This window comes from Thiomonas sp. OC7, from assembly GCF_900634595.1.
Taxonomy (GTDB): domain Bacteria; phylum Pseudomonadota; class Gammaproteobacteria; order Burkholderiales; family Burkholderiaceae_C; genus Thiomonas; species Thiomonas arsenitoxydans.
Genome location: NZ_LR131953.1, coordinates 2,181,406 through 2,291,112 on the forward strand (window position 1 = coordinate 2,181,406; position 109,707 = coordinate 2,291,112).

Below are 109,707 nucleotides of genomic sequence, written 5' to 3' on the forward strand. Positions count from 1 at the left end.
CGGCCACCACGCTCGACGCCGTACGCGAGCACTGGCGCAGCACGCTGGGCGCGGTGCAGGTGCGCACGCCCGACCCGGCGCTCGACGTGCTGGTCAACGGCTGGCTGTTGTATCAGGTGATCGCCTGCCGCTTTCTCGCGCGCAGCGGCTACTACCAGTCGGGCGGCGCCATCGGCTTCCGCGACCAGTTGCAGGACGCCATGGCGATGATCCACGCCCAGCCCGATGCGGTGCGCCAGCATCTGCTGCTATGCGCGGCGCACCAGTTCAGCCAAGGCGACGTGCAGCACTGGTGGCATCCGCCGCTGGGCCGCGGCGTGCGCACCCGCTGCTCCGACGATTACCTGTGGCTGCCGCTATGCGTGAGCCGCTATGTGCAGATCACCGGCGACCAAACCGTGCTCGACGAGACTGCGTCCTACCTCGAAGGCCGCGCCGTCAACGCCGACGAAGAAGCCTATTACGACCGTGCCACACGCTCGGAGCTGCGGGAGTCGCTGTACCAGCATTGCGTGCGCGCCATCGAGCACAGCATGCCGCGCGGCGCGCACGGCCTGCCGCTGATGGGCACGGGCGACTGGAACGACGGCATGAACCGCGTGGGCGACCACGGCCGTGGCGAAAGCGTCTGGCTCGGCTTTTTCTTGCATGAGGTACTGCAGCGCTTCGTGCCACTGGCGCAGTCGCGCGGCGACGCCGACTTCGCTGCGCGCTGCGTTGACGCCGCGGCGGCGCTGCGCGCCAGCCTCGACCAGCATGGCTGGGATGGCGCCTGGTATCGCCGCGCCTACTTCGACGATGGCACGCCGCTGGGTTCGGTTGGGAGTGCGGAATGCCAGATCGACGCCATCGCGCAGAGCTGGGCCGTGCTGTCCGGCGCCGCCGATGCAGACCGCCAGCGGCAGGCGATGGACGCGCTCGACCAGCGTCTGGTGCGCCGCGATGCCGGGCTGGTGCAATTGCTCGACCCACCGTTCGACCAGACCCTGCTCGACCCCGGCTACATCAAAGGGTATGTGCCCGGCGTGCGCGAGAACGGCGGCCAGTACACGCACGCCGCGGTCTGGGCGGCGATGGCCTTCGCCGAACTCGGCGACGCCACCCGTGCCTGGGAGTTGCTGGACATGATCAATCCAGTGCACCACGCGCGCAGCGCCGCCGACATCGAGCGCTACAAGGTCGAGCCCTATGTCATGACCGCTGACGTCTACGCCGCCCCGCAGCATGTCGGGCGCGGCGGATGGAGCTGGTACACCGGCTCGGCTGGCTGGATGTACCGCCTGATCGTGGAATCACTGCTCGGCCTGCGCCGCGAGGGCGGACACTTGCATCTCGCCCCGGTGCTACCGGCTGACTGGCCTGGGTTTGAGCTGGATTACCGCTACGGCAGCACGCTGTATTGCATCCGTGTCGGGCGGACGCTGTCGTCTACCAACCCCGCAGAGGTCACAGCCCAGATCCTGCTCGATGGCGTGGTGCAGTCTGCAGCGAGCATCGCTTTGCTGGACGATGGCCGCAGCCATCAGGTCGAGCTACGGCTGGCATAAGGTCATTGAGCATCCTGGGCCGCGCAGCATCGCGCGGGCTGTTCAATGCAACTGCAGGCCGCCAGTGCCAAAGATCCCGATGAGTCCGATGAGAATCAGGTAGACCGCCACGATGTAGTTCAGAAGGCGGGGCATGGCGAGGATCAGGACACCGGCAACCAGGGAAACCAGCGGGCCAATACTGAGATGGAGATTCATATGCGTCCTTGTGGCCGCGTCGGAGTGCGCAGGCATGACCATGAAGTTAGCCTTCCAGGCGTCTGCCGTCTGTGCGCTAGCGAACGTCAGCGCTTTGAATGGCTTCGCCCGAGCTGACCTGCCCCCCGTCAGCCGTACCACGGTGAAGTTCGTGGAGTCCATCACGATGGAGAATGATGGACATGAAGACGAGTCGATTCAGCGAAGAGCAGATCATTGGGTTTCTCCGGCAGGCCGAGGCTGGCGTTTCGGTCAAGGAGGTGTGCCGCACCGGCGGCTTCAGCGACGCGACGTTCTACAAGTGGCGCGCCAAGTTCGGCGGCATGGAGGCATCCGAAGCGACGCGGCTGCGTGCACTGGAGTCGGAGAACGCCAAGCTGAAGAAGCTGCTGGCCGAGGCGCACCTGGACATGCACGCGCTCAAGAGCGTTCTCGGGGTAAAACGCTAGCCCCACGGGTCAAACGCGAGGCCATTGGCAAGATGATCAGCGAGCATCATTTGTCCGAGCGCCGAGCGTGCTGCCTCGTGGGGCTCAGCAGAGATAGCTATCGCCATGCGCCCCAGCAGGATGCGCTCAACACGGCACTGCACGGCAAGATCGTTGAGATCGCGCATGTCCGGCGGCGGTTCGGGTATCGGCGCATCCACGACCTGCTGCGCCCCGCATTTCCGGGCATCAACCATAAGCGGGTGTATCGGCTGTACAGCCAGGCCAACCTGGCTGTGCGCAAGCGCAAGAAGGTCCAGCGCGCGGCGGCCGAGCGCGTGCCGCTGCAACTGGCCAAAACGGTCAACGAGGTGTGGAGCATGGATTTTGTCAGCGACAGTTTGGCCAACGGCCGACGGTTGAAGTGCCTGACCGTGGCCGACGACTTCAGCCATGAATGTGTGGACATTGCGGTCGACTACGGCATTTCCGGTGCCTACGTGACGCGCCTGCTCGATCAAGCCGCCCAATTTCGCGGCTACCCCGCAGCCGTCCGAACCGACAACGGACCGGAATTCACCAGTCAGGCATTCATGGCCTGGGCCACGAGTCGCGGCGTGCGCCACATCCTGATCGCACCGGGCAAGCCGACGCAGAATGGGTTCATCGAGAGCTTCAACGGCAAGTTCCGCGACGAGTGCCTCAACGAGCAATGGTTCGAGACGCTGCACCAAGCCAGAGTGACCATTGCTGAATGGCGCCGCGACTTCAACGAGGTGCGGCCCCACAGCAGTCTGGGTCGGATACCTCCGGCGCGATTCGCCGAGCAGCATCGCCAGCGCGCTGGCGATGCTGCTCACCCCGCAACCCCCAACGAGGTGAATTAACCTTGCAACCCGGACTCCTGACTTAACGTTGGTACGGCGCGAGGGGGCAGGTCAGAGCGACGCATTGACGCACTGCAGCGTGCGCTGGCGTACAGACATCCGCGCAACGCAGACCTAAAGTCTGTAGCTTCCATGCTTCCTGAAGCTGAATCATTCCGCGATGCAAGCCGCAGGAAGCCGCCTGAGCCAAGAGCCCATTGACATGACCAGACCTCGCACTGCAGCGACCCGCGCTTTTCTTCAAAAATGCGCGGTACTTTTTTCCGGAGCGCCATGGATGCTCAGCGGAGCCCAGGCGCAGATGCCAACCCCGCCGGCCCCTGTGCATGTCGGCAGTCATCTGTGCGGTGGAGTAGGCGATAGCAGTTTGACGCAATTGCAATCAAGGGCTACCGACTACAACCTGGGTTTCTGGATGGTCGGCGGGCCGAGTGGAGCCTATCTGGCGGATGTGCCAATCGAGATCCGGTCCGGCCGCCAGACGGTGGCCAGCTTCACCGCGGATGGCCCCCTGTGCTACGTCAAACTGCCCGGGGGTCGTTACACAGTGACCGGAACGCATAACGGCCAGACCCGCAGCGTCCAGGTGCAGAGCGGAAGCATGAACAACTATTTGCGCTGGTAGGTTTTGCGCCAGCCATCAACCGCAACACGCCGCGTCGCCCGCCATGCCATCAAAAATTCTTGTTCCCCTGGATGCAAGCGAGACCGCACAAGCCGCAGCAGCGCATGCCATCGGCCTGGCGCGGCAGCAATCCGCTGACTTGCGCTTTCTTGCGGTTGTGGACTTCGGCAGCTTCGTTGCCTTTGAGCCCAACGCCATGGCGCAACTGAACAACGATGTCCGGCAGATGCTTGACGGCTGGATGCAGCAGGCCATGGACGTTGGGCTGCACGCCAGCACAGTCATCGCTGAAACCAGCCCCGAGGTTGCGGATATCGCCCATGCCATCGTGGCGGAGGCGCAGTCGTGGGGATCTGATCTGATCGTGTTCGGCAGTCATGGGCACAACGGGCTTCATCATCTGCTCAAGGACAGCGTGACGGATGGTGTCGCTCACCTGAGCAGCATTCCCGTGTTGCGGGTGCAGAAGGCATAAGCCGAGCACATGTGCCGCCCTGCGCCCTGCAGGCATGCAGCAGTTCGCCGACGCTGCGCTTCCGCATTTTTTCGTTTGTGTTTGACGCTGCAGAAGCCTGTCGCCACGTTGGCCTGGCCCTGTGCTTGCTTGAGCGTAGCCAGGATTGATTGCCGCAGCTGGCATTCATGACGGATCCAACTCTCTGGACCGACCGCAATCCTCCGTACAACGCATCCCTTTCAAGGCATTCCACCATGATCCATCTGCGTCTCACATTGGAGTTGAACTACGAGGTGTTCGAGCCTGGTTGCGACTTCATTTTCAATATTCATGCGGCCCATACCGAGCAGCAGTGCGTTCTGGAGGAATATCTGAACCTGAGCCAGAACATTGCCCCCACGGTGGAACTTAACCGTGAAACCGGCAGCCGCATCATGCGGCTGCATGCTGGCGCTGGCGCCTTTCAGGTGCGCTATGGCGCAACGGTTCAATTGCGACACCATGTGGCCAACCCGGCGCAGATTGAAGAAGTTGCGGTGGCACAGTTGCCGGCGGATGTGCTTGGCTTTCTTTATCCCAGTCGCTATTGTCAGTCCGACCGGCTGTACAAATTGGCCATGCGGGAGTTTGGCCAGTTGCCCACTGGTTATCGCCGCGCCAAGGCCATTCGTGACTGGGTTGAGTTTCGCACGACCTTCGCACAAAACACCTCGAACTCCAACACCTCGGCCATCGACACCTTGGTCGCGACCGAAGGGGTGTGCCGCGACTTCGCGCATCTGATGATTGCGCTGTGCCGGGCCAGCAATATCCCGGCACGCTTCACCACAGGCATTGATTACGGCGCCGACCCCATCCTCGGCCCCACGGACTTTCATGCCTATGTGGAGGTCTATCTGGGCGGACGCTGGTACATCTTCGACCCCTCAGGCACCGCCATTCCCATGGGCTTTGTGCGCTTTGGCTCAGGGCGAGACGCCGCAGATGTAGCGTTCGCCACCATCTTCGGCCCGGTGCGCGGCTCCGCGCCCATCATCACCATTGAGGCGATTGCCAACAACGAAGGCCAGCTGATCATCCCCTACCACTGTGCCGAGGCGCTGTCGACAGACGGTTGAACCAACCGCCAGCCCGTCAGCACGTGGTACCGCCAGCGCTTACGGGCTTTTTTGGGCCTCGTTTTGCAGGCTCTGACCAGCTTTTTGGATTTGCTCGCCGGCCTTCGCCGCGCCCTGGTCTATGGCCTTGCCAGCTTTTTCTGCCGGGCCCTCTGGTTTTTGACAGCCGTAGAGCACCACCATCAGAAGGCTGATGGCGACGATTGTTGCGGGCCGTTTGAAAGATCGGTTCATGGCGTTTCCTCGTTGTGGGGGTCTGTCAAACAATATGGCTTACTTGCCGATTTCATGCCCGATCACGCCGCCCACCGCGGCGCCACCGACCGTCCCGATTCCGCTCCCGCCCGACAGCACGGCGCCGCCCACTGCGCCAACGCCCGCACCGATCGCGGTGCTTTTATCCTGCGACGACATCCCCGCACAGCCGCCCAGAGCCAGCAAGAACATGGCAGCGGCAACCGAGGGGAGAATTCTTTGTTTGATGTTCATGATGCGACCTTTTGAATGGGTTGGAAAAAACAGCGCACGTCGCCCCGGTGAGGCGACGCACGCATTGGAGGGGGATCAGGCGCCTGTGCGATGGCCTACAACGCCGCTGCCCAGGATCGATTCCCCTCGCGGCGCGACTCGCCTGTTTACTTCAGGCTCATGTTGTCCTGAACCGCCTTCACGCCGTCCACTTTGCGTGCAAGGGCGACCGCTCTCAGCTCCTCTTCGCGTGTGCCGACAAAGCCGCTGAGTTGCACCACGCCCTTGAAGGTCACCACCTTGATTTCGAACAGCTTGAGCTGCGGGTCGCCAAAAATCGCGGCCTTGACCTTGGTCGTGATGGCCGTGTCGTCAATGTACTGGCCCGTGCTGTCGTGCCGATCTGTGGCCGCACAGCCTGTAAAACTGACCAATGACGCCGCCAGCATGACGGCATAAAGCACTTTGTGGGATCGCATGATGCATTCCTTTGAAATAAACCGAGTGTCCCCGAAGGCGTGTTGCCAAGGGGTGGATGTTTGATGGCGCAATGGCGCAGGCGTATGAACGCTTACATGCGCCCTGTGAGAAAGAGGATCAGCACCACGATCACAATGAAGCCAAGAATGCCGCTGGGAAAGTACCCCCAGCTGCGGCTGTGGGGCCAGCTTGGAAATGCGCCGATCAACATCAGAATCAGGATGATCAGCAGAATGGTGCCTAACGACATGGTCATACTCCTCGTGTGCAGCGATGGGCGTGATGACTCTCGACCGACCGCTTTGCTTCAGGGCTGTGCAAGGTCAGATTGACCCCAGGCTCAGATTGCGGGACCGTCGTCTTTGCAGTGCTTCTGCCAGGCGGCGAGCTGCTGCTCCGCTTCGTCCTTGGTGATGCCATAGGACTCCTGGATCTTTCCGGCGAGTTGCTCGCGTTTGCCGTCGATCTCGGTCAGCTGATCGTCAGTGAGCTTGCCCCATTGCGCTTTGGCCTGACCCTTGATCTGCTTCCAGTTGCCTTCGATACGTTCCCAGTTCATGTTCAATCCTTCAAGTGATGGGGCCGTTGCCCCGGTTCATGTCGCTTCGGCATCGCGTTGCATTTCTGCGATGTCGTGGCATGCACTGAAGGTATCGAACTGCAAGCAAGGTGTCTGTGCGCTAACGAACATGCAAGACCGTTTTTTCACGCGAAGTCGGGTTCTGCGCGCTCCGGGGCCTTGTCTTGCATTGAAGCGTCGTAAATCCGCTGATCCAGCGCATAGCAGCTGCATGCCCTGGATTGCAGGGCGATGCGATTCACCACCCGGAGATCACCGCGGTGGTACGCAATCAAGCCGCTGCGCTGCAACTCTCCCGCCGCCACCGTCACGCCAACACGCCGAACGCCCAGCATCTGGGCGAGATCTTCGTGCGTGACATGAAACGTGTCGGCGTGGGCGCGGTCCTGGCTCATCAACAGCTGACGTGCCAGCCGAGCTTCGATCAGATGAAAGCGTTGACACGACACGGCTGCTGCGCGTTGCGCCAGCAACACATAGACATAGCGGTGCAGACCCTGACGCAGCGCCGGGCTTTGCGCCAGCGCCTCTTGCAACGCACTTTGCTCGATTCTCCACGCCGCCCCGGAACCTCGCACCAACGCGAGCAGCGGGGTGGTCGTCACGCCGAGTGCCAGCTCTGCGCCCAGCATGCCTTCGCGTCCCACCATTCCCACTTCCAGCGGCGCCTGCGCGCCTGTCTGCTGCAGCAGCGAGACATATCCGTTGACTGGGAAGTAGGCATGCGCGGTCTGCTGGCCTGGCGCGCCCAGCATGGCGGCAAAGACCAGATCAACCGGCTCGCATCGCTTCAGTAAACGACGCTGTTCGATGCGAGGCAGGCGTTGAATGAGCGCATTCTGAGCGGTGAACAAAAAGGCTTTCGTGAACAGCACATCCAACGCATGCCGTGATGCAGCCCAGACCGGGCCGTGCGTGGCGTCTGGAACCGATGCCGACACGATGCGCCCAAATCTTCGCGGTGTCCGTTTGCTGCCGCACATAGCGATCGGCAGATCGTGCGGCCCGGCTTGCATCAACCATCAGCGCGCCCAGCAGCCGTGCGCCAGTTTTTGCGCAACGAGGGCGCGATGTGGCCTGGGCGATCAGATGGCCAACGTGGCCGGAAGCAGCCGGTCGTACTCCGCCTTCACCACCGCGTAGCACTCGCAACTGCGTTGCTCCAGCCCACCCCGGTTGAGCACCTTGATACGGCCGCGTGCATAGTCAATCAACCCTGCCCGCTGAAGGCTGAGCGCTGCCTCGGTGACCCCTTCGCGGCGAACCCCGAGCATGTTGGAGATGAGTTCCTGCGTCATGACCAGATCGTTGCCGTCAAGCCGGTCCAGGCTCAGCAGCAGCCAGCGGCAGAGTTGCTGGTCCAGCGAATGATGCCGGTTGCACACGGCAGTCTGCGACATTTGCGTGATAAGCGCCTGCGTGTAGCGCAACAGCAGATGCAGCACCGGCCCGGCGCGATTGAATTCAGTCTGCATGCCCGAAGCGCGCAGCCGATACCCCTCGCCTGCACTTTGCACCACCGCACGGTTGGTGGTGGATTGGCCACCCATGAAGAGCGAGACGCCGACAAGCCCTTCCCGACCGACCACTGCAATTTCGGCGGAGGCGCCGTTTTCCAGCACGTACAACAGGGAGACGATGGCGGTCGTCGGAAAGTAAACGTGGCTTTGCAGGCCGCCCGCCTCGTAGAGCACCTGCCCCAGTTCAAGCTTCACCCGTTCAAGTTGCGGCTTCCAGCGCAACCATTCCGCATCGGGAAGCGAGGCCAGCAGTTGATTGAGCTTCGGGTCGTCTGCGATTGGGCGCATGTCATTCTCCGGGAGGTGCGTCATTGATCCGTTGGGCCAGGACATCACGCCTGGAGCGACTCGCCAGGCTGGAAGCAACCCCGTGAACTCTCACGGAGAAGGGAGGCGTTGATGCAGGCAAGTTGATTGGCCAAGCGAGATGAAGCGCCGAGTTTTATTCCCTGCAACACGACACCGCCATTGTCGCCGACCCGCCCCGCGCAGCGGTCAGGACACTCGGCACGGCACGTCGATGGCGCTGGCTGGGGCGCTGGCTATAGGGCGCTGACTTTTCCGCTGTGGGTCTACGGCGCGGTGAAAATCGGTATTCCGCCCCGCCGCAGGTGTTCGTGCTGAGCACGCTGATTTGTCGCCGGCCTGCTGCTTGCGGGCGTGAACTGGTGGGCGCTCGCCGTAGCCCGTGAACGGGCCCCGCGCTTCTTATTTGCCGCCGCGACGCATGCGGTTGCGCCGGGTCATCGCCTGGCAGGGTTCGCAGTCGTCCTTGCGGGCCTTGCGGCCGTAGCGCCCGGCGTAATGGTCGAACACGGCGCGCGGCACGACATGCAGGAATTTGCCCAGCCACCCCATCTGCCACGGAATGGTGACGTAGGCGCGACCTGCGTCGATGGCGGGCAGGGCGTGACGAGCGAACTCGGCGGGTGAAATGAGAAAGGGCATGCGAAAGCGATTGCCCGCCGTCATGGGCGTTTCGATATAGCCGGGGCTGAGGGTGACGACTTTCACGCCGCTGGGCCGCAGTTCCACGCGCAGGCTTTCGAGCGAGCGGATGAGGGCGGCCTTGCTGGCGCAATAGGCGGCGTGGCAGGGCAGGCCGCGAATCCCGGCCACGCTGGCGATACCCACCAAGGTGCCGCTGCCGCGTGCGCGCATCGGCGCGATAAAGGGCGCCAGGGTGGCGAGCGCGGCGGCCCAGTTGATGTCCATGATGTCGATGGCCACGTCGAGATCGTCGGCTTGCGACAGATCGACGCCGTGGCTGATGCCCGCATTGGCAATGACCACCTGCGGGCAGCCCCATTCGCGCAGCAGGGTGTCGGCCTCAAGGCGCAGGCGGTCGGTGTCGCGCACATCGGCGGCGATGAGCCGCACGCGGGCCGCATCAGTCGGGTCGAGATGGGCATCGCGTGCGACTTGCTCCAGCAACTCGGCGCGGCGGGCGATCAACACCAGCCGCCAGCCGCGAGCGGCATAAGCCGCAGCCAGCGCTGCGCCGATGCCGCTGGACGCGCCGGTGAGCAGCACGATGGGTGCGGGCGATGCGGCGGTCATGGCGTGGCTCCCGGCGGGGTCTGGCCCGGCACGATGACGGCTTTCACCCGCCCCTGCAGCGATGCAGTGCCCGCAATGCCGTTGAAATCCACCGCATTGCCGGAAAAAACGGTCTGCCCCTGCTGCACCACCGTGGGCCGGTTCGACTGCACGATCTGCTGGTTGGGGAAGATGTTGAGAAACTCGCTGCGCACGATCAGCGGGGCCTGATGGGGCACGCCGCTGCGCTCCACCACGGCCTGGCCGAGCAGCTGCACATTGCTGCCGTCTTTGTTGGACAGGCCGCGCAGCGCGCTGGCCGTGGTGACGATGCCCTGGGGGTTGACCGCGCGCAGCTGCGGCGACGTGATGTCGAAGGTGTCGGAGGCGGGCAGGTGCACCATCTGCGTGCCGCGCAAAACGGCGCTGAGCTGTCCCTGGGCGTTGTAGCTCGCCGCAGAAAATCCGCGCAGCAGATAGTCGGGCAGGTCGGAATGCGCCGCGCCGATTCGGGGATTTTGCTCGGCGCGCATCACCACCTGCGCCACCCACCAACTGAACGCGGCGGCAAGCGCCAGCAGCAGGACGGGCGTCCAGGCGCTGAGGCGGAGCCAGAACTGGCGCGGGTTGATTCTCATGTCGGCAGGGGCTTCAACGCGCGCTGGGCAGCACGGCGCCAGGCTCGGCTAGGGTGCCGCTGATGGCATCGTGAGGGCGGCCCGGCGGTGGTGTGTGCGGCTTGCCGTCGAGCGCATCCTGCAGCAGGGCGGCGTAGGCGCCGCGCGCCATCAGCAGCAGATCGCAGACTTCGCGCACCGCGCCGAGCCCGGCGGGGGCGCGGGTGATGTGGCTCACGCGGGCCAGCACTTCGGCGTGGCTTTGCGGCGGCGCGGCGCTGAATCCCGCCCGGGCGATCAGGGCGAGATCGGGCCAGTCGTCGCCGATGATGGCCACTTGCTTCCAGCTCAGCTCAAGCTGGTCGAGCAGGCTCTGGGCGGCGGGCAGCTTGGCGCCGCTGCCCAGCACGCTGTGTTGCAGGCCGAGTTCGGCGATGCGCGCGCGCAGCGCGGGGCTGTCGCGCCCGGAAATGACGACGGGCTCGATGCCTGCGCTCATCAACAGCTTGAGGCCGTGACCATCGAGGGTGGAAAAACGCTTGAGCTCTTCGCCCTGCGCGCCATAGAGCAGGTCGCCGGGGGTAAGCACGCCGTCCACGTCGAGCAGCAGCAGCCGCACATCGAGCGCGGCGAGTAGGAGTTCGGGCTCAAAGGCGAGACGGGGTGTGGCGTCGCGGGGTGTGGCTTCGATAGGCGGGTTCATGGCGGATTTGTTCACACCCTCTCAGATCACTTTGGCGGCGAACAGGTCGTGCATGTTCAGCGCACCGACGGGCTTGCCTTGAGCATCGACGACGAGCAATTGGTTGATGCGGTATTGCTCCATGAGTTGCACCGCTTCGACGGCGAGCGCGTCCGGGCCGATGGTGTGCGGCTGCGGGTGCATGGCCTGCTGCGCTTGCAGGGTGTTGAGGTTGGCGCCCTTTTCGATCAGGCGTCGCAGATCGCCGTCGGTGATGATGCCCGCCAGCACGCCGTGCGCATCGACCACGGCGGTCATGCCCAGGCCCTTGCGGGTGATTTCCATCAGCGCGGCGGTGAACGGCGCCTCTTCCGTCACGCTGGGCACGGCCTCGGCGCTGCGCATCACATCGCTTACATGGGTGAGCAGTTTGCGCCCCAGGCTGCCGCCGGGATGGGTGCGGGCGAAATCTTCGGGGCCGAAGCCGCGGGCGTCGAGCAGGGCGACGGCCAGGGCGTCACCCAGGGCAAGCTGGGCGGTGGTGCTGGCGGTGGGCGCGAGGTTGAGCGGGCAGGCTTCTTGTTCGACGGCGCAATCGAGCAGGATGTCGGCATGCCGCGCCAGGGTGGAGTCGGTGCGGCCGGTCATGCTGATGAGCGTGGCGCCCAGGCGCTTGACCTGCGGCACGATGCGGGTGAGTTCTTCGGTCTCGCCGGAGTTGGACAGGGCGAGGAACACATCGTCGCGCGTCACCATGCCGAGGTCGCCATGGCTGGCCTCGGCCGGGTGCACGAAATAAGCCGGCGTGCCGGTGGAGGCGAAGGTCGCCGCGATTTTTCGGCCCACATGCCCCGACTTGCCCATGCCCGACACCACCACGCGGCCGGGACTCTGCAGGATGCACTGCACCGCCTGCGCAAATGCGCTCGACAGCGGCGGCGCGGCCAGGCGCTCACGAAGGGAAAGCAGGGCGCGGGCTTCGATATCCAGGGTGTCGCGCGCGAGTTGAACCGCGCGCTCAGGCGAGTAGGGGGTGTGCATCAGCGGCAGTATAAAAACCGCGGCGCGTTCTGTCTGATAGCGCCGCCAGACCTGCCGCTGCGCGTCAGATCCCCCCGAGGGGGGCGGCGGTTCAGCTCACGATGCCCTGATGCATGGCGTAGCGCACCAGATCGGCGTCGTTGTCGAGGGCGAGTTTGTGCATCAGCCGCGTCTTGTGCGTGCTCACCGTTTTGCAGCTGATGTGCAATTCGTCGGCGACCTGATTGACCGATTTGCCTTCGACCAGCCGCATGAACACCTGCATCTCCCGGTCGGAAAGACGGGCGTGGGGTTCTTCCGCCGCCTCGCCCTCGTTCATATAGTTGGCCAACTGCTCCGCCACGCCGGGTGTGAGGTAACGTCCGCCGTGCACGACCTTTTGAATGGCCTCGACCAGCACGTCGGGGCTGCAACCCTTGGTGAGATAGCCTGCCGCGCCGCCGCGCAGCGCGCGCAGCGCAAATTGCTGCTCGGGGTGCATGCTCAGAATCAGCACCGGCAGGTCTGGGTGCATGAGCTTGATGCGTTTGAGCAGATCGAGTCCGTTGCCCTGGGGCATGGACAGATCGAGCAGCACCACGCTCCACGACTGATCGCGGACGGATTGCATGGCGCGGGCGAGATCGCCGCACCAGACCGCCTGCATGTCGTTGGAGCCGAGAAAGCGCGCCAAGCTCTCGCCCAGCAGCGCATGGTCGTCGATGATGAGCACGCGCAACTCATCCAAGGGCGTCTCCTGCGGATGGCTGGGGTTGGGCAGCGCCCGCGTCATCGCTCGACAGCGTAGGCCCCAGTGGCATGCACACCTGTACGCGCACACCTCCCCGCGGCGACTGGTCGAGTTGAAAGCTGCCGCCGAAGACTGCGGCGCGTTCGCGCATGCCCCGCAGACCCAGCGAGGGGCGGCTGGCCGGGGGCTCTTGCGGCGTGTAGCCGATACCGTCATCCTCGACTGAAATGCAGATCTGATGGGCCTCCACATCGACACAGCGTACCCAGGCCTGACGCGCCCGCGCGTGGCGCACCACGTTCGTCAAGCCCTCCTGCGCGATGCGAAACAGCTCCGTGGCGATCAGTTCGCCGACCTCGCTTTTGTAGCTCAGCTCGGTTGACACCCGAATGTCGTAGCGTTGGGCGTATTGCTCGGACATCCAGCGAAGCGCGGCCTTCAGCCCCAGGTCGAGCACGCTGGGCCGCAATTCGGACGCAACCCGCCGACCCGCCTCTGCCGCGGCGTGAATGAGCTTGTCGATGTTGCCAAACAACTCCGGCGCCTGCGCGGCGCCAAACTGCTTGCGCAGCAGCGCCACATCCATCTGCAAGGCCGTGAGCACCTGACCCAGATCGTCATGAAGGTCGCGCGCCATGCGGGCCCGCTCTGCCTCGCGCACCGACTCCAGATGCGAGGCGATCCGCCGCAGGTCGCTGGAGAGATTGAGCAACTGCGATTCGCGCAGATGACTCTGCGTGACGTTGAGCATGATGCCGGTGGATTCGGCCGCGAAGGCGTTGATGCTGCGCGTGCGCGCCCGCACATTCACCCACTTGAGCCCATGCGGCGTATGCAGACGCCCTTCCCAGTTCCAGAAGCCGGAGGCGACGCTGGCCTGCAGCGCCTCATGAAACGGCGCGAGATCCAAGGGGTCGATCTGGTTCAGAAGGTGCTGCGCGGAGTGCTGCAAATCAGTGGCCTGAACGCCACAAACCGGCAGGCAACAGGCGCTAGCAAAGTCGAACCGCAATTGCCCGCCGTCATGGCGCAGGCGGAACACAAAACCCGGGAGCTGGTCAACGAGCGCACGCAGGTCTGTGAAACCCTCCGGCGCCGGCCTTGCGCCATGCGTCAGATCGGCATCGCTTGCCAAGTCGGCCAAGTGATCGGGTGTTTCATGGATGTGGCGCTGCGGCAACATGAGCTTGGCATAAGATGCGGTGGTTCGAAAATAGTGCGAGATCACAGCATTCGGGTTGTGAAATCTGGTCTCGCCTAGAGAATTCAACGTACTTTTGGGTGGCAGTCCAAGGTTATCAGAAAATTCTGACAAAAAAACCAGCAAATTCCGATACGCAAGTCAGAGCGCGCTGATCGATTCAGCTTAGGGAAAACTCGACAATTCACACTCCCTAATGAGCATATTTTGGGGTCTGACGAGTCGCAGGCCTAGGCCTCGTCGAGGGGGGGGGGGTGATCAGGACATGAGGCGAAGGTTTTAGTGCACCCTATATGTAACAAACAGTGCCTTTGTTTTGCGTTGTATTGCGGGGGCGGTTTCGAGTGTCATGAATCGAAACAGTCTCATCTTGAGAGGGGCTTGATCGTGTGGTCGCAATGGGTGCACGGCTGGCGTCATAGTGAGGAAGTAGTCATGAATTCATTCTTTTTAAAAGCGGGAACTCTTGCTCTGGTGGCTTCGGTGAGTCTTGCGGGCTGCGGTGGCGGTGGCACGACGGATCTTGCTGCCGCCAATAATCCGAATGCAGGGACTGGCACGGCAGCGATCGCCAGTCCGCAGCCCACGATCACCGGCGGCAGTGCGAATAACGCACCGCAGGAGCCGACCCCGACCCCGACCCCGACCCCGACCCCGACCCCGACCCCGACCCCGACCCCGACCCCGACCCCGACCCCGACCCCGACGCCGACGCCGACGCCGACTCCGACTCCGACTCCGACTCCGACTCCGACTCCGGTGTCGGCGACCTGCGCCACTCCCAGTGTCACTCTGACCAGCGGTTTGGTCGACTACGGAAAGAACCTTCGTCCCTTTTCCTATTTGGCTAAGCCTGCCAAGGGAGCTCGCGTACAAGACCCCGATTTCCCGGGTACCCATATCGTCCGCGTGACGGACGCCTTGGCTGACTTCAAAGCGAATGTGGCGATGCCCGCCTACCCGACCACGCAGGGCTGGAATTGCAACGAATCGCGCTTTGTTTTGTATGTCACTGGCGCGCAGAGCGGTGGCAAGCAGGGCTGGGCAATGTTTGACGGCAAGACCTACGCCTTCATCAAATTCCTGCCGATCAATCCTCCCGATATCGAGCAGTTCTACTGGAGTCATTCCGACCCGACCAAACTGGTCTATATAGACAACCGTGAAAACGGTGGCCAGATCATCATGAAAATGATGGAAATCAACGTCGAAACCGGCGTGCAGACGGTGTTGCACGACTTCATGCCAGATGTGAAAGCGCAGGGTTGGCCGACGACCGGCCCAGTGCGAGCCGGGTATCCGTTCTATTCAGGCGGTGATCTGGAGTTGTGGGGGCTGGGCGCAGGCGGCATTCCGAACGTCAGTGGCCAGCTCGGCCTCAACGCCTTTGGCTTCAATGCCAAGACCGGCAAAGTCACACGCTATAGCGGCATTCCCGTGGCGCAGGCGCGCGGCACCACGCCTTTCCCGCTCAAAAGCGGTAAGGGCTGGGCTTGGCCCGATTGGGCGAACCACACGACCGTCGTTTTCGACCTGAACGGCAATATCGTGCGCACCGTGCAGTTCGACGCCATCGAACACCTGGACAGTTCGGTCAACGCCAAGGGCGAAGACCTGCTCGTGGGCACGCAATACGACGGCCCGTCAGGCAGCGGCAATCTGATGGTGGCGAATCTGGCGACCGGCGCCGTGTCCACGGTGATCGGCACGTCCAAGGGCGACGGCTACCCCCGCACCAGCACCCTCATCAGTTCGGGCGCCTGGAAGGTGCCGGGCTGGGTGGCGATGGGAGTGACCGGTTCACCCTACGGCAGTACCGCAGACAACGGCAGCAACAACGCCCCGGTGGCGAACCCGCAGACCTACATCGACCAGGAAATTTCCATCGCCAATGTGGACACGGGTGTCGTGTTCCGCGTGGCGCACCACCGCAGCACAGGTCATTACAGCAATGCACCGGTGAACAACTATTGGGCGCAGACCAACGTCACCCCAAGTCCGAGCGGCACCCGCATACTAGTGCAGAGCGACTGGGGCAACGCCAATCCGAAGAGCCCAGTGATCAACCCGAATGCGCCGGTGGACACCTACGTGATCGAGTTGCCCGCCTACAAGCCTAATTGAGGGAGCGAGAGTGACCCCACCCCGCTCAGTGCGGGGTGGGCATCGATGCACTGCAGTCCTATGATGCGGCACGCTTCGGGCGTGCCTTTTTTTATATGGCAGCGCCGCTCGAATCACTCAACCTCTTTTCAAATGGCCACTAATGGAAGAACGGCATCGCCTCAAGGTATTGGATGGATTAAGGGCCATAGCCATTCTATTGGTGATGGGATATCACTATTTTGTCCGGTGGACGCCGCCAGTCGCTCCGGATAATTTCTACCCATACGGGGGTTTTGGAGCGCACTTCTGGTTGTTTGAGTATGGCGATCTAGGGGTGCAGATATTTTTTGTGATATCGGGGTTTGTGATCAGCATGACCCTATTCAGGTGTCGCACAATAGGTCATTTTTTCTGGAAGCGGTTTGCGCGCCTGTTTCCAACCATGTTGATTTGTTCGGTGTTGTCTTTTTTCATTCTGCATTTACTGCCGCAAAATATTTTCATTCCTCGGGTCAGAGATTTTATTCCGAGCCTGACATTCAGTGATCCGATCATCTGGAGTAAGATTTTTGACGTGCCTTTCAAAGCGGTTGATGGGGCATATTGGTCTCTTTTTGTCGAGGTCAAGTTTTATTTTTGGATCAGTGTCATTTATTTTTTGGTAGGTTCTCGGTTGTTCTTTAGGTCTGTGGCGTCGGCGTTTGGCGGTTTGGTGATATTTTATGTGCTGGCTCGGGCGCTAGACTTCCATCATCTCTGGGCAATCGATTTTATTTTTGTTATTGGCGCCTTGCCTTGGTTTGTGGCTGGCATTGGGTTTTATGCACTTTACGCAGATGCCAGCAGCCGAATGGCCTGGGTGTTACTAGTTGAGTCGGTTGTCGCCATTGCGGTGCTCAGGTTGGGGACGCATATCGGAACCATCGCGCCTTATCTTGCTCTTGCATTTAGTTTTTTTGTTTTTTTGGCGATGATGAAACGCCCCGCCTGGGTGGCCTGGTTGGGCTATCCGCCGCTCGCGGCGATTGGGGTGGCCAGTTACAGCCTATATTTATTGCACCAATACATCGGAGTCGCCATTCTCGATATTGCACGCAATGCATTCGGTCCGGAATCTCCGCTGCTCAGCGTGCTGCTTGCACCGACTTTAGTGGGGGTTCTGATTCTGATTTCTCTAGCTATTTATCGCTACTGGGAAGCGCCAGCCAAAGATTTTCTTCTTGGCATGCGTTTGACCCGTCCTGCCATCCTGCACGGCTCTGGTGCATCTGAGCGCTCTGAAAATGCCCCCTGATCGGGGTGTTGAAGTGTGGCTGCCGCGAGGATTTTGATCCGTATTCGGTTTTTCTGGGAGATTGAAAATGTTGCCTTCCCGTCGTCGATTCATTCAGAAATCTTTACTTTCCCTTCCTGCTGTTGGCGCTTTGTCTGCTTGTGGCGGGGGTGGGGGCGGTACTCCAGCAGCCCCAGTGGCTGAAGTGCCTGGAGGGAGCTCTCCTACGGATTTGAATCCTGTGCCTGTTGTTGCCGGGATTGATTTGTCGGCCGGGCTTCAGAATTACGGCCTGAAGCGTATGCCCTACAGCAAGCTGGCCAAGCCAGCAAAGGGGCAGACTGTGCTGGATCCGGATTTCGGCACACGGATTACCCGAATCACTGATTGTGTTTCTGATTTCAAAAACCTCTGCGCCGCGCCGGCCTATCCTACGGCCATGGCCTGGAACAGCGATGAGACGCGCTTCATTCTGTATGTGCCGGGTTCGACCATGCAGTCAGGAGGTCAGCAAGGCTGGGCCATGTATAACGGCACGACCTATGCGTTTATAAAATTTATAGACATCAATCCCGGAGATGTTGAGCAGTTTTATTGGGATCACCAGGATCCAGCTACTCTCTATTACATCGATAACCATTCAGTCGGCAGCACCATGCACGCTGATCTCACCGCGATCAACGTAGAGACGGGTGTCAAGACGGTGGAGTACAGCTTTCTGGATAATCTGCCAGCGGGCTGGCCGCGCACCGGCCCGGTACGCTGCGGTTACCCGTTCGCGTTAGGCATCAACGCAAAAGGCGAGCGCATTTGGGGGCTGGGTGCGGGGGGCATCCCGAATATCAATGGACAACTTGCGTTAAATGTGTTCGGTTTCAACCAAACGACCAAGCAAATGGTGTTCTACGACACACAGTACGTGGCACAAGGGCAGGCGCGCGGCACGACGCCGTTTCCCTTGCTGTCGGGGCAGGGCTGGGTCGCGCCCGATCCGGCCTCGCAGAATAGCCAGACCGGGCGTGTGTTCATTCTCGACATCAACGGCAAATACGTTCGAACCGTCAATTTCGATGCGTATGAACATTGCGACACGGCCATGAATGCCGCAGGCCACGACATGCTGGTCGGCTCGCAGTTCAACCGCCCCACGGGGGGTAATGGCAATGTCATCGTCGCTGACCTGAATACGGGGGCCATCCAGAATTTGGTGGGTGAGTCCAGTTCTCCTGCCTTTGGCTACCCCACGACTGGCAGCCTGACCGGTTCGACGGCTTGGCAAAACCCGATGTGGATTGCGACGGGCATGACGGGCGACATTTATGGCACTGACAACAGCGGCCCGACCGCCAATCCGACCACCCTGCTGGATCAGGAGATCATGCTCACCAGCCTGACCTCCGGGCTGACGTACCGCTTTGCCCACCATCGCAGCACCGGGAATTACAGCAACGCCCCGCAAAGCAACTACTGGGCCCAGACCAATGTGACGCTCAGCACTAGCGGCACGCGCGTGTTGTTCCAGAGCGATTGGGGGAACGGCGACCCGAGCAACCCGGTGCTCAATCCGGATGCGGCGGTAGACACTTATGTGATCGAACTGCCGAGTTACAAGAGGGCGTAGAGCTGTCAGCGTCTGGCGGGGGCAAGCCTCGTCAGGCTGTTACGCGCCCTGCACACAAAACACCGCTTCCGTTGCCAGCAGCCCGGGAGCGAAGGTGATGCGGCGGCCGTTGCGGATGCCGAAGGCGTCGATCATCTTCAGCCCGCAGTGCGCCGCCAGGCGCTCGAAGTCGGCATAGGTGGCCACGCGCAGGTTCGGCGTGTTGTACCACTCGTAGGGCAGCTCGGGCGTCACCGGCAGACGGCCCGTCAGGATTTGCAGGCGGATGCTCCAGTGGGCGAAATTGGCGAAGCTGAGGATGCCCAGCCGACCCACGCGCGCGGTTTCGCGCAGCGCGTTTTCGGTGTGGCGGATATTGGGCAGGGTGTCGATCTGCAGCACCACGTCGAAGCTGCCATCGCCGAACATCGACAGGCCCTGCTCCAGGTCGAGTTGCAGCACGTCCACGCCTTTTTCGGCGGCGGCGATCAATTTTTCAGGGCTGATTTCCACGCCCAGCCCGGTGCAGCGGCGGGTGTCGCGCAGATGCGCCAGCATGCGGCCATCGCCGCAGCCCAGATCGAGCACGCGGCTGCCATGCGGCACCAGATCGGCAATCACGCTCAGGGGAGTGGTCATTTGGAAAGCTCCTGCGCGATGCGGTCGAACCAGGCGCGCACCACGCCGTGGTAGTGCGGGTGATCCATGAGGAAGGCGTCATGGCCCTGCGGGGCATCGACTTCCGCGTAGGTCACAGCGCGGCGGTTGGTCACCAGCGCTTGCACGATTTCGCGCGAGCGCTGGGGCGAGAAGCGCCAGTCGGTGGTGAAGCTCACCAGCAGAAAGCGCGCCTGCGCCGCCGCCAGCCCCTGCGCCAGATCGCCGCCGGTGGCGCGCGCCGGGTCGAAATAGTCGAGCGCGCGGGTGATGAGCAGATAGGAGTTGGCGTCGAAATAGCCGCTGAATTTGTCGCCCTGGTAGCGCAGATAGCTCTCGATCTCGAAGTCCACGCCAAAGCCGTAGCCCAGAGCGCCATTGCGCAGCGCACGGCCGAATTTGGCGGCCATGGCGTCGTCGCTGAGATAGGTGATGTGCCCGATCATGCGCGCCACCGCCAGACCTTGCTTGGGCACGACGCCGTGGGCGTAGTAGTCGCCGCCGTGAAAGTCGGGGTCGGTGATGATGGCGCGGCGCGCCACCTCGTTGAAGGCGATGTTCTGCGCCGAAAGACTGGGCGCTGTGGCGATAGCCGCGCAGTGGGCCACGCGGCCTGGATGGCGCAGCGTCCAGCTCAGCGCCTGCATGCCGCCCAGGCTGCCGCCGATGACCGCAGCCAGGCGCTCGATGCCCAGCCGGTCGAGCAACCGCGCCTGCGCATCGACCCAATCTTCGACCGTCACCACGGGGAAACGGCTGCCCCAAGGCTGGCCAGTGGCGGGGTCGAGGCTCATCGGGCCGGTGGAGCCGAAGCACGAACCGGGATTGTTGGCGCACAAGACGAAAAAGCGCTCGGTGTCGAGCGGTTTGCCGGGGCCGATCAGGTTGTCCCACCAGCCTACGCTCTTGGGGTTGCCTGCATGCGTGCCGGCGGCGTGATGGCTGGCGTTGAGCGCATGACACACCAGCACGGCGTTGCTGCGCTCGGCGTTGAGCGTGCCGTAGGTTTCATACATCAACTCGTAGGCGGGCAGTTGCGCGCCGCTTTGAAGCGGCAGCGGCTGCTCGAACGCCATGCGCTGCGGCGTGACGTCACCGAGGGCTGAGGGCGAAGCACTCATGGGTGTTCCTGAAAAAACAAACCGGCGGCGCTGGCAATGCAGCGAAAACCGCCGGTGGTCTGCGCTGTTTTAGCGGTATTTGTTACGCGCCCGCAAGCCCAGGGCAAATCGGCGCGTGGGCAAGTATAGGAGCATCCCCAAACGGATTCAGCCCATCGCCCCGTGCGTTGACCAGTGCGGCGCCAGCAGGGTGCGTTCCAGATGATCCGGGGCCAGACCGTAGAGCCGGGCGAGTTGCTCGCGGTCGATGCATTGCGCCGGGTTGCCCTGGGCGATGAAGCGGCCTGCCTGCATCAGAATGACGCGCGAGGCCACGACAAAGGCGTGATCAGGATGATGGGTGGTGAACAGCACGGCCCGCCCGTCGTCGCGCAACTGCCCGAGCAGTTCGAGTAGGCGCAACTGATTGCCGTAATCCAGGCTGCTGGCAGGTTCGTCGAGTAGCAGGTAGGGAGCGTCCTGTGCCAGCGCGCGGGCGATCAAGACTTGCTGACGCTGCCCGCCTGACAGCGCCGCGTAGCTGCGTGTGGCCAGGGCTTGCAGGCCGAGCCGGTGCAGGATGGCGTGCACGGCGGCGAAGTCGTCGGCTGCGGGCCGGGCGATCAGCCCGCGGCTGGCCAGCCGCCCCATCATCACCACGTCGATGACGCTGTAGGCGAACACCAGCCGGTGCTGCTGCGGCACATAGGCAATGCGGCGGGCACGCTCGGGAGCGGACAGGGTGAAGAGGTCTTGACCATCGACTTGCACCGACCCAGCATGCGGCGCATGAATCGCGCACAGGGCTTTGAGCAAGGTGGTTTTGCCGCAGCCGTTGGGGCCGAGCAACGCCAGCGTCTCTCCCGGGGCAAGGCGCAGCTGCACGCCCTTGACGATCTCTTCATGTCCATAGCGGATGTGCAGTTGTTGTGCGTCGATCATCTTCGGCTCCTCAATCGGCCCAGCTCACGGCGGCGCGTCGCAGCACCACGGCGAGAAGCGGCAGCCCGACCAAGGCCGTGAGAACGCCTAGCGGCAACTCCACGGTGAACGCCGTGCGCGCCACGTCGTCGAGCAGCAAAAGGTAGAGCGCCCCCAGCAAGGCAGAGGCGGGCAATACGCGGCGGTTGTCCGCGCCCCAGATCAGCCGGGCGATTTGCGGAATCAGCAAGCCGACCCAGGCGATCATCCCGGCCAGAGTCACTGACAGCGTGCCCAGCAAGGTGGCCAGGGCGATGACCCAGGCGCGCGTGGCGCGCACCGGCACGCCCAGCGTGGTCGCTTCCTCGTCGCCCATGCTCAGCACGTTGAGCGCATGGCCCAGGCCGATGAGGGCGGCGGTGGCCAGCGCCATCAGCGGGGCGGTGAGCCACACGCTGTGCGCCGACACGCTGGAGAGCGTGCCCATCAGCCAATAGGTGATGGCGGGCAGCTTGTCGTACGGGTCGGCGACGTACTTGGCGGTGGACAGCAGGGCGGTGAAAAACGCGCCGGTGATCAAGCCCGCCAACAGCAGCACCACAATGCCATGGATGCCGACCAGGCGGGCGAGCAGCAGGGTCATGCCCACGGCCATCAGCCCAAAGATAAAGCTGGAAAGCTGAACCTGCCAAAGGCTGTGACCGAGCAGGATGCCCAGTGCCGCGCCGAATGCGGCTCCGGCCAAACCGCCGAGCACTTCCGGCGAGGCCAGCGGATTGCGAAACAGCGCCTGGTAGGCCGCGCCCGAGGCGGACAGCGCGGCGCCGATGCACATGGCCGCGACGATGCGCGGCGCGCGCAGCTCCACGATCACCGTCCACAGCTCGGAAGGATGGCCTGCAAGGCCTTGCCACAGGCGCATGGCCGCCTCGAGCGGCGAGGGCTGATAGCGCCCGAGCAGCAAGGAGGTCACGGCGCAGAGCAACAAGGCCGAGCCCAGCAACCCGAAGCGGCCTTTCATGGACGGCCGGGCAATGCGGCGTCTGCCCGATGCGGCGCGGCACACGCGGCGGACAAAGACGCAGGCCAAGACGTCGGCTGGGGCGCGGCTAAGGATGACGACACAAGAGGCAAAACCTGACGCAACAGCCGCTGCATCTGCTCGAGCTGGCGCTCAGGGCGGTCGTCGAGCGGGTTGAATGCCAGGCGCGGCACCGCGCGTTGCGCCAGCAGGTCGGTGAGCTGCCGGGCGCATTCCTCGGGCGTGCCGACGATGGCGCGCGCCAGACTTTCGCTCTCGTCCATCTCGGCCATGGGGCCGCGAAAGCCGACCTTCCATTGAGATTGCTTGTTGCGCCGAAAGGCGGCCAGCCACGCCAGGGCATGGCGTCTGGCGGCGTCGCCATCCTCATCGATCCACAGCCCGCGCGACAGCAGCGCGTCGGCCGGACGTTGTGCGACGATGCCCCAGTTGATGGCCTGGGCGTCGTAGGTTTCCAGCGGCCAGAACTGCGCGCTCATCCAGCCCAGCCCGCGCGAAGCCGCCCAAGCCAGGGTGTCGGGCTCGCGGCTGGCGACGAACAGGGGCAGCGGGAGTTGCGCCGGGGGTTGCAGCACGGCTTCGCCGCGGTAATCGACCGACTGGGGGTGCAGCCGGTCGAGTAAGGCGTCCACCACCTCGCGCATCTGTACGCGCGCCGCATCGCTGCCCCAGCCGAAAGCGCGCTTTTGCGCCTCGAACGGCCCGCCTTTGGCAAAGCCGATGGCAATGCGCCCGGGCGCCAGGTTGGACAGCAGCGCGATTTCCTCGGCCAGCAGCGAGGGGTTGCGGCCTGCGGGCAACACCGCGGCGACGCCGAGCTGGATGCGCTGCGTCCGCGCCGCCCAGTGGGCCAGCAGCAGCAGCGGCGAGGCGCTCAGGCTTTGCGGGTCGAAGTGGTGTTCGGTGACCCACACCGCCTGCACGCCGATCTGCTCGATCTCCTGCACCAGGGCGGCGCGCTGCTGGAAAAAAGCGGGGATAGGCTCGTTCGCGGCGGGCTGCATGTGCAGCATCATGCCGATTTGCGGCAGGGGGGAGGCAGGCATGGCGGGTCAATACTTGGTGGGAAAGTCGGCGGGGTCGGGCGCCAGAATGGCGCGCGCTTGCGCGGCGGAAAGCGTGCGCTTGAAGTACAGCGCGAAAAACGCCTCGGTGCGGGCGTCGATCGGAGTCTTGAACACCGCGCGGTAGTCTGCCGGGAAAATCCGGCTCGCCAGCCAGGGCGCGGCCTGCAGCCGCATGAACGACGGCGGCCGGTCGATCCAGCGAAACGGCACTTGCGGCGCGAACAGCACATGGCCTTCGCGCACCGCGCGCAGCAGCCTCCAGCGTGGCTCGGTCTGGATGGCGCGCATCGCCGGGCCGTCTTGGGTGAGGATCCAGTCGGGGTCTGCGGCCAGGATTTGCTCGAAACTCACCCGCACCATGCCGAAGCGGCTGCCGTCGGTGCAGTGCAAGGCGTTGTGCGCGCCGATGGCGGTGATGACCTCGGCATGGATCGAGCCGGGGCATTCGCTGGCCAGGCCGTCTTCGCCTTCGGCGTAATAGATGCGCACGGGCGGCTGCCGCGACACGCGCTGGCGCAGCGCGGCCAGATCGTCCAGCGTGGTCTGCGCGTCGGCGGCCAGCGCTTTGCCGCGCGCGGCGATCCCCAGCGCCTGCCCTACCTCCCGGAAGGCCGCGGGGTAATCCGTCAGGCTGTCGAGCCGCACCGGGCAGATGGGCAGCCCGAGCTTGCGCATGGCTGCCGTGCTGGCCTGCGCACCCACCGTCGCCCCGGACACCAGCGCCAGCGTGGGATGCACGCGCAACACTTGCTCCAGGTTGGCCGTCTTGCCCTGGCCGAACCAGCCGCCGAGCACCGGCAGATCGAGCACCTGTCGCGGCAGAATCTGCGCCGCCTGCTTGCTCCAGGGAAAGTTCAGCCCCGCCATGCGTTCGGGCGCCAGCGCCAGCAGCAAGTAATTGTTGACCGGGCTGCTGCCATACACCGGGCCGCTCTTGGCGCTGGGGCAGGCCGCAGGCGTTTGCGCCAGCGCGAACGCGCCGTGCAGCAGGAGCGCGGCGCCGAGCAAAGGAGCGCGCAGCCGAGCGAGAAATCGCCTCATAGCTTGTACTGCAGTTGCACCCGCAGCTCGCGTCCGGGCATGGGGAAGCCCTCGCTCAATTGATAGTTGCGGTCGAAGGCGTTGTTCAGATTGGTGTAGAGCGTCAGCCGCGGGGCCAGGCGTTGCGTCCAGCGCAGGTTGACCACGGCGAACCCGGCCACCGGCTGCTTGCCGTCGGTCGTGGTCTGGCGGCTGCTGGCCGCTTGCACATGCGCCGACAGGGTGGTGGCGTCGCCGGGCAGCCACGACACGCCCAGATCGGCCCAGTGGCGCGGCGCGTTGGTGGCGACGAGTCCAGGCGCGCCCAGCGTGGCGTCGAGATAGCTATACGCCACCGAGGTGATCCAGGCGTTGCCGATCGGCGCCTGCACGCTCAAGTCCAGCCCTTTGTTGGTCGCCGTGCCGACGTTTTGCGCCTGGCTGATGCCGGGGGTGGAGGTGGCGACACTCTCGATCGCGTCTTTGATCGAATCCCAATACACCGCGGCGTCATACTTCACCCCGCCCAGCATCACCCCGGAGACGCCGACTTCACGGTTGAGTGCTTGTTCCGGCCCCAGCGCCGGATTGGGGATGGCCTGGCCCAGGCGGTAGGAATACACCTCCTTGATGCTGGGAAAACGGGTCTTCCGCCCGATGCCCGCGCGCAACTCGGTGTGCGCCGAGAGTTTGTGCCGCCAGACGATTTGCGCATTGTTCGCCCCCACGCGCGGGCTGGTGGGCATCGGCCCGATCTGGGTCTGCGCCTTGTTGGTGTATTGCTCGGCCTGATCGAAGCGGTGCTCGTCGCGGCGGTAGCCGAAGGTGAGGGTGTCCGCCGCTGTGGGCTTGTAGGCATTCTCGAAGCCCAGTGCGTAGGTGTGCGCCTCGAAATGCAGCCACGGCGTCTGGTAAGGCTGCGCCTGGGTGGCGAGGTTGGACTCGCGGTGCACGTCTTGCTTGTAGAACAGTCCGAGTTTGAGGAAGTTCTGCGTGCCCAACGGCTGGCCGAGTTCGACCGTGGCGCCGTTGGAAAAATCGCGGTACTGGCTATTGAAGGCGTAAGGTTTTTGGGTCGAGTCGTAGCGGGCGTTGTCGAACGAGATCAGTTCGTTGTCGAAGGTGTCGTGGTAGAGCCGGGTCTTGAGGTAACCCGCGCCGAGGGCGGTGTTGCCGATGTAGTAATAGCTCTGCTTGTTCCACTGCGGCCACTGCCAGTAGCGCACCGGTTGGCCGGTGACCTTGGTGTTGCCGGTGTAAGGCGGCGAATCTTTGTTGGAGTTGACGGTGTAGAGGCCCAGCGCATAGTCGTCGGTGGCGTTGGGGGTGAAGCCCACTTTCAGGTTGGCGTTGATGTCGTGGCTGGCGGCGTTGAGCCGGTCGCCCCCCGGCTGCGCCGCCACCGGCTTGAACGCTGTAGACAGCGGAAAACCGTCGCGATTGGCGCTGGCCACGCCGCCCTGCACATACCAGCGGCTGTCGATACGGCTGCCCAATTGCACCGACAGATCGTTGCCGTACAGCCGGTGCTGGTTGGCGGTGAGGCCGCCGGTGATGCTGCCTTCGAGCTTTTTGCGCGGCGCCTGGGTGATGAGGTTGATCGAGCCGCCCATATTGTTCGGCCCGTACATCAAGGAGCCCAGCCCTTTGGTCACGACGATTTCGGACAGGCCGGGCGTCAGCAGCCGACTCAAGTCCACATTGCCGTCGTAGGGCACATAAATCGGAATGCCGTCGATGTTGAGGGTGATCTGCCGCGAGTCGAAGCCGCGGATGTTCACCTGCGTCTCGCCGCGCTGGCCGAGCGTCACCGGGGTGACGCCGGGCAGATCGCCCAGCGCCTCGCCCACATTGAGCGCGCCACGGTCGAGCATTTGCTGCTGCGTCACCACATTGCTGCTCGTGCCGCCCGGCGCGGGCTTGGACACGGCGGGGGCCTGCACATCGACCTCGCCAAGCTGGAACACCGGTTGCGCGGCCTGCGGGGTTTGCGCTGCGGCGCTTGCGGCATGCAGGGCCGCGAGCAGCGGCAGCAGCGGCATCAAAGAGGGGCGGACAGGTTGCAGTGGTCGCTGACGGCGGGCGGGGCGAGAGCGGGGCATCAGGGTCTCCAATAAAAAATCATGGCGGGTTTCGAGATATTCAATAAGATATAACGAATTCCCCTTGGCCTGCCACATCCTTTGCCATGTCCGCTGCAGAATTGTTCCCTGTCAAACCTGTGCCTGCCCCTCGCTGGCAGGCAGCTTGCATCGTGGTTCTTGGCGCAGGGGATGTGGGCTCTGCCGTGGCGCATGTTTTGTTCCGCCAGGGCTACGCCGTGTTGCTGGTCGAGGCGGAACAGCCCACGTCCCCGTGGCGTGGCATGTGCTGGGTGGATGCGGTGTTCGACGGCATCGCGGTGCTCGATCATCTCAGCGCGGTGCGGGTGTTTTACCCGGCGGATGCGGCGCTCGCCTTTGCCCGCCGCATCTGGCTGCCGCTGGTGGTCGCACCCGACCTGCCGCTGTGGCTGCGCCAGCTCGGCGCGCAGGTTCTGGTCGATGCGCGGCTGCGCAAACACGCCGCGGCGCAGCCTGATCTACGCGCGCTGTGCGGCGGTGCTGCGACTGCGGTCGGCATTGGTCCAGGATATACCGTGGGCTATAACGCCGATGTGGTGATCGAGTCGGCCTGGGGCGATGAACTGGGGCGGGTGCTGCACGTCGGCTCGGCCCGGGCGCTCGCCGGAGAGCCGCGGCCCATCCTCGGCGCGGGGCGCGAGCGCCTGGTTTACGCCCCGCAGGACGGGGTGTTCGAAACCCCTTTGCGGATCGGCCAGGCGGTCGAGGCAGGCGAGGTGATCGGCCATGTGCACACGCCAGAGGGCGAGCTCGTGCCGCTGCCTGCGCCGCTGCGCGGCGTGTTGCGCGGGCTGACCCGTTCGGGCGTGCCGGTGCGGCGTAAAACCAAACTCGTCGAAGTCGATCCGCGCGGCGACCCGGCGCTGTGCTTCGGGTTGGGCGAGCGGCCGCTGCGCATCGCTCACGGCGTGCTGCAGGCCGTCGAGCAAGTCGTCGGCGCTGCTGGCGCGCCCGCCGCGCAGCCGCATGCCGCCTGAATGCCGGGCGGCGCCAGCGCGCTGCCCGCCTGGGCCGTGCCGATGAGCCAAGGCGATCCCGCCAATCCTGCAATCAGGCTGGCGGCGGTGCGTCTTTGCAGGGTTTTGCTCCTTCATCCAATTCAGCGCTTGACAGCTGTGCGAGGCTTTCAATATATTCATAAAAATACAACGTCGCAAGCGATGTTCGCGGCGGTTGCAAGTAGGCGTAGGGGTAAATGTTGGTGGTGAGTTGTTATTTTGGGCGTTGGCCACAGTCTGAAGGGGAAGATCGGTTCGGTTTTTAGCTCAAGCGTCGTAGCCATTCATATACACTGAACACATCATCCACCCCTTCATCAGGAGAGAGCCATCATGCAAACCAGCGCGCGCAATCATCTTCAAGGCAAGGTTCATGCGGTGCACGACGGTGCAGTCAACACCGAAGTCGTGCTCGACCTCGGCGAGGGCCAGCACCTCGTGGCCATCGTCACCAAAGACAGCGCCCATCGTCTGGGCCTTGCCGCGGGCAAATCGGCCTGGGCGCTGGTCAAGGCCTCGTGGCCCATCCTCGTCAAAGGCGCCGCCCCGGCCACCTCGGCGCGCAACACCCTGTGCGGCACGGTCAAGGCGATCACCACCGGCGCGGTGAACACCGAAGTGGTGCTCAGCCTCAAGGGCGGCGCCGAACTGGTGGTGATGATCACCACCGGCAGTGAAAAAACACTCGGCCTGAAGGTGGGCGACGCCGCATGCGCGCTCATCAAGGCCACCCATGTCATCCTCGGGGTGGACTAAACGTCCCATCTCGCTTGTCGGCCTCGGGGTCATCCCGGGGCCGCTTTTTTTATGCCCCTTTATGCCCCTGTAACCAAATCTGACGGAGATCCGTATGAGCCGATTTGTCCGAATCCTGCGCCGAGCTGGGCTCGCGCTCGTGTTGCCTTTCGCGCTGGCGGCAAGCGCGCAGGCCGAAACCCTCACCGTGGCGGTGGCGGCCAACTTCAAAAAGCCCGCCGAGGAAATCGGCGCGGCGTTCAAGGCCAAGACCGGCGACGAGGTGAAGTACGCCTTCGGCGCCACTGGGCAATTTGCCGCGCAGATTCGCAACGGCGCGCCATTCGACATCCTGCTGGCGGCTGACGACACCACCGCGCCCGCGCTAGCCAAAAACGGTCTGGCCTTGGCGTCGAGCAATTTCGTCTATGCGCGTGGCACGCTCGTGCTCTACAGCACCACGCTGCCGGTAAAGGAACAGGGCGAGCAAATCCTGCGCAAGGGCGATTTCGCGCATGTATCCATCGCCAACCCCAAGACCGCGCCCTACGGCACAGCGGCGATCGAGGCGATGAAAAAAATGGGCGTATATGACGCGCTCAAACCGAAGATCGTCGAAGGGTCGAACATCGGCCAGACCTTCGACTTCGTCGCCACCGGCAATGCGCAGGCGGGCTTTGTCGCGCTGTCGCAGGCTATCGGCGCAGGCAAGGGGCAGTGGTGGGTGGTGCCGCAGGCGGACTACGCGCCCATCGACCAAAGCGCCATCCTGCTCAAGCCCGGTGAAAACAAGGCCGTGGCCAAGGCCTATCTCGACTTTTTGCGTGGGCCTGAAGCGCGCACGGTGATCGAGAAATACGGTTACACCATCCCGCGCTGACGGGCGGCGCACGATGACCCTGTTCGGCCATCTGCTCGATCTCGGCCCGCTGTGGCTGACGTTGCAGGTCGCCAGCATCGCCACTGCCATCCTGCTGGTTCCCGGCATGGCGCTGGCCTGGTGGCTGGCGAACTGGCGCTCGCCGCTGCGCGCCGTGGTCGAGGCGGTGGTGGCCTTGCCGCTGGTGCTGCCGCCGGTGGTCTTGGGGTTTTATCTATTGGTCTTTCTCAATCCGCAGGGCTGGGTGACGCAAACCCTGCACAGCCTCGGCTATGAAGGCCAGCTCACCTTCAACAAAATCGGCCTGATCATCGGCTCGGTGGTGTATTCGTTGCCCTTCATGGTGCAACCGCTGCTGCGCGCGTTCGAGAGCTTGCCGCGCAACCTGCTCGACGCCGCCGCCACCCTGCGCGCCGGTTGGTGGGACCGGTTTTTCAACGTGGTGCTGCCGCTGTCGCGCGGCGGGCTGATCGTCGCGCTCACCCTGACCTTTGCGCACACCGTGGGTGAGTTCGGCGTGGTGCTCATGGTGGGAGGCAATATTCCGGGCAAGACGCGCGTGGTGTCGATCGACATCTACAACCATGTCGAGGCGATGGAGTACGCCCAGGCGCACATGCTCTCGGCGCTGATGCTGGTGTTTGCCGTCATCGTGCTGACCATCGTCTATGGCCTGTACCGCCACGGCAACAAGGAGCACGGCTGATGTCGGGGCGCGGGTCTACCGCAGCGGTCAGCGGCAATGTGCAGGCGCGGCTAGGTGCCTTCAGCCTGCAGACGGGTGATTTTTCCTGGCCGCTCGACGGCATCACCGCCTTGTTCGGCCGCTCCGGCTGTGGCAAAAGCACCCTGCTGCGCGCTATCGCCGGGCTGATCCCGCGCGCCAGCGGCACGCTGCGCGTCGGCGAGGCGCTTTGGCTGGACGGGCGGCGGCAGACCCCGGCGCCGCAGCGCGACGTGGGCTATGTATTCCAGGACGCGGCGCTGTTCCCGCATCTTTCCGTGCGCGGCAATCTGCAGTTTGCGGCAAGCCGCGCGCCGAAAGGCGAGGCGCCTGCGGCGATCGACCAGGTCGCCACCGAAGTCGGCATCGCTCATCTGCTCGACCGCCGCATCGCCGCGCTATCGGGCGGTGAGAAGCAGCGAGTGGCAATCGCCCGCGCCTTGCTGTCGCGCCCGCGGCTGCTGCTGCTCGACGAGCCCTTGGCCGCGCTCGACTGGAAAGCCAAGGACGAATTGCTCGAACTCATCGGCCAGATCGCTCGCACGCAGCGCTTGCCCATGGTGCTGGTCAGCCACGCGCCGGAAGAAATCGAGCGTCTGGCGCAACGCGTGGTGTTCATGCAGGACGGGCGCATCCTGCGCATCGAGCCGCTGACCGAGGCGCTGATGCGCGCCGACTCGCCCTTGTTCGACCGGCTCGGCCCGGTGGCGGTGCTCGAAGGTGAGGCCACGCCGCTGGCCGAAGGTCTGGCGCAACTGCGCATCGACGGCAGCCTGCTGACCTTTCCTGCCGCCGCCGAGCCGGGGCGGGTGCGGCTACGCATCTACGCTCGCGACGTGACGCTGGCGCGCAGCGTGCCCACCGACATCAGCATGCTCAACCACCTGCCCGCGCGCATTTGCGGCTTCGCCGCAAGCCGCCCTGGGCATAGTCTGGTGCGGCTGTGTCTGGCCGACGGCCAGGGGCTGTGGAGCGAAATCACCATGCGCGCCCGCGATGCGCTGCGTCTCGCCGAAGACGAGGCTGTGATCGCTCTCATCAAGGCCGCCTCGGTGGAGCGATGACATGAACGCGTCTTCGTCGGTCACCGCCCCCTGCCCCACGGCCTGCGATACGGCCTGTGCCGTCCGTGGCTTTTTCACCGCGCTGGCCATCGGGCTGCTCGGCGGCCTGGTCGGTCTGGGCGGGGCGGAGTTTCGTCTGCCGGTGCTGGTCGGGCTGTTCTGTCTGGCGACGCTGCAGGCGGTGATCGCCAACAAGGCGTTGTCGCTGCTGGTGGTGGGCGTGGCGATCGTCGCCCGGCTGCACGCCGTGCCGCTGGCGGTTTTGCTGCCGCATTGGCCCGTGGTGCTCAACCTGTTGGCGGGCAGTCTGCTCGGTGCCTGGTGGGCCGCGGGCTGGGCGATGCGCTTGCCGCACAAGACGCTCGATGGCGTGCTGCTGGTGCTGCTCATTCTGCTGGCCTGCACCATGGCGGCCGAGCAGGTGTTCGGCCTGCGCGCCTTGCCCAATCTCGCACAGATTCTGTCGCCCTGGGGGCATGCAGCGCTGGGCATCGCCGCCGGGCTAGTGATCGGCCTATTCGCCGCGGTGATGGGCGTGGCCGGGGGCGAGCTGCTGATTCCGACCATCGTGCTGCTGTGGGGGCTGGACCTCAAGCTCGCGGGCAGCCTGTCGCTGCTGGTGTCGCTGCCGACCATGATCGTGGGATTTGCCCGCTACCGCGAAAGCGCGGCGTTCGCCGTGCTGCGCACCCATCGCGCGCTGCTGTTGAGCATGGCCGCAGGCTCCTTGCTCGGTGCGTTGCTGGGCGGGCTGCTGCTGGGCGTCGTGCCCACCGACGGCCTCGGCCTGCTGCTGGCGCTGATTCTGGCGGTCTCGGCGTGGAAAGTGTTTCGCCACCGTCGTTCCACCTGAACACCACAAGGAAAGTTTGTCATGCAAACCGTTTTGCTCACCCGTCGCCGCCTCGCTCTCGGCGGTTTGATGGCGCTGCTGCCCGCGGCGCGCGCACTGGCTGCCGATCCCGCCGGGCTGCTGCTCATGGCTGGCGCCGGTTACAAGCGTCCGGTCGAGGCGCTGTGCGCCGACTTCACCCGTGAAACCGGGATCCCGGTCGAGCGCAGCTACGGCAATCTGCAGCAAATCTTCGCGCAGGCGCGCGCCAGCGGGCGGGTGGACGTGCTGATCGGCGACGCCGACTTCATCGACCACGCCAAAGACCTGAGCCTGCCGCAGCGCCAAACCCTCGGTCAGGGCAAGCTGGTGCTGGCGTGGCGGCGCAAGCTGCTGGGCCGGCGCAGCCCCGACCCGATCACCGACCCGGTGCGCGACCTGCCCGAGATGCAGTCCATCACCCTGCCCAACCCGCAGCAAGCGATTTACGGCCGAGCCGCCGAGCAATGGCTCAAGGCCAAGGGCCTGTGGGCGCCGCTGCAGGACAAGCTCAAAATCGTGCAGACCGTGCCGCAGGTCAGCGCCTACCTCACCTCGGGGCAGATCGACGCCGGTTTTCTCAACCTTACCGAGGTGCTGGCGGTCAAGGGGCAGCTCGGCGGCTACCTCGAACTCCAGCCGGGGGCGGATAGCTATGCGCCGATCGACATCGTCGCCGCATTCCCCGCGGAGACGGCGCAGCCCGAAACCGCGGCCAGCCGCGCCCGCTTTGCGCAGTTCCTGCAAGGCGTGCATGCGCAGGAGATTTTGCGCCGCGCCGGGCTGTGAGCCTTGCCGCATGCCCGTCCTCACCCCGGATGCGGTCAAAGCGCTGTGGCTGAGTGTGCAAATCGCCCTGCTGGCGCTGCCCGCTTACGCCGCGGCCGCTGTGCTGTTGGGTTACGCGCTGCAGTTCGGTCTGCGCCGACCGGCTTGGTTGGACGCGCTGATCACCATCCCGCTGGTGTTTCCGCCGGTGGTCATCGGCTTTGCCCTGCTGTGGCTGCTGGGGCGCGAGAGCCTGCTCGGGCGCGCGCTGCAGCTCGTCGGCGTGGATTTCGTGTTCACCTTTCCGGGGCTGCTGCTGGCGGCGTTCGTCGCCGGGCTGCCGCTGGCGGTCAAGACCCTGCAGACCGCGCTGCAGACGCACCCCCGCGTGTGGCACGAGGTGGCGCTCACCCTGGGGCGCGAGCCGGTCAATGTGTACCTCACCATGCACCTGCCGATTGCCTTGCCCGCCTTGCTCGGCGGGCTGCTGCTGGCGCTGGCGCGCGGCATGGGCGAGGTGGGGATATCGCTCATGCTCGGCGGCAACATCCTCGGCCGCACCGAAACCCTGTCGCTGGCGATTTTCAACACCGTGACCACGGGCGACTACGCCCAGGCGGCCTGGCTCAGCGCCTTGCTGGGCGGGTTCAGCCTGGTGCTGTTCGTTGCCGTGCGTCTGCTGCAAAACAAGGAGCTTGCCAAACATGATGTACTTCACCCAGGCTGATATCGATCAGCTCATTCTCGAAGACCTGCCGCTGCACGACGAAACCACGCGGGCGCTGGCGCTGCCCGACGTGCCCGGCAGCCTCACCTACTGCGCACGCCAGCCCGGCGTGCTCGCGGGCCTGGCGCCGCTGCTGCGCCTGGCGCAATCGCTGGGTTTGCGCCCCGAGCCGCTCGCGGCCGATGGCGACGCTACTGCGCCGGGGCAGGCGGTGCTGCGGCTGCACGGCAACGCGCACGCGCTGCACATGGCCTGGAAACAGGGCATGAACCTGCTCGAATATCTGGGCGGCATCGCCAGCGCCACGCGGCAGATGGTCGATGCCGCGCGCGCGGGCAATCCGCGCATTCAGGTGGCGGGCACGCGCAAGGCGCATCCCGGAGCGCGCAAGCTGCAGCACTACGCCGTGCTGTGCGGCGGCGGCATGGTGCACCGCGCCGGGCTGTCGGAAACCATTTTGGTGTTCGCCCAGCACCGCGCCTTTCTGCCTGATCTGGATGCGGCGCAACTGGTGGCGCGCGCCAAGGCGCACAGCCCGGAGAAATTCGTGCTCATCGAGGCCGAAAGCGCCGACGACGCGCTGGTCGCCGCCCGCGCCGGGGCGGACGGCGTGCAGCTCGACAAAATGTCGCCCGAGCAACTGACCGCGCTCGTGCCGCAACTGCGCGCGCTGCAGCCGCGGCTGACCATCAACGCCGCTGGCGGCATCCGCCCCGACAACGCCGCGGCGTTTGCCGCCAGCGGCGTGGACGTGCTCGTGACCTCCAGCCTGTACAACGCCAAGGCCGCCGACTTCGGCGCGGTGATGCAGCGGCTGTGAACTCTCTCGCGCCGCCGTCGAGAATGCGGTTTGCTGCGGCGGGGTCGGCCCCCGCCACGGATGCGCCGTCACATGCGCTGCAGGCCCATTCGCCGCCACAGCCCCTTTTCGATCTCGATGGCGGAAAACACCGCCAGGCTCAGCCCCAGGATCATTGCCCACGACGACGGCGGCAGCGCCGCGCCGCCGAGCAGTGACTGCAGCGGCGGCGCGTAGGTGAACGCCAGCTGCAGCAGCACCAGCAGAATGGCCACCGCCAGCGCCACCGGATTGCCGTGCAACAGGGTGCGATGCAGCGCCGAGGCGGTGTAGCTGCGCACCTGAAACAGATAGGCCAGTTCGGCGAAGGCCAGCATATTGACCGCTGCGGTGCGTGCAAGCTCAAGGCTGCTGCCGCGCGCCAGTTCCCATTCGAAAATACCGAAGGTTGTTGCGCCCATCAGCAGGCTGACGAACCCGATGCGCACCAGCATGGAGCGGGTGATCAGCGGCTCGGCGGGTGAGCGCGGCGGCCGCTGCATGACGTCGATTTCGGGCGGCTCGAAGGCCAGCGCCAGCGACAGCGTGACCGCGGAGACCATGTTCACCCACAGGATCTGGCTGGCGGTGACCGGCAGGGCCAGACCCGCCAGCAGGGCGAACAAAATCACGCCAGCCTCGCCGATATTCGTCGGCAGGATGAATAGCAGCGACTTCTTGATGTTGTCGAATACCGCGCGGCCTTCGCGCACGGCGCGGACGATGGTGGCGAAGTTGTCATCGGTGAGCACCAGATCGGCGGCCTCGCGCGCGGCGTCTGTGCCTCGCCGCCCCATCGCCACGCCGATGTCGGCGGCCTTGAGCGCCGGGGCGTCGTTCACGCCGTCGCCGGTCATGGCGACGAGTTCGCCGTCGGCCTGCAGCGCGCGCACCAGCCGGAGTTTGTGTTCCGGGCTGGCGCGGGCGATGACGTCGGTCTGGAGCAAGGCGCGGCGCAAGGCGGCCTCATCGAGTGGGTCGATGCGTGCGCCGTCGAGCGGCAACGTGGCATTCAGCCCGATCTGCGCACCGATGGCTGCGGCGGTTGCGGCGTGGTCGCCGGTGATCATTTTCACCCGCAGTCCGGCCCGCTGGCACTCGGCCACTGCGGCAACGGCCTCATCGCGCGGCGGATCGATCAGGCCCGCCAGGCCCAGCAGGGTGAACCGCGGCGTGATGTCGGCGACGGTGAGTTGCGCCATATCTGAGGCGGCTTCGCAGCGTGCCAGCGCCAGCACGCGCAAGCCCGATTGCGCTGCCCGCTCGATGGCCGCGAGCCAGTCGGACTGCACCACCGGCGCGCCATTCGCTTCCAGCGTGCACAAGGCCAGTACCTGTTCCGGCGCGCCCTTGAGCAGAATGAACGCCTTGCCCTGGGGGTCGCGATGCAGCGTGGCCATGTAGCGCAGTTCGGATTCGAAGGGGATGGCATCGACCCGCGGAAACTGCGCGCGCAGCGCCGCCCCGTCGAGACCGGCTTTGTAGGCCAGCGCCAGCAGCGCGCCCTCGGTGGGATCGCCGACGAGTTGCCATTGCTGCTGCGCATCTTGCTGCAATTGCGCGTCGTTGCACAGCAAGGCGCAGGTGGCAAGCGCCTGCAGCGGGTCATGCTGCGCCGGATGGATCGGCTTGCCCGCGGAAGTGAACACGCCAATCGGCGCGTAGCCCGCGCCGCTGACGGCGAGTTCGCATCCCGTCAGCATGACCCGCACCGCGGTCATTTCGTTGCGGGTGAGCGTGCCGGTTTTGTCGGTGCAGATCACGGTGACCGAGCCCAGGGTTTCGACGGCGGGAAGGCGACGCAGCACGGCGCGCTGACGCGCCATATTGCGCGTGCCGATCGCCAGCACGATGGTGACGATGGCCGGCAGGCCCTCGGGAATCGCCGCAACCGCGAGCCCGACCACGGCGAGAAACACGTCGAACATGGGCATGTGCCGCACGGCAACCCCAAAGGCGAAGGTCAGGGCGCTCAACAGCAGAATCACCCAGGTGATCTGGCGCGAGAAGCGGTCGAGGCGGCGCGTCAGCGGGGTTTCCAGCACGGCGGCCTCGCGCACCATGTCGCCGATGCGGCCGATTTCCGTCGTGCGCCCGGTTTCCACCACCACACCCCGCCCCTGGCCGTATCGCACTACGGTTCCGGCGTAGGCCATGCAGCGGCGTTCCGCCACGGGCGTTGCCTGGTCTACTGCGGCGGTGTCCTTCTCGGTGGCCACGGATTCGCCCGTCAGCGCAGATTCGCCGATGCGCAGGTTTTTGACCTGCAGCAAGCGCAAGTCGGCTGGAACCCGGGCGCCGGATTCCAGCAATACCAGGTCACCGGGCACCAGCTCGGCCGCGTCGCACTCGGCATACACCCCGTCGCGCAGCACGGTGGCCCGGCTGGCGAGCATGGCGCGCACCGCGGCCAGCGCTTGTTCAGCCTTTCCCTCCTGCACAAAGCCGATCACGGCGTTGATCAGCACCACTCCCAAGATGACCGCGGTGTCCACATAGTCGCGCAGCAGCAAAGTGACCCAACCTGCGGCGAGCAACACATAAATCAGCGGATTGTGAAATTGCAGCGCGAAGCGGAGCAAAGGGCCACGCCGGGGCGGGGCGGGCAGGCTATTGGGGCCCTGCTCGCGCAGGCGCCGCCTGGCTTCGTCCGCGCTCAGGCCGCGCTGCGCATCGCTTTGCAAGGCAGCCAGCGCGTCAGTCGCTTCGCGGGCATGCCAGAGAGCGCCCCCAGGCCACCGCTTTGCAGCGGCCGCCTCCCGAGCGGCTTGCAAGCCGCCAGGTGGGCAAGAAAACTGGGGGCTGCCCGGCGTTTTCTCATGAGGATGTTCGGGAAGGGGCACGGGCGCTCGCTGATGGCCGGAATGCGCAAAGATTAGCAGCGCATGTTCTGGGTTTGGATGACACCGCGCACACCTCTGCAAGCACCTTGTCACATCTTCTCACCGCTACCGGCTTGCAGTCGCAGCACAATCAAAAAACGCAACTGCGCAACCGCGCGAGGAGACAACGATGTTCCAACTGAAGCGTTCATCAAAATCGCTCATTCCCGCACTCTGCATGACCGCCTTGGCGCTGTCAGCAGGCTCGGCCTTTGCCGCGACCGCACCGGCGGGCAAGTTCACCGCCACGGCCAAAGTCTCATCGATCGACGAGGCCGCAGCGCAAGGCGCGCAAATTTTCGCCAACGACACCTTCGGCACCAAGCAGACCTGGGTGCCGACCAACGCCTTCAGCAGCCATCTCATGACCTGCGCCGCCTGCCACACGGACGGCGGCAAAACCGAGGGCACGACCCCGGCGGGCGCCCATCTGCCCAGTCTGATCGGCGCAGCGGCCAACTATCCGAAATTCAAGGCCAAGAAGCACGCGGTCTACACCCTGGAGCGGCAGATTGTGCATTGCGTGCGCGCTGGCATCGTCGGCAAGCCCCCGGCGTATAACAGCCCGGAAATGATCGACCTCGTGGCCTATCTCACCCAGCTCTCCAAGGGCGCCACCATGGGGCAGCAATTCAAGTGATTGGGCTGCGTCGAATCGTCATCGGCGGCGCGCTCGCCTGGGGAGCGGTTGACGTCGCGTGGGCCGCCTCCGCTTCCGATATGCAAAAACTGGCCGAGTCGCAGGGCTGTTTTTCGTGCCACGCCATCAACCACAAGAAGGTCGGTCCGGCTTACACCGCAGTGGCGCAACGTTACGCTCACAACCCGAACGCCGCGGCCATTCTGCAAGACGCGATTCTCAACGGCCATCAAGGCACATGGGGCGTGATTCCGATGCCCGCTTACGCCCCGGACGGCTACCTGAACCCGCATCAGGCGCTCGATCTGGCGAAGTGGATTCTGAGCCTCAAGCCCGCGCCCTGAAAAGAGAACGCCCAACCGGGCGTGGCGCTCATTTTTTCTTGTGACGATCCGGCACGAAGGTGACGATTTCCGGCCGCACCGCATCTGGCGAAATTGGTTTGGGCGGAGATTTGTCCGCCTTGGGTTTTTTGACTTCCTTGTTCGTCCGTTGCTGACCTTTGGGCATGATGACGCTCCTTGTTGTGTGCATTGTCCCGCATCGGGAATAAAAAAACCGCAGCCAAGGCTGCGGTTTTTTGTTTGAGCCCTTGCGGGATCAGATCATGATCACAGCGGCGTCACGTTCGAAGCCTGCAGGCCCTTGGGGCCTTGCTTGACTTCGAATTGCACGCGCTGGTTTTCAGCCAGGGTCTTGAAGCCATTGCCTTGAATTTCGCTGAAATGCACGAACAGATCGGCATCGCCGCCGTCCTGGGCGATAAAGCCAAAGCCCTTGCTTTCGTTAAACCATTTGACGGCGCCAGTTTGCATAGCCATTTTTGAGTTCCTAAAAAGTGAATGAGCTGCGCAGCAACATGCCAGCGCAGTGCAGAAACACGCCAGAAATCACTTGGGGAATTCAATCAGGCCGCAAACCGCTGCAGGGCAGACGGATTGGGTTTCGACGATCTTCTTCAAAACGACCTACTTTTGCGTTACTACGGCGCTTATTGTAATTGGTTTCTGGCTCGACGTGTGATCCACGTTGGGAACTGGTAGTGTCTCAGTTTGAAAATCAATCAACTTTCTTCTTGTAGGGGCCGCGTTTCTTGGCTTCTGGCTCCGGTGCCAAGTCGCAGATTTCTTCGATAGTCCAGACATGATCGCTGATGCCTGCCGCCATGGCTGGCGTCACGCGAAGAGACTTGTGAATACGGGCAAAGTTGTAGTGCATGAAGTGCAGCGACACTGCGTGCTCAAGGTTCTCGATCTTCTTGCTGAAGCCATTGGTCAGGCGGGTGAATCGACGCATGCTCATGCGCATGGTCAGGTTCTGGCGCTCTACGTAGCTGGTTGATACTTTTGCCTTGTCGGGATCACCAACAATGGGGCGGACCTCGGCGCTGATGAACTCTGACGGGCTGTATCGGCGCTGATCGGTCATAGAGCCAGCCCCGTAATGCTTGACCAGCATTGCATAGTCGATTGCAGCGCCAAAGGCGTCTTCAACGGCTTGTAGGTAAGGCTTGTGGCCGTCCGTGGTCAGTTGCACGCGGTTAGCCAAGCGCCCGGCCAGGTCGTTCATGAAGTCGTGGGCGTAGTCCGCATCGCGCTTGCCTACCATGAAGGATGCAATCAACTTGGTATCGGCGCACAGGGCCGTCCATGTGTAGACATCGCCATAGCCAAAAACACCCTTGTCTTCGGGGGCTACGTTCTTTTCCTTGGCGTAGCAGAAGGCCCAGATTTCATCGCACTCAACGCGCTTGCAAGGCAGCTTGTTAAGGGTACGCGATTGGAAGTCATTGCAGGCCGCACCCACGTCTTCCAAGAGCTTGGTCACGGTGTTGATCGACACATCCGCCACACGAGACACCGCACGCATCGACATGCCCTCAACCAGCAGGTTGATGATCTGGGCGCGCTTTTCGATGGGGATGCGGTTCATGCTTTACCTATGCATTTCGTTCAGTTTGAATTTTACGCATACCTTGGTTAAAGTCAAGCATTTCGTTCAGTTTGCGAAAAAGCGAAATTTCGCTATACAATGATTTCACCATGAACGAGATGTACAAGACCCCGGGCCAGTTGATTGAAGCGTTGCTATCTGAGCGCGGGTGGACGCAGCGCGTGCTGTCCACCGTGCTCGACATGAGTGAGTCCACATTGAACAAGCTAATCTCCGGCAAACAGGCCATAACCGCTGAGATTGCGATCACGTTTGAAGAAGTCTTCAGCGTTCCTGCGGAGCAATTTTTGGTGCTTCAAAAAGACTATGACCTAGCCCGCGCCCGACTTGTCAGTCGGCCCAACCCTGGGCGGGCGACACGCGCGCAATTGTTCGGCGGTCTTCCCGTCTCAGAGATGATCAAGAGAGGGTGGCTGAACGTAGAAGACGTGCGGGATATGCCCAAAGTAGAGGCTGCTCTCACAAGTTTTTTTGGTGTTGCTTCCGTCAATGAAATTGAGGTTTTGCCTCATGCCGCGAAGAAAACAGCCGTGTCAGAAGAGACCACTCCCGTTCAGCTGGCATGGCTGTACAGGGTCAGGCAAATTGCCAGTGAAATGATCGTTAGACCTTATTCGCCGTTTGGCGTTCGTAGAGCTATTGAGCAATTGAAGCTGCTGGTGCTGTCAGCGGAAGAGGCAAGGAAGGTGCCTCGCATCTTGGCTGAGGCGGGCATTAGGTTTGTGATTGTTGAGTCGCTTCCCGGAGCAAAAATTGATGGCGTCTGCTTCTGGCTGGATGACGCGGCACCAGTAATTGGCATGTCATTCAGGCATGACCGCATAGACAATTTCTGGTTTGTCCTTCGGCATGAGCTTGAGCACGTCGCCCAGGGGCATGGCAAACATCAAATCGCCATTGATGCAGCGCTAGAGGGCGAAAAAGCTGGCACTGGGGCTGATGTTCCAGAAGACGAGCGTGTAGCCAACAGCGCTGCGGCTGAGTTCTGCATACCAAAAAAGATGATGGATGCATTTATCGCGCGCAAGGCCCCTGTCTTCTCGGAGCGCGACATTCTTAGCTTGGCTGCTGCTCTGAGGGTTCATCCTGGGCTCGTTGCTGGACAACTTCAGCACCGCACTGGCCGCTATGACAGATTCAGAGATCACTTGGTGAAAATTAGATCGGTGGTTGCGCCGGGGGCCGCTGTTGATGGTTGGGGTGATGTAGCTCCGGTTGGCATGTGAAGGAATCTGAAAGTGCAGACAAAAGCTCAACAACGGCAGGCAATCATTCGCCTATATCGTCAAGAAACAGGCAAGCAATCCTGTGATATGCATGATGTCGCAGAGTTCGCGATTCAGCTTGGCATGAAACCGCCAACGCCAAAGACGCCGGTGGCGCTTTTGGCTGAATTGTTCTCAGCAGCCGCGCGTGAAGAAACAGGCAAGGATGAGGTGACGGGCAGGCCGTTTCGCGTGAATTTCGCCGTCACAACATGGAGCGGCAAGGATCAGATGACCCTGTGGCATACGCTTGATGACGCACCTAGACCGATTGCGCACAAGGGCCTTATGCAGCGCCGGGAACAGATGGTTGGAGATGCCGTCTCATTGTCAGATGACGCTCTCCGTTGGAACCGAATGCATCCAAACGATGAGCAGATTCAGATCCCACTGGACTTTGAGTTCGACGTGATGTTGAAGCGGAACGCGCCGACAGATGACGAAGAAGTGCAGGCAGCCTAAGTCTTCTTCCACCTGGCTTGGGCTGCAACAGTGGCAATCTCCACGCGCTGTTCTGCCGTCAGTGATGCGGCTCTAGCTCTCCCGCCCTTTTTCCCACCAGCCCGACCAGCCAAAGTCTTTGGCGAATCGACGGCTTTTTCGATCGCGCCAGTAGCTTCATCAACGATGCGCTTGGCAAGCTGGTTAAGGTCGAGCTTCTTTCCTGTACGTGTCTTCATGATGCTTTCAAGCCTAGCAGGCTGTGCTCCAGCGTCAAGTGCGGCCAAATTCAAACTGAGACACTACCTGGGAACTTGGGCATGACTTATGCTGCGCCGGGTAGATACAAAATTTTCGCCAGCCCTTTTTCTCCACGATGACCGGCCTCGAACTCACCCTGCTTTACCTCGTTGCCGCAGTGATCGGTGTGGCTGTGTTTCGCGCCATGTCCATGCCGCCCATGCTCGGCTATCTGGCAGTAGGCGTGGTCATCGGCCCCAACACCCTGGCGCTGGCTGGAGACACCGCCGGGTTGCAGCATCTGGCTGAATTCGGCGTGGTGTTCTTGATGTTTTCCATTGGCCTGGAATTCAGCCTGGGCCAGCTCAAGGCCATGCGGTCGCTGGTGTTCGGGCTGGGCGCGGCGCAAATGCTCTCGACCCTGGCGGTGGCGCTGTTGGCCAGTTTGGCGTTTGCCGGGTTCATGCCAAAGTTCTGGTCGCAAGCGATTGCGGCGGGCATTGCCATCGGCGGCGCGTTCGCCATGTCGTCCACGGCCATCGTGGTCAAGCTGCTGGCGGAAAAAATTGAACTCGACTCGGAGCATGGTCGCCACATCATCGGTGTGCTGCTGTTTCAGGATCTGGCGGTGGTGCCCCTGCTGATCCTGATTCCAGCGCTGGCTTCGCACAGCGCCGATCTGCCGCGGCTGCTGCTGTTTGCTGCCATCAAGGCGGTGCTGGTGCTGGCGGTCATTTTGCTGGCAGGCGGGCGCTTGCTGCAGCCTTGGCTGCGCATCGTGGTCAAGCGCAAGTCCGATGAGCTGTTCATGCTCAATCTGCTGCTGCTCACCTTGGGGCTGGCCTGGATCACCGAGCTGGCCGGGCTGTCGCTGGCGCTGGGCGCATTTCTGGCCGGCATGCTCATTGCCGAAACGCCCTACAAGGCGCAGGTGGAGGCGGATATTCGCCCCTTCCGCGACGTGCTGCTCGGGCTGTTTTTCATCACCATCGGCATGCTGCTCGACTGGCGGCTGGTGCTGGCGCAGTGGTGGCTGGTGCTGCTGCTGGCCGTGCTACCGCCGCTGGTCAAGGCGGCGCTGGTGTTCGGCATCGAGCGTCTGCGAAAAACGCCGCCGGGGCTGAGCCTGCGGGTGGCGCTGTGGCTGGCGCCGGCGGGTGAATTCGGTATCGTGCTGCTCAATATCGCGTCGGGCAACAAGCTCATTCCGCCCGAGGTGCTCAATCCGGTGTTGGCGGCCATGGTCATTTCCATGCTCTACACCCCTCTGCTGGGGCAGTACATCGACCGCATCGTGCTGAAGGTGTCATCGGCGGACTGGATGCTTGCCTCGCTGCAGCTCACCAATATCGCGCGTAGTTCCATCAAGGCGCAGAACCACGTCATCATCTGCGGCTTCGGCCGCTGCGGGCAGAATCTGGCGCGTCTGCTCGATACCGAGCACATTGCGCACCTTGCGCTCGACCTCGATCCCGACCGGGTGGCGCAGACCAAGGCCGCCGGGCAGAACGTGGTGTACGGCGACTCCACCCGGCTGGCCACGCTGCAGGCGGCCGGCTTGCAGCGGGCGAGTGCGCTGGTCATCACCTATGTCGAGACGCATTCGGCGCTGCGCATCTTGCATCTCATGCGCGAGCATGCGCCGCATGTGCCGGTGGTGGTGCGCACCATGGACGATGGCCCGCTGGAAGAGTTGCGCCAGGCTGGCGCTGCCGAGGTGGTGCCCGAAATTCTCGAAGGCTCGCTGATGCTGGCCTCTCACACTCTGGCTCTGGTGGGCGTGCCGCTGCCGCGCGTGCTCAAACGGGTGCGGCATGCGCGTGCGCAGCGCTACGGCCTGCTGCGCGACTGGTTCCACGGCAGCGACGATGCCTCGCTGGAAGACGCCGATCAGCCGCGTCTGCAATCGATCACCCTTACCGCCGAAGCCGCCGCGGTGGGGCAGATGCTGCGTGCGGTCAGCCGCGAGGGCGCGCGCGTCACGCAGGTGCGGCGCAGCAACGGTCAGGTGCTCAAACCCGCTCCCACCCTGCTGCTGCAAGAGGGCGATACCGTGGTGCTTTCCGGCCTGCCTGATGCGCTGGCCGTGGCGGAAGAAGCGCTGCTGCGCGGTTGATCTATGCTGTGCGGATTTCCAGTTCTTCGCGCCGCCTGCCGTGCCCATACAACCTGATGCCTTTGCTGCCAGCCCCGCGCGGGTGATCGATGCTGCGGCCGTGTCGCCGCAGGAGGCCGTGGCCGAGCGTGCGCTGCGCCCGCAGCAGCTCGACGACTATGTCGGCCAGGCGCGGGTGCGCGAGCAGCTCGACATTTTCATCGGCGCGGCGCGCAAGCGCGAAGAAGCCCTCGACCACGTGCTGCTGTTCGGCCCGCCGGGTCTGGGCAAGACCACGCTGGCGCACATCGTGGCGCGGGAAATGGGCGTCAACCTGCGTTCGACCTCCGGCCCGGTGCTCGAACGCGCGGGCGATCTGGCCGCGTTACTGACCAATCTGGAGCGCAACGACGTGCTGTTCATCGACGAGATTCACCGCCTCTCGCCGGTGGTCGAGGAGATTCTGTATCCGGCGCTGGAGGATTATCAGATCGACATTCTGATCGGCGAAGGGCCGGGCGCGCGCAGTGTGAAAATCGACCTGCAGCCCTTCACCCTGGTCGGCGCCACCACGCGCGCGGGCATGTTGACCAACCCCTTGCGCGACCGTTTCGGCATCGTCGCCCGGCTGGAGTTTTATACCGCCGAGGAACTGACTCGCATCGTGCTGCGCTCTGCCAAGTTGCTCGGTGCGGTCATCGACCCGGACGGCGCGGTCGAGATTGCCCGCCGCGCCCGCGGCACGCCGCGCATCGCCAACCGCCTGCTGCGCCGGGTGCGTGACTATGCTGACATGAAAGCCGCCGGGAGAATCAGCGCCGAAGTGGCCGATGCCGCACTGCGCATGCTCGACGTCGATTCGCTGGGTTTCGACGTGATGGATCGCAAGCTGCTCGAAGCGGTGGTGCACCGTTTCGACGGCGGGCCGGTGGGGCTGGACAATCTGGCCGCGGCCATTGGTGAAGAGCGCGACACCATCGAAGACGTGATCGAACCCTACCTCATCCAGCAGGGCTATTTGCAACGCACCCCGCGCGGGCGCATCGCCACTGCGGCGACCTACGCCCATCTCGGCCTGGCCGCGCCGCAGCGCCCGGGCGGCGATCTGTTCGGCGGCTGAGGTCCGGCGAGATCAATACGCCAGATAGCCGTTCGGCGCGCTGGCGTTGGTGCCTTCCAGGCCCGTGGCGATTGAACGGCCGTAGAAAAACGGCAGCCCCAGATCCACGAAACCCGGAATGGCCGCCGTTCCGCCCAACGCGGGCAGGGCGGCGTTTTGCGTCTGGAACATCTCTTGCGCATTGCCGATCACGATGTTCTGCGCCGGCCCATAGGAGCGGTCAGCCAACTGCAGACTGGCCGCCAAGCTGAACGCCTGCGAAGGGCAGTAAAAGCTTGAGGTCTGCGAGCAGGTCGGCACGCCGCTGAGCGCCAGGTAATAACCGTTGGAGCCGCTGTCGACAAAGCCCGACATCGCCGTTCCGTTCAGGGTCAGAGACAGATTGCCCGCACTGTCGAGCGGATAAAGCTGCGCGCCGCTCAGCGTGTTGTTGGCCTGCGTATTGATGCCGAAAATCAGCGTTCCGTTTGCGCTGGGCGCGCCAAGGGGCAGCGGCACGCCGGGCAGGGCGAGGATGCTGCCGTTGTTGTCCGTGGCGAATGCCGCGATGGGGTTGATGCCTTGCAGCGAAGTGTCCACTGTCGTCCCCGTGCAGGTGCTGCCGGTGCAGGCGAAATACACCCCCGGTTTGGCGCTTTGCGCGCAGGCGCTGCCGCAGTCGTACTTCAAATTGCTCACACCCAGAATGCCGTTGGCGATGCCGTAAAAATTGCTGGCGAAATCGACCCCGCCCGTGCCGCTGCAATTGCTGGGCGCGGCGGGCAGCGCGGCGTCATCCATGATCTGGATCGGGATCGCGGTCGTGGTGGCCTCACCCCCGATCTGCACGATGGCCCGCCGCATGCTGCCCCAGGCATAGCCCGAGGCGAACTGCGCGCAGGCCGCCAAGGTGGAGCTGCCGTTGGTGATTTGGGGTAGCGCACTCAGCTGAGTGCTGTTGAGTGCAGCGGAAAACAGCCGCAGCCCCTGCGAGCCGGTGTCCACCAGCACGTCCGGGATGGACTGGCAAGGACTGCCGCCTGGCGCGCAGACCGTGACGGTGACGTAAGGCGTGTTCGCCGTGAGCGTGGTGGTGTTGCTGCCGAGTTGGCGAATGCTGACGGCGACTTCGTTGTAGGCCATCGAAACATTGCTGGGGGGCGCCGTATCGGACGGCGTGCTGGGCGTCGGGCTAGGCGTCGCGCTGGATGTCGTATTTCCACCGCCTCCTCCGCAAGCCGCGAGCAACAGCGCTGTGCTCAAAGCGGCGATGACAGATGCTGCGCGGAAAAAGGCGGATCGGCTTGTTTGCGGCATGGTTGCGGCCTCGGGGCTAGGTCAAATACAAGTCGGGGGTCATCGCCGAAGCATTGAACCGCAGCTCAGATGACAGTGTCCATCGGGTTCAGAACGCCCAGTAGCCGTAGGGCGCGTTGGCGTTGCTGCTGTCCTCCAACCCGGTGGCGATGGGACGACCGTAGAAAAAGGGCAGGCCGAGATCGGCGAACTGGGCGATGGCGGCGGTGCCGCCCAGAGCGGGCAGGGCGGTGAACTGTTGGTCGAACATGGTCTGCGCATTGCCGATGACCAGGGTCTGCGCGCTGGAGGCGCCGCTGAGCTGAACGGTGAGCGCAACCGGGCTGCTGGGGCAGTACCAGCTGAATGCGGCGTTGGGTGTGCAGCGGGTGACGCTGGGGTCGAGGTCGAGAAAGTAGCCGTTGGAGCCGCTGTCGATGAAGCCGCGGCCCATCACGCCATCGATGCGACCGTCGATGTAAGCGTCCTGCCCGATGGGGAAAATTTCGGCGCCCGCGGGCAGCTCGTTGTTGGATTGCGTGCCGATGCCGAACACCAGCGTGCCGGTCGCGCTGGCAGCGCCACCGGGCGCCACGGCGGGCAGGTTCAGGATGCTGCCGTTATTGTCCACGGCAAACGCGGAAATGGGGTTGGTGCCCTGTTGCGAAAGTTCGGCGCTGGTCTGGCTGCAAGCGCCGTTCGCGCAGCGGTAATACATCGCAGGGCGGTCGGTGGCTGGTGTGGCCGCAGTGCAGCCTGCGCCGCAGTCGTGAATGAAATTGCTGATGCCCAGAATGCCGTTGGCCACCGGGGCGAAGCGGGTGGCGAAGTCGATGCCCTGTGCGGCGCAGGTCGAAGGCGCGGCGGGTAGGGTGGGGTCGTTCATGAACTGAACGGGGATGGCCGTGGTCGTGACCTCGCCGCCGATCTGCACCGTGGCCAGGTGCATGCTGCCCCAGGCATAGCCCGAGGCGAACTGGGCGCAGGCGGCCAGCGTGCCGCCGCCCGAGGCAATGCCAGGGAGATTGAGTGCGACCTTGTTGGCAAAAAGCCGCAGCCCCGCCGAGCCGGTATCCACCATCACGTCTGGAATGGTCTGGCAGTTGCCGCTGGCATCGCAGACCTTCACATCGACATAGGGCGTGTTCGCCGTGATGCTGGGGGCGCTCTGGAGCTGGCGAATGCTGACCGCCGCCACATTGCTGCCCGTTGCGGGGCTGCTCAGGGTGACAGGTTGGGGCGATGGTGGCGCGCTGCTGCCGCCGCCTCCGCAGCCGGTCAATAGCAGGCCAGCCAGCGCAGCGGGGGCGGCCAGACGCATCCAGCGGCGGCTAAGGCGCCAGAAGCGCAGTCCGGTCAACATGGCGGCGCAGCCTCAGGGCTGAAGGCTGGCGGGGTCGAAGCCGGCAGGAACCAGCGAGGGCACCCAAGCCACGCCAAGAAAGCCGCGCATGCGGCCCGCGCTGTGCACGACGATGTCGCTGCCCGCCACCTGCGAGACATTGAGCTGCTGCGTTTGCGTCTGGGCAGCGTGGACGTAGGGGGCGAAATAGCTGCCGAGCAGTTGTTGCAGATTGGGCTTGAACGACCCTTTCCAGGTGATGGCGAACACCGTGCCCGCCGCGTTGGCATATTCCGTGACCGTCACGCCCTGCGGCGTTTGCACGGTTTGCGATTGAACGGCCGACGCATTGCGGGTTGCAGTCGGGCCAGACGTCGCCTGCGCCGCGACACGTTGCACCTGACTCACCGGATTACCGTCCTGGGCCGCTTCTGACAACGGACGGCCCAGCCCGGCCTGGGCCGAAAGGCTGCTCAGTGCAAGGGTGAGCCCCAAGAGAGATGAAAACAGGTGGGTACGAGCAGCAGCCATGGCGTGGTAGAGCGAAAGGGAGCAAAAGCTGCAGTCTAACGACTCGTGACCCTTTTCATGATGGATTCAGCGCAGAAAAAACGGTGAAGCTGCCACTATTGCACGCCTTCATTCAGGCTGCGATCGAGATGCGCAGTATCGCCCCAACCCACCAGGGTGAGCTGGCCCTGGGCGTAGAGCAGGCGGTTGAGCGCGGCATTGCGCAGTTCGAAGCTGCGCGGCGCCTGCAGTTCCTGCCCGGTGGCGGCGCGGTAGAAGGCGTCGAGCACGCCGCCATGCACGGCGACGACGATGAGCTGGCCGGGATGGCGCGCGGCAATGCGCCGCAAGGCAGTCTGGGCGCGGTCGGCGAAGTCGCGCAGGGTTTCTCCGCCGGGGGCGGCGAAGGCCGGATCGCGGTGACGCCAGCGGGCGCACAGTTCGGGGTGCAGCGGCTCCAGCGCGGCAAAGCTGTAGCCCTCGAACGCGCCGAAGCAGCGCTCGCGCAGGCCGGGGTCGCGTATGACGCTCAGGCCGTGCGGCGCGGCAATCGCTTCCGCCGTCTGCCAGGCCCGTTGCAGATCGCTGGCGTACACGGCGGCCAAGGGCTCCTCGGCCAAGGCGCGGGCGGCCAGCCGGGCCTGCTCCAGCCCGCGCGCGTTCAGCGCAATATCGGTATGACCCTGGATGCGCGAAGCGGCGTTCCAGTCGGTTTCACCATGACGGATGGCGATGATGCGGGTGGGTTCGGGCGGGTTGTCGAGCATGGTGCCCGCATTGTGCCGCAGCCCTTCGCCGACCCGCGTGAGGTTCAGTTGAAGCTGTAGCCCACCCGCAGTTGCACATAGTCCTGCCCCGGGTTGGGGCGCTTGATGTCGGCGTTGGAGTAATGGGTGAGGCGCGCGCCCAGCGTCCAAGGCGTGCCCGCGAAGCGATGCAGCAGGCCGATGGAATCGCCGAACTGGTAGGCGGTGGAGATTCGCTTGGCACCGAGGGTCGTGCCCGAAAACAGGTTGGCGCCGATGCCGAATTCCATGGCCGTCTGCGGCGCAAACCACCAGCGCGCAAAGGGCGTGAGCCCGAGGTGGGTGAGGTGACGGCTGCCGGGGCCTTCCGAGCTGCTCACTTGTCCCAACGAGGCTTCGAGCACCACGTCGAGGCGGCTATGCGCGAAATCGTGTTGCCACAGCGGGCCGGATTGAAGGGCCAGCGTTGCATTGCTGTAGCTGTGGCCCTTGTCGATACCCCAGAGCGCGGAAAGCTCGGTGGCCTGCGCCGACCCCAGCCCCGTGGTGAACAGCAGGGCGGCGGCGAGGGCCGCGCGGCGCAGCGCCGCCGTGGTGAGCCCGGGCCGCTTCGCCCCTTGCTTGGGCCGATGGGAATTTTGAGAAGTTGGGTTTTGCATCGCAGACCTCTTTGGGGTTCTTGAGAAAAGATGTTTTTAGTGCGCGCCTGCTGCGGCCTCACCGCCGGCGCTGCTCTTGGAGGGTTTGATGAACCAGACCAGCGCGATCATGGCGACAAACAGCCAGGCGCTGAGGCGGAACATGTCGTCCACAGCGAGGGTGTACGCCTGTTGGTCGATCAGGCGGTTGATCACACCCAAAGCCTGCTCATAACTGAAGCCCTGAGATTGCATGCCGTGCAGTACGGGCTCGACCACCGGACTGCCCGCGTAGATGTGCGTGACCAGTTGTTCATGGTGCAGATCGGCGCGGTCGGTCCACAAGGTGGTGTAGATCGAGGTGCCGAACGAACCTGCGGTGATGCGCGCGAAGTTCGATAGCCCCGACGCCGCCGCGATGCGGTGTGACGGCAATCCGCCGAGGATGATGCCCAGCAGCGGGATGAAGAAAGTCGCCGTCGCGATGCCCTGAATCACCGTGGGGATGGAGTATTCCCAATAGCTGTCGCCCGTGGTGAACTGCGAGCGCATATAGAACACGATGGCGAACACCAGGAAGGAAAACGTGGTGACCCAGCGCGAATCGAGCACGGGCAGATAGCGCCCGATAATGGGCGAGAGAATCAGCGCGAACAAGCCCACCCAGGCCAGCACCTCGCCCGCGTCGGTGGCGGTGTAGCCGATGAACTCCTGCAGCCACAGCGGCAGCAGCACCAGGCTGCCGAAGAACATGCCGTAGGCCAGCGCCAGCAGGATGGTGCCGATGGTGAAGGTCGGAATCTTGAACAGGGTCAGGTCGACTACCGGATGCTCGTCGTAGATTTCCCAGATCAGGAACAGCACGAAACCCACCACGGCCGCGGCGGCCAGCGCGATGATGACCGGGCTGGAAAACCAGTCGAGTTCCTGCCCCTTGTCGAGCATGATCTGCAGCGAGCCCACCCAGATGACCAACAGCCCCAGCCCGGTCCAGTCGATCGGCAGCTTGCGGATGGGCGTTTCGCGTCGCAGGTAGATCGACGCAGTGACCGTCGCGGCCAGCAGACCCACGGGCACGTTGATATAGAAAATCCACGGCCAGGAGATGTTGTCGGTGATCCAGCCGCCGAGCAGCGGCCCCATGATGGGGGCGATCAGCGTGGTCATCGACCACATGGCGATGGCCATGCCGGCACGCGCGGGTTTGTAGCTGGAGAGCAGCAGGGTTTGTGAGAGCGGAATCATCGGTCCGGCGCTGGCGCCCTGCAGCACGCGGAACAGGATGAGAATTTCGATGCTCGGTGCCTGTCCGCACAAAAACGAGAACAGGGTGAACAGCAGAATGCTGATGAGAAATACCTTGACCGCGCCAAAGCGTTGGGTGAGAAAGCCGGTGAGCGGCACGGCGATGGCGTTGGCCACGCCGAACGAGGTGATGACCCAGGTGCCTTGCGACGAACTCACCCCCAGGTCGCCCGCGATGGCGGGAATCGACACGTTGGCGATCGAGGTGTCGAGCACGTTCATAAAGGTCGCCAGCGACAGGGCGATGGTGCCCAGCACCAGCGCGCTGCCGGTCAAGGGCGTCATGTGCGTCGGCGTGCCTTTGGCGGGTGCCGGACTCGGCAAAGCGCCGGCCGCGCTTTCTTCAATTTCTTGCGTAGTGGCCATGTCAGCTCCGCACGGCCGTTCCGAAGGAGCTGACACCCCCCGTGGGGGGCAGCGAGCGAAGCGAGCGAGGGGGTCGTTTCATCTTGCTCCGCACGGCCGTTCCGAAGGAGCTGACACCCCCCGTGGGGGGCAGCGAGCAAAGCGAGCGAGGGGGCTGTTTCATGTTGGCCTCTTTAGCGCTTGCCGCCGGCGTTGGCGGCGATGATGGCGTTCACCAGGGCGTCGGCCTTCTGCCAGTCCGCGGCGTAAACGTCGGTGCGGGCGGCGGGCTTGGTGGGCGGCTCGTCCATGACCAGCGGGCCTTTGTGGTCGCTGATGTCGATGGTCACTTCGGTGGACATGCCCACGCGCAGCGGGTGGCTGGCGACTTGCTTGGGATCGAGCGCCACGCGCACCGGCAGGCGCTGCACCACCTTGATCCAGTTGCCCGTGGCGTTCTGCGCGGGCAACAGCGAGAACGCCGCACCCGTGCCCGCCGACAGTCCGACCACATGGCCGGTGTAGGTGAAGCTGCCGCCATAGGTGTCTGCGGTCACCGTGGCCTTTTGGCCGATGCGCACGTCGCGCAGCTGGGTTTCCTTCAGATTGGCATCGATCCACACATCGTTCAACGGCACTACCCACATCAGCGGCTGGCCGGGCGCCACGCGCTGGCCGAGCTGCACCGTGCGTCGCGCCACTACGCCGCTGACCGGCGCCGGAATGGTGGTGCGTTCATACGCCAGATAGGCCTCGCGCAGCTTGGCCGCGGCCAGCTTGACCGAGGGGTTGTTGGCGATGACCGTGCCCGCGGTCAGCGCTTCGCTGGCGGCGAGTTGCTCCTGCGCGGCCTTCACCCCGGCCTGCGCGGTGGTCAACGTGGCTTGGGCAGCCTGCAAGGCAATCTGTGCCTGCCGCAGTTCCTCAGCGCCCACCGCGCCGGTACCCGCCAGCTCCTGGCGGCGGCGCAGCGCGTCCTGGGCCTTGGCCACATTGGCCTGCGCGACGCTGACATCGGTCTGCCGCACGGCTACCTGGGCAGCCAGGGTGCCGTTGTTGGCAAAGCTCACCCGCACCTGACGCACCGCCTGCGCCAGCAGGGCCTCGGCCTGTTGCAACGCCACATGGGTGTCGGCGCCGTCGAGCTGCACCAGCGGCTGGCCGGACTTGACCAGCTGGGTATCGTCGGCGTCGATGGCGGTCACCGTGCCGCCCACCTGCGGCGTGACCTGCACCAGATTGCCCTGCACATAGGCGTCATCGGTGTAGGCGTAGCGCAGGGATTCCCAATAGTGATACCCGCCATAGACGGCGCCGACGATGACGAAAAAGCTGATGGCCAGCAGCATCAGCCGCCGCCGCTTGGCGGCCTTGCCGTTGCCATTGCCGTTGCCATTTTCGGCGGGCTGGGCCGCGCCTTCTGTTTTGTTGTTGTCTGGGGTACTCATGGATGCACTCCGTTGGGATTCGATTCGTTTTTAGAAGGAGAAGTCAAAGCGTGGGTCAGGAGGATTTCGCTGGAACCTGCGCGGGCACCTTCGGCGCGTCGTAGCCCCCGCCCAGGGCGCGGATCAGCGCCACGTCGTCGGCCAGCGCCTGCGCTTTCAAATCCACTCCGGCCTGCTGCAGCTTGAGCACACTCGACTGAACCGTGAGCACGGTGAGGTAGTTCGACAGCCCGGCCTTGTAGCGCTGATCGACCAGGCGCAGCGCGTCCTGCGCGGCATCGAGCGCCTGCTGCTGTTGCGCGATCTGCTGACCGATGGATTGCCGCGCCGCGATGGCGTCGGCGACCTCATGCACTGCGTCCACCAGCGTGCCGTTGTATTGCGCGATGGCGGCGTCCGCCTGCGCCGATTTGCCGCGAAGCTGGGCGCGCAGCGCGCCGCCCTCGAAGATCGGCAGGGTGAGCGCGGGGCCGACGCCCAAGGTCTGGCTGCCGCCGGTCAGCCATTGGCTGAAGCCCAGCGCAGAGAACCCGGCGAACGCCGTGAGGTTGACGTCGGGATAGAACGCTGCGCGAGCCGCTTTCACGCCGTGCAGCGCGGCTTCCACCTGCCAGCGCGCAGCGACGATGTCGGCGCGGCGGCCGATCAGCGAGGCGGGTAGCGTGTCGGGCAGGTTCAGGGTTGGCAGGGTGGCGAGCTGCGGGGCGAGCTTGGCCGTGGCCTGCGGGCCCTGGCCGGTGAGCGCGGCCAGCAGGTTGCGCGCCTGCGTGATCTGCACCGCAGTCTGGTCGAGCTGCAGACGGATTTGCGGCACTTCGGCCAGCGCCTGCTTCTCCTGCACCGTGGTTTCCAGACCGGCGCGCACACGGTCCTGCACCAGTTTGAGCATGTGCTCGCGCTGCTGCAGGGTTTGCTGCAGCACGTTCTGGATGGCGATCAGTCGCGCAAGGTTCACATAAGCGCTGGCTACGTTGGCGGCGAGCAGCACCCGCGCGGCCTGCTCCTGCGCCGCGGCGGCGTGGGCTTCGCCGATGGCGGCTTGCAGCGTCTGCCGGTTCTTGCCGAAAAAGTCCAGCTCCCAGCTGCCTTGCAGCAGCGCCGAATTGTCGTAATACCAGTTGCTGCCGTAGGGGCCGTAGATGTAGTTGTTGCTGAACTGCTGGCGAGTGGAGCTCACCGCGGCGCCCAGCTTGGGCTTGAGCGCGCTGCCCGCGCCCTGCACCTGCGCACGGGCCTGTTCGAGCCGCGCCTGCGCGACTTGCAGGCTGGGGTTGTCGGCCAGGGCGGTGGCGATCAGGCGGTCGAGTTCAGGATCGTGAAAGTCGGCCCACCAGTCGGCCTTAGGAAAGGCGGTCTGCACCGGCTGCAAGCCGAGTTGCTGCGGACGAGTGAGCTGGGCCGTGGGCGCGATGCCTTCGGTGCTGGCGCAGCCCGCCAGCAGCAGGGCGGCCAAGAGCGGCGCGGCCAGCGCGGCGGAGCGAACGAAAGGTCTGTTGAGCATGATGAGAACGGGTCAGGAGGGGTTGTTGTCGTTGTTTTCTTCGGGGTCGCGTTCCTGCACCACCAGTTGCGGGCCGGGGGCGGCCTTGTTGGCTTCGGCCAGCGCCTCGCCATTGGCGATGAAGCGCCGCAACAGGTCGAGCAACTGGGCAAACTCCTTGGGGCTGAAGCCGCGCAGATGTTCGTTGAGCACTTCGGAGAGCACATGCGGAATTTGCGCCGCCACCTCGCTGCCGCGCGGGGTAAGCGAGAGGTTGACCACGCGGCGGTCGCTGCAACTGCGCTCGCGCACCAACAGGCCCTTGGCTTCGAGGCGGTCGAGCATGCGGGTCATGGCGCCGGCGTCGGTCTGCATTTCGCGGGCGCAGGCGGCCACGGTGTCGCAGCCTTGGTGCACATGAAGTAGCGGATGCCATTGCGAGCCGGTGAGGTCGAGCGCCTGCAGTTGATGTTCCAGATTGCGCACCAGCACCGCCAGCGCGACTTTCATCAGAAAGCCGACCGAGTTGTCCTTGGCATACTCTGAACCGTCGTAGAAACGCGGCGCGGTCGTGGGAGTGGGGGTGGAAGAATTCATGCCATGCAGTTTATTGCTTAGGCAAATACTGCCTGAGTTGTTTTTTGATACCCGATTCAGCGAAGGGGTTTTGTCGGGCGGGGCATGGCAAACCAATTTTTCATGCTGGCGGCATCCGACTTACCATGCTTCGCTGCATGTTCAGTTTGCCGCCAAAGCCATGGATCGCGCCCCTGATTTCGCCGCTTCACTCCAGCAGACTTTCAGCGTGCTGCGAGCGGCGTTCGACGCCGCGCCCTATCCCGACTGGACGCTGCGACGCGACCGCCTGCGACGACTGCAGGCCTTGCTGCGCACTCATGCGGCCGAGTTCGCCGAGGCCATCGATGCCGATTTCGGCGGCCGCCCGCCGCCCGAAACCGGGATGCTCGAACTCGTGCCCAGCCTGACGGGCATCGCCGATGCGCTCAAGCACGGCAAAGGCTGGATGCGTCCGCGCGCCGCCCCCGTTTCACGCTGGTTTTTTCCCGCCCGGGCGCGAGTGCTGCCCCAACCGCTGGGCGTGGTGGGCGTCATTGCGCCGTGGAACTACCCGCTGGTGCTGGCCGTGGCGCCGCTGACGGCGGCGCTGGCTGCGGGCAACCGGGCGATGGTCAAGCTCTCCGAGTTCACGCCCACGTTCAACGCGGTGTTCGCGCAGTGGGCCGGGCAAACCTTTGCGCCTGACGAAGTGGCGGTGGTGCAGGGCGATGCAGAAATCGGCGCCGCTTTCAGCGCATTGCCGTTCGACCACCTGCTGTTCACCGGCTCCACCGGGGTGGGCAAGCGCGTCATGGCGGCGGCGGCGGCCAACCTCACTCCCGTCACGCTGGAACTCGGCGGCAAATCGCCCGCCGTCATCACGCCGGGCTACGACCTGGCGCACGCGGCCCAGCGCATCCTCTACGGCAAGCTGCTCAACGCCGGGCAGACCTGCATCGCGCCCGACTATGTGCTCGTGCCGCGCGCGCAACAGTCTGACTGGGTTGCCGCCTGCCGCGCCGCGGCGCAAAAACTCTATCCTGACGGCCTGCGCAGCCCCGACTACACCAGCATCATCGACCATCGCCAATACAGCCGTCTGCTCGGGCTACTGGGCGAAGCTCGCGCCGCCGGGGCGCAGGTGCATGCCCTGTTCGACGGCGTGCAGGCCGACGATCTGCGTCACCGGCTCGCGCCTGCGCTGGTGTGCGACGCCCCGGCCTCGGTGCGCTTGATGAACGAAGAAATCTTCGGCCCGCTGCTGCCCGTGGTGGCCTATGACGATCTGGCACAGGCGCTGGCCCACATACGCAGCCAGCCGCGCCCGCTGGCGCTGTACTGGTTCGACCATGACCGCCAGCGCACCGCCGATGCCCTGCTGCACACCCATGCTGGCGGCGTGACGGTCAACGATACCTTGCTGCACTTTGCGCAAGACGAGTTGCCCTTTGGCGGCGTTGGGGCGTCCGGCATGGGCAGCTATCACGGCCGCTGGGGATTCGATACCTTCAGCAAACTCAAGCCCGTGCTGTTTCAGACGCGGTTCTCTGGCGTCGGCCTGGCCGCGCCGCCCTACGGGCCGCGTACCCGCTGGCTGATGAAGTTCATGGGGAGGCTGTGATGCGCAGGCGCTGGGTCAAGAAGTTCGCGGTCATCGTGGCGCTGTGCGCCGTTGCGGGTACGGTGAACGCGCAAAGCGCACCCGAGCCCTTGCCAGCCTACGGCGCCAGCGATGTGGCCCGCACAGTAGCGCCCGGGTTTCGCTTCGCCGCCCCCGCGCAGGCGGCCGCCATCACGGCAGACCGCTTGCTGTTGCTCGCCCCGGACGGGACTGCGGTTCGTGGCCTGGTGCGCACCTCGGGCGACCGCGCAGTGTTCGAGCCCTCTGTGCCCTTGGTCGGCTGCACCACCTACACCCTCTTGCTGAACGCGCCAGAGCGCGTGCGCAGCCGCTTCACCACCGCGTGCAGCGCATGGAGTGCGCCCGTGCAGATCGACGACAGCCACACCGCGCACAAAGTCGATCTGCCCGTCAGCGGTACGCAGGTGGCGGCAACGGCCGACGGTGGCTTTGTCGCGGTGTGGTTTCAGGACGATGCGGGCCGCCGCGCCATTCTGGCCACGCGCTTCAACCCGGACACGCAGGTCTGGAGCCGCCCGCAAGCCATCGACCTGCAAGGGCCGCAAGCCGGGGCGTCGAGCATTCCCGCCATCACGGCGGATCGCCAGGGGCGCCTCACCGTCGTGTGGTTTCAGGCAGTAGACGGTCGCAACGCCATATTTGCGGCGCGCAGCGATGGCGGCGCGTGGCAGGCCCCGCAGCGGCTCGATCAACCCGCGCTGCCCGGCAACGCCACCAATCCCCAACTCGCCGCCGACGCCGCGGGCAATGTCACCGTGGTCTGGCAGCAGCCCGACGGCCATCACACCGCCATTTATGCAGCCCATTGGCAGCAGGCGGCGCTGCGCTGGCTGCCCGCGCAGCCCGTTGATCGCGGCCCTGCCAATGCCTACAACCCGGTGATCGCCGCCACGCCGCAAGGGCGGGTGGTAGCCGCATGGCAGCAGGGGACTTCCGGGCGCGAGGCGGTGTTTGCCGCGGCGTTGCAGCCTTCCGGCCAGTCGTGGGGTGCGCCACGGCGCCTCAGCGCAGAGGGCATCGCCGCCACAAGCCCTGCGCTCACGGCTACACCGCAAGAGGCCATCGTCGCCGCATGGGTGCAGGGCCGGGATGCGATGCGGCGCATTGCCGTCAGCCAGCTTCTGCCCGAGGGCAGCGGCGCTGCGTTCCGCTGGAGCGCGCCGCAGATTCAGCACAGCACGGCCTTCACCGGCCCGGCGCTTTCGCCCGCGCTCACCGCCGATGCCGCAGGCGATCTCACGCTGGTGTGGGAGCAGGCCAAGTCGGCGCAGGGTGGGCTGGTGCGCTACGCCATACTCGCCGCCCGGCGCGATGCCGCCGCAGATACCGCCTCGGCTCGCTGGTCGCCGCCGCAGCAGATCGACGACCCCGCGCTGCGCAGCGCGGGCAACCCGGTGTTGGTGACCGATGCGGCGGGCAATGTGCGTTGCGCCTGGTATCAAGACGGGCCCGGCGGCATGCAGGTGCAGACCGCGCGCTACAACCCAGCCGAGCATCGCTGGCAGGCGCCGCAGACCTTGTCCGACCCGAGCGCTACGGTACAGGCCAGCTTTCCCGCGCTGGCCGTCGATGCGGTGGGGAGCACCATGGCCGTGTGGCAGCAGTTCAATGGCTGGCGCACCCTGGCCGTCGCCCGCTGGCTGCCGTGAGGTCGGTTCAGGCCGTGTCGCTGCAGCGACCGAACAGCCAGAAACAACGCCATTGGCGCATCGCCGCCTTCACCCAGTAGTCGATCTGGCCGGTCTGGTTTTCCATCAGCGCATTGAAGTGGCTCTGGTAGTTGTCTTCCGGCAGCTCTAGATACGCCTCGGTTTCGCCGCCCTCGTTATGCACTTTCATGCCGGCCCGGCGCGCGATTTTGAGCATCGCGGCATTGCTGCTCAGGCACTGCATGTAAAGCACTCGCAGCCCGCGGTTGCGCGCGTCCACCGCCGCGCGTGCAAACAAGCGCGTGCCGATGCCCAGCCCGCGGCCTTTGGGCAGCACCGAGACGCCAAACTCCGCCCGCTCCGTCTGCCCCGGTTCGATGGCGATATGCGCCACCGCCAGCAACTCCAGCTTGCGGTTGAACACGCCAAAAATCTCGTCCGATTCGAAGCGGATGGAATCGACGTAAAGACGCACGCGCTCGTCGCTCGCGGCGTAGCCAAAGCGCAGATAGCGATCATCCGGCCCCAGCGCCAGAAAATGCCGCAGCAACTGCTCGCGATGTTCCGGCCCGATCGGGCGAATCGGGATGATCGGCGCGGACAGACGCCGATCGCGAGGCGGGGCGGCCGACGCGCTGCCAGTGGCTTGCAAGGGGGCGGTCTCGGGAGGCTGAGTCATATCGAATAGAAGCAAGATTGCTGCAATGCAGCATAGGTCATATAGTTTAGGCGCTGCTCCTGCAAATACAAGGAACAGGGACATCGCCGCGCCCTTGCCGCCACAACACGCCTGAAAATCAAGCACTTGCCAGTGACAAACCCGCTGACCTGTCTATAATGGCGCGTTTGGCTTCGAGCGGGGGCCAGAAAACCCATGCCGGCGGGCGCGGGGCAGAGCGTCTCAACTTTGAAGAACATCTCGACATTGAGGCCCGCTGCCGCACATCACTGGTGGGCTCATTCATATCTCGCTCAAACATCGTTCATAGGAACAACCATGAAAACCTTCAGCGCCAAACCGGCCGAAGTCGTGCATGAGTGGTTCGTGATTGACGCAGAGAACAAGGTTCTCGGTCGGGTCGCCAGCGAAGTGGCCCTCCGTCTGCGTGGCAAACACAAACCCATCTACACCCCGCACGTCGATACCGGTGACTTCATCATTGTCGTCAACACCTCCAAAATTCGTGTGACCGGCAACAAAGCCAACGACAAGACCTACTACCGTCACACCGGCTATCCAGGCGGCATCTACGCCACCAAATTCAAGGATATGCAGGCGCGTCACCCCGGCCGTGCGCTGGAACTGGCAGTCAAGGGCATGCTGCCCAAAGGCCCGCTCGGTTACGCCATGATCAAGAAGCTCAAGGTCTATGGGGGTGCAGAGCATCCGCACAGCGCCCAACAGCCCAAGACTCTCGACATCTAAGGACAGGCGATGATCGGAAACTGGAATTACGGCACAGGCCGTCGCAAAAGCTCCGTGGCCCGCGTCTTCATTAAGAAGGGCACCGGCAAAATCACGGTCAACGGGAAAGACGTCGAGCAGTATTTCGGCCGTCAGACCTCCATCATGATCGTCAAGCAACCCCTCGTTCTCACCGAGAACGTCGAGAGCTTCGACATCAAGATCAACGTCCACGGCGGCGGCGAAACCGGCCAGGCCGGTGCGGTGCGTCACGGCATCACCCGCGCGCTGATCGACTACGAGGCCACCCTCAAACCCGCGCTCTCCAAGGCAGGCTTCGTCACCCGCGACGCCCGCGAAGTGGAACGGAAAAAAGTGGGCCTGCGCGGCGCCCGTCGCGCCAAGCAGTTCTCCAAGCGCTGATACTTTTTCTCGCTTTGCTGCAAACAAAAAACCCGCCTTGTGCGGGTTTTTTGTTTGCGCAGACGCAGAATGCCCAGGGATTCAGTTGGCGAGTAGTCGGTCCAGCGGGCTAGTTGTATCTCCGCAGCGCACATGTCCCGTGGGTGTTGCATTTGTACTCCTCAGCCACTCGTGCCTGGACCGCATGACCATGCTCAATTGATCGCGTAGGCGTGGGGACTTGGGAGGATAGGCGACCGGGTTCATTACGATTTTGACTGCTGTTTTTATAAACAAAACATAGCCCGCAGGCCAGTTGTCAAGCGGCTTCCAGAGGGTCGGCCATCTCAGGGCAAGGGTGATGCGCATAGGATATTATGTCGAATAACATCGGATTTCCAATTTATCCGATGATCTACATTAAGTTATACGTAGGAATAATTCGTGCCAACAGCTACTCTTAAAATATTTCTTGCATACGGCGATCCGAAGAGGCTGCGAACTGCTGAGCTATCAAATTGGACTGGAAAGGCTGTTTCTGGACCAAGGAGTGAGTTTGAAAAAGTGTTAGAGCGCGAGGAGTCAATTGGGTCTGGCGTCTACTTTCTAACTGGAACCGACCCAGAAACTAATAGGAGCGCAATCTATATCGGTGAAGCCGAGTGCATCAAGGATCGCGTTAAATCGCATCTATCGAGAGATTTCTGGAACAACATTACATTCTTTGTTACGAAAGATGAGAACCTTACTAAGGCTCATATAAAGTATCTCGAAGGGAAATTGATTAATATCGCGCGAGCAACAGAACGGGCTATTGTCATGAACGGTCAAGGTAGCGGAGCAAGACTTCCAGAGTCAGATCGCGAAGATATGGAGGTATTTCTAGAAAAAATGCAGCAAGTTCTTCCAGTTCTCGGAGTTGAGGCGTTCTTAGATAAAACGTCATCTACTGCGCATAGTAAGCAGGAGAGGGAACTGCTTAGTTGTAACATTAAAGGGCTAACCGCCACAGGCTATTTGACTCCAAATGGAATTGTTGTACTTGAAGGATCTCAGGCGGTTTTGGAAGAGCGGGCTTCTGCCCAAAAATGGCCAAGCGTGCTGGCGCAGCGGAATAAACTTATTGAAGAGGGTGCGCTCGTCGCAAAAGACGGCGCATACGTTTTCGTGAAAGATGTTGAATTCACAAGTCCGAGTTCCGCAGCGGCAACGATTCATGGTGGTAGTGCCAATGGGTTAACAGCATGGGTGAATAAAGATGGCGTTCAGCTCAAGCAGCTACAAAACGTATAATAAGTCGATTGTTCGGACGCATACTACGCTGCGCTTCGTTTGAGCCGCACAGCTTGATCGTTAGGTAAACTCAGTGGAAATACCGAGATGTCTGGGTATGACTTTAATCGTCCATTTGTTGATGCCAGCAGTCTGCTTGAATTTCGTGCGACTGATTCGGAGGTTGCTTTACGCTACGGAAAATTCGTGAGAGCCACCCAAATGAGCAATTCCGAATATGCATAGAGATACGCACGCATGGCTCAAAGCAGCAACACGAAGGCGCCTCCACGTCACGGCTATATCTTTATGGGCTATCTGGTTATTCGAAAATTCGGAACTCCAGGTCAATATGAAACATGGATACCAGATCATGCTATTGAAGGTATCTATGCCCCAGCCTAATAATTTCGTCGAGGGTGACAGTCTGCAAGCTGCGCTTGCAGATACCCTTCGCAGCTTCGCGGCTTTGCCCACCCCTCACGTCAGACGTTAGGAAAAAGCTGAGGGGCAGATCTAGATCAATAGCATTTGGCGTGAATACGGCCAACCCAACCCCGAACGGTTTTCAAGTCCGGTTGACCCGGAAGTGGCTTGCTCAATATGCGTGCTCCGCGTCCGGGTCGATTTTTCCGCGAAAGACGATGTATTGATAGACGTTGTAGGTAATCATCACCGGGATGAGCATGCCGATGCCGATGAGCATGAACACCAGTGTGCCGCTGTCTGATGCGGCCTGGTCGATGGTGAGCGAGCCGGGCACGATGTACGGATACCAAGTGGCGGCCAGGCCGGCGAAAGAGAACAGGAAGATCAGCATGGTCCAGACAAAAGGCGCCACTTCGGCCTGCCGCTTGAGGGCGCGCAGCAGCATGACGAAGCTGAGTAAGGCCAGCGCGGGCAGCACGGCGAAGAAGTAGATGTTCGGGGTGGTGAGCCAGCGGGCGAAGATCTGCGGAAATTGCAGCGGCGTCCAGACTGTGACCAAGGCGCCGACGGCGAGCATGATCCAGGCGAGCAGCTGGCCGCGCTGGTAGCACCCGGCCTGAATGTCGTCTTTGGTCTTGATGATGAGGTAGGTCGAACCGAGCATGGCGTAACCGGCCACCACGCCCAGCACCACGATGACGCTGAAGGGCGAGAGCCATTCCCACACGCTGCCCACGTACACGCCGTTCACCACCTTCACGCCATTGAGCAAGCCACCGAGCGCGAACCCCTGGGCGATGGTGGCCAGCAGGCTGCCGACGCCGAACATGGCGCCCCAGAAGGCTTTGCGCTCGGAGAGCTCGTGAAACTCGAACGACACGCCGCGCAACATAAAGCCCAGCAGCATGAGGATGATGGGGATATAGAGCCCGTGCAGCACGGTGCCGTAGGCCAGCGGAAAGGCGCCGAACAGCGTGCCGCCGATGACCACCAACCAGGTCTCGTTGGCGTCCCAGATGCTGCCCAGGCTGGCCATCATCACCTTGCGGCGGCGCTCGCCGACGAACAGCGAGAGCACCCCCACGCCGAGGTCGAAACCGTCGAGCACCACATAAAACACCATGAACAGGCCGATGATGAGGAACCAAACGGTGGCTAGAACGTGATGCAGTTCCTGCGGGTTGCCGAAGTCCATCTCACTGCCCTCCTTTCACCGCGAGCTTGGCGCTGACCGAGGCAGGCGCAATCGGTGCGACAGGCGGGGTGAAGGGGACGTGCTTGGGCGCAGCAGCGTGTTCCGGCTTGCCGCCTTGGCCGGGCGCGGCGGGCGGGTCTTCGAAGCTCGGGCCTTTGCGGATCATGCGTGCGGCAAAGACGAAGGCGGTGACGCCTATCACGCCGTAGAACAGCATATACATGGCGAGTGACCACAGCACGGTGTCGGCCGGCAGGTTGCTCACGCCCTGGCTGGTGCGCATCATGCCGTAGACGATCCACGGCTGGCGGCCCACTTCGCGGGTCATCCAGCCGGCTTCAACCGCGGCGTAGATGGCGGGTACCGCGAGCAGCCAGCCACGCAGCAGCCATTTGTTTTCGCTGATACGCGGCGCAGTCATGCGCTCACGTTTGCGCCACAGCATCCACAGCGTCCAGAAGGCCATGAAGGCGACAAACACCCCGGCGGCCACCATGACGCGGAAGCCATAGAACGGAATCCACACTGGCGGCTGGTCTTGTGGCTTGAAGTGATCCAGGCCAACGACTTTGCCCGTCATCGTTTTGGTCACGATCATGCTCAGACCATCGGGAATTTCCAGCGCCCAGTCGTTCTTCTGTTCTTTCTGGTTAGGAATAGCCAGCAGCGCCCACGGCGCGCCCTCGCCGGGCTTGTTGGTATGCCAGTGCGCCTCGATGGCGGCGAGCTTGGCAGGTTGAGTCTCGGCCAGCGAGCTCCCCGCAGAATCGCCAATAAAAATCTGCAGCGGTGCGACGATGAACAACGAGATCACCGCCCACTTGAACGCCGGACGGAAGAAATCGACATGGCGTTTTTTGAGCAGGTAATACGCGCTCACCCCGGCCATGACGACCAGGCTGAGCTCGATCGCAGCGGTGAACATGTGGCCGAAGCCATAGGGCAGATCGGGGTTGAACACCGCGTCATACCAGTTGGTGATGGCGAACTTGCCGTCCACCAGCTTCACCCCGGCGGGCGTTTGCATCCACGAATTGGCCACCATGATCCAGAAGGCCGACAAGGTGCTGCCAAAGGCCACCATGCTGGTGGCGAACAGGTGCATCTTGGGGCCGACGCGGCCCCAGCCGAACAGCATGATGCCGAGAAAACCGGCTTCGAGCATGAAGGCCATCGCCGTCTCGAAGCCGAGAATGTTGCCCATGAAGTCGCCGGCCGAGGTGGAGAACGGCCCCCAGTTGGTGCCGAAGGAAAACTCCATCGGAATGCCGCTGATGACGCCGACGCCAAAATTGATCAGGAACAGCTTGGTCCAGAACTTGACCTGGTGGAAGTAGAAGACGTTTTTGGTCTTCACCCACGCGGCTTCCATGCCGAACAGCACCAACGCCAGCCCGATGGTGAGCGGCGGCCACATGATGTGGAACATCGCAATGAAGCCGAACTGCACCCGAGCGAGGAACTCGGGGTTTTGAAGCCAATCCATGATGCACTCCTGAAGCGGTGGGATGTCGGTTGGCGTGCCGGGCCGCGCAGGGCGGCAGGTTGAGCCAACGATAAGCGGGAAGCGTTACAGCGGGGTGACGCCCTGCGGCGGCGGCAGGTCAATGCGCAAGGTCCAGCAGGCGACGTTGCACATCTCAGTTCTCCACCACTTGCAGCGCGGCGGCTTTGTCGCCCCGCCTGCGCGTGGCCACCTGCTTGACACGGCTTTTGAGGGCGATGAGCTTTTGCACCGCGCCGCCCAGTTGCATGAGCTGGCGCACGTCTTCGCTGGGCATGCGCTGAATATCGTCGAACCACTGCGTGGCCAGTTCGATGAGATCGTGCATTTCGCGCATGCGCTGCTGCGCGTATTGCTCGGAGGCGCCCTCGGGCTGAGACAGCAGGGCGTCGCGCAGCATGGACAGGGTGGGGTCGATTTCGCGCTTGCGGCGTTCTTCGGCCAGGGTGCGGAAAATAGCCCACACGTCTTCGGGCGCAGAGAAATAATCGCGCCGGTCGCCGGGCAGGTGCTGCATGCGCACCAGGTTCCAGGCGCCCAACTCCTTGAGCCCCATGCTGACGTTGGAGCGCGAAAAATCGAGCGCGGCGGCGATTTCATCGGCATTGAGCGGGCGCTCGCTGACGAACAGCAGTGCATAAATCTGGCCGACGGTGCGGTTGATGCCCCAGCGGCTGCCCATTTCGCCAAAGTGCAGCACGAAGCGCTGGGTGAGTTCCGGGAGTTGCATAAGTGGTTTGATCGAAGTTTCAGGAAATTCTGAAAGTCGAAGAAATTGTCTGACTTAGATCAAGCGCAAGGGGTAACGAGACGTGTTGCCCCTATACCCAGCCGGGTATTTGCCCGCGCGACGGCGCAGCGCGTAATCAGCGGCTGGCGAACCAGTCGGATACGGCTTGAGACTGGGGCGAGGCCGCTTGGGCAGCGAGCAGGTGCAAACCGAGTTTGCTGCGGCGCCAGAGCACATCGTCGGCGCTGGCGGCCCATTCGGTGTCGAGCAAATAACGCAGCTCGGCCTCGAACAAACCGGGGGCGATCTCGGCGCCGAGGTCTTGCAGGCGTGCCGCGCTTTGCCCACCTGTGGTTTGCAGCACGCGGTCGATGCGGCTGCCGTAGGCGCGGGCCAGACGCTGCGCTAGGTCGGGCGGCAGCCACGGGTAGCGTTGCTGCACGACTTGAACAAAACGGGCGAAGTCGGTGTCGGGGCGCTGTGCGGGGCCGATCCAGCCCGACAGATCGCCACCGGGAAGAAAGGCGTCGTGCGTCCACGCGGGGCGCGATTCGCCGAGGGCGGCGCAGAGCTGGTCGGCGGCCTGTTCGGCGAGTTTGCGGAAGGTGGTGATCTTGCCGCCCCACACGGTGAGCAGCGGCGTACCCTCGCGGTCGAGTTCGAGCTTGTAGTCACGGGTCGCGGCCTTGGCATCGCCCGCGTGATCTTCGAGCAGGGGGCGCACGCCGGCGTAGCGCCAGACGGTCTGCTCGGGCCGCAACTCGGTGCGGAAGTAGCGGTTGACTTCGGCACAGAGGTAGGCGGCTTCGGCCTCGCTGCAAGTCTCGGCGCCGCTGGGGTCGGGCACTTCGACGTCGGTGGTGCCGATCAGGGTGAAGTCGCGCTCGTAGGGAATGGCGAACACGATGCGGCCATCGTCCGCCTGAAAGATGTAGGCGTGTGGATGATCGAACAGGCGCGGCACGACGATGTGGCTGCCGCGCACCAGCCGCAGCGAGCGGCGCTCATGTGGCGGCTGCCCGTCGGCGTTGTGCACCTTGCGCTTGAGCAGTTGCTCGGCCCACGGGCCTGCCGCGTTGACCAGGGCGCGGGCGCTCACCCGCTGCTCGCCACCCGCGGCATCGCGCAGCGTGGCTTGCCAGCCCGTGCCGTGGCGCGTGGCGGAAGTGCAGGCGGTGCGGGTCAGCACGGTGGCGCCATGTTCCGCCGCGTCCACAGCGCACAGGGTCACCAGCCGGGCGTCGTCCACCCAGCCGTCGGAGTATATGAAGCCGCGGGTGTATTCGGCCTTCAGCGGGGCGCCCGCGGTATGGGTGCGCAGATCGATGCTGCTTGAGCCCGGCAGCCACTCGCGCCGCGCCAGATGGTCGTAGAGAAACAGCCCGGCGCGAATCAGCCAGGCCGGGCGCATGGCCGGTGCGTGCGGCATGACAAAGCGCAGCGGCCACATCAGATGTGGCGCGCTGCGCAGCAGCACTTCACGCTCCTGTAAAGCCTTGCGCACCAGGCCGAATTCGTAATACTCGAGATAGCGCAGACCGCCGTGAATCAGCTTGGTGGAGGACGAGGAAGTGTGCGCCGCAAGGTCGTCGCGTTCGCACAGCACCACCTTGAGGCCGCGCCCGGCCAGATCGCGCGCGATGCCCGCCCCATTGATGCCGCCGCCGACGACCAGCACGTCGCAGGCGATACCGGGCGGGGGCGAAGAAATAGCAGCGCTGTTCATGCCGACATGGTAGGAGGGGCGGCCTCGAAGCGTGAACTTCAGGCTGCGATGCGCGTGCCGGTGGCGCGATCGAATACGTGCAGCGTGGCGGGGTCGATGCGCAATCCCATGCGCTGTCCTTCCTGCCAGGGCGCGTCGCCCGCGACCCGCACCACGCAGGGCTGAGCGCCGATCATGCCGTGCAGCATGGCTTCGGCGCCGAGCGCTTCGCGCAGCATGATGTCCATTTGCCACGCGCCCTGCGGATCGGGCGCGAGGGCTTCGGGGCGAATGCCCACGACCAGCTCGCGTTGCTGAATGCTCAGTGCCGAGTTCAAGTGCAGCGGCGCGGCTTGGGCGATGTGCAGCGTCTTGTTGTCGGCGCCGAGTTCGGCGTCGAACAGGTTCATGCCCGGCGCGCCGAGAAACCCGGCGACGAACACGCTCGACGGCCGCGCATAAACCTCCCCCGGCGTGCCCACTTGCTCGATGCGGCCCTGGTTCATCACCACTACGCGCTGGGCGAGCGTCATCGCTTCGACCTGGTCATGCGTGACGAACACCGTGGTGGTTTTCAGTCGCTGGTGCAGCTGCTTGATCTCCACCCGCATATGGTTGCGCAAGCGGGCGTCGAGGTTGGACAGCGGCTCGTCGAACAGGAAGAGTTGGGGCTCGCGCACGATGGCCCGGCCCATGGCGACGCGCTGGCGCTGCCCGCCGGAGAGCGCCGAGGGCTTGCGGTCGAGCAGTTCGCTCAGGCCGAGCAGATCGGCAGCCCATTGCACCCGGCGGTCGGTTTCTTCCTTGCTGGCGCCGCGCAGGCGCAGGCCGTAAGTGAGGTTGTCGCGCACCTTCATGTGCGGATAAAGCGCGTAGTTCTGGAACACCATGGCGATGTCGCGCGCGCTGGGTTCGAGGTCGTTGACGCGTCTGTCGCCAATCAGAATGTCGCCATCGCTGGGGGTTTCAAGCCCCGCAATCATGCGCAGTAGCGTGGTCTTGCCGCAGCCCGAGGGGCCGACCAGCACGACGAATTCGCCGTCGGGCACATCGAGAGAAGAGGGCTGCAGGGCGGTGGTGTCACCGAAGCGTTTGGTGACGTGCTTGAGAACGAGGGTGGCCATGGTGCTTATTTGTCGGAATCGGTCAGGCCCTTGATGAACCAGCGCTGCATCAGCAGCACCACGATCACGGGCGGCAGCAGCGCGAGCAAGGCAGTGGCCATGATCAGATCCCAGCGCGGCAGCGCGAACGCGGCCCCCGCATTGATCATGCCCTGCATGCCCATGACCACCGTGGTGTAGCTGGCGTCTGTGGTGGTGAGCAGCGGCCAGAGATACTGGTTCCAGCCGTAGACGAAAACCAGCACGAACAGCGCGGCGATATTGGTGCGCGACAGCGGCAGCACCATGTCGAGAAAAAAGCGGATCGGCCCGGCGCCGTCGATGCGTGCGGCGTCGGCCAGGCTGCGCGGCAGGGTCATGAAAAACTGGCGGAACAGAAAGGTAGCCGTGGCCGAGGCGATGAGTGGGAAGATCAGGCCGCTGTAGCTGTTGAGCAGGTGCAGATTCGCCGAGATCTGATAGGTAGGGAAAAAGCGCACCTCGATGGGCATCATCAGGGTGAAGAAAATCAGCCAGAACGCCGCCATGCGCAGCGGAAAGCGGAAGTACACCACCGCATAAGCCGAAAGAATGGAGATGAACAGCTTGCCCACGGTGATACCCAGCGCCATGATGAAGCTGTTGAGCAGCATGCGCCAGACGGGAATGGTGCCGGGCAGGCCCTTGGTCAGCACCTCGCCGAGGTTGTCAAATAATTTGCCGCCAGGCAGCAGCGGAAAGTGCCCGAGCAGCTCTTGCGGGGTGTGGCTGGCGGCGACCACCGCCAGATACAGCGGCAGCGCGACGATTACCGCCATGGCGATGAGCACGGCGTGGCGCAGTCCTGCCGACTGCAGCAGACCAACCTTCATTGGTAATGCACCTTCCTGCCGATGTAACGAAACTGCACGATGGTCAGTACAGCGACCAGCAGCATCAGCACCACCGATTGCGCGGCTGCGGAGCCGAGGTTGAGGTTTTGGAATCCGTCTTGATAAAGCTTGTAAACCAGGGTTTGCGTGGACTCGCCCGGCCCGCCTTTGGTCACGATGTTGATCAGTCCGAAGGTGTCGAACAGAATGAACACGCTGTTCATCACCAGCAGAAAAAAGCTGGTGGGCGCCAGCAGCGGAAACACGATGGTCCAGAAGCGGCGCACCGGCCCGGCGCCATCGAGCGAGGCCGCTTCGAGCAGCGAGGCGGGAATGGCCTGCAAGCCGGCGGTGAAAAACAGAAAGTTGTAGGCGATCTGCTGCCAGGCCGTCATGGCAATCACCAGCAGCAAGGCCTGATCGCCGTCGAGGATGTAGTTCCAGTTCACCCCGAGGGCCTGCAGCACTTGCGCGCCCGCGCCCACTTGCGGCGAAAACATGAACACCCAAAGCGAACCGGTGATGGCGGGAGCGACCGCATAGGGCCAGATGAACAGCGTGCGGTACACGCCGCGCGCCCGCGTCAGGCTGTCGGTCAACACCGCCAGCAGCAGCCCCAATCCCATCGCCAGCACGGTGGCAGTGATGGCGTAGATCGCGGTCACCCGGAGGGCGCGCAGGTAGCTGTGCTCTTCGAACAGTGTGACGAAATTGCTCAGGCCAACGAACTGCTGGCTCAGACCGAACGGATCGGCCTGGTAGAACGCTCCCGAGAGCGCCTGCAGCGCGGGCCAGACGAAAAAGAGCACCGTCACCGCGAGCTGCGGGGCGATCAGAAAATAAGGCAGAACGCGGTGCGGAAACGGCGCCGCATCCACGACCCTGCGCGGCTTCGGGCGCTTGCGCATGCCCGAAGCCGCGCCTGTGCGTGATGCGGTCACGTTTTACTGACCCGAGGTCTGGCCGAATTGCGCCAGCAGCTTGTCACCCTTGCTCACCACGGCGTCCATGGCTTGCTGCGGGGTCTTCTTGCCGGCCAGCGCGTCTTCCAGTTCAGCGCGGATGTTGTCGCGGATCTGCGGCATATAGCCCAGGCGGATGCCCATGGTGAACGGCTTGGGCGGCTTGTTGGTCAGTTCCTGAATGGCCACCATCGCACCCGGGTTCTTCTCGTAATAGCCCTCGGCCTTGAGCAGGCCCAGGCCCGCATTGGTCACAGGCACATAGCCCGTCTTCTTCGCCCAGTACGACTGGGTTTTGGCGGAGCCGAGGAAGTCGAGGAACTTGGCAATGCCGGGGTAATGATCGGCGGGAACGCCCTTCATCACCCACAGCGAGGCGCCGCCCACGGCAGTGTTCTGCGGCGCGGTTTTCAGGTTGGCGTCGTAAGGCATGGGGGCGATGCCGAACGGGAACTTGGCTCCGGCGTTGACCGCGGCGAAGGACGCCGAGCTGTCCATGTACATGGCGCATTCGCCACTGTTGAACAGCGGTGTGGCGTTAGTGCTGGCGGCGCCGGCATATTTGAAAATGCCGTCCTTCGACCATTGCACCAGATCGGCGACATGCTGCACATAGGGCTTGTCGTTGACCAGCAGCTTGACGTTCTTGTACGACTTGAAGCCGTTGTCCTGCGTGGCGTAGGGAATGCCGTTCCAGAGCGAGAACTGCTCGAATTGCACCCAGTCCGGCCAGCCGGTGGTAAAGCCGCACTTCACGCCCGCGGCCTTGAGTTTCTGGCCCACTTCACCCATTTCCTGCCAGGTCTTGGGCGGCTGCATGCCGGCCTTGGCCAGCAAATCCTTGTTGTAGTAAAGCACTGGCGTGGACGAATTGAACGGCATGGACACCAGCTTGCCCTGCGCATTGGAGTAGTAGCTCGCCGCGCCGCCGATGAACTGGCTGGTGGAGAAGGGAATGCCCTCTTTGGCCATCAGCTCATAAACCGGCACATAGGCGCCCTTGGCCGCCATCATGGTGGCCGTGCCCACATCGAACACTTGCACGATGTCGGGCGGATTCTTGGCGCGGAAGGCGGCTACCGCTGACATCATGGTGTCGGGATAGCTGCCCTTGTTGACCGAGACTACCTCGTACTGCGTTTGCGAGGCGTTGAATTCGTCCACCACATGCTGCACCGTCTTGCCCAGCTCGCCGCTCATGGCGTTCCAGAACTGAATTTTGACGCGCTCGGCAGCGTGCGCGCTGGTGATGCCGACGCTGCTCAGGCCGCAAGCCAATGTGACAGTCACACCGGCGAGAAACTGGGTTTTATTCATTTTTCTCTCCAATAGATAATCCTGGCGGGGTTGCCGCCAGGATTATCAAGTCTGATTCAAAAGGAATGAATTAAAAGGTGTGCTTCATGCCAAACATCAGGCCGGAAGAGGTCGATCCGTTCGGGCCCATTGGGGCATCATTGCCGATGCCAACCGTATACAGCGCATTGGCGTCGTTGCTGATGCGCGAATAATTGGCATACAGCATGGTGCGCTTCGACAGGTTATACCAATAACCAAGGCCGATCTGTTTTGCGCCCGCGTTGGCCACCGTATCGTTCTTGATCTGGGTATAAGATGCCAGAATGTTGCCCGGGCCGACGGGAACCGACGCACCCACCATGAAATACTTGGTTTTGAATATTTTTCCAGACGCCGTCGGGGTGATGACGGCGCTGTCCGGGCTATTCTGGCCGTAAAGCGCGCTCAGTGACAGGATGCCGAAGTTATATGCGCCAGAAACACGCATATCCTTGACCGTGGCATTGCCATTGATGTCATTGACGCGCGTGGTTTCCAGACTGACGCGCACCGGGCCGCTCAGGTAGCGGGCACGCAGGCCATAGCCGCCGATGGTCTTCGAAGCGGTGCTGGAGGTCAGGCCGGAGCCGTCACCGAAAGCCAGTTGCGCGCCGATGTCGAACCCGCTGAACGAGGGGCTGTCATAGGTGATCGACTGGCTGAAGCGCACCGGAATCCACTTTTCCGGCAGGTTGCCCACCCCAGCCACCGTGTTGTCGGTGAACGGGTCGAAGTCATACAGGTCGAGGTCGGAATAGGTGTAGTAACGGCCCAGGCGCAGGGTGCCGAAACCACCTTGCAATCCGACCCACGACTGGCGCTGGAAGAAGCCGCCGCCGGAGCAATAGCCGCCGCTGGTCAGCGGGCCGCCTTGTGCGCAAATACCGGTTTCAAGCTGGAAAATAGCGTTTAATCCGCCGCCCAGATCTTCTTTGCCTTTCAGGCCAATGCGCGAGTTGCTCACGCCGCCTTGCGACATATTGGTGACGGTCGACGAGCCGCCATTGTCATAATGCGCAATACCCAAGTCCATCGTGCCATAGAGTGTCACGCTATCGGCTGCAAATGCGGCGCCGGAAAACAGGCCGGCGAGTGCCGCGGCCATGAGTGTCTTTTTCATTCGGTTCTCCTGTAGGAAAAAATTGGGGTGAGACTTGCGTCTCACCCCTCTAAATATTGCTGACGAAACAGGTTCGTTCACAATCGCCCTGGAGAGGCTGGAATGAAATATAGAAACAGATTTTTTTCCGATAATGACAAAATTGTTATTTTGCGCTGTAGTCGCAGTTTAGCGACGTTTTTTTGATGTCACCAAAATGACACTTTTTTGGGCTAGCCGATATGTACCGATATGTTTCAAAACTATCGAATGCCTGCGCGCATGAAGCTCTGCACAAAGTGCCGTTGAAACAGCAAGAAGGCGACCAATAGCGGGGCCGAGGTCATCAGTGCGGCGGTGCTGATGAGGGGCCAGTCCACCCCCTGATCTGCGGTGGAGAACACCTGCAAACCGACAGTCAGCACGCGGCTGTCGGGCGAGTTGGTGACGATCAGGGGCCAGAGAAAGTCGTTCCAGTGATAGCTCACCGACACCAGGCCATAGGCCACGAGCACTGGCCGGGCCAGCGGCAGATAGACATGCCAGAGCACGGCCAGCGGGCCAGCGCCCTCGATGCTGGCGGCATCGACCAGTTCATGCGGCACGCTTAAAAAAATCTGGCGCAGCAGAAAGATGCCAAACGCAGAGGCGAAGTAGGGCAGGCCGATGGCGAGCAGGTGGTTGATCAGGCCGAGCTGCGCCATGGTGTGGTAGTTCTCAACGATGAGCATATTGGGCATGACCAGCAGTTGCACCATGACCAGCGCGAACAGCAGGCTGCGCCCGGCGAAGCGGTAGCGGGCAAAGGCGTAGGCCGCCAGCACGCACACCACAAGTTGGGCGGCCAGAATGAGCGTGACGACAAGGAAGGTGTTGAGAAAATAGCGTGCGAACGGTGCGGCTTTCCAGGCGCGGGCGAAGTTGTCGAGGGTCAGGGGCGCCAGCAAGCTGAAGTGCGCGACATCGGCGGCCTGATGAAAGGCGGCCCATAGCGCAAACAGCAGGGGCATGATCCACAACAGCGCAAGCGCCCAGGCGCTGAGAGTCAGCAAAGAGGTGGCGGGCTTCATTGGTAGTGCGTGCGACGGCCCATGCTGGCGAACTGCACCCACGACGCCAGCCCGAGGATGGCGATGAGCACCACCGTGAGTGCGGCGGCGTAGCCGGTGTCCCAATACTGGAAGGCGTTTTGGTAGATGTAATACAGCAGCAGATTGCTGCTGTTGTCGGGGCCGCCGTTGGTGAGCACGAACAGCGCGTCCACCAGGCTGAAGGCGCCGATGACGGCGTTGATCAAAATGAACAAGGTGGTCGGCCCGATGAGCGGCAGGGTGACGCGGTGGAACACCTGCCAGGCCGACGCGCCTTCGATGCGGGCGGCATCGATCAGGTGCTGGGGAATGTTTTGCAGCGCGGCCAGATAGAAGATCATGAAAAACCCCGCCTGCTTCCACACGGCGACTACCGTGACCGCCCACAGCGCTGTGGCGGGCTCGCCCAGCCAGTTGCGGCCGGGCAGGCCGAGCCCATGCATGAACTGGTCGAGCAGGCCATAGCCGGGGGTGTAGAAAAACAGCCAGATGTTCGCGGCGGCCACCAGCGGCAGCACCGTGGGGGTGAAGTAAGCCATGCGCGCCAGCGCCCGGCCGGGAATGCGCGCATTCATCAACAGCGCCATCAGCAGCGCGAGCGCAATCGAAGCGGGAATGGAGACGAGGGCATAAAGCAGGTTGTTGCGCATGACCTGGCGAAATACCGGGTCAGCGAGCATCTGGGCGAAATGCCGCGTGCCCACGAATTGGGTGGGTTGCTGGCCGCTGGGCGTGGACATCACGCTCTGCCAAAGCGTGGAGAGAGCCGGGTAGAGGGTGAACGTGGTCAGCAGCAGCAGAGCCGGCGCGAGCAAGGCCCAGGCGAGCAGGGTTTGGCGCCAGGCGCGGCGAGCGCCTTGCTTAGGGTTGAGCATCTTGGAAGGGAACAAAACAGCGCGGCGGCACGACGCGGCGGCCGCAGCGCGTTGGGGACGATCAACTGTTGCGATAACGGCGCAGGATGCCTTCGGCCGTGGCCTGCGCCTCCTTGAGCGCAGCCGCCGGGGTTTTCTGCGCGGTGATGGCCGCTTCCAGCCCGTCGTTGAACACTTTGGTAACCCGCTGGTTGTCGTGCGTGGACAACTCGGGCTCGGCGTATTTCAGTTGGTCGCGGGCGACGGCGGCTTGCGGGAAACCGGCGACGTATTCCTTCAGGCGCGGCGTCTCCCAGGCCGCCGGGCTGGTGGCCACATAACCGGTCTGGATGCCCCAGTCTGCCGCCATTTCCGGCGAAGTCACCCAGCGGATGAAGCGCAGGGCAGCGGCGCGCTCGGCCTCGGTGGTGTTGTTGAAGACATAGAGGTTGCCGCCGCCCGTGGGCGCGCCGCGGCGCTTGTGCTGCGGCAGCATGGCCACGCCAAAGTCGAACTTGGCGTTGGCTTTGACGTTGGTGAGGTTGCCGGTGGTGGTCCACATCATGGCGCAGCGGTGCTGGAAAAAGTCTTGCGGCGTCGTGCCCCAGTTGATGATGCCCTCGGGCATGACCTTGTCGGTGCGCGAGAGTTTGACCAGATAGTCGAGTGCGCCGATGGTTTCAGGTGCGTCGAAATAAGTGGTTTTGCCATCGGGCGAGGCCAGGCGCGCCTGACCGTTTTCGATGGACAGTCCCTGAAACAACCAGTAGGGAAAGCCGGAGGTCGGAATTTGCAGGCCCCAATCGGTCGGGCTGACGGGGTTGTGCAGTTTGGTCAGGCGTCGGGCCATGTCGCGCATCTCGTCCCAGTTTTCCGGCGCCTTGTCGGGGTTCAAACCCACGGCCTTGAAGGCGGCCTTGTTCCAGTACAGCACGGGTGTCGAGCGCTGGAAGGGCACGCTCCAGGTCTTGCCTGCGACCTGCGAGTTGGCCAGAAAAGCGGGATAAAAACTCTTGAGCCAGCCCTTGTCGCCGCCAGCGAGGTCTTCCGCAGAAACCAGCACGCCCTGGTCGAACAGGGTGAACACATCCACCGCGAGCGCAACGGCCATCTTCGGCGCGCTGCCGCCGCCGCTGCGCAGCGCGGTCAGTGTTTTGGTGATGGTGTCTTGATAGCTGCCGGTGTAGATGGGCTTGACGACCACGTCCGGGTTGGCCTTGTGGAACTGCTCGGCGTAGCCATCGAGAATCTTGGCGATCGGCCCGCCCACGGCGACGGGGTAGTACATCGGCAGTTCGATGACTTGGGCGGCGCGCGCCGATGGCAGTACCGACGCGCTGAACAGGGGAAGGGCCGAAGCCTTCAGGAAATCACGACGTTGCATGGTGCATCCTCTTGAGTTTGTGAACGGTGGAGAAAATCGGTGGGTGCGGCGAGGTCGAGGCGTTTGCCGCTTTGTGGGTCGAACAGGCAGAGGTCTTGCGGGCTCCAGCCCAGTGGCAGGGTCTGGCCTGCGGCGTACTGCGCCCGACCGGGCAGGCGGGCGGCAAGGGCGTGAGGGCCCAAATGGCCGTTGACGATGCTGTCGGAACCTTGGTATTCCACTGAATCGACGCGCATCAGCAACTGGGGATGATGCGCGGCGGGGTTGGCCCACAGATGCTCGGGGCGGATGCCCAGGGTGAGGCTGGCGCTGCTGTCGATTGGCATGACTGGCTGCACGGCGGGCAGCATGACGGGCTGCTGCGTGCCTGCGATGCGCAGCCCATGCGCGCTGGGTTCGAGCGGCAGCAGATTCATCGGCGGCGAGCCGATGAAGCGTGCGACAAAAAGGCTGTTCGGCCGCTCGTACAAGGTCGCAGGCACGGCCACCTGCACGATGCGCGCTTCGTGCATGACCACCACTACATCGCCCATGCTCAGCGCCTCGGCCTGATCGTGCGTGACATAGACCACGGTGATGCCCAGCTTCACCGCAAGCGCCTTGATTTCACGCCGCATGTCCTGCCGCAGCTTGGCGTCCAGATTCGACAGCGGCTCGTCCATCAGGATGATGCGGCGCCCGCCGATGATGGCGCGGCCCAGCGCCACCCGCTGCTGCTGTCCGCCCGAGAGCTGAGCAGGTTTGCGCGAAAGCAGCTGATCGAGCCCCAGCAAAGCACTGGTCTGCTCCAGACGCTGCTTGCGCTCGGCAGCAGACACGCGGCGCAGTTGCAGTCCGAACTGCAGGTTGTCCGCCACGCTCAGATGGGGAAACAGCGCGTAGCTCTGGAACACCATGCCCAGATCGCGGGCCCCGGGCGGCAATTGGGTGACCTCGCGCCCATGCAGATGAATGCGCCCGGCGTCGGCCTGCTCGAACCCGGCAATCAGCCGTAGCAGCGTGGTCTTGCCGCAGCCCGAAGGGCCGAGCACGACGACGAACTGCCCCTCTTCGATGTCGAGACTGAGGTCATCCGTCGCCAGGTGATTGGGAAACCGCTTGGTCAGCCCCTGCACAGAAATAGAAAGCATGATGCAAGGCTAGGAAACTCTTGTGACATCTGAATGACGTCACATTGAAAGTAGCTGGGAGCGAGCATCAGGCCCACGGCAGAGACCCTTTGGGTAGCCGCCTGGAAAGCGTCTGCAAGACGCCAAGCAGTCCGAGCACGGCCACGATGGTGAGCACCGACAGCGCGGCGGCGGCGCCGGTAGAGCCACCTTCCTCGAAGTTGTAGATGAGCACGCCGAGGGTTTCAGAGCCGGACGACCACAACAGGGCAGAGACGGTGAGTTCGTTCAGCGCCATGAGAAAAACCAGAATGCCGCCGCCCAGCAGCAGAGGCGCAGCTAGTGGCCAGACGATGGTGCGCAGGCGCATGAACAGCCCGGCGCCGCAACTGCGTGCGGCGTCGTTGAGTGCTGGGTCAAGCCGCGATAGCCCGGCCACCACCGGCTTGATGGCCAGAGTGAGAAAGCGCAGCAGATAGGCGTAGAGAATGATCCACAGCGAGCTGTAAAGGCTGATGTGCAGCACCGGCAGCGGCGGCAGCAGCATGAGAATGGCGGCCACGGCGACCACCGCTCCGGGCAGCGCGAAGGGCAGATCGGCCAGCGCTGCCAGCGCGGCGGTAACGCGTCCTTTGTCCCATACCACCAGATATCCCACGGGCAGGGCGATGGCGGCGGTCAGTGCCGCGGCCCATCCGGCCAGCCACAGGCTGTTGCGCAAGGCGGTGCGCACCATATCGTCACCGAGCAGGCTTTGGTAGTGTGCCCAGGTCAGGGTCTTGGGCGTTAGCGGCAGACCGTAGATCGAGACCAGCGAGGTGGCGAGCAAAGCCAGCGCCGGGGTGATGAGTACGGCGATGAGCAGCGCCCAGGCGGCCGCGGTCAAGGTCGTTTTCCAGCGCCCGAGTGTGATGCAATAAGGACTGGACGCGCCGCTGAGATGCCCCTGCCAGCGTCGCTGCAGCAGCCCCTGTGCGCCCAGGCCGAGCAGGGCCAGAGCCGCAGCGAGCAGGCTGAGCTGCGCCACGTCGGACAGCACCGACAGGCCGAAGCCCGAGAGCTTCTGGTAGATGAGGGTGGACAGTACGGTGTAGCCCACCGGCGTGCCCAGCAATGCGGGAATGCCGAAGTTGTCGAGACAGGAGACGAAGCTCAGCGCCGCACCCGCCAGCACGCCCGGCATCAGCACCGGAAGCAGCACGGTGCGCAGCCGCCACAAGGAGCAGGCGCCTGCGCTTTGCGCGGCTTCGATGAGGTCGCTCGGCAGACTGGACACACCGGGCCGCAGGGCCAGGAATACCAGCGGCGTTTGCTGTAGGCCGAGCAGCAGGGTGATGCCCGCCAGACCGTACATCGGATTGGACGACCCTGGCGCCGGAGCGAGGCCCAGGGGCTTGAGCAGCGCGCTGCCCGGCCCGAGCAATTGCGCCCAGCTCATGGCGGTGATCTGCGGCGGAATCATCAGCGGCAACAGCAGCAGAAAGATCAGGCCGCGTTTACCGCGCAGGTCGGTGAGGCCAACGAGCAGCGCATAGGCCGTGCCGAAGACCACGGCCACCGCCGTGCCGCCGAGCGAGACGATCAGACTGTTGACTGTGGCCTGAAGCGTGTCGGGGGCGATGAGCCGTGTCCAAGCGGCAGCCAGCCGCCAGCTGCCATCGGCCCAGAGCGCTTGCTGGCCGATGCGCAACAGGGGAAGCGCGACCAGGGCTGTCAAAACCGCGCCCACGCCCAGAGCGAGCGCGGTTTCAGCGCGCCACTGGAGGCGCCGGTGGGCGCGCATCCAGACGGAAAAACGCATCAGACGAACAGGGCGCTGAAGCGTTTTTTGTCGGCTTCGACGGTGTCGAGCGCGCGGTCGGCGTCCACGTTGAGCAGCTTGAAGCTGCCGAGCTTGGGGAATCCGAGTGGCGGGGTGATGCCCGCACGGGCCGGCATCATGCCCTGGCGGGCGACGAGTTCCTGGCCCGGCGCCGAGAGGCAGAAATCGACAAAGGCGCGCGCGGCATCGACATTGCGCGCGGTCTTGAGCACGGCCACCGGCTCGGTGACGGCAGACACCCCTTCTTCTGGAAAGACGAAGCGGATCGGCGCGCCCTTCTGCTCGGAGCGGATGGCGAGAAAGTCCACCAGCGCGGCGTAGAGCTTGGCGCCGCTGGAGACGTTTTTGAACACACCGCCGTTGCCGCCCTGGGCGATGGCTTTTTGTTTGGCGAGCATGTCGTAATACTTCCAGCCGAGGTTGGGATGCTGCGTGAAAGCCTCGACCATGACCATCGCCGCGCCGGAGTAAAGCGGGCTGGGCATATCGATCTGTCCCATAGCCTCGGGTTGCTGTAAATCCCACCAGCGCTTGGGCACCATCTTTGCTGCGGTGTTGTAGGCAATGCCAGTGGTAATGAGTTTGGTGCCATACCAATATCCGCCGGGCTCGCGCAACGAAGCGGGAAAGCCCTCGAAAGGCGCATCCTTGTAGGGCTGTAGACGGTCTTCGCGTTTGAGTCCGGCCATCGCCAGCTCGTCGGCGATGAGCAGCACATCGGGCTGCGGCGCACCGGCGGCGAACTCGGCGCGCAGCTTGGTCAGCAGCTGCGTGGTGCCATCGCGCACCCAGCGCACTTTGACATGGGGATGGGTCTGCTCGAACGCGGCCACGGTTTGTTGCGCATCCTGCAAAAGCTGGCTGGTGTAGAGCACCAGATCGCCCTTGACGGCGGTATTGGCACGGGCGATGCCCAGCGAAAAGGCACTCAGCCCAAGGCCAAGCCCGGTGGTGAGAACCTGGCGGCGGCGAGCATTGAGGAGGATGTGTGAACGTGTTGTGTATTGCATGATGCGAGTCTTGGGTGGTCTAACAAAGCCGTGAAGCTATCCGCGCAACATGACCGTCATGTGTCAACAGACTGCCATGTTCGTCGCCTAGCATGCGCCGCATGACGGCAATTTCCCTGCGCGCCTTGAGCAAGCGCTTTTCACAAGGCGCCACGGCGCTCAATCAAATCGATCTCGACATCCGCAGCGGCGAGTTTCTGGCGCTGCTCGGCCCGTCGGGCTGCGGCAAGACGACTTTGCTGCGTCTGCTGGCCGGGTTCGAGTCGCCCAGCGAGGGGGTCATCCAATTCGATGACGCGGTGATCGCCGATGCGCAGCGCAGCGTGCCCGCAGAGCGGCGCGACGTGGGCATCGTGTTCCAGAGCTACGCACTATGGCCGCACCTGAGCGTGGCGGAGAACATCGCCTATCCGCTGCGGGTCAAGAAGTTGCCGAGCGCGCAGCGGATGCAACAGGTGGGCGCTGCGTTGGAGCAAATGGGGCTCGCGGCATATGCCTCCAAGCGGCCTGATCAGCTCTCCGGTGGACAGCGGCAGCGTGTGGCGTTGGCGCGCTGTCTTGTGCAGCGCCCGCGACTCACTTTGCTCGACGAACCGTTGGCCAGCCTCGACGTGCACTTGCGCGATCAGATGATGGACGCGCTGCGCGACTTTCACGCCGCTTTAGGCGGCACGCAGATCTACGTGACCCACGATCAGCACGAGGCCATGGCGCTGGCCGACCGCATCGCCGTGCTCAATGGCGGACGGTTGGAACAGGTCGGCACTCCGCAGGATCTGCACGAACAGCCGCAGTCGCGCTTCGTGGCGGGATTCATCGGGCGTGGGCGGATTCTGCCCGTGCAAACCGGCCCGGGGGGCCTTGCGCGCTGCGCTGGCCTGTGCTTTCCCGTGGACGCAGCGCAGTTCTCGCACCTGGCTGATGGCATCAGCGGGCTGGCACTGGTGCGGCCAGCCGCAGTGCGTCTGACTGAAGGAGCCGCAAATGCCCTTGTCATGCGGCATCGTTACCGAGGGCAGGATCATGAGCTGGAACTGGCCTTGTTCGGTGCGCCCGAAAGCCGCTTGCTGTGCGATCACGTCCAGCGGCTGGCGCCTGGCAGCGAGGTGCGGGTCGAGGTGACGCACGGCTGGCTCGTCGGGTCGCCAGCGGCGAAATGAATGGGCTAAAGCGGTTTTTTGCAGCAAAATAAACGTCATCAATTCGTCACTTCCCGGCCTTACGCTCCGTTGTTTTCTTTGCCTATAACTTGGAGTCACTCATGACCAAACGTTCGCACGATACTCGCCGTCATTTCCTCAAACTCACTGCCGGTGCTGCGGGCGCCAGCCTGGGTTCGGCCCTCATTCCGGGTTTTGTCGGCAACGCGTTTGCCGCTGCCGCCGCGCCGACGAACAAGGGGCTGATCGCCGCAGCCAAGGCCGAAGGCAAGCTCAATGTCATCGCGCTGCCGCCGGACTGGGCTAATTACGGCAAGATGATTGCCGAGTTCTCCAAGATGTACGGCATCAAGGTCAACAGCGCCTCGCCGGACGCCAGCTCGGCGCAGGAGCTGCAGGCGATCAAATCGCTCAAAGGCCAGAGCCGCGGCCCGGACGTGGTGGATGTCGGCCCCGCCTTCGCGCTGGCCGGGGTGCAGGAAGGGCTGTTCCAGCCCTACAAGGTGGCGACCTGGGCGAGCGTTCCCGACAACATGAAAGATGCCGGTGGCCTGTGGTGGGGCGACTACTTCGGCGTGGTGTCGTTCGGCGTGAACCGCAATGTGGTGAAGAACGCGCCGCAAACCTGGGCCGATCTGCTCAAGCCCGAATACAAGGGCATGGTGGCGCTCAACGGCAGCCCGTTGGGCGCAGGTGCTGCGTTCGCCGGGGTGTTTGCGGCGTCGCTGGCCAACGGCGGCTCGCTCGACAATATGCTGCCCGGCGTGGAGTTCTTCGCCAAGCTGGCCAAGGCCGGTAACTTCAACCCGTCCGATGCCACTTCGGCCAGCCTGGTTTCGGGCCAGACGCCCATCGTCGTCAACTGGGACTATCTCAACATCGCTCAGGCCAAGAAAGAGGCCGACAAGGTCAAGATCGACACCATCATCCCGACGGACGGCAAGCCCTATGGCGGCTACTACTGCCAGGCCATCAGCAAGTTCGCCCCCAACCTGAAGGCAGCGCAACTGTGGGAAGAGTTCCTGATGTCCGACGCGGGTCAGCTCATCTACCTCGAAGGTTATGCGCACCCGGCGCGCTTCAACGACATGGTGGCCCGCGGCGTGATTCCGCAGTCGCTCATGGCTGAGCTGCCCCCGGCCGCGGCCTACAAAGAAGTCGTGTTCGCCGACAAGGCGCAGACCGAAAAGGCGCAAGGCGTGCTCAAGGCTGACTGGGCCAAGATGGTCAAGGTGTAATGCGGCAGGCATCTGATGCACCGGCGGGTATGGCGTCTGACAGGGCGTCAATCGCCAGCCGCTCGGTGCGCCTGCCGGGCTGGCTGGGCCGACATTGGGGCACGGTGCTGTTCATCGGCCCCTTTCTGCTTTATGTGCTGGTGTTCCTGCTGCTGCCCGCGCTGCGCTTGCTGGCGCAGGCGCTCATCGACCCGCACGGCCTGACGCTGCGCTACATCGCCGAGCTGGCGCAGCCGCAGACGGTGCAGGCGTTTTCCAACTCCATCGTGCTCTCGGCGGTCTCGGCTGCAGTCGGTCTGGTGTTCGGCGGTCTGGCGGCCTATTTCATTTTGCACCCCAAGGCGCCCAAGGGGCTGCGTTCTCTGCTCACCTCGTTCAGCGCGGTGGCGGCGAACTTCGCCGGGGTGCCGCTGGCGTTTGCCTTCATCGCCACCCTGGGCAGTCTGGGCATGGTGACGGTCTGGCTGAAAAGCCTAGGGATCGACCTGTACGCCTCGGGCTTCAATCTCTACTCGATGAGTGGCTTGATTCTGGTGTATGGCTACTTTCAGATTCCGCTGATGATCATTGTCATCATCCCGGCCATCGAAGGGCTGCGGCGCGAATGGCGCGAGGCCGCGGAAAGCCTCGGTGCGCGCACCTGGGTGTACTGGCGGCATGTGGGCCTGCCGATTCTGTTGCCGTCGCTGCTGTCGGCCTACCTGCTGCTGTTCGGCAATTCGTTTTCGGCCTACGCCACGCCTTACGCGCTGACTTCGGGCAATATCGGCCTGGTGCCCATCGAAATCAGCAATGTGCTGTCGGGCAACGTCATGCTGGAGCCGCAAGCCGGCGCTGCGCTGGCGCTGGGCATGATCGCGGTGATGGTGGTGGTGATGTTGCTGTACGCGCTGGTGGCCCGCCGCGCCAATCGCTGGAGAGGACGATGAACGCATCTGTTCGTCAACGACTTCCAGTTTCGGGCATGGCGTTATTGCTCATCGTCGGGCTGTATTTCGCGCTGCCCTTGTTCGCTACCGGCGTGTTCAGCTTCTGGGAAGGCGGTGACCGTTACGGCCTCAGCGCCTATGCGAGTCTGGTGCGCCAGAGCGAGATGTGGAACAGCCTGTGGCTGTCTCTGCGGCTGGCGCTGGAAACCATCGCGCTCAGTCTGGTGGTGCTGGTGCCCGCGGTGTTCTGGATGCACCTGCGCGCGCCGCGCATGAAGCCGCTATTCGACTTCATTTCGGTGCTGCCTTTCGTCGTGCCGCCCATCGTGCTGGTGGCCGGGCTCACCGCGCTGTTTCATGGGCCGGACTGGTTCGTCGGCACGCCCAACTATCTGGTGGTGCCTTACGTCATTCTGGCGCTGCCCTACACCTACCGGGCGCTGGATGTGGGCATGCGCGCGCTCGATTTGCGCACCCTCACCGAGGCTTCGCACAGCCTGGGCGCAGGTTGGGGCACTTTCTTGCTGCGGGTGCTGGTGCCCAATCTCGCCAGTGCGCTGGCGGGTGCGGCGCTGCTCACCATCGCCATCGTCATGGGCGAGTTCACTTTTGCGAATGTGCTGCTGTTCAACACCTTCGCGGTCTATATCAACTACGTCGGCCAGACCTCGGCCACCGAGGCGGCGGCACTCACTCTGCTGAGCTTTGTCATCACCTGGCTGGCGATGCTGGGCGTGCTGCTGTCGGGGCGCGGCAAAGGCCAGGCGCAACTCGGAGGCGCGCACTGATGGCGACGCTTGAAATCAACGGGGTGGCCAAGCTTTACGGCAACCGCACCGTGCTGCACGACATTTCCCTGAATCTGAGCAGCGGCGAGTTTGTCTCGCTGCTCGGTCCCTCGGGCTGCGGCAAGACCACGCTGCTGCGCATCATCGCGGGGTTCGAGCACCCCGAGCGCGGCAGTGTGCGGGTGGACGGGCGCGACATCACCGCGCTGCCCGCCAATCAGCGCCAGTTCGGCATGGTGTTTCAGGCGTACAGCCTGTTTCCCAATATGACCGCGGCGGAGAACGTGCGCTTCGGCTTGCGGGTACGCAAAATCGACGCTGCCGAGCAAGCTCGCCGCGTGGGCGAGATGCTCGAACTCGTAGGCCTGTCGGCCCATGCCGACAAGTACCCGCACCAGCTCTCCGGTGGCCAACAGCAGCGCGTGGCGCTGGCGCGCGCCCTGGCCATCCAGCCCACACTGTTGTTGCTCGACGAACCTTTGTCGGCGCTCGACGCCAAGGTGCGGGTGCAGTTGCGCGAGGAGATTCGCCGCATTCAGCGCGAGACCGGCATCACCACCGTGTTCGTCACCCACGATCAGGAGGAGGCGCTGTCCATCTCCGACCGCGTGGCGGTGATGTTCGAGGGTCGCATGGTGCAGGTCGGCGCGCCAGCGGCGATTTATCAGGAGCCGGAGCATCCTTTCGTCGCCCAGTTCATCGGCATTTCCAGCCGCCTGCCCGCGCGTCTGCTCGATGCCGGGCAGGGCATGATTTCTGTGATGGACAAGCCGCTGCAGGCGCCGCGCGCGCGCGGTCTGGTGAGCGAGGAACTGCATCTTTACCTGCGCCCCGAAGATGTGCAGTTGCACGCGCTCAACGGCAGTACGCCGAGCGGTGCGGTGCTGCAGGGCACGGTGCGCGAAAGCACCTTCTTCGGCGCCGTTACGCGCTTGCGCGTCGATCTCGACAGCGGCGAGCGTTTGCTGTCCGACCTGTCCACCAGCGCCGCGCAGCAACTGCCCATCGGCAGCCGGGTGCACATCGGCTGGCAGGCCGATGCCATGCGCCTGCTGCCCGCGAAGGACACGCCATGAAGCTCATTCACCTCACCGACACCCATCTCACCACGCCGGGCCGCAGTCTCTACGGTATCGACCCGCTGGCGCGGTTGCAGGCGGCGGTCGAGCACATTGCGCACCAGCATGCCGACGCCGAGCTGTGCGTGGTCACCGGCGACCTCACACACTGGGGCGAGGCGGCGGCATACGCCAGTCTGCGCGACGGCCTGGAGTTGCTGCCCATGCCGGTGCTGCCGCTGATCGGCAACCACGATCACCGGGGCCGTTTTCGCGCCGCGTTTCCCGAAGTGCCGGTGGACGAAAACGGTTTTGTGCAGTGGACGCACGACACCTCGGTCGGCCGCTTCATCCTGCTCGATACGGTGCTGGGCGACGCCGATCAGCGGCGCCCATCCGCGGGCTATTTCGATGCCGGTCGCGTTGAGTGGCTGCGCGCGCAGCTCGATCGTGCGCAGGCTGACGCAGCGCCGGTCTTCCTGTTCATGCACCATCCGCCGTTTGGCGTGGGCATCGCCGCCTTCGACGAGATCAACCTCGTGGCCGATGACGCCTTGGCTTTCGGCGCTTTGCTGCGGGAGTATGGCCACATCCGCCATCTGTTCTTCGGTCACATCCACCGCCCCATTTCCGGCAGCTGGCATGGCATTCCTTTCTCCACCCTGCCGGCCACGGCGCATCAGTCGGGCCTCGACTTCCTCACGGAAACCGATCTGTTTACCCACGAAGCGCCGGGCTACGGCGTGGTGCTGATCACGCCCGAGCAGGTCACGGTGCACATCAGCGATTTCCTCTATCGCGGCCCGCAGATCGACCCCGGCAGCGAACGCCTGCACGGCTGAAATTTTCTCGCGGCACCTTGCCCCGCCGCCTTGGCGGAGGCCGCAATGACCCTGCGCGCAGAGATAGTTCTAATCAGAACTAAGATGCGCCGCATGTTCTGCTTCCGAGTTGCAGTGTGACTTCCCCGCCCCCCTTTCTGCCCTTGCTGCGCGAACTCGTGCGCACCTATCAGGCGTTCGAGCGTTACTCCGCCGCGCATGTGCAAAGCCTCGGGTTGACCCCGGCGCAATTCGACGTGGTGGCCACGCTGGGTAACACCGAGGGCATGAACCCCAAGCAGTTGGGCGACAAGACCCTCATCACCAAAGGCACGCTGACCGGCGTGGTCGATCGCCTGCTGGCCAAGGGCTTGGTGCAGCGTCTGCCCGATCCGAGCGATGGCCGTGGGCAGATCGTGCGGCTGACGTCGCGGGGACAGAAAGTGTTCGAGCAAGTGTTTCCTGCGCATGGGGCGCATCTGGCGCAGGCGTTCTCAAAACTGAGCGCTGCAGAGCTGGCCGCCTCGCAGCAGGCCTTGCACAGCCTGCGGCAGGCGCTGGAGCAGGCGGGCGCTCACGCGGGTACTCAGGAGGGTGCGACATGAACTCCACCCCGGCTGCCGAAGTGGCCCGCTACACCCTGCCCGCACAGTTGCTGCATTGGCTGATCGCCCTGTTGATTTTCGGCCTCTTTCCGCTGGGGCTTTATATGCACGGGCTGCCGCTTTCGGTGCGCAAAATCGAGTTGTATTCGTGGCACAAATGGTTCGGTATCACCGTGCTGCTGTTGGTGGTGCTGCGCATCGGTTGGCGGCTCACGCATCGCCCGCCGCCGCTGCCCGGCGACATTCCGCCCTGGCAGCAGGCGGCCGCGGCCCTGATGCACGAACTGCTCTATTTACTGATTCTTTGCATACCGCTCAGCGGCTGGGCGCTGAGCTCGGCGGCCGGTGTGCCCGTGGTGTGGTGGGGCGTGTGGAAGCTGCCCAATCTGCTGCCCGCCAACCCGGCGATGGCGCATCTGCTCGAACTGGTGCACGCCACGCTGAACTACACCCTGGCCGCCTTGGTTGCCGTGCATATTGCCGCGGCGCTCAAGCACCAGTTCATCGATCACGACGGCGTGCTGCTGCGCATGCTGCCGCGTCTGTTGCCGCGTTTGCGTCGCTGATGGGCTCAAGACTCGCCACTCCGCGTGCGCTCTTTTTGGAAAAGGAAATCAATCATGTCGCATCTCTCGATCAAAACGCTGTGCGCCGCCGCCAGCGCGTTATCCATCTGCGCAACAGCCTGGGCGCAGCCCGTTCCCGCTGCGGCCTACACCCACGTTTTGCCCGCGTCGAGCGTGAGCTTCAGCGCCACCCAGATGGGCGTGCCGATGAAAGGTCACTTCAAAACCGTGACCGCGCAGATCGACTTCATGCCGGGCGACCTCGCCAAGTCGCACGTCGAGGTTGCGGTGCAGTCGGCCAGCGTGGACGCGGGCAGCGCCCAGACCAACGCCCTGCTCGCCGGGGCCGACTGGCTGGCGGCCAAAGCCGATCCGCAGGCCCGTTTCGTCTCCACCCATTTCACCCCCGACGGACCGGGACACTACTGGCTCAACGGCACTTTCAGCGTGAAGGGCCACAGCCAGCCGCTGCGCGTGCAGGTGAGCACCCACCCCGACGGCAAAGACCTGATCATGGACGCCGCCTTCAAACTCGACCGCACCGCCTTCGGCCTGGGCACCGGCTCGTGGGCCGACACCAGCGTGGTGGCCGCTGCCATTGCGGTGCAGGTGCATCTGGTCGTTTCTCCCCAATAACAACTGACACAACCCACTCACCGCACACCGCTCTCTCTGAAAGGACTTCACCATGTTTCGTTCAAGCTCCCGCTCACTTCTGGCCCCCGCGCTTTCAACCGCCGTGGCCATGGCGCTCTGCGCCGCACCGGCCTGGGCCGCCGAAACAACGGCGCCGCAGGCCTATGTTCACAAGCATGCCGATCCAGCGGGGAGTTACCGCGTCGATCCCGATCATTCCGGGGTGCAGTTCACCATCGGCCACGCGGGTGTCGGGCGCTTCACCGGGGTGTTCAAACGGGTGACTGGCAGCTACACCTTCGACCCTGCGAACCCCGCCAAAGACAAGGCCGACATCGTCATCCCCGCCCAGAGTCTGGACACCTTCCTGTCGCAACGCAACACCGATCTGCTGGCCGCGCCGTTTTTCGACGCCGCTGCGAACCCCGACATCCGCTTCGTCGGCACGCGCTATGTGCCGCAGAACAAGACCCACGGCAAGCTCTACGGCAACCTCACCCTGCGCGGCGTAACCCACCCGGCGACCTTCGAGGTAACGCTGGAAGGCGCGGGCGATGTGGCCTATCTGCCCAAACCCTGGGGCGGTTATCTCAGCGGCTTCGTCGCCACCACCACGATCAATCGCATGGACTACGGCATGACCGCTTTCGCCGCTGGCCTGAGCCATGAGGTGAAAGTGCGCGTGGAGATCGAAGGCGTGCGCACCCCATCATGATTGCCCCCAGGGCCGGTCTGCGCCCAGCCCGCCCCCCGCGGGGGATGAGGCCCGCGGCTCCAAGCTGCCCTGCGGCAGCTTGGACGGAGCCGAATCCGAGCAGCTTGCAAGCTGCGAGGTGGACAAGGAAACTTGGGGTGGCCCGGCGTTTCCTTGAGAGGAGCTGAACATGCCCGATCAGCGCATGCCCACGTTGTTTGTCTCTCACGGCTCGCCCATGCTGCCGCTGGAGCCGGGCAGCGCCGGGCCGATGCTCCAGGCGCTCGGGCAGGCGCTGCCGCGGCCCGCGATCATCCTCGCTTTTTCGCCGCACTGGATGGCGCGGCAGCCCATTCTGGGCACCAGCACGCGGCCTTCGACCCTGCACGACTTCGGCGGTTTCGACCGCGCGCTCTATGCCCTGCAATACCCCGCGCCCGGTGCGCCGCAGTGGGCTGCGCGGATAGAAGCACTGTTGCGCGAAGCTGGCTGGGGCGTGCACGAAGACCCGCAGCGCGGGCTCGATCACGGCGTCTGGTCACCGCTGCGGCTGATGCTTCCGCAGGCGGATATTCCGGTGATGCCGCTGGCCATGCCCTGGCCGCTCGACGCCGCGCTCGCCTATAGCCTGGGCGCGGCGCTGGCGCCGCTGACCGAGCAAGGCGTCTTGCTGTTCGGCACTGGCAGCCTGACGCACAATCTGCACGAGTTTCACCCGTCCGCCCGCACCGACGATCCACCGGCCGCCTACGTGCAGGCTTTCGTCGAATGGATGCGCGGCATGATCGACCGCGGCGACACCCCGGCGCTGCTCGACTACCGCCGCAGAGCGCCGCATGCGGCACGCGCGCACCCCACCGACGAGCATCTGCTGCCGCTGTTCTGGGCGCTGGGCGCCGCTGGCGAAGGCGCCACGCCGCGTCATCATGTCGGGGGCGTGCACTACGGCAACCTCAGCATGGACGCTTGGGAGTTTGTCGCCGCCTGAGCGGGAATGCGCCGCGTCGCGGACGGTGGCGTGAGACTCAGAACGCCGCGATGCCCGTGATCGCCCGGCCGAGAATGAGGGCGTGGATGTCGTGCGTGCCCTCGTAGGTGTTGACCACTTCGAGATTCACCAGATGGCGGGCCACGCCGAACTCGTCTGAAATGCCATTGCCGCCGAGCATGTCGCGCGCGGTGCGGGCGATGTCGAGCGCCTTGCCGCAGTTGTTGCGTTTGAGCAGCGAGGTGACTTCGGGCGCCGCCGTGCCTTCGTCCTTCATGCGCCCCAGGCGCAGCACGCCCTGCAGCCCGAGGCTGATGTCGGTCGCCATGTCGGCCAGCTTTTTCTGCACGAGCTGATTGGCCGCCAGCGGACGGCCGAACTGCTTGCGGTCGAGCACATACTGCCGCGCACGGGCGTAGCAGTCTTCCGCCGCGCCCATCGCCCCCCAGGCGATGCCGTAGCGCGCGCTGTTCAGGCAGGTGAAAGGGCCTTTGAGCCCGCGCACCGTGGGAAAGGCGTTTTCTTCGGGACAGAACACCTGGTCCATCACAATCTCGCCGGTGATCGAGGTACGCAGGCCGACCTTGCCGTGTAGGGCCGGTGCGCTCAGCCCCTTTGCCCCCTTGTCGAGCACGAAGCCGCGAATCTCGCCCGCGTCGTCCTTGGCCCAGACCACGAACACATCGGCGATCGGGCTATTGCTGATCCACATCTTGTTGCCAGTGAGCGCATAGCCGCCGGGCACGGCACGGGCGCGCGTGCTCATGCCGCCGGGGTCGGAGCCGTGATCGGGTTCGGTCAGCCCGAAGCAGCCGATCCATTCGCCGCGGGCCAGCTTGGGCAGATACTTCTGCTTCATCGCTTCGGAGCCGAAGGCGAAGATCGGCAGCATGACCAGCGAGCTCTGCACACTCATCATCGAGCGATAGCCCGAATCGACCCGCTCGACCTCGCGCGCGATCAGCCCGTAACCTACATAGTTCAGCCCGGCGCCGCCATAGGCCTCGGGAATCGTCGGGCCGAGCAGGCCGAGCGCTCCCATTTCGCGGAAGATCGTCGGGTCGGTGGTTTCATGGCGGAAGGCGCTCAGCACCCGCGGCACGAGCTGGTCTTGGCAATACGCCTGCGCGGCGTCGCGCACCGCCCGTTCGTCGGCGCTGAGCTGGGCGTCGAGCTGCAGCGCATCGTCCCATTGAAATGCGGGTTTGGAGGAGGCCATGGGTTTTCCTTGCAGGAGAAATCAATCAGGGGCAAATCATCTTACGGCGGGCGCCCGGCCCGGCCACGTTCTTCCCAGCAGCAGCCGATAAAGCCGCAGCAGCCCCCAGAAAAACAGCAGGGGCAGCACCACGGTCTGTATCAAAAAGACGGCCGCCAGGGTGATGAGGTGCGACACGATACCGCTCGCCTTGGCCTGCAGCGCCTGTACCTGCTGGCCGATGTCCTGCGTCTGCGACCACAGTTGTCTGAGCTTGTCCAAGGCCCCGCCGTCAGCCTGCGCCGCCGTCTGCGCTTCAGAGGCTGCGGGGGTGGACAGGCTGACCTGCTCTTGAGCGGCGGCGTAGTCGCGCGCCATCAGCAGCGAATAGGTCAGCTCGCTGGCCAGCGAGGCGGCGGGCACGCTCAGGCTCAGCACCAACAGGCCAACCGACAGCCGCGCCAGCCAGGGCGGTGCGCGGCGCTCTCTCAGCACCAGCACAGCCCAGGCCAGAAACAAGGCGGAGAGCACCACCGCCAGCGGCCAGGCGCTGAACACCGCGATCAGCACTTGCTGCATGGCAAACGACAAAGTCGCCACGAGCATGACACTGGAAAACTGCTCGACCAGATCGTCCAGCGGGTCGAGTGCCGCGCCCGGCTGCACCGAAGCGCCCGCGCCGATCTGAAAACTCACCGACGCACTCTTGGCCACGCTGAGCACGCCGTTGAGCGCCCGCGCCGAAGCAAACGTCACCAGCGCGCGCTGCAGTCCCGACTCGACAGACCGTTGCGCCGTGGCTTGCAGCGGACGCCACCACACCAGCGCCAGAACCAGCGCGAACACCGTCAGCAACGCCGCCTTCCTCTGCTTGCTCTCCATGATGCATTCCCTCGAAAAATCGCCCAGCGCCCAGCATAGAAGGAAGTGAGTTGGGTCTGCACGCATAAGGGACGGCGGTGTTTTGCCGTCAAGGCGGCGAATGACGCTGCTTCAAACCAGCCTCGATCGCGCGTCTTGCCGCTCAATCCCTCAGGTTTGCATCAGCGCATGAGCAAACGCCGGGTCGCCCCTCGGGCGCTCAGCAGCGCCGGACGCCTACAAAACCGAGGCCGCCGCCAGCTCCACCCGGTTGCGGCCGTTTTGTTTGGCCTGGTACATGGCCGTATCGGCGCGGCCCAGCGCGGCTTCCAGAGTGCTCTCGCCAGGCTGCAGAACGGTGACGCCGATACTCAGCGTCATCGGCACCCGCAGCCCCTGGATGCGCAGCGCATGTCGCGACACCGACAGGCGGATGCGATCAGCCAGTTCATACGCGTTTTCCAGGCTAGTGGCGGGCAGAAAGACGGCGAACTCCTCGCCGCCGATCCGCCCGATCACGTCGCCCTCGCGCAGCGCGGCGTTCATGCGATTGGCCAACTGCACCAGCACGGTATCGCCCACGGCGTGACCGTGCGTGTCGTTGACGCGCTTGAAGTGGTCGGCGTCGATCAGCAGCAGACTGGGCGCCTGGTCGCGGGCTGACTGCAGCAAGGCATTGGCGCGCTCAAAAAAGCCGCGGCGGTTGTAGAGCCCGGTCAGCGCGTCGGTCTGGGTCATGCGGGTGAGCGCCTGCTCGCGCTGCTTGCGGTCGGTGATTTCCACCAGGCTGGTGAGCACCGCGGCCTTGTTGTCGTAGCGCAGGCTGCTGGCGGCCAGCATGACGTGGATGTGATTGCCGCTGGAGGTGAGCATGCGCACATCCACAGGGCCCGCTTCGCCGCGTGCTTTCAGCGCATCGGTCACGGCGCTGCGAGTACGCGAGTCTGCGTAAAAATTCGAGGCATAGGCAGAGCCCGGTTCAGTGTGGCGCCGTTCCGGGTCGAGCAGGGCCTGAGCGGCGCGGTTGAATCGCAACACCGAGCCGTTGTCTTGCTGGCTCAGGACCAGCGGCACCGGGCAGACCTCGAACAGATGGCGCAGATTGCTCTCGGCGGTGCGGCGCTCCCGCATTTCTTTTTCCAGCCGCTGGCGCTCGAGCCAGAGCAGGCGGCCGGAGCGGGCGTTGTGGGCGGCAGTCATCCACCCCAGAATGTGCACATACAGCGCGATGACCAGCAGCGCGCTCAGGTCGCGCCACGAGGCGTGATGCCACCCGTAGGCCTGAATGAACAGGCTGGCGGTACCCAGGGGCAACAGCCAGAAGTTGACCGGGCTGAGCATGGGCACGAAGGCATAAGCCGACGCCACTATGAGCAGGCCGGTCAGTCCCTGATAGGGTGAGAACTCGCCATAGCCCAAATTGACCAGACGCAAGGCGACGATGGCTCCGAGTTCAAACAGAATCAGCGCCGTGCGCAATTGCGCCGGACGCGCGACAGCGCCGGGTCGCGCCACGCGCCAGAGATACAGGCCCAGCGCCAACACGGCCAGCCGCACGGCCAGCAGCCAAAAGAACGGGGCGCTATCGTGCAGCTGGGTCCAGTCGACGATGCTGCCTAGCAAACACACCAGACCGCCCAACAGCCCGAGCAGGCGCAACCGCGCGGCGATATCGGGCCAGAGATCATGCACATAGGCGTGCTCGTCCTGTCTGCGCAGAAACAGGCCGAGCCGACCGATGGGTGGCGTGGCTTCGCCGGTCAGGCGTGCCGACTCGCTGCCGCTGGTGGCAGAACGGGGCTCAAGACTGCGGCGAGGCCAGGGGGTCATGTGCGCAACGGCAAAAATCAGGCGGCTGAGAGCGCCCCCAGACCTGCCGCGTTCGCGGCAGGCCCCCCCGAGGGGGATGAGAAAGCTTGGGGCGGCCCGGCGTTTTCTCATGAGGGAAATGTAAACATTGTTCCCGAACTCGGCGGCAGGCGTCTCGGGAAAATGTCACAGCGCAGCCTGTTTTTCGCAATGTCCTACGCACCCGCCTTTTTACCGGCGGAACCGCGCGCAGGCGCGCCGATTGCGCAACGAATCAACCGCGGCTGTACGCCAGGCCCGAGGCCACGCCGCCGAACAGGTCACCGACCACCAGCTCCACGCCGTCGAACTCGGCCTGCAGTGCGCGCTGAAACGGGCGCAGCGCGCTCGACCCGCCGGTGAGGTAGATCGCATCGAGCGCGCCGTCGCCCAGGCCCGCGCGCTGCACACATTCGCGGGCGCAGGCTACGGTACGCGACAGCAAATCCGCCAGATGATCGCGTAGATCGGCAGGGGTGAGTGAAGCCTGCAGCCCCCTCTCGATGAACGATAGCGTGATGGCCGTATCGGCATCGTCCTGCGAGCAGCGGATCTTGGCCTGCTCGACCTCATGCGCCAGCCGGTGCCCCTCGCGGTGGCGCAGCACCGTCATCAGTCGCTCGTGCAGTTGGGGCTCGGCATAGTCTTCGCGCAGCGCCTGCGCCTGGCTCAGCGCGCGCGGCAGATACAGCCACTGGATCAGGTGCCAGGTCGAGAGATCGAAAAACACGCGGCTGGGCACCTCGCGCTGCTGCGGTCCCAGGTGGCGGTAGCCCAGCAGGGGCATGGCCCGCTCCAGACTGAGCTTGTGGTCGAAATCGGTCCCGCCGATGTGCACCCCGGAAGTGGCGAGCACGTCGGCGCTGCGGTCGGCTTGCGCACTGCGCTGCGGGCCCAGTCGCACCACGGTGAAGTCGGACGTGCCGCCGCCCACATCGACCACCAGCACCAGACTCTCGCGCGACAGACGGCGCTCGTAGTCGAGCGCCGCCGCAATCGGCTCCAGTTGAAACGTCACCTGCTCGAACCCCACCGCCAGGGCAGCCTCGTGCAACGAGCGCTGCGCTTGCGCGTCGCGCTGCGGGTTGTCGTCGACAAAGTGCACCGGTCGGCCCATGACCACCCGCGTGGGCGCGCGGCCCAGCGCCTGCGCCGCACGTTGGCGCAACTCGGCAAGGAAGGTCGCCACGATGTCCTGAAAGCTGACCTGCTGGTGGTTGGCTTCCGTCTTCTCCAGCAGCAGCGGGCTGCCCAGCAGGCTTTTGAGCGAACGCATCAGCCGCCCTTCCGAGCCGCTGAGGTATTGCCTCACGGCGTCGCGCCCGAAGTGCGTGCGGTGGTCTTCCGCGTTGAAGAACACGGCCGTGGGCATGGCCAGCGCTTCGCCCTCCAACGGAATCAGACGCGACAGTCCGTGTGGCTCCGCCCAAGACACCGCCGAATTGGAGGTGCCGAAATCAATGCCGAGCGTGCCGTGTAGAGGGGACATCATGAACAAAAGTGAGATTGCCGCAGTGCTGCACGCGATGCAGCGGGCTGCGCAGTTTACTCACCTTGAACCCAGATCTTCCATCAGGCGGGGCTTCGCCCCTACACGGGCGCTGGCGGGCGGTTTGGGGCGTCTTCGCCCCCGCGCTTCGCGCCCATAGCGATGGCGATGGGCTTGTCACGCAGGGCCAAATCCATCCCCAACCCGCCGCGCCATCAACCCGTGTCCCCATGGAAAATCTGGGTTGAAAGAGCGGCATTTGTGCGGCGGGCTAACTGGCGCGACGCAGAGGCGGGTTTGCGCACGCGCACAAAAAAGCCGGGATAAAAACCTTCCCGGCGAAGTCCAGCCAAGCCGGTCTCGGCTTGCGCCTCGACCGGCTTCCTCAAGGTTCAGGCCAGGTCGAATCGATCCAGATTCATCACCTTGCCAAAGGCTGCGGCGAAGTCGTGCGCGAACTTCTGCTGCGCATCGCTGCCGGCATACACCTCGGCAATGGCGCGAAGCTGGGCGTTTGAGCCGAACATGAGATCGACCGTGGTGGCCGTCCACTTCAGCGCCCCGGTCTTGCGGTCGCGGCCCTCCATCACGCCTTCGGTTGCGGTGCGCTCCCACTTCGTGCCCATGTCGAGCAGGTTGACGAAAAAGTCGTTGCTCAGGGTTTCCGCTCGCTGGGTGAACAGGCCGTGGTGCGACTCTCCGACGTTGGTGTTCAGCGCGCGCATGCCGCCGATCAGCACCGTCATCTCGGGCGCGCTCAGGTTCATCAACTGCGCCCGGTCGACCAGCAATTCAGCGGCATAACCGGCATAGCCCTTGCGGGTGTAGTTGCGGAAGCCGTCGGCCTTGGGTTCGAGCACGGCGAACGACGCCACATCGGTTTGTTCCTGCGTGGCGTCGGTGCGGCCGGGTGAGAACGGCACCTCGACGTCGATCCCGCCCTTCTTCGCCGCCGCTTCCACCCCGGCGCAACCGCCCAGCACGATCAGGTCGGCCAGCGACACTTTTTTGCCACCCGCGGCCTGCGCGTTGAACTCGGCCTGGAGGGCTTCGAGCTTGGACAGCACCTTGGCCAGCTCGGCGGGTTGGTTGGCTTCCCAGTCTTTCTGCGGTGCGAGGCGGATGCGCGCGCCGTTGGCGCCGCCGCGCTTGTCGCTGCCGCGGAAGGTGGAGGCCGAGGCCCAAGCGGTGCCGACCAGTTGGGGGATGGACAGGCCGGAGGCGAGCAATTTGGCCTTGAGCGCCGCAATGTCTGCCGCGTCGATCAGCGGATGATCGACCGCAGGCACCGGGTCTTGCCAGATCAGCTCTTCCTTGGGCACGAGCTTGCCGAGGTAGCGGGCGCGCGGCCCCATGTCGCGGTGCGTGAGCTTGAACCAGGCGCGGGCGAAGGCGTCGGCGAACTCGTCCGGGTTGGCCATGAAGCGGCGTGAGATCTTCTCGTAGATCGGATCGACGCGCATGGCCATGTCGGCATCGGTCATCAGGATGGGCACCTTCTTCGACGCATCCGCCGCTGACGGGGCCATGTTCTTGTCGGTGTTCTGCTTGGGCACCCATTGATGCGCACCCGCCGGGCTCTTGACGTTTTCCCATTCATTGCCGAACAGCACTTCGAAGTAGCTCATGTCCCACTGCGTCGGCGTGGGCGTCCAGGAGCCCTCCAGTCCGCTGCCGATCTGGTCGCCGCCCTTACCGCTCTTGTAGCTGCTGATCCAGCCCAGTCCCATCTCCTCCACTGGGGCCGCCTCGGGCGCTGGCCCGACATGCGTGGCAGGCCCGGCGCCGTGGCATTTGCCGAAGGTGTGACCGCCCGCGGTGAGCGCCACGGTCTCTTCGTCGTTCATGGCCATGCGCGCGAAGGTTTCACGCACCATCTGCGCCGAAGCCAGCGGATCGGGCTTGCCGCCCGGCCCTTCCGGGTTGACGTAAATCAGCCCCATCTGCACGGCGGCGAGCGGGTTTTCGAGATCGGCTTGCTGCGTGCCGTGGCGCGTATCGCCCAGCCAGGTGTTCTCCGAACCCCAATAGGTGTCTTCCTCCGGCTCGTACACATCGGCGCGCCCGCCGCCGAAACCAAAGGTTTTGAAACCCATCGATTCGAGGGCCGCATTACCCGCGAGAATGTACAGATCGGCCCACGACAGCTTGCGGCCGTACTTCTGCTTGATCGGCCACAGCAGACGACGCGCCTTGTCGAGATTGACGTTGTCGGGCCAACTATTGAGCGGCGCGAACCGCTGATAGCCGCTGCCCGCGCCGCCGCGCCCGTCGCCAATGCGGTAAGTGCCCGCGCCGTGCCAAGCCATGCGGATGAACAGCGGGCCGTAGTGCCCGTAGTCCGCAGGCCACCAGTCCTGCGAGTCGGTCATCAGCGCCTTGAGGTCTTTGACCACGGCGTCGAGATCGAGGGTCTTGAACTCTTCGGCGTAGTTGAACGCCTCGCCCATCGGATTGGACGCTGGCGCGTGCTGGTGCAGCATTTTGAGGTTGAGCTGGTTGGGCCACCAATTGGCGTTGCCCATCGCCCCGACGACAGTCTTGGTCTGGGTGCTGTGCGCCACCGGGCATTTCAAATCGTTCGACATGGTTGACTCCTTGAGGTTGTCATCGCTTCAAGGTGCTTGATGCGACCGTTGCAGCTTAGGCCGCAATAATTGAAAAGAACAATTTAAAGTTCCAATACGATTGATTGAGTAAAACTAGGCAAAGGCCGGATTGGCGCCTTGCTGATGTGCCGTTCAAATGGTTGAAGGTTCGGCAGGGTTCCACTGTAAGACGCAAGTTGGTGACTTATTTCCTGTTTTTATCGGGTGTTGTATGAAACGATGGCCCACTGTTCCCGTGTTTGTGCCGTTCTTTCGTACGTACGACCTAGCCTTGGTGAAGGGCGTACTTATCCCGCCATTCATTCAGGGGGGCGGGTTTCTTCACAGTCGTAATTATTTGTATAGTGGTTTTAACGATTTCGAGCCCTTTTTGGGCTTAAGACAATCTGTACAGCAACTTTCCAGAATCGCATGGCTGATTCCCCTCCCACGGCTCCAAGCGCACTCAAAAGCTACGCGCGCACCTCCGCTTTAGCGGTGGCGCTCGGCAGTGGGGTGTCGCACTGGCTAGCGCATCGCCATCCTGTGCGCCGCATCCTCATGCTGCACGGCGTGGGTGGAAGCACGATGCCTCCGGGAGATTTCCACCGCGTGATGTCGTGGCTGAAGCAACGCTATGCCATCGTGCCGCTCGATCTCATGGTTCGAGAGATTCTGGACGGTGTGCCCGCGCCCGCTGGGGCCGGCCGCAGCCAGCTCGCCATCACCTTCGACGACGGCCTGTGCAATCAGTACCGCATCGCCCGCCCCATCCTCGAGCAACTTGAGATACCGGCCACGATTTTTGTCTGCCCTGGCCTGGTGGATGCCAGGCAGTGGATGTGGAACCACGAGGCGCGCGCCCGGTTGAAGCGTTTATCAAATGAAGGGCTGATGGAGTGTGCGCGGACCTTGAATTCGCCTGCGCATCACCTCGAAGGCTTCATTGCCTGGATGAAAACTCTGTCCCTGCCGCAAAGACAACATGCGCAGGACGTTCTGCGCGATTGCACGCCGCGCTTCGTGCCCATCCCTGCAGAGCACGAGGCTTACGACATGATGAGCTGGGATGAGGTGCGCGCCTGTGACCGCGGCTGCCTGACGATAGGTTCGCACACCATGACCCACCCCATCCTGCCCACGCTGACGGAAGATGAAATCCAGCACGAGTTGCACGACAGCCGTGAGCGACTCGAGACAGAGCTGGGCCGAAGGGTCGATTGGTTTTGCTACCCCAACGGTTCGACGGATGAGCGAGTGCGGAAGGTCGCCCGGTCGATCTACCGCGCGGCCGTGACGACCGAAGAGGGCATGGTGTCGGCAGAGGTCGATCCAATCGCAATTCCGCGCATTCCTGTGACATCGCATCTTCCCCTACTGGCCTGGCGCATGCACCGGCCTTGGGCCTGAGAGACTTGAATTCGCGCATTGCCGCCCCGCTTCGTGCCAGGCCTGATCCATGCAAATTGAACTCATCACCACGACGCCGGCCTTCGACGCCCTAGAGCCCGAGTGGCGCGCCATCGAGGGCCTGACCCCGCGCAACAGTCTGTTTCTCAGCTGGGATTGGCAGCGTCTGTGGTGGTCGCAGTATGGGGAGGGACGAGAACTGCGGATTCTGGTGGCGCGTTTTGGCGGTCAGGCCGTGGGCATTTTTCCGCTGTATCTGGAAACGCACCGCGCCTTCAAGATCCTGCGCGTGCGTAAGCTCAGGCCCATCGGCTCCGGAGGCGATACCGCGCCCGACGATCTGGGCATGTTGTTCGATCCGGCCCACGAACAGGCCGTTGCCAGAGCGTTTGTCGATCATGTGCTGAACAACGTGTCCGGTTGGCAGTTGCTCGATCTCGTCGATCTGCCCGCCGATTCGGCCTTGCTGGCTTGCTGGACGCAGCAAAGCACACAGATTTCAGGCTCGATTGAGCGCACGCCGGTGAACCGCATCATCTACGGCGATTTGCCGCCGGACTGGGAAAGTTATCGCAAAGGACTCAGCCGAAATCGACGTGAGGTTTTAGGTCGGAAGCGCCGAAAATTTGAAGCGCAGCCAGAAGCGCGTTTTTTTCAGATCCAACAAGACGCGCAAATCGATTGGGCGTTTGAGCGGCTCGCCGAGTTGCATCGGCTGCGCTGGCAAGGGCGTACCGAAGAACTCAGTTTCACCTCGCCGCAGTACCTTGAATTCCATCGCGCCCTCATGCATGCCCTTCTGGCGCAAGGCCGGTTGCGCCTGTACGGGCTGGAGATGAATGGGCAGACCATTGCCATGTTCTACGGCTTTCGTCATGGCGCGACGCTCTACTACTTTCAGGCTGGATTCGATCCTCAGCACCTTGCGTTCAGCCCTGGGGAAGTGCTCATGGGGTATGTCATCGAAGCGGCGATCGGGGAACGTTGCACGCGCTTCGACATGCTCAAAGGCGACTACGACCACAAGCGGCACTACTTTCAACAAACCCGCGAGACTTTTGGCTTGCGAGTTCACCGCCCAGGCTTGATTCACTGGCTTTACCGCGTCAAGGCCAGGTTTGCTGCAAACCGCGCTTCGGCAGCACCTGCCGAGGACATGGGCGTTGCGGAAACGAAGCTCACCGCACACCCCGTAGCCGAGTAGCCGAGCCCATGAACGCCGATTCGAGCAGGTCAGGGACTACCGACCCGGAAGCCTTGGTTTCCGTGGTCATCCCGGCGTACAACGCCCGCAACACCCTTGCGCAAACCCTCGACAGCCTGTTCGCCCAGACGCACCGAAATCTCGACATCGTGGTCGTGGACGATGGATCCACCGATGGCACGGCGGAAGTTCTGGAGGCTTATGCAGGGCGGGTGCGGACGATCCGGCAGACCAATGCGGGCATAGGCGCGGCGAGGAATGCGAGCGTGCAGGCGGCTCGGGGCGACTTCATCGCGCTGCTCGATGCCGACGATTTGTGCCGTCCGGATCGCATCGCGATTGAACTGCGCTACCTACAGTCGCACCCCGACATCCTGCTCTGCAGTTCCGATTTCAGCGCCTTCGACCAAACCGGGCCCCTGGCGCCCGCCTCCTACTGCGGCGTCTATTACTCCCGCTGTAGCCCGCAACGGGGCGGCCTGAGGGCGCGGTATCCGCAGGCAGAAACTTTTGCCTTGCTACCGGAGGAGACCGCGCGGCAGAACGGCCAAGCCTCTATCGCGGTTTACTGGGGAGTGGTTTACGACGAACTGGTGCAAGGCAATTTCATCCATCCCCCCACGGTGATGTTCCGCCGGGACGCACTGCAGCGCGCCGGAATGTTCGATCCCGAGATCAAGATCGTCTGCGAGTGGGAATGGTTCGTGCGCGTGGCGCGAGCCGGGCCCGTGGCGCATCTCGACATTCCCTTGCTCGATTACCGCCGCAGCCCCACCCAGATTTCCTCCAGCCCACGCACGGCGCTGGATTCACTTGCGGTGGCCAAGAAAATCTATGCGCGCGACAGCCAACCCGGCCAGCGCCGTGATCGCCGTTCGCTGCGTCACCTGGGGGCGCTCAGCCTCAGCGCGGCCGACATGCTGGCCGAGCTTCAGCCCGAGGCGGCTTTCGGTCTGCTGGCCAGCAGCGTCTTTGTCTATCACACCTTCAGGGGGCAAACGCTGCGCACCTTGTTTAAGATCATGCTGCCTTCCGGGCTGCTCGATCTGCTGCGGCGCGTGCGCGCTTGAACCGCCCGGCGCGCGGCGAGTCGGCGGGCGCAACCGGCTACTTGGCTCCAACCTAGCTTCAAACTCATTCCTACTGATGACTGTTTCCCTTTCCCGTGGCTCCGCGGTCGAGTCGGGCGCGATGTCGCCCGGCCTCACCGCAGACGATTTCGACTTTCATCTGCCGCCCGAACTGATCGCCCAGCATCCGCCGCCGCGGCGCAGCGACAGTCGCCTGCTCGATGCGGGCAGTCCGCCGGCGCTGATCGACCGTGGGTTTCGCGACTTGCCCGGTCTGCTGCGCGCAGGCGATCTGGTGGTGTTCAACGACACCCGGGTGATTCCTGCGCGGCTGTGGGGCTTCAAGGCGGCGCGGGAAGCCGGGGCCGCTTTGGGCGGCGCGGTGGAAGTGCTGGTGGAGCGGGTGCGGGCGGACAACCGGGTCTGGGCGCATGTGCGGGCGAGCAAATCGCCCAAGCCGGGCCAGGTGTTGTCGCTGGGCGCGGCTCGACCCGATGCCGCGGCAGGCGACGAGCCGCACGCATCGGCACCGCTTTTCGCCGTGACGACCGTGGGCCGGGCCGGGCCGGATGGCGGCCTGTTCGAACTGGAGTTTCCAGCCGAGCCTCTGGCCTTGTTGCAGCAGTACGGCGCAGTACCCTTGCCGCCCTACATCACCCACGCGCCGGGTAGTGACGATGTGCGGCGCTACCAGACGGTGTATGCGCAGCACCCCGGCTCGGTGGCGGCGCCCACGGCGGGGCTGCACTTCGACGAGGCCATCCTGGCGAAAATCGACGCGATGGGCGCGCAGCGCGCAGCCGTCACCCTGCACGTGGGAGCGGGCACGTTTCAGCCGGTGCGGGTGAACGATCTGCGGCAGCACCAGATGCACAGCGAGTGGTACACCGTGCCCGAGGCGACCGCGCAAGCGATTGCCAAAGTACGGATGCGGCAAGCGCAGGCGCGCGCGGCAGGCCAGATGCACGCCGCCCCGCGGGTGGTTGCGGTGGGCACGACGGCCATGCGTGCGCTCGAATCGGCCGCGCTGGCGGCGGAAGCGGCCGGGGCGCCAGACGGCGCCGTGCTGCCGGGTGCCCGCGACACCGCGCTGTTCGTCACGCCGGGATATCGCTTTCGCGTGGTGGACGCGCTGCTGACCAATTTTCATTTGCCCAAATCCACCTTGCTGATGCTGGTGTCTGCCTTTGCTGGCATGGAGACGATACGCGCGGCTTACGCCCATGCCATAGCCCAGCGCTACCGGTTTTTCAGCTACGGAGATGCCATGTGGCTGACCCGTCAGGATTTGCGCTGACTCAAACCCATGCTGGCGTCATGCGCCCAGAATGAAAAACCATTTCAGACTGGACGCCATCATGGAACAAATCCTCTCCCCCCGGTTCATGCAGGACCGGCATCAACACCGCACCGAGCATATGGCGGCTATTCGCCAGCGCATTCAGTCGCACACCGCCCAAGCGCTCAGCGCCGAGGAAGAGCATGACCTGCTGCACATGCGCGAAGAAGAGAAAATCGCCCGCGATGTCTATCTGCAGCTCGGCGAGCGTTGGGCGCTGCGGCCTTTGGTCAACATCAGCGGCGCCGAGCAGGCGCATATGGATGCTATTGCCGCGCTGCTAACGCATTACGACCTGCCTGACCCGGCGCAAGGTTTGGCGGTGGGCGAGTTTCGCACGCCCGACTTTCAGAGCTTGTACAACCAGTTGGTGGAACGCGGCCTGCGCAGCGAGCTCGACGCCATCAAGGTTGGGCTGCTGATCGAAGAGTTGGATATTTTTGATCTGGTCGAAGCGCGCAGCCGCGCCCGTCAGCCGGAAATTCTGGCGGTTTACGACGACCTGGAGCGCGGCTCGCGCAATCATCTGCGCGCGTTTTTCCGCCACCTGCAGCGGCATCACGGCGAGTATGTGCCGCAATACCTGAGCCTGAGCGACTTCGAGGCCGTGGCCTGGAGTGAACGCGAAGAGTGCTGATGTCTTAGATGCTTCAGGACTGCGCTGCCGCCACGGCGGCGCGGGTGTGTTCGACGATGTTTTTGAGCGCCTGATCCAGCAGGGTCTGTGCACCCTGTGCGAAGTGCGCGGCGTCGTTCACCGCGATGGTCTGGCGGCCGTCGAAATGCCAATGCGCGGCAATGCGGCTGGTGCGCTGGTTCGCCAGATCGCACACCAGATCCAAGTGCACGGTGCCCTGATTCGCATGCACATCGTGCTCCAGCCGGTTCAGCTTGCAGTGCAGCGTCCACGGTGCGTTCACCAGCACGGCCTGCTGTTGCACGGCGCTGACCCACGGCTGGCGGCTCAGGGTGCGGTCGATGGCTTCGCCCACCAGCTGGGCCGGCGGAGCGAGCCAGCGGCTGTCGCGGTAGGGTTCCAGCGTGTCGGGGCTGCGGCTGTACATCATGGCGGGCGACTGAAATCCGGCAGCGGCGCGGACCGGCAGGAGTTGAATCACCGTGGCTTGCGGCAGCGGCGCGGTGCGGATCTCAGTGGTGGTCAGGCGGTAGGTTTGCTGCACCGGCGCACGGTTGACGGGCAGGGCGCAGGCGGCCAGGGTCAGGCTGGCCAGGCCCAGCAAAGCGGCCAGGGCGGCGCGGCGCAGCCGCAAAACAAAAGAGACGGTCATGGTTTTTCTCCCGGGCCCGGCGGCGGCAAGGCCGGGCCGTACAGCAATTGGCTGGGGTTGGCTTTGAGGTTTTCGGTCAGCGCGCCGAGCTGGCTGCTGAGCTGCTGCAGATTGCGCGCCAGCGCGTCCACTTCGGGCAGGGTGCGGGTCTGAAGCTGAGTCATGGCCTGCACGCCAGCCTGGGTGAAAGCGGTGGTGGTGTCGCCGGCCTGGGCAACGCTGTTGGCGGCGGCGCCGATCTGCGGCATCAAGCCGCCAAGCTGGGCCGACACGCCATCGAGCCGCTTCACCAGCGCCTGGCTTTGCTGCATGAGCGCGCTGCCTTGCGCACTCATCTGCGACAGATTGGCGCTGGTCTGGCGGGCGTTGGCAAACATCTGATTGATATTGTTCTGATTGGCCGCCAGAGAGGCGGAGAGGGTCTGCAGATTGCGCAGCGTGTCGCTGATCGACTGCACATTGGCCGGGCTGAGCAGCGCGTCCACCCGCTGGCTGATACGCGCCAGGGTGATGGCCGCGTCGTTGATGCCGCCCTCGATCTGGGTGAACACCGAGGGCTTGTAGGGAATGACCGGGTCAGGCTCGCCGGGCGGGGTGGGCAGTGGTGTCGACGAGGCGCCGCCGATCAGGTTCACCGCCGACAGCCCGGTGACGCCCAGCGGACTGAGCTGCGCCACGGTGTCGTTGCGCACCGGCACCGCGCTGTCGATCTCGACCTTGATGCGGATGAGGGCCGGGTTTTTCGGATCGATCTCGATGCTTGCGACCTTGCCCACGGTGACGCCGCGGTAGAGCACATTGCTGTCGGTTTTCAGGCCGCTGACGTTGTCGGTGGCGTAGATCAGATACGGCCGGGTGGCGGTCTGCTTGCCGCCGGTGGCCAGCCACCAGCCCAGGCCGCCGAGCAGCGCGCCCAGCAGCACCACGAACAGGCCGACGGCGGTGTAATTGACTTTGGATTCCATGCGATCAACCCCGTGAAGTCGTTTCGTGCGTCATTTCATGCAAATAGGCGGCCGAACGGCTGCCGCGGAAATAGGCGACCAGCTCGGGCTCGTCGCGCTGCGCCAGTTCTGCAGCGGGGCCGACCGCCAGCATTTTTTTGCGGGCGAGAAACGCCACCGTGTCGCTGCCGTGCCAGATCGAATCGAGATCGTGCGTGACTTGCAGAATAGTCAGCCCCAGCAGGTCGCGTAGCTCGCGGATGAGCTGGTCGAACGCCGCGCCGCCGATCGGGTCGAGGCCCGAGGTCGGCTCGTCGAGCACCAGCAACTCCGGGTCGAGCGCCAGCGCGCGGGCTAGCGCCGCGCGCTTGACCATGCCGCCCGAGAGTTCAGCCGGATATTTGTGCGCCGCATCGGCGGGCAGCCCGGCCAGACCGATCTTGAGCATGCCCAGTTCGGGCAGCAGGCGTTTGTCGACCAAGCCTTGCTCGCGCAGCGGCAGCAGCACGTTTTCCAGCACGGTCAGGCCGGTGAATAGCGCGCCGCCTTGGAACAGCACGCCGATGCGCTGGCGCAGCGCTTGCCGCTGCGCGTCGCTTGCGGCCAGCGCGTCCTGGCCGAACAGCTTGAGCGTGCCGCCGCTGGGTGCGCGCAGCAAGAGCAGGCTGCGCACCAGCACCGTCTTGCCCGAGCCCGAGCCACCCACCAGCGCCATGATGGCGCCGCGCGGCACGGCCAGGTTCAGGCCCTCGTGCACCACCACGTCGCCGAAACGGTTGACGATGCCTTGCGCGTCGATGACCAGATCGGCTGCGTTCATAGGTGCAGCAGGTTGTAGAGCACCGAAAAACTGGCGTCGATCACGATCACCAGAAAGATGGCCTGCACCACGCTCACCGTGGTGGCGCGCCCCACCGCTGCCGCGCTGCCCGCAACGCGCAGGCCCTGCATGCAGCCCACCAGGGCGATGACCACGGCGAAAACCGGCGCTTTCACCAGGCCGAGCACCAGGGTCTTGAGCCCCACCACTTGCGGAATGCGCGCGACGTATTCGCTCAGCGGCACGCCATAGCCGACCGCAGCCACGACCCCACCGCCCGCCAGCCCCATCACGTCGGCAAACAGCGCCAGCAGAGGCAGGGTGATGACCAGGGCGATGACCTTGGGCAGCACCAGCATCTCAAAGGGCGACAGCCCGAGCGCGCGCAGCGCATCCACCTCTTCGGTGATGCGCATGGTGCCGATCTGCGCGGTGTACGACGAGCCGGTGCGCCCGGCCACCAGAATGGCGGTGAGCAGAGGCCCGAGTTCGCGCAGGGTGATGATGGACACCAGATTGACAATGAGAATGTTGGCGCCATAGGTCGCCAGCGTGGCCCCGGCCTGATACGCCATGACCATGCCGATGAGAAAAGACAGCAGGCCGATGATGCCGATGGCGCGCAGCCCCGCCGCGTCGATTTCGTGAATGACTTCGCGCCAGCGCACGCGCCAGGGTTGCAGCAGCAGCGGCGCACCACGCCACACCAGTTCGCCGACGAAGGCCAGCAGCGCGCGCAGTTCGTCCAGCGCAATGAGCGTGGCGCGGCCGATGTCGCCCAGCAAGCCGAGGCGGCGCGCGGCCGGCGGCAACGCCAGCGCGCGCTGGCGCACCAGATCGAGCAACTGCTGCTGCGGCGGGCTCAGGCCGCTTGCGTCCACCGTGGCCCCGGCGCTTTGCCACTGCGCCATGCTGCGCACCAGCAGCAGCGCGCCGGGTGTGTCGAGTGTGGTGGCGCTGGCGTCGAGGGTGACGTGCCGCGTGCCTGCGGGCAGATGGGTGTTCGGCTCGCGCGCCAGACCTTGCGCATTCCACGCGCCCTGCAGGCGGCACACGCGCCGCTCAGGCGCGTCCTCCTGCGCCATCCAGTCCAGGGTGGCGGGGGCGTCGGCGGTTGAAGGGGCAGTCATGGCGTGCATAGGTTAGCGGATCGGACGATGCGCGCCACGGCAAGTCTGAAACAATGTCGCCCATGCTGCAATTCACCGTTCACCACACCGCAGGCCAGGCCCGCCGCGGCACGCTCACCCTCAATCACGGTGTCATCGACACCCCGCAGTTCATGCCGGTGGGGACTTACGGCACCGTTAAAGGCATCACGCCCGATGGCCTGAAAACGGCGGGCGCGCAGATCATTCTGGGCAACACCTTTCACCTCTGGCTGCGCCCGGGGCTCGACGTGGTGCGGCAGTTCGGCGGCCTGCACCGCTTCATCGGCTGGGACGCGCCCATCCTCACCGACAGCGGCGGCTTTCAGGTGTGGAGCCTGGGGGCGATGCGCAAGATCAGCGAGGAAGGCGTGCGTTTCGCCTCACCAGTGAACGGCGACAAGCTGTTCCTCACCCCCGAGGTGAGCATGCAGATTCAGACCGTGCTGGGCTCCGACATCGTCATGCAGTTCGACGAATGCACGCCTTACGACGTCGATCGCGCCGGGCAAAAACACATCACGACCGAAGCAGAGGCGCGCGAATCGATGGAACTGTCGCTGCGCTGGGCCGCGCGCTGCAAGACCGAATTCGCGCGGCTGGAAAACCCCAACGCTCTGTTCGGCATCGTGCAGGGCGGCATGTTCGAGCCGCTGCGCGACGCCTCGCTCGACGGCCTCGCCGCGCTCGATCTGCCCGGCTACGCCATCGGCGGCCTGAGCGTGGGCGAGCCGAAAGACGACATGCTGCGCTTGCTGCGCCACACCGCCCCCCGCCTGCCCGCCCACAAGCCGCGCTACCTCATGGGCGTGGGCACGCCCGAAGATCTGGTCGATGGCGTGAGCGCGGGCATCGACCTGTTCGATTGCGTCATGCCCACGCGCAATGCGCGCAACGGCCATCTGTTCACCCGCTTCGGCGATCTGCGCATCCGCAACGCCCGCTTCAAGCAGGACGAACGCCCGATTGACGACACCTGCACCTGCGCCACCTGCCGACAGTTCTCGCGCGCCTACCTGCACCATCTCGACCGCTGCGGCGAAATGCTGTTCGGCATGCTGGCCACCACGCACAACCTGCACTACTACCTGCAACTCATGCGCGGCATGCGCACCGCGCTCGACGCCGAGGCTTTCGAGTCCTTCGTCGCTCAGTTCCACGCCGACCGGGCGCGCGGGGTGTGATCGGTCGAACGCGTTGACGGCTCGGAGGTTCTCTTAACCGGCAGCCAGTTGCGTTGCCATGCGTCCGACCGCGTGCAAGGCTTCTTCCCGCTCGGCTGTCCAGCGTCCGCCGACGTTGAGCCGCAGGCAGTTGCGATATCGGGTGGAGGTGGTGAACAGCGTTCCGGGGACGATGACGATGCGTTGTTCGATGCAGCGTTGATAGAGCGCGACCGCATCGACGGACTTGGGCAGTTCGATCCAGAGGATGAAGCCTCCGGCGGGGTCGGTCGCCCGCGAACCCGGCGGGAATGCAGCAGCGATGATCTGGCGGGCGATGTGGATCTGGTCGGCGAAGCTGCGCCGCAGTTGACGCAGACTCTGGTCGTAGCCGCCTTGTTCGAGCAGCTCGGCCACGGCCCACTCGATCACGGCGCTGCCGCCGCCGCTGAGGGCGCGTTTGAGGTTGGCGACCTGTCCGCTCCAGCGTCCCGCGTCCACCCAGCCGATGCCGCGTAGGCCCGGCGCCAGGGTTTTGCCGAACGAGCCGCAGATCATCACATTGCCGCTGCGGTCGAATGAACGCACGGCGCGTCGGTCTTCCTCGGTGGGGGCGAGGTCGTTGCAGATCACATCTTCGATCAAGGGAATACCGCGCTGTTCCAGCAGTTCCGCCAGACGTTTTTTGCTCGCCACGGGCATGATGGTGCCCAGAGGGTTGGAGAGCGTCGGCACGGCGACGACCGCCTTGATCGGCTGCGTGTCCAGCGCGACCTCCAGGGCTTCGAGCGAGAGCCCAATGCCGGGCTGCATGGGAATTTCCACCGCGCGCAGACCCAAGACCTGCATGGCGCGCAGAAAGCCAAAGTAAGTCGGCGATTCAATGGCGATGACATCGCCCGGCTGCGTGACCGCGCGCAGACACAGGGTGATGGCCTCCATGCAGCCATTGGTGACGACGACGTTGCGGTGATCCAGATTGCAGCCCAGCTCCAGTGCGCGGCGCGAGATGGCTTGCCGCAGCGGCGCAATGCCCGGCGCTGTGGCATAGACGCCAAGACTGCTTGCGTGCCGTTGTGCGCTGCGCGCGAGGGCCCGGCGCACCCGCTCGACCGCGTAAAGGTCTTCGCTGGCGGTGGCGGCGCCAAGCGACGTGTAGGCCGGGTCGCCCGCAGCGTCGAGTACGGCGTCGGCAATGGCGTTGGTTTCCACCGCGACGGCTCGCGCGGGAGGGCGCGTGGTGGCGGGCACAGGCGGCAGGTTGCGCGCACGTCGCACGAAAAAGCCAGACTTTGGACGCGCCTCGATCACGCCGCGATCTTCCAGCGTGCGGTAAGCCTGCACCGCGGTGGACACGGAAACGCCCTGTTGCTCCGACAAGGCGCGAACCGACGGCAGTCGCGCACCCGGTCGCAGCGAGCCCGACGCAGCCAGCCCGGCCAGCCGCTCGGCAAGGGTGAGGTAGAGCGGGGTGTCAGGATCGGAGTTCATGCCCGCATGATGGCAGAGATTGACGTGCGCCACACCGTACAGAGGGCGGGCGATTTAGCCAATACAGATTGCAGAAAATTTATTTTGTGCCGGTACAGATGGCAGCATGCTGCATCTGTTTTTTTGGCGTGGCACTGCCTACAGTGAGGGCATCGTCCACCCAAAATTAGGCAATGTCCGCGTTGCGCAAAAAGCCATGTTGAATAGCAACCTTCCTGCCCTGGCGCTGTTCGCCTTTGTCACCTCCGTCACGCCGGGGCCGAACAATTTGATGCTGCTGGCGTCTGGTGCGAATTTTGGCTTTCGGGCGTCGATTCCCCATCTGCTGGGAATCAGCTCCGGCGCGCTGATTCTGCTGGTCAGCGTGGGTCTGGGGCTGGCGGAACTCTTTTCCCTTTGGCCCTGGGCCGAAGTCGCCATGAAATGGATCGGCGCGGGCTACATGCTCTATCTGGCCTGGCGCATTGCCAGCGCGTCGCCGCCAAACGGCTCTGCAGCGCGCGCGGCACGCCCCATGCGCTACGTCGGCGCCTTCGCGTTCCAGTGGGTCAACCCCAAGCTGTGGCTGATGGCGCTCAGCGTGTTCTCGATCTATGTGCCGGGTTCAGGCAACGATTTCTCGCTGGTGCTGGCGGTAGCCGCGCTGTTCAGCCTGATCAATTTGCCGACCATCAGCGTCTGGGCGCTGGGGGGCGCCAAGCTGCGTCATTTGTTGACTGAACAACGGCGCGTCAAGGTGTTCAACCTGAGCATGGCGGCGCTGTTGCTCGCCACGCTGTGGCCGATGCTGCGGTAAGCGGTGAGGCGAGGATTCAATCCTTGAGCGTCACCCCGTAGCCCTCATCGGCGACAGCCTTGGCCAACGCTTCG

At 64.0% G+C, this 109,707-nt stretch carries 109 protein-coding genes (2 of these 109 cut by a window edge); 47 read left to right on the plus strand and 62 right to left on the minus strand.

Annotated features, from left to right (window positions below):
- On the plus strand, positions 1-1,547 hold the end of the coding sequence (locus BIO17B3_RS10390; protein ID WP_156053991.1) for a glycoside hydrolase family 94 protein. Its footprint begins 7,141 nt before the window's first position; only the last 1,547 of its 8,688 coding nucleotides appear in the window; its start codon lies beyond the left edge, outside the window; the stop codon is at positions 1,545-1,547.
- 42 nt (positions 1,548-1,589) lie between these two features.
- Here the strand turns inward: BIO17B3_RS10390 and BIO17B3_RS10395 are convergent, their stop codons facing one another.
- Positions 1,590-1,745, minus strand: coding sequence for a DUF3096 domain-containing protein (locus BIO17B3_RS10395; RefSeq protein WP_013104354.1), 156 nt, complete (start codon positions 1,743-1,745; stop codon positions 1,590-1,592).
- A 182-nt stretch (positions 1,746-1,927) separates the two neighbouring features.
- Here BIO17B3_RS10395 and BIO17B3_RS10400 point away from each other — a divergent pair.
- The 4 genes from BIO17B3_RS10400 (at position 1,928) to BIO17B3_RS10415 (ending at position 5,260) form a co-directional block, all read left to right on the plus strand.
- Positions 1,928-3,060 (plus strand): IS3 family transposase gene (locus BIO17B3_RS10400; RefSeq protein ID WP_156053992.1). Its coding sequence is split into 2 segments (ribosomal slippage): positions 1,928-2,183 and positions 2,183-3,060, totalling 1,134 coding nucleotides; the frame shifts between segments, so codons are not numbered across the junction.
- A gap of 277 nt (positions 3,061-3,337) precedes the next feature.
- Positions 3,338-3,685: a hypothetical protein gene (locus BIO17B3_RS10405; RefSeq protein ID WP_156053993.1), complete on the plus strand. Its 348-nt coding sequence runs from the start codon at positions 3,338-3,340 to the stop codon at positions 3,683-3,685.
- Between the two features lie 43 nt (positions 3,686-3,728).
- Positions 3,729-4,160 (plus strand): universal stress protein, encoded by a 432-nt coding sequence (locus BIO17B3_RS10410; RefSeq protein WP_156053994.1) that lies wholly within the window; start codon positions 3,729-3,731, stop codon positions 4,158-4,160.
- A 236-nt stretch (positions 4,161-4,396) separates the two neighbouring features.
- A complete protein-coding gene (locus BIO17B3_RS10415; RefSeq protein ID WP_156053995.1) occupies positions 4,397-5,260 on the plus strand; it encodes a transglutaminase family protein in 864 nt (287 codons plus the stop codon).
- A gap of 39 nt (positions 5,261-5,299) precedes the next feature.
- Here the strand turns inward: BIO17B3_RS10415 and BIO17B3_RS10420 are convergent, their stop codons facing one another.
- From BIO17B3_RS10420 to BIO17B3_RS10480, 13 genes are all read right to left on the minus strand, one after another.
- Positions 5,300-5,494, minus strand: a complete 195-nt coding sequence (locus tag BIO17B3_RS10420; protein WP_156053996.1) for a hypothetical protein — start codon at positions 5,492-5,494, stop codon at positions 5,300-5,302.
- Positions 5,495-5,533: 39 nt separating this feature from the next.
- Positions 5,534-5,749: a glycine zipper 2TM domain-containing protein gene (locus BIO17B3_RS10425; protein ID WP_156053997.1), complete on the minus strand. Its 216-nt coding sequence runs from the start codon at positions 5,747-5,749 to the stop codon at positions 5,534-5,536.
- A gap of 146 nt (positions 5,750-5,895) precedes the next feature.
- On the minus strand, positions 5,896-6,207 hold the full coding sequence (locus BIO17B3_RS10430; protein WP_156053998.1) for a BON domain-containing protein: 312 nt from the start codon (positions 6,205-6,207) through the stop codon (positions 5,896-5,898).
- A 92-nt stretch (positions 6,208-6,299) separates the two neighbouring features.
- Positions 6,300-6,458, minus strand: coding sequence for a DUF3309 domain-containing protein (locus BIO17B3_RS10435; RefSeq protein WP_013104359.1), 159 nt, complete (start codon positions 6,456-6,458; stop codon positions 6,300-6,302).
- A 90-nt stretch (positions 6,459-6,548) separates the two neighbouring features.
- Complete coding sequence (locus BIO17B3_RS10440) at positions 6,549-6,767, minus strand: CsbD family protein (protein WP_156053999.1); 219 nt, start codon at positions 6,765-6,767, stop codon at positions 6,549-6,551.
- Positions 6,768-6,913: 146 nt separating this feature from the next.
- A complete protein-coding gene (locus tag BIO17B3_RS10445; protein WP_353681923.1) occupies positions 6,914-7,729 on the minus strand; it encodes a Crp/Fnr family transcriptional regulator in 816 nt (271 codons plus the stop codon).
- Between the two features lie 144 nt (positions 7,730-7,873).
- Complete coding sequence (locus tag BIO17B3_RS10450) at positions 7,874-8,596, minus strand: Crp/Fnr family transcriptional regulator (protein ID WP_156054000.1); 723 nt, start codon at positions 8,594-8,596, stop codon at positions 7,874-7,876.
- A gap of 420 nt (positions 8,597-9,016) precedes the next feature.
- Positions 9,017-9,868 (minus strand): SDR family oxidoreductase, encoded by an 852-nt coding sequence (locus tag BIO17B3_RS10455; RefSeq protein ID WP_156054001.1) that lies wholly within the window; start codon positions 9,866-9,868, stop codon positions 9,017-9,019.
- Positions 9,865-10,485: an LPS export ABC transporter periplasmic protein LptC gene (gene lptC, locus BIO17B3_RS10460; protein ID WP_156054002.1), complete on the minus strand. Its 621-nt coding sequence runs from the start codon at positions 10,483-10,485 to the stop codon at positions 9,865-9,867. Before lptC ends, BIO17B3_RS10455 begins: the two co-directional genes overlap by 4 nt.
- 13 nt (positions 10,486-10,498) lie before the next feature.
- Complete coding sequence (locus tag BIO17B3_RS10465; RefSeq protein WP_156054003.1) at positions 10,499-11,167, minus strand: HAD family hydrolase; 669 nt, start codon at positions 11,165-11,167, stop codon at positions 10,499-10,501.
- A 21-nt stretch (positions 11,168-11,188) separates the two neighbouring features.
- Positions 11,189-12,187 (minus strand): SIS domain-containing protein, encoded by a 999-nt coding sequence (locus BIO17B3_RS10470; protein WP_156054004.1) that lies wholly within the window; start codon positions 12,185-12,187, stop codon positions 11,189-11,191.
- 91 nt (positions 12,188-12,278) lie between these two features.
- On the minus strand, positions 12,279-12,914 hold the full coding sequence (locus BIO17B3_RS10475; protein ID WP_156055276.1) for a response regulator transcription factor: 636 nt from the start codon (positions 12,912-12,914) through the stop codon (positions 12,279-12,281).
- Positions 12,907-13,827: a sensor histidine kinase gene (locus BIO17B3_RS10480; protein ID WP_232054258.1), complete on the minus strand. Its 921-nt coding sequence runs from the start codon at positions 13,825-13,827 to the stop codon at positions 12,907-12,909. Before BIO17B3_RS10480 ends, BIO17B3_RS10475 begins: the two co-directional genes overlap by 8 nt.
- On the opposite strand from BIO17B3_RS10480, the gene BIO17B3_RS19230 reads away from it, so the two are divergent.
- The 4 genes from BIO17B3_RS19230 (at position 13,807) to BIO17B3_RS10495 (ending at position 19,118) form a co-directional block, all read left to right on the plus strand.
- Positions 13,807-14,178, plus strand: a complete 372-nt coding sequence (locus BIO17B3_RS19230) for a hypothetical protein (protein ID WP_232054259.1) — start codon at positions 13,807-13,809, stop codon at positions 14,176-14,178. The genes BIO17B3_RS10480 and BIO17B3_RS19230 overlap by 21 nt on opposite strands.
- An 861-nt stretch (positions 14,179-15,039) precedes the next feature.
- Entirely contained in the window at positions 15,040-16,242 is a 1,203-nt protein-coding gene (locus BIO17B3_RS10485) for a hypothetical protein (RefSeq protein WP_231836298.1), read from the plus strand.
- Positions 16,243-16,384: 142 nt separating this feature from the next.
- On the plus strand, positions 16,385-17,518 hold the full coding sequence (locus BIO17B3_RS10490; protein ID WP_156054007.1) for an acyltransferase: 1,134 nt from the start codon (positions 16,385-16,387) through the stop codon (positions 17,516-17,518).
- A gap of 67 nt (positions 17,519-17,585) precedes the next feature.
- Complete coding sequence (locus BIO17B3_RS10495; RefSeq protein ID WP_172979041.1) at positions 17,586-19,118, plus strand: hypothetical protein; 1,533 nt, start codon at positions 17,586-17,588, stop codon at positions 19,116-19,118.
- A gap of 39 nt (positions 19,119-19,157) precedes the next feature.
- On the opposite strand, the gene metW is transcribed toward BIO17B3_RS10495, so the two are convergent.
- The 7 genes from metW to BIO17B3_RS10530 form a co-directional block, all read right to left on the minus strand.
- Positions 19,158-19,736, minus strand: coding sequence for a methionine biosynthesis protein MetW (metW, locus tag BIO17B3_RS10500; RefSeq protein ID WP_156054009.1), 579 nt, complete (start codon positions 19,734-19,736; stop codon positions 19,158-19,160).
- Complete coding sequence (locus BIO17B3_RS10505; RefSeq protein ID WP_156054010.1) at positions 19,733-20,875, minus strand: homoserine O-acetyltransferase; 1,143 nt, start codon at positions 20,873-20,875, stop codon at positions 19,733-19,735. The genes metW and BIO17B3_RS10505 overlap by 4 nt, the downstream gene beginning before the upstream one ends.
- A 147-nt stretch (positions 20,876-21,022) precedes the next feature.
- Positions 21,023-21,796, minus strand: coding sequence for an ABC transporter ATP-binding protein (locus BIO17B3_RS10510; RefSeq protein ID WP_156054011.1), 774 nt, complete (start codon positions 21,794-21,796; stop codon positions 21,023-21,025).
- A 10-nt stretch (positions 21,797-21,806) separates the two neighbouring features.
- Positions 21,807-22,796 (minus strand): iron ABC transporter permease, encoded by a 990-nt coding sequence (locus tag BIO17B3_RS10515; RefSeq protein WP_156054012.1) that lies wholly within the window; start codon positions 22,794-22,796, stop codon positions 21,807-21,809.
- A complete protein-coding gene (locus tag BIO17B3_RS10520) occupies positions 22,793-23,863 on the minus strand; it encodes an LLM class flavin-dependent oxidoreductase (RefSeq protein ID WP_156054013.1) in 1,071 nt (356 codons plus the stop codon). Before BIO17B3_RS10520 ends, BIO17B3_RS10515 begins: the two co-directional genes overlap by 4 nt.
- Before the next feature lie 6 nt (positions 23,864-23,869).
- The gene (locus BIO17B3_RS10525) at positions 23,870-24,925 is read right to left on the minus strand and encodes an ABC transporter substrate-binding protein (protein ID WP_156054014.1); all 1,056 of its coding nucleotides are present in this window, start codon (positions 24,923-24,925) and stop codon (positions 23,870-23,872) included.
- Positions 24,922-27,006, minus strand: coding sequence for a TonB-dependent siderophore receptor (locus tag BIO17B3_RS10530; protein ID WP_172979040.1), 2,085 nt, complete (start codon positions 27,004-27,006; stop codon positions 24,922-24,924). Before BIO17B3_RS10530 ends, BIO17B3_RS10525 begins: the two co-directional genes overlap by 4 nt.
- Positions 27,007-27,092: 86 nt before the next feature.
- Between BIO17B3_RS10530 and BIO17B3_RS10535 the strand changes: the two genes are divergently transcribed.
- The 9 genes from BIO17B3_RS10535 (at position 27,093) to modD (ending at position 34,614) form a co-directional block, all read left to right on the plus strand.
- A complete protein-coding gene (locus tag BIO17B3_RS10535) occupies positions 27,093-28,004 on the plus strand; it encodes a hypothetical protein (protein ID WP_156054016.1) in 912 nt (303 codons plus the stop codon).
- Positions 28,005-28,358: 354 nt separating this feature from the next.
- Positions 28,359-28,781, plus strand: coding sequence for a molybdopterin-binding protein (locus BIO17B3_RS10540; RefSeq protein WP_156054017.1), 423 nt, complete (start codon positions 28,359-28,361; stop codon positions 28,779-28,781).
- Between the two features lie 94 nt (positions 28,782-28,875).
- Entirely contained in the window at positions 28,876-29,640 is a 765-nt protein-coding gene (modA, locus tag BIO17B3_RS10545; protein WP_156054018.1) for a molybdate ABC transporter substrate-binding protein, read from the plus strand.
- Positions 29,641-29,653: 13 nt separating this feature from the next.
- Entirely contained in the window at positions 29,654-30,346 is a 693-nt protein-coding gene (modB, locus tag BIO17B3_RS10550; protein WP_156054019.1) for a molybdate ABC transporter permease subunit, read from the plus strand.
- On the plus strand, positions 30,346-31,428 hold the full coding sequence (gene modC / locus BIO17B3_RS10555; RefSeq protein ID WP_156054020.1) for a molybdenum ABC transporter ATP-binding protein: 1,083 nt from the start codon (positions 30,346-30,348) through the stop codon (positions 31,426-31,428). The genes modB and modC overlap by 1 nt, the downstream gene beginning before the upstream one ends.
- A 1-nt stretch (position 31,429) precedes the next feature.
- Positions 31,430-32,281 (plus strand): sulfite exporter TauE/SafE family protein, encoded by an 852-nt coding sequence (locus tag BIO17B3_RS10560; protein WP_156054021.1) that lies wholly within the window; start codon positions 31,430-31,432, stop codon positions 32,279-32,281.
- Between the two features lie 21 nt (positions 32,282-32,302).
- Positions 32,303-33,088 (plus strand): molybdate ABC transporter substrate-binding protein, encoded by a 786-nt coding sequence (modA, locus tag BIO17B3_RS10565; RefSeq protein WP_156054022.1) that lies wholly within the window; start codon positions 32,303-32,305, stop codon positions 33,086-33,088.
- A 10-nt stretch (positions 33,089-33,098) separates the two neighbouring features.
- Complete coding sequence (locus BIO17B3_RS10570; RefSeq protein WP_156054023.1) at positions 33,099-33,794, plus strand: molybdenum ABC transporter permease; 696 nt, start codon at positions 33,099-33,101, stop codon at positions 33,792-33,794.
- Positions 33,772-34,614 carry a ModD protein gene (modD, locus tag BIO17B3_RS10575; RefSeq protein WP_013122007.1) on the plus strand — a complete coding sequence of 281 codons (843 nt, stop codon included), beginning with the start codon at positions 33,772-33,774 and terminating at the stop codon, positions 34,612-34,614. Before BIO17B3_RS10570 ends, modD begins: the two co-directional genes overlap by 23 nt.
- A 68-nt stretch (positions 34,615-34,682) precedes the next feature.
- Here modD and BIO17B3_RS10580 read toward each other — a convergent pair whose 3' ends face one another.
- Positions 34,683-37,406 (minus strand): HAD-IC family P-type ATPase, encoded by a 2,724-nt coding sequence (locus BIO17B3_RS10580; protein ID WP_156054024.1) that lies wholly within the window; start codon positions 37,404-37,406, stop codon positions 34,683-34,685.
- A 238-nt stretch (positions 37,407-37,644) separates the two neighbouring features.
- Here BIO17B3_RS10580 and BIO17B3_RS10585 point away from each other — a divergent pair, with 238 nt between their 5' ends.
- The gene (locus BIO17B3_RS10585; protein ID WP_156054025.1) at positions 37,645-38,154 is read left to right on the plus strand and encodes a c-type cytochrome; all 510 of its coding nucleotides are present in this window, start codon (positions 37,645-37,647) and stop codon (positions 38,152-38,154) included.
- A complete protein-coding gene (locus BIO17B3_RS10590) occupies positions 38,151-38,498 on the plus strand; it encodes a c-type cytochrome (RefSeq protein ID WP_013122010.1) in 348 nt (115 codons plus the stop codon). Before BIO17B3_RS10585 ends, BIO17B3_RS10590 begins: the two co-directional genes overlap by 4 nt.
- Before the next feature lie 28 nt (positions 38,499-38,526).
- Here the strand turns inward: BIO17B3_RS10590 and BIO17B3_RS10595 are convergent, their stop codons facing one another.
- The 3 genes from BIO17B3_RS10595 to BIO17B3_RS10605 all read right to left on the minus strand — a co-directional run bounded on the left by BIO17B3_RS10595 (position 38,527) and on the right by BIO17B3_RS10605 (position 40,086).
- On the minus strand, positions 38,527-38,664 hold the full coding sequence (locus BIO17B3_RS10595) for a hypothetical protein (protein ID WP_013122011.1): 138 nt from the start codon (positions 38,662-38,664) through the stop codon (positions 38,527-38,529).
- Between the two features lie 101 nt (positions 38,665-38,765).
- Positions 38,766-38,969, minus strand: a complete 204-nt coding sequence (locus tag BIO17B3_RS10600; protein WP_041608319.1) for a cold-shock protein — start codon at positions 38,967-38,969, stop codon at positions 38,766-38,768.
- Between the two features lie 244 nt (positions 38,970-39,213).
- Complete coding sequence (locus tag BIO17B3_RS10605) at positions 39,214-40,086, minus strand: transposase (RefSeq protein WP_156054026.1); 873 nt, start codon at positions 40,084-40,086, stop codon at positions 39,214-39,216.
- Between the two features lie 110 nt (positions 40,087-40,196).
- Between BIO17B3_RS10605 and BIO17B3_RS10610 the strand changes: the two genes are divergently transcribed.
- Together BIO17B3_RS10610 and BIO17B3_RS10615 are read left to right on the plus strand one after the other, a co-directional pair.
- A complete protein-coding gene (locus tag BIO17B3_RS10610) occupies positions 40,197-41,333 on the plus strand; it encodes a HigA family addiction module antitoxin (protein WP_156054027.1) in 1,137 nt (378 codons plus the stop codon).
- Positions 41,334-41,345: 12 nt separating this feature from the next.
- Positions 41,346-41,834, plus strand: coding sequence for a hypothetical protein (locus BIO17B3_RS10615; protein WP_156054028.1), 489 nt, complete (start codon positions 41,346-41,348; stop codon positions 41,832-41,834).
- On the opposite strand, the gene BIO17B3_RS10620 is transcribed toward BIO17B3_RS10615, so the two are convergent.
- On the minus strand, positions 41,831-42,052 hold the full coding sequence (locus tag BIO17B3_RS10620) for a histone H1 (RefSeq protein ID WP_156054029.1): 222 nt from the start codon (positions 42,050-42,052) through the stop codon (positions 41,831-41,833). The two genes, BIO17B3_RS10615 and BIO17B3_RS10620, sit on opposite strands and share 4 nt — an antisense overlap.
- A 137-nt stretch (positions 42,053-42,189) precedes the next feature.
- Here BIO17B3_RS10620 and BIO17B3_RS10625 point away from each other — a divergent pair, with 137 nt between their 5' ends.
- Positions 42,190-44,169, plus strand: coding sequence for a monovalent cation:proton antiporter family protein (locus tag BIO17B3_RS10625; protein WP_156054030.1), 1,980 nt, complete (start codon positions 42,190-42,192; stop codon positions 44,167-44,169).
- Between the two features lie 40 nt (positions 44,170-44,209).
- The gene (gene ruvB / locus BIO17B3_RS10630) at positions 44,210-45,268 is read left to right on the plus strand and encodes a Holliday junction branch migration DNA helicase RuvB (protein WP_013122013.1); all 1,059 of its coding nucleotides are present in this window, start codon (positions 44,210-44,212) and stop codon (positions 45,266-45,268) included.
- Positions 45,269-45,280: 12 nt separating this feature from the next.
- Here ruvB and BIO17B3_RS10635 read toward each other — a convergent pair whose 3' ends face one another.
- The 9 genes from BIO17B3_RS10635 to BIO17B3_RS10675 form a co-directional block, all read right to left on the minus strand.
- A complete protein-coding gene (locus BIO17B3_RS10635; RefSeq protein WP_232054260.1) occupies positions 45,281-46,390 on the minus strand; it encodes a DUF3443 domain-containing protein in 1,110 nt (369 codons plus the stop codon).
- 262 nt (positions 46,391-46,652) lie between these two features.
- Positions 46,653-47,906 (minus strand): DUF3443 domain-containing protein, encoded by a 1,254-nt coding sequence (locus tag BIO17B3_RS10640; RefSeq protein WP_156054031.1) that lies wholly within the window; start codon positions 47,904-47,906, stop codon positions 46,653-46,655.
- Positions 47,907-47,918: 12 nt separating this feature from the next.
- Complete coding sequence (locus BIO17B3_RS10645; protein ID WP_156054032.1) at positions 47,919-48,416, minus strand: DUF2844 domain-containing protein; 498 nt, start codon at positions 48,414-48,416, stop codon at positions 47,919-47,921.
- 95 nt (positions 48,417-48,511) lie between these two features.
- Positions 48,512-49,162, minus strand: coding sequence for a histidine phosphatase family protein (locus BIO17B3_RS10650; RefSeq protein WP_156054033.1), 651 nt, complete (start codon positions 49,160-49,162; stop codon positions 48,512-48,514).
- A 44-nt stretch (positions 49,163-49,206) separates the two neighbouring features.
- A complete protein-coding gene (locus BIO17B3_RS10655; RefSeq protein WP_156054034.1) occupies positions 49,207-49,800 on the minus strand; it encodes an acyloxyacyl hydrolase in 594 nt (197 codons plus the stop codon).
- 36 nt (positions 49,801-49,836) lie between these two features.
- Positions 49,837-51,450, minus strand: a complete 1,614-nt coding sequence (locus BIO17B3_RS10660) for a DHA2 family efflux MFS transporter permease subunit (protein WP_156054035.1) — start codon at positions 51,448-51,450, stop codon at positions 49,837-49,839.
- Between the two features lie 173 nt (positions 51,451-51,623).
- Complete coding sequence (locus tag BIO17B3_RS10665; RefSeq protein ID WP_156054036.1) at positions 51,624-52,877, minus strand: efflux RND transporter periplasmic adaptor subunit; 1,254 nt, start codon at positions 52,875-52,877, stop codon at positions 51,624-51,626.
- A gap of 55 nt (positions 52,878-52,932) precedes the next feature.
- The gene (locus BIO17B3_RS10670; RefSeq protein WP_156054037.1) at positions 52,933-54,378 is read right to left on the minus strand and encodes an efflux transporter outer membrane subunit; all 1,446 of its coding nucleotides are present in this window, start codon (positions 54,376-54,378) and stop codon (positions 52,933-52,935) included.
- A 12-nt stretch (positions 54,379-54,390) separates the two neighbouring features.
- Positions 54,391-54,954, minus strand: a complete 564-nt coding sequence (locus BIO17B3_RS10675; RefSeq protein ID WP_156054038.1) for a MarR family winged helix-turn-helix transcriptional regulator — start codon at positions 54,952-54,954, stop codon at positions 54,391-54,393.
- 160 nt (positions 54,955-55,114) lie between these two features.
- On the opposite strand from BIO17B3_RS10675, the gene BIO17B3_RS10680 reads away from it, so the two are divergent.
- Together BIO17B3_RS10680 and BIO17B3_RS10685 are read left to right on the plus strand one after the other, a co-directional pair.
- Positions 55,115-56,536 (plus strand): coniferyl aldehyde dehydrogenase, encoded by a 1,422-nt coding sequence (locus tag BIO17B3_RS10680; protein WP_156054039.1) that lies wholly within the window; start codon positions 55,115-55,117, stop codon positions 56,534-56,536.
- The gene (locus tag BIO17B3_RS10685; protein WP_156054040.1) at positions 56,536-58,206 is read left to right on the plus strand and encodes a hypothetical protein; all 1,671 of its coding nucleotides are present in this window, start codon (positions 56,536-56,538) and stop codon (positions 58,204-58,206) included. The genes BIO17B3_RS10680 and BIO17B3_RS10685 overlap by 1 nt, the downstream gene beginning before the upstream one ends.
- 7 nt (positions 58,207-58,213) lie before the next feature.
- Here the strand turns inward: BIO17B3_RS10685 and BIO17B3_RS10690 are convergent, their stop codons facing one another.
- A complete protein-coding gene (locus BIO17B3_RS10690; protein WP_156054041.1) occupies positions 58,214-58,885 on the minus strand; it encodes a GNAT family N-acetyltransferase in 672 nt (223 codons plus the stop codon).
- Positions 58,886-59,203: 318 nt separating this feature from the next.
- On the opposite strand from BIO17B3_RS10690, the gene rplM reads away from it, so the two are divergent.
- The 3 genes from rplM (at position 59,204) to BIO17B3_RS10705 (ending at position 61,306) form a co-directional block, all read left to right on the plus strand.
- The gene (gene rplM, locus BIO17B3_RS10695; protein ID WP_013104413.1) at positions 59,204-59,632 is read left to right on the plus strand and encodes a 50S ribosomal protein L13; all 429 of its coding nucleotides are present in this window, start codon (positions 59,204-59,206) and stop codon (positions 59,630-59,632) included.
- Positions 59,633-59,641: 9 nt separating this feature from the next.
- Positions 59,642-60,034, plus strand: a complete 393-nt coding sequence (gene rpsI, locus BIO17B3_RS10700; protein WP_013104414.1) for a 30S ribosomal protein S9 — start codon at positions 59,642-59,644, stop codon at positions 60,032-60,034.
- A gap of 423 nt (positions 60,035-60,457) precedes the next feature.
- Positions 60,458-61,306, plus strand: a complete 849-nt coding sequence (locus BIO17B3_RS10705) for a GIY-YIG nuclease family protein (protein WP_156054042.1) — start codon at positions 60,458-60,460, stop codon at positions 61,304-61,306.
- A 577-nt stretch (positions 61,307-61,883) separates the two neighbouring features.
- On the opposite strand, the gene cydB is transcribed toward BIO17B3_RS10705, so the two are convergent.
- The 15 genes from cydB to BIO17B3_RS10780 form a co-directional block, all read right to left on the minus strand.
- Positions 61,884-62,909: a cytochrome d ubiquinol oxidase subunit II gene (gene cydB / locus BIO17B3_RS10710; protein WP_156054043.1), complete on the minus strand. Its 1,026-nt coding sequence runs from the start codon at positions 62,907-62,909 to the stop codon at positions 61,884-61,886.
- Between the two features lies 1 nt (position 62,910).
- On the minus strand, positions 62,911-64,395 hold the full coding sequence (locus BIO17B3_RS10715; protein ID WP_156054044.1) for a cytochrome ubiquinol oxidase subunit I: 1,485 nt from the start codon (positions 64,393-64,395) through the stop codon (positions 62,911-62,913).
- Positions 64,396-64,549: 154 nt separating this feature from the next.
- Positions 64,550-65,143, minus strand: coding sequence for a GbsR/MarR family transcriptional regulator (locus tag BIO17B3_RS10720; protein WP_013104417.1), 594 nt, complete (start codon positions 65,141-65,143; stop codon positions 64,550-64,552).
- A gap of 136 nt (positions 65,144-65,279) precedes the next feature.
- Positions 65,280-66,869, minus strand: a complete 1,590-nt coding sequence (gene glpD / locus BIO17B3_RS10725) for a glycerol-3-phosphate dehydrogenase (protein ID WP_156054045.1) — start codon at positions 66,867-66,869, stop codon at positions 65,280-65,282.
- A gap of 38 nt (positions 66,870-66,907) precedes the next feature.
- Complete coding sequence (locus BIO17B3_RS10730; protein WP_156054046.1) at positions 66,908-67,972, minus strand: ABC transporter ATP-binding protein; 1,065 nt, start codon at positions 67,970-67,972, stop codon at positions 66,908-66,910.
- 5 nt (positions 67,973-67,977) lie between these two features.
- A complete protein-coding gene (gene ugpE / locus BIO17B3_RS10735) occupies positions 67,978-68,823 on the minus strand; it encodes a sn-glycerol-3-phosphate ABC transporter permease UgpE (RefSeq protein ID WP_156054047.1) in 846 nt (281 codons plus the stop codon).
- On the minus strand, positions 68,820-69,731 hold the full coding sequence (ugpA, locus tag BIO17B3_RS10740) for a sn-glycerol-3-phosphate ABC transporter permease UgpA (protein ID WP_156055277.1): 912 nt from the start codon (positions 69,729-69,731) through the stop codon (positions 68,820-68,822). Before ugpA ends, ugpE begins: the two co-directional genes overlap by 4 nt.
- 36 nt (positions 69,732-69,767) lie before the next feature.
- On the minus strand, positions 69,768-71,102 hold the full coding sequence (gene ugpB, locus BIO17B3_RS10745; RefSeq protein ID WP_156054048.1) for a sn-glycerol-3-phosphate ABC transporter substrate-binding protein UgpB: 1,335 nt from the start codon (positions 71,100-71,102) through the stop codon (positions 69,768-69,770).
- Positions 71,103-71,172: 70 nt separating this feature from the next.
- Complete coding sequence (locus BIO17B3_RS10750) at positions 71,173-72,243, minus strand: porin (protein WP_156054049.1); 1,071 nt, start codon at positions 72,241-72,243, stop codon at positions 71,173-71,175.
- A 242-nt stretch (positions 72,244-72,485) separates the two neighbouring features.
- Complete coding sequence (locus BIO17B3_RS10755; protein WP_156054050.1) at positions 72,486-73,292, minus strand: carbohydrate ABC transporter permease; 807 nt, start codon at positions 73,290-73,292, stop codon at positions 72,486-72,488.
- The gene (locus tag BIO17B3_RS10760; RefSeq protein WP_156054051.1) at positions 73,289-74,188 is read right to left on the minus strand and encodes a carbohydrate ABC transporter permease; all 900 of its coding nucleotides are present in this window, start codon (positions 74,186-74,188) and stop codon (positions 73,289-73,291) included. Before BIO17B3_RS10760 ends, BIO17B3_RS10755 begins: the two co-directional genes overlap by 4 nt.
- Positions 74,189-74,249: 61 nt before the next feature.
- On the minus strand, positions 74,250-75,551 hold the full coding sequence (locus BIO17B3_RS10765; RefSeq protein WP_156054052.1) for an ABC transporter substrate-binding protein: 1,302 nt from the start codon (positions 75,549-75,551) through the stop codon (positions 74,250-74,252).
- Positions 75,530-76,681, minus strand: a complete 1,152-nt coding sequence (locus BIO17B3_RS10770; RefSeq protein WP_156054053.1) for an ABC transporter ATP-binding protein — start codon at positions 76,679-76,681, stop codon at positions 75,530-75,532. Before BIO17B3_RS10770 ends, BIO17B3_RS10765 begins: the two co-directional genes overlap by 22 nt.
- Before the next feature lie 67 nt (positions 76,682-76,748).
- A complete protein-coding gene (locus tag BIO17B3_RS10775; RefSeq protein WP_156054054.1) occupies positions 76,749-78,461 on the minus strand; it encodes an iron ABC transporter permease in 1,713 nt (570 codons plus the stop codon).
- Positions 78,461-79,492 (minus strand): ABC transporter substrate-binding protein, encoded by a 1,032-nt coding sequence (locus tag BIO17B3_RS10780; RefSeq protein ID WP_156054055.1) that lies wholly within the window; start codon positions 79,490-79,492, stop codon positions 78,461-78,463. The genes BIO17B3_RS10775 and BIO17B3_RS10780 overlap by 1 nt, the downstream gene beginning before the upstream one ends.
- 101 nt (positions 79,493-79,593) lie before the next feature.
- On the opposite strand from BIO17B3_RS10780, the gene BIO17B3_RS10785 reads away from it, so the two are divergent.
- From BIO17B3_RS10785 to BIO17B3_RS10835, 11 genes are all read left to right on the plus strand, one after another.
- On the plus strand, positions 79,594-80,652 hold the full coding sequence (locus BIO17B3_RS10785) for an ABC transporter ATP-binding protein (protein ID WP_156054056.1): 1,059 nt from the start codon (positions 79,594-79,596) through the stop codon (positions 80,650-80,652).
- A 101-nt stretch (positions 80,653-80,753) separates the two neighbouring features.
- Positions 80,754-81,890, plus strand: coding sequence for an ABC transporter substrate-binding protein (locus BIO17B3_RS10790; RefSeq protein WP_156054057.1), 1,137 nt, complete (start codon positions 80,754-80,756; stop codon positions 81,888-81,890).
- A 29-nt stretch (positions 81,891-81,919) separates the two neighbouring features.
- Positions 81,920-82,819: an ABC transporter permease subunit gene (locus BIO17B3_RS10795; protein WP_156054058.1), complete on the plus strand. Its 900-nt coding sequence runs from the start codon at positions 81,920-81,922 to the stop codon at positions 82,817-82,819.
- A complete protein-coding gene (locus BIO17B3_RS10800) occupies positions 82,816-83,607 on the plus strand; it encodes an ABC transporter permease (protein ID WP_156054059.1) in 792 nt (263 codons plus the stop codon). Before BIO17B3_RS10795 ends, BIO17B3_RS10800 begins: the two co-directional genes overlap by 4 nt.
- Positions 83,607-84,683 (plus strand): ABC transporter ATP-binding protein, encoded by a 1,077-nt coding sequence (locus tag BIO17B3_RS10805; RefSeq protein ID WP_156054060.1) that lies wholly within the window; start codon positions 83,607-83,609, stop codon positions 84,681-84,683. The genes BIO17B3_RS10800 and BIO17B3_RS10805 overlap by 1 nt, the downstream gene beginning before the upstream one ends.
- Entirely contained in the window at positions 84,680-85,507 is an 828-nt protein-coding gene (locus tag BIO17B3_RS10810; RefSeq protein ID WP_156054061.1) for a phosphodiesterase, read from the plus strand. The genes BIO17B3_RS10805 and BIO17B3_RS10810 overlap by 4 nt, the downstream gene beginning before the upstream one ends.
- 116 nt (positions 85,508-85,623) lie before the next feature.
- Complete coding sequence (locus tag BIO17B3_RS10815; protein WP_156054062.1) at positions 85,624-86,091, plus strand: MarR family winged helix-turn-helix transcriptional regulator; 468 nt, start codon at positions 85,624-85,626, stop codon at positions 86,089-86,091.
- The gene (locus BIO17B3_RS10820) at positions 86,088-86,657 is read left to right on the plus strand and encodes a cytochrome b (protein WP_156054063.1); all 570 of its coding nucleotides are present in this window, start codon (positions 86,088-86,090) and stop codon (positions 86,655-86,657) included. Before BIO17B3_RS10815 ends, BIO17B3_RS10820 begins: the two co-directional genes overlap by 4 nt.
- Positions 86,658-86,711: 54 nt before the next feature.
- Positions 86,712-87,293: a YceI family protein gene (locus BIO17B3_RS10825; RefSeq protein WP_156054064.1), complete on the plus strand. Its 582-nt coding sequence runs from the start codon at positions 86,712-86,714 to the stop codon at positions 87,291-87,293.
- Positions 87,294-87,345: 52 nt separating this feature from the next.
- Entirely contained in the window at positions 87,346-88,008 is a 663-nt protein-coding gene (locus tag BIO17B3_RS10830; RefSeq protein WP_156054065.1) for a YceI family protein, read from the plus strand.
- Positions 88,009-88,177: 169 nt separating this feature from the next.
- The gene (locus BIO17B3_RS10835) at positions 88,178-88,975 is read left to right on the plus strand and encodes a dioxygenase (RefSeq protein ID WP_156054066.1); all 798 of its coding nucleotides are present in this window, start codon (positions 88,178-88,180) and stop codon (positions 88,973-88,975) included.
- A gap of 37 nt (positions 88,976-89,012) precedes the next feature.
- Here BIO17B3_RS10835 and BIO17B3_RS10840 read toward each other — a convergent pair whose 3' ends face one another.
- The 5 genes from BIO17B3_RS10840 to katG form a co-directional block, all read right to left on the minus strand.
- Entirely contained in the window at positions 89,013-90,194 is a 1,182-nt protein-coding gene (locus BIO17B3_RS10840) for an acyl-CoA dehydrogenase (RefSeq protein ID WP_156054067.1), read from the minus strand.
- Positions 90,195-90,230: 36 nt separating this feature from the next.
- A complete protein-coding gene (locus BIO17B3_RS10845) occupies positions 90,231-91,055 on the minus strand; it encodes a hypothetical protein (RefSeq protein ID WP_156054068.1) in 825 nt (274 codons plus the stop codon).
- 216 nt (positions 91,056-91,271) lie between these two features.
- Positions 91,272-92,864, minus strand: coding sequence for a sensor domain-containing diguanylate cyclase (locus BIO17B3_RS10850; RefSeq protein ID WP_156054069.1), 1,593 nt, complete (start codon positions 92,862-92,864; stop codon positions 91,272-91,274).
- A gap of 253 nt (positions 92,865-93,117) precedes the next feature.
- Positions 93,118-94,374, minus strand: coding sequence for an Hsp70 family protein (locus BIO17B3_RS10855; protein WP_156054070.1), 1,257 nt, complete (start codon positions 94,372-94,374; stop codon positions 93,118-93,120).
- A 389-nt stretch (positions 94,375-94,763) separates the two neighbouring features.
- Positions 94,764-96,959 carry a catalase/peroxidase HPI gene (katG, locus tag BIO17B3_RS10860; RefSeq protein ID WP_156054071.1) on the minus strand — a complete coding sequence of 732 codons (2,196 nt, stop codon included), beginning with the start codon at positions 96,957-96,959 and terminating at the stop codon, positions 94,764-94,766.
- A gap of 432 nt (positions 96,960-97,391) precedes the next feature.
- Between katG and BIO17B3_RS10865 the strand changes: the two genes are divergently transcribed.
- The 5 genes from BIO17B3_RS10865 (at position 97,392) to BIO17B3_RS10885 (ending at position 102,619) form a co-directional block, all read left to right on the plus strand.
- Positions 97,392-98,369, plus strand: a complete 978-nt coding sequence (locus BIO17B3_RS10865; protein ID WP_156054072.1) for a polysaccharide deacetylase family protein — start codon at positions 97,392-97,394, stop codon at positions 98,367-98,369.
- A gap of 49 nt (positions 98,370-98,418) precedes the next feature.
- Positions 98,419-99,573 (plus strand): GNAT family N-acetyltransferase, encoded by a 1,155-nt coding sequence (locus BIO17B3_RS10870; RefSeq protein ID WP_156054073.1) that lies wholly within the window; start codon positions 98,419-98,421, stop codon positions 99,571-99,573.
- Positions 99,574-99,581: 8 nt separating this feature from the next.
- Positions 99,582-100,643 (plus strand): glycosyltransferase family A protein, encoded by a 1,062-nt coding sequence (locus BIO17B3_RS10875; protein ID WP_156054074.1) that lies wholly within the window; start codon positions 99,582-99,584, stop codon positions 100,641-100,643.
- Between the two features lie 121 nt (positions 100,644-100,764).
- Positions 100,765-101,940, plus strand: coding sequence for a tRNA preQ1(34) S-adenosylmethionine ribosyltransferase-isomerase QueA (gene queA / locus BIO17B3_RS10880; protein ID WP_156055278.1), 1,176 nt, complete (start codon positions 100,765-100,767; stop codon positions 101,938-101,940).
- 61 nt (positions 101,941-102,001) lie between these two features.
- Entirely contained in the window at positions 102,002-102,619 is a 618-nt protein-coding gene (locus tag BIO17B3_RS10885; RefSeq protein WP_232054261.1) for a DUF2202 domain-containing protein, read from the plus strand.
- A gap of 13 nt (positions 102,620-102,632) precedes the next feature.
- On the opposite strand, the gene BIO17B3_RS10890 is transcribed toward BIO17B3_RS10885, so the two are convergent.
- The 4 genes from BIO17B3_RS10890 to BIO17B3_RS10905 are packed head-to-tail and all read right to left on the minus strand — an operon-like array spanning position 102,633 to position 106,165.
- Positions 102,633-103,271: an ABC-type transport auxiliary lipoprotein family protein gene (locus BIO17B3_RS10890; protein ID WP_156054076.1), complete on the minus strand. Its 639-nt coding sequence runs from the start codon at positions 103,269-103,271 to the stop codon at positions 102,633-102,635.
- On the minus strand, positions 103,268-104,236 hold the full coding sequence (locus tag BIO17B3_RS10895; protein WP_156054077.1) for an MlaD family protein: 969 nt from the start codon (positions 104,234-104,236) through the stop codon (positions 103,268-103,270). Before BIO17B3_RS10895 ends, BIO17B3_RS10890 begins: the two co-directional genes overlap by 4 nt.
- A gap of 4 nt (positions 104,237-104,240) precedes the next feature.
- On the minus strand, positions 104,241-105,035 hold the full coding sequence (locus tag BIO17B3_RS10900) for an ABC transporter ATP-binding protein (RefSeq protein WP_156054078.1): 795 nt from the start codon (positions 105,033-105,035) through the stop codon (positions 104,241-104,243).
- Entirely contained in the window at positions 105,032-106,165 is a 1,134-nt protein-coding gene (locus BIO17B3_RS10905) for an ABC transporter permease (RefSeq protein WP_232054262.1), read from the minus strand. The genes BIO17B3_RS10900 and BIO17B3_RS10905 overlap by 4 nt, the downstream gene beginning before the upstream one ends.
- Positions 106,166-106,227: 62 nt before the next feature.
- On the opposite strand from BIO17B3_RS10905, the gene tgt reads away from it, so the two are divergent.
- Complete coding sequence (tgt, locus tag BIO17B3_RS10910; RefSeq protein ID WP_156054080.1) at positions 106,228-107,367, plus strand: tRNA guanosine(34) transglycosylase Tgt; 1,140 nt, start codon at positions 106,228-106,230, stop codon at positions 107,365-107,367.
- 33 nt (positions 107,368-107,400) lie between these two features.
- Here the strand turns inward: tgt and BIO17B3_RS10915 are convergent, their stop codons facing one another.
- Positions 107,401-108,837 carry a PLP-dependent aminotransferase family protein gene (locus BIO17B3_RS10915; protein ID WP_156054081.1) on the minus strand — a complete coding sequence of 479 codons (1,437 nt, stop codon included), beginning with the start codon at positions 108,835-108,837 and terminating at the stop codon, positions 107,401-107,403.
- 196 nt (positions 108,838-109,033) lie between these two features.
- On the opposite strand from BIO17B3_RS10915, the gene BIO17B3_RS10920 reads away from it, so the two are divergent.
- Entirely contained in the window at positions 109,034-109,633 is a 600-nt protein-coding gene (locus BIO17B3_RS10920) for a LysE family translocator (RefSeq protein WP_156054082.1), read from the plus strand.
- A 16-nt stretch (positions 109,634-109,649) separates the two neighbouring features.
- Here the strand turns inward: BIO17B3_RS10920 and BIO17B3_RS10925 are convergent, their stop codons facing one another.
- Positions 109,650-109,707 carry the end of a heavy-metal-associated domain-containing protein gene (locus tag BIO17B3_RS10925; RefSeq protein WP_156054083.1) on the minus strand. Its footprint extends 149 nt past the window's final position, so only the last 58 of its 207 coding nucleotides appear in the window; its start codon lies beyond the right edge, outside the window; the stop codon is at positions 109,650-109,652.

What these genes read in the sequence shown, in the direction of transcription:
- metW (WP_156054009.1), bottom strand. Translation starts at nt 19,736, where the DNA reads ATGACCACTCCCCTGAGCGTGATTGCCGATCTGGTGCCGCATGGCAGC.
- BIO17B3_RS10435 (WP_013104359.1), bottom strand. Translation starts at nt 6,458, where the DNA reads ATGTCGTTAGGCACCATTCTGCTGATCATCCTGATTCTGATGTTGATC.
- BIO17B3_RS10825 (WP_156054064.1), top strand. Translation starts at nt 86,712, where the DNA reads ATGTCGCATCTCTCGATCAAAACGCTGTGCGCCGCCGCCAGCGCGTTA.
- BIO17B3_RS10835 (WP_156054066.1), top strand. Translation starts at nt 88,178, where the DNA reads ATGCCCGATCAGCGCATGCCCACGTTGTTTGTCTCTCACGGCTCGCCC.
- BIO17B3_RS10450 (WP_156054000.1), bottom strand. Translation starts at nt 8,596, where the DNA reads ATGCGCCCAATCGCAGACGACCCGAAGCTCAATCAACTGCTGGCCTCG.
- lptC (WP_156054002.1), bottom strand. Translation starts at nt 10,485, where the DNA reads ATGAGAATCAACCCGCGCCAGTTCTGGCTCCGCCTCAGCGCCTGGACG.
- BIO17B3_RS10395 (WP_013104354.1), bottom strand. Translation starts at nt 1,745, where the DNA reads ATGAATCTCCATCTCAGTATTGGCCCGCTGGTTTCCCTGGTTGCCGGT.
- BIO17B3_RS10535 (WP_156054016.1), top strand. Translation starts at nt 27,093, where the DNA reads ATGTCCGCTGCAGAATTGTTCCCTGTCAAACCTGTGCCTGCCCCTCGC.
- BIO17B3_RS10830 (WP_156054065.1), top strand. Translation starts at nt 87,346, where the DNA reads ATGTTTCGTTCAAGCTCCCGCTCACTTCTGGCCCCCGCGCTTTCAACC.
- cydB (WP_156054043.1), bottom strand. Translation starts at nt 62,909, where the DNA reads ATGGACTTCGGCAACCCGCAGGAACTGCATCACGTTCTAGCCACCGTT.
- modA (WP_156054022.1), top strand. Translation starts at nt 32,303, where the DNA reads ATGCAAACCGTTTTGCTCACCCGTCGCCGCCTCGCTCTCGGCGGTTTG.
- BIO17B3_RS10595 (WP_013122011.1), bottom strand. Translation starts at nt 38,664, where the DNA reads ATGCCCAAAGGTCAGCAACGGACGAACAAGGAAGTCAAAAAACCCAAG.
- BIO17B3_RS10680 (WP_156054039.1), top strand. Translation starts at nt 55,115, where the DNA reads ATGGATCGCGCCCCTGATTTCGCCGCTTCACTCCAGCAGACTTTCAGC.
- BIO17B3_RS10785 (WP_156054056.1), top strand. Translation starts at nt 79,594, where the DNA reads ATGACGGCAATTTCCCTGCGCGCCTTGAGCAAGCGCTTTTCACAAGGC.
- BIO17B3_RS10845 (WP_156054068.1), bottom strand. Translation starts at nt 91,055, where the DNA reads ATGGAGAGCAAGCAGAGGAAGGCGGCGTTGCTGACGGTGTTCGCGCTG.
- BIO17B3_RS10920 (WP_156054082.1), top strand. Translation starts at nt 109,034, where the DNA reads ATGTTGAATAGCAACCTTCCTGCCCTGGCGCTGTTCGCCTTTGTCACC.
- BIO17B3_RS10585 (WP_156054025.1), top strand. Translation starts at nt 37,645, where the DNA reads ATGTTCCAACTGAAGCGTTCATCAAAATCGCTCATTCCCGCACTCTGC.
- BIO17B3_RS10455 (WP_156054001.1), bottom strand. Translation starts at nt 9,868, where the DNA reads ATGACCGCCGCATCGCCCGCACCCATCGTGCTGCTCACCGGCGCGTCC.
- modA (WP_156054018.1), top strand. Translation starts at nt 28,876, where the DNA reads ATGAGCCGATTTGTCCGAATCCTGCGCCGAGCTGGGCTCGCGCTCGTG.
- BIO17B3_RS10820 (WP_156054063.1), top strand. Translation starts at nt 86,088, where the DNA reads ATGAACTCCACCCCGGCTGCCGAAGTGGCCCGCTACACCCTGCCCGCA.
- BIO17B3_RS10730 (WP_156054046.1), bottom strand. Translation starts at nt 67,972, where the DNA reads ATGGCCACCCTCGTTCTCAAGCACGTCACCAAACGCTTCGGTGACACC.
- BIO17B3_RS10490 (WP_156054007.1), top strand. Translation starts at nt 16,385, where the DNA reads ATGGAAGAACGGCATCGCCTCAAGGTATTGGATGGATTAAGGGCCATA.
- BIO17B3_RS10905 (WP_232054262.1), bottom strand. Translation starts at nt 106,165, where the DNA reads ATGACTGCCCCTTCAACCGCCGACGCCCCCGCCACCCTGGACTGGATG.
- BIO17B3_RS10800 (WP_156054059.1), top strand. Translation starts at nt 82,816, where the DNA reads ATGAACGCATCTGTTCGTCAACGACTTCCAGTTTCGGGCATGGCGTTA.
- BIO17B3_RS10635 (WP_232054260.1), bottom strand. Translation starts at nt 46,390, where the DNA reads ATGGCCTACAACGAAGTCGCCGTCAGCATTCGCCAACTCGGCAGCAAC.
- BIO17B3_RS10605 (WP_156054026.1), bottom strand. Translation starts at nt 40,086, where the DNA reads ATGAACCGCATCCCCATCGAAAAGCGCGCCCAGATCATCAACCTGCTG.
- BIO17B3_RS10650 (WP_156054033.1), bottom strand. Translation starts at nt 49,162, where the DNA reads ATGCTCGACAACCCGCCCGAACCCACCCGCATCATCGCCATCCGTCAT.
- BIO17B3_RS10855 (WP_156054070.1), bottom strand. Translation starts at nt 94,374, where the DNA reads ATGATGTCCCCTCTACACGGCACGCTCGGCATTGATTTCGGCACCTCC.
- modD (WP_013122007.1), top strand. Translation starts at nt 33,772, where the DNA reads ATGATGTACTTCACCCAGGCTGATATCGATCAGCTCATTCTCGAAGAC.
- BIO17B3_RS10720 (WP_013104417.1), bottom strand. Translation starts at nt 65,143, where the DNA reads ATGCAACTCCCGGAACTCACCCAGCGCTTCGTGCTGCACTTTGGCGAA.
- BIO17B3_RS10465 (WP_156054003.1), bottom strand. Translation starts at nt 11,167, where the DNA reads ATGAACCCGCCTATCGAAGCCACACCCCGCGACGCCACACCCCGTCTC.
- BIO17B3_RS10895 (WP_156054077.1), bottom strand. Translation starts at nt 104,236, where the DNA reads ATGGAATCCAAAGTCAATTACACCGCCGTCGGCCTGTTCGTGGTGCTG.
- BIO17B3_RS10790 (WP_156054057.1), top strand. Translation starts at nt 80,754, where the DNA reads ATGACCAAACGTTCGCACGATACTCGCCGTCATTTCCTCAAACTCACT.
- BIO17B3_RS10660 (WP_156054035.1), bottom strand. Translation starts at nt 51,450, where the DNA reads ATGGCCACTACGCAAGAAATTGAAGAAAGCGCGGCCGGCGCTTTGCCG.
- BIO17B3_RS10470 (WP_156054004.1), bottom strand. Translation starts at nt 12,187, where the DNA reads ATGCACACCCCCTACTCGCCTGAGCGCGCGGTTCAACTCGCGCGCGAC.
- BIO17B3_RS10885 (WP_232054261.1), top strand. Translation starts at nt 102,002, where the DNA reads ATGGAACAAATCCTCTCCCCCCGGTTCATGCAGGACCGGCATCAACAC.
- BIO17B3_RS10900 (WP_156054078.1), bottom strand. Translation starts at nt 105,035, where the DNA reads ATGAACGCAGCCGATCTGGTCATCGACGCGCAAGGCATCGTCAACCGT.
- BIO17B3_RS10875 (WP_156054074.1), top strand. Translation starts at nt 99,582, where the DNA reads ATGAACGCCGATTCGAGCAGGTCAGGGACTACCGACCCGGAAGCCTTG.
- BIO17B3_RS10795 (WP_156054058.1), top strand. Translation starts at nt 81,920, where the DNA reads ATGGCGTCTGACAGGGCGTCAATCGCCAGCCGCTCGGTGCGCCTGCCG.
- BIO17B3_RS10655 (WP_156054034.1), bottom strand. Translation starts at nt 49,800, where the DNA reads ATGCAAAACCCAACTTCTCAAAATTCCCATCGGCCCAAGCAAGGGGCG.
- BIO17B3_RS10865 (WP_156054072.1), top strand. Translation starts at nt 97,392, where the DNA reads ATGGCTGATTCCCCTCCCACGGCTCCAAGCGCACTCAAAAGCTACGCG.
- glpD (WP_156054045.1), bottom strand. Translation starts at nt 66,869, where the DNA reads ATGAACAGCGCTGCTATTTCTTCGCCCCCGCCCGGTATCGCCTGCGAC.
- BIO17B3_RS10420 (WP_156053996.1), bottom strand. Translation starts at nt 5,494, where the DNA reads ATGAACCGATCTTTCAAACGGCCCGCAACAATCGTCGCCATCAGCCTT.
- BIO17B3_RS10560 (WP_156054021.1), top strand. Translation starts at nt 31,430, where the DNA reads ATGAACGCGTCTTCGTCGGTCACCGCCCCCTGCCCCACGGCCTGCGAT.
- BIO17B3_RS10415 (WP_156053995.1), top strand. Translation starts at nt 4,397, where the DNA reads ATGATCCATCTGCGTCTCACATTGGAGTTGAACTACGAGGTGTTCGAG.
- BIO17B3_RS19230 (WP_232054259.1), top strand. Translation starts at nt 13,807, where the DNA reads ATGAAACGGCGCGAGATCCAAGGGGTCGATCTGGTTCAGAAGGTGCTG.
- BIO17B3_RS10525 (WP_156054014.1), bottom strand. Translation starts at nt 24,925, where the DNA reads ATGAGGCGATTTCTCGCTCGGCTGCGCGCTCCTTTGCTCGGCGCCGCG.
- BIO17B3_RS10685 (WP_156054040.1), top strand. Translation starts at nt 56,536, where the DNA reads ATGCGCAGGCGCTGGGTCAAGAAGTTCGCGGTCATCGTGGCGCTGTGC.
- BIO17B3_RS10770 (WP_156054053.1), bottom strand. Translation starts at nt 76,681, where the DNA reads ATGCTTTCTATTTCTGTGCAGGGGCTGACCAAGCGGTTTCCCAATCAC.
- katG (WP_156054071.1), bottom strand. Translation starts at nt 96,959, where the DNA reads ATGTCGAACGATTTGAAATGCCCGGTGGCGCACAGCACCCAGACCAAG.
- BIO17B3_RS10890 (WP_156054076.1), bottom strand. Translation starts at nt 103,271, where the DNA reads ATGACCGTCTCTTTTGTTTTGCGGCTGCGCCGCGCCGCCCTGGCCGCT.
- modC (WP_156054020.1), top strand. Translation starts at nt 30,346, where the DNA reads ATGTCGGGGCGCGGGTCTACCGCAGCGGTCAGCGGCAATGTGCAGGCG.
- BIO17B3_RS10840 (WP_156054067.1), bottom strand. Translation starts at nt 90,194, where the DNA reads ATGGCCTCCTCCAAACCCGCATTTCAATGGGACGATGCGCTGCAGCTC.
- BIO17B3_RS10690 (WP_156054041.1), bottom strand. Translation starts at nt 58,885, where the DNA reads ATGACTCAGCCTCCCGAGACCGCCCCCTTGCAAGCCACTGGCAGCGCG.
- BIO17B3_RS10805 (WP_156054060.1), top strand. Translation starts at nt 83,607, where the DNA reads ATGGCGACGCTTGAAATCAACGGGGTGGCCAAGCTTTACGGCAACCGC.
- BIO17B3_RS10405 (WP_156053993.1), top strand. Translation starts at nt 3,338, where the DNA reads ATGCTCAGCGGAGCCCAGGCGCAGATGCCAACCCCGCCGGCCCCTGTG.
- queA (WP_156055278.1), top strand. Translation starts at nt 100,765, where the DNA reads ATGTCGCCCGGCCTCACCGCAGACGATTTCGACTTTCATCTGCCGCCC.
- BIO17B3_RS10600 (WP_041608319.1), bottom strand. Translation starts at nt 38,969, where the DNA reads ATGCAAACTGGCGCCGTCAAATGGTTTAACGAAAGCAAGGGCTTTGGC.
- BIO17B3_RS10755 (WP_156054050.1), bottom strand. Translation starts at nt 73,292, where the DNA reads ATGAAGCCCGCCACCTCTTTGCTGACTCTCAGCGCCTGGGCGCTTGCG.
- BIO17B3_RS10440 (WP_156053999.1), bottom strand. Translation starts at nt 6,767, where the DNA reads ATGAACTGGGAACGTATCGAAGGCAACTGGAAGCAGATCAAGGGTCAG.
- BIO17B3_RS10515 (WP_156054012.1), bottom strand. Translation starts at nt 22,796, where the DNA reads ATGAAAGGCCGCTTCGGGTTGCTGGGCTCGGCCTTGTTGCTCTGCGCC.
- BIO17B3_RS10410 (WP_156053994.1), top strand. Translation starts at nt 3,729, where the DNA reads ATGCCATCAAAAATTCTTGTTCCCCTGGATGCAAGCGAGACCGCACAA.
- BIO17B3_RS10570 (WP_156054023.1), top strand. Translation starts at nt 33,099, where the DNA reads ATGCCCGTCCTCACCCCGGATGCGGTCAAAGCGCTGTGGCTGAGTGTG.
- BIO17B3_RS10530 (WP_172979040.1), bottom strand. Translation starts at nt 27,006, where the DNA reads ATGCCCCGCTCTCGCCCCGCCCGCCGTCAGCGACCACTGCAACCTGTC.
- BIO17B3_RS10610 (WP_156054027.1), top strand. Translation starts at nt 40,197, where the DNA reads ATGAACGAGATGTACAAGACCCCGGGCCAGTTGATTGAAGCGTTGCTA.
- BIO17B3_RS10780 (WP_156054055.1), bottom strand. Translation starts at nt 79,492, where the DNA reads ATGCAATACACAACACGTTCACACATCCTCCTCAATGCTCGCCGCCGC.
- rpsI (WP_013104414.1), top strand. Translation starts at nt 59,642, where the DNA reads ATGATCGGAAACTGGAATTACGGCACAGGCCGTCGCAAAAGCTCCGTG.
- BIO17B3_RS10495 (WP_172979041.1), top strand. Translation starts at nt 17,586, where the DNA reads ATGTTGCCTTCCCGTCGTCGATTCATTCAGAAATCTTTACTTTCCCTT.
- BIO17B3_RS10675 (WP_156054038.1), bottom strand. Translation starts at nt 54,954, where the DNA reads ATGAATTCTTCCACCCCCACTCCCACGACCGCGCCGCGTTTCTACGAC.
- BIO17B3_RS10640 (WP_156054031.1), bottom strand. Translation starts at nt 47,906, where the DNA reads ATGTTGACCGGACTGCGCTTCTGGCGCCTTAGCCGCCGCTGGATGCGT.
- BIO17B3_RS10520 (WP_156054013.1), bottom strand. Translation starts at nt 23,863, where the DNA reads ATGCCTGCCTCCCCCCTGCCGCAAATCGGCATGATGCTGCACATGCAG.
- BIO17B3_RS10425 (WP_156053997.1), bottom strand. Translation starts at nt 5,749, where the DNA reads ATGAACATCAAACAAAGAATTCTCCCCTCGGTTGCCGCTGCCATGTTC.
- BIO17B3_RS10765 (WP_156054052.1), bottom strand. Translation starts at nt 75,551, where the DNA reads ATGCAACGTCGTGATTTCCTGAAGGCTTCGGCCCTTCCCCTGTTCAGC.
- ugpE (WP_156054047.1), bottom strand. Translation starts at nt 68,823, where the DNA reads ATGAAGGTTGGTCTGCTGCAGTCGGCAGGACTGCGCCACGCCGTGCTC.
- BIO17B3_RS10645 (WP_156054032.1), bottom strand. Translation starts at nt 48,416, where the DNA reads ATGGCTGCTGCTCGTACCCACCTGTTTTCATCTCTCTTGGGGCTCACC.
- BIO17B3_RS10760 (WP_156054051.1), bottom strand. Translation starts at nt 74,188, where the DNA reads ATGCTCAACCCTAAGCAAGGCGCTCGCCGCGCCTGGCGCCAAACCCTG.
- BIO17B3_RS10620 (WP_156054029.1), bottom strand. Translation starts at nt 42,052, where the DNA reads ATGAAGACACGTACAGGAAAGAAGCTCGACCTTAACCAGCTTGCCAAG.
- tgt (WP_156054080.1), top strand. Translation starts at nt 106,228, where the DNA reads ATGCTGCAATTCACCGTTCACCACACCGCAGGCCAGGCCCGCCGCGGC.
- modB (WP_156054019.1), top strand. Translation starts at nt 29,654, where the DNA reads ATGACCCTGTTCGGCCATCTGCTCGATCTCGGCCCGCTGTGGCTGACG.
- BIO17B3_RS10810 (WP_156054061.1), top strand. Translation starts at nt 84,680, where the DNA reads ATGAAGCTCATTCACCTCACCGACACCCATCTCACCACGCCGGGCCGC.
- BIO17B3_RS10430 (WP_156053998.1), bottom strand. Translation starts at nt 6,207, where the DNA reads ATGCGATCCCACAAAGTGCTTTATGCCGTCATGCTGGCGGCGTCATTG.
- ugpB (WP_156054048.1), bottom strand. Translation starts at nt 71,102, where the DNA reads ATGAATAAAACCCAGTTTCTCGCCGGTGTGACTGTCACATTGGCTTGC.
- BIO17B3_RS10625 (WP_156054030.1), top strand. Translation starts at nt 42,190, where the DNA reads ATGACCGGCCTCGAACTCACCCTGCTTTACCTCGTTGCCGCAGTGATC.
- BIO17B3_RS10850 (WP_156054069.1), bottom strand. Translation starts at nt 92,864, where the DNA reads ATGACCCCCTGGCCTCGCCGCAGTCTTGAGCCCCGTTCTGCCACCAGC.
- BIO17B3_RS10870 (WP_156054073.1), top strand. Translation starts at nt 98,419, where the DNA reads ATGCAAATTGAACTCATCACCACGACGCCGGCCTTCGACGCCCTAGAG.
- BIO17B3_RS10775 (WP_156054054.1), bottom strand. Translation starts at nt 78,461, where the DNA reads ATGCGTTTTTCCGTCTGGATGCGCGCCCACCGGCGCCTCCAGTGGCGC.
- BIO17B3_RS10750 (WP_156054049.1), bottom strand. Translation starts at nt 72,243, where the DNA reads ATGAAAAAGACACTCATGGCCGCGGCACTCGCCGGCCTGTTTTCCGGC.
- BIO17B3_RS10915 (WP_156054081.1), bottom strand. Translation starts at nt 108,837, where the DNA reads ATGAACTCCGATCCTGACACCCCGCTCTACCTCACCCTTGCCGAGCGG.
- ugpA (WP_156055277.1), bottom strand. Translation starts at nt 69,731, where the DNA reads ATGCGCAAGCGCCCGAAGCCGCGCAGGGTCGTGGATGCGGCGCCGTTT.
- BIO17B3_RS10670 (WP_156054037.1), bottom strand. Translation starts at nt 54,378, where the DNA reads ATGCTCAACAGACCTTTCGTTCGCTCCGCCGCGCTGGCCGCGCCGCTC.
- BIO17B3_RS10540 (WP_156054017.1), top strand. Translation starts at nt 28,359, where the DNA reads ATGCAAACCAGCGCGCGCAATCATCTTCAAGGCAAGGTTCATGCGGTG.
- BIO17B3_RS10665 (WP_156054036.1), bottom strand. Translation starts at nt 52,877, where the DNA reads ATGAGTACCCCAGACAACAACAAAACAGAAGGCGCGGCCCAGCCCGCC.
- BIO17B3_RS10715 (WP_156054044.1), bottom strand. Translation starts at nt 64,395, where the DNA reads ATGGATTGGCTTCAAAACCCCGAGTTCCTCGCTCGGGTGCAGTTCGGC.
- BIO17B3_RS10510 (WP_156054011.1), bottom strand. Translation starts at nt 21,796, where the DNA reads ATGATCGACGCACAACAACTGCACATCCGCTATGGACATGAAGAGATC.
- rplM (WP_013104413.1), top strand. Translation starts at nt 59,204, where the DNA reads ATGAAAACCTTCAGCGCCAAACCGGCCGAAGTCGTGCATGAGTGGTTC.
- BIO17B3_RS10505 (WP_156054010.1), bottom strand. Translation starts at nt 20,875, where the DNA reads ATGAGTGCTTCGCCCTCAGCCCTCGGTGACGTCACGCCGCAGCGCATG.